Annotated in this window: 105 protein-coding genes (2 of these 105 only partly in view); 37 read left to right on the forward strand and 68 right to left on the reverse strand. The window is 67.5% G+C overall.

Annotated features, from left to right (window positions below; translation table 11 throughout):
* Positions 1-691, reverse strand: partial view of an IclR family transcriptional regulator gene (locus ABL838_RS23590; protein WP_418125900.1) — the 5' portion only. The gene continues 62 nt to the left of window position 1, outside the view; only the first 691 of its 753 coding nucleotides appear in the window; it begins with the start codon at positions 689-691; the stop codon falls past the left edge of the window.
* Positions 692-854: 163 nt separating this feature from the next.
* Between ABL838_RS23590 and ABL838_RS23595 the strand changes: the two genes are divergently transcribed.
* Genes ABL838_RS23595 through ABL838_RS23635 form a run of 9 tightly spaced genes read left to right on the forward strand, consistent with a single transcriptional unit; the run spans position 855 to position 9,298 of the window.
* Positions 855-1,841, forward strand: a complete 987-nt coding sequence (locus ABL838_RS23595; protein WP_418122180.1) for a Bug family tripartite tricarboxylate transporter substrate binding protein — start codon at positions 855-857, stop codon at positions 1,839-1,841.
* A 55-nt stretch (positions 1,842-1,896) separates the two neighbouring features.
* The gene (locus ABL838_RS23600) at positions 1,897-2,790 is read left to right on the forward strand and encodes an amidohydrolase family protein (protein WP_418122181.1); all 894 of its coding nucleotides are present in this window, start codon (positions 1,897-1,899) and stop codon (positions 2,788-2,790) included.
* The gene (locus tag ABL838_RS23605; RefSeq protein WP_418122182.1) at positions 2,787-3,773 is read left to right on the forward strand and encodes a Bug family tripartite tricarboxylate transporter substrate binding protein; all 987 of its coding nucleotides are present in this window, start codon (positions 2,787-2,789) and stop codon (positions 3,771-3,773) included. The genes ABL838_RS23600 and ABL838_RS23605 overlap by 4 nt, the downstream gene beginning before the upstream one ends.
* Positions 3,774-3,828: 55 nt before the next feature.
* Entirely contained in the window at positions 3,829-4,518 is a 690-nt protein-coding gene (locus tag ABL838_RS23610) for an RraA family protein (protein ID WP_418122183.1), read from the forward strand.
* Entirely contained in the window at positions 4,515-5,444 is a 930-nt protein-coding gene (locus tag ABL838_RS23615; RefSeq protein WP_418122185.1) for an NAD(P)-dependent oxidoreductase, read from the forward strand. Before ABL838_RS23610 ends, ABL838_RS23615 begins: the two co-directional genes overlap by 4 nt.
* Positions 5,445-5,487: 43 nt before the next feature.
* Positions 5,488-6,474: a Bug family tripartite tricarboxylate transporter substrate binding protein gene (locus tag ABL838_RS23620; protein WP_418122186.1), complete on the forward strand. Its 987-nt coding sequence runs from the start codon at positions 5,488-5,490 to the stop codon at positions 6,472-6,474.
* 22 nt (positions 6,475-6,496) lie between these two features.
* On the forward strand, positions 6,497-7,453 hold the full coding sequence (locus tag ABL838_RS23625; RefSeq protein ID WP_418122188.1) for a Bug family tripartite tricarboxylate transporter substrate binding protein: 957 nt from the start codon (positions 6,497-6,499) through the stop codon (positions 7,451-7,453).
* 13 nt (positions 7,454-7,466) lie between these two features.
* Positions 7,467-8,354: an amidohydrolase family protein gene (locus tag ABL838_RS23630; RefSeq protein ID WP_418122189.1), complete on the forward strand. Its 888-nt coding sequence runs from the start codon at positions 7,467-7,469 to the stop codon at positions 8,352-8,354.
* Between the two features lie 23 nt (positions 8,355-8,377).
* Positions 8,378-9,298 (forward strand): SMP-30/gluconolactonase/LRE family protein, encoded by a 921-nt coding sequence (locus ABL838_RS23635; protein WP_418122190.1) that lies wholly within the window; start codon positions 8,378-8,380, stop codon positions 9,296-9,298.
* Between the two features lie 87 nt (positions 9,299-9,385).
* Here ABL838_RS23635 and ABL838_RS23640 read toward each other — a convergent pair whose 3' ends face one another.
* The 3 genes from ABL838_RS23640 to ABL838_RS23650 all read right to left on the reverse strand — a co-directional run bounded on the left by ABL838_RS23640 (position 9,386) and on the right by ABL838_RS23650 (position 14,525).
* Positions 9,386-12,466, reverse strand: a complete 3,081-nt coding sequence (locus tag ABL838_RS23640; protein WP_418125901.1) for an FAD-binding and (Fe-S)-binding domain-containing protein — start codon at positions 12,464-12,466, stop codon at positions 9,386-9,388.
* 172 nt (positions 12,467-12,638) lie between these two features.
* Complete coding sequence (locus tag ABL838_RS23645) at positions 12,639-13,628, reverse strand: Bug family tripartite tricarboxylate transporter substrate binding protein (protein ID WP_418122192.1); 990 nt, start codon at positions 13,626-13,628, stop codon at positions 12,639-12,641.
* Positions 13,629-13,649: 21 nt separating this feature from the next.
* A complete protein-coding gene (locus ABL838_RS23650) occupies positions 13,650-14,525 on the reverse strand; it encodes an amidohydrolase family protein (RefSeq protein WP_418122194.1) in 876 nt (291 codons plus the stop codon).
* A gap of 85 nt (positions 14,526-14,610) precedes the next feature.
* Between ABL838_RS23650 and ABL838_RS23655 the strand changes: the two genes are divergently transcribed.
* Positions 14,611-15,576 (forward strand): LysR family transcriptional regulator, encoded by a 966-nt coding sequence (locus ABL838_RS23655; RefSeq protein WP_369661112.1) that lies wholly within the window; start codon positions 14,611-14,613, stop codon positions 15,574-15,576.
* A gap of 65 nt (positions 15,577-15,641) precedes the next feature.
* Here ABL838_RS23655 and ABL838_RS23660 read toward each other — a convergent pair whose 3' ends face one another.
* Together ABL838_RS23660 and ABL838_RS23665 are read right to left on the reverse strand one after the other, a co-directional pair.
* Entirely contained in the window at positions 15,642-16,721 is a 1,080-nt protein-coding gene (locus ABL838_RS23660; RefSeq protein ID WP_418122195.1) for an L-idonate 5-dehydrogenase, read from the reverse strand.
* Between the two features lie 30 nt (positions 16,722-16,751).
* Positions 16,752-17,705, reverse strand: coding sequence for a 2-hydroxyacid dehydrogenase (locus ABL838_RS23665; protein WP_418122196.1), 954 nt, complete (start codon positions 17,703-17,705; stop codon positions 16,752-16,754).
* Between the two features lie 140 nt (positions 17,706-17,845).
* Between ABL838_RS23665 and ABL838_RS23670 the strand changes: the two genes are divergently transcribed.
* Genes ABL838_RS23670 through ABL838_RS23680 form a run of 3 tightly spaced genes read left to right on the forward strand, consistent with a single transcriptional unit; the run spans position 17,846 to position 19,950 of the window.
* A complete protein-coding gene (locus ABL838_RS23670; RefSeq protein WP_126023337.1) occupies positions 17,846-18,607 on the forward strand; it encodes an SDR family oxidoreductase in 762 nt (253 codons plus the stop codon).
* A gap of 45 nt (positions 18,608-18,652) precedes the next feature.
* Positions 18,653-19,558 carry an NAD(P)-dependent oxidoreductase gene (locus ABL838_RS23675; protein WP_418122197.1) on the forward strand — a complete coding sequence of 302 codons (906 nt, stop codon included), beginning with the start codon at positions 18,653-18,655 and terminating at the stop codon, positions 19,556-19,558.
* Positions 19,559-19,608: 50 nt separating this feature from the next.
* Positions 19,609-19,950 carry a hypothetical protein gene (locus ABL838_RS23680; RefSeq protein ID WP_126023335.1) on the forward strand — a complete coding sequence of 114 codons (342 nt, stop codon included), beginning with the start codon at positions 19,609-19,611 and terminating at the stop codon, positions 19,948-19,950.
* Here the strand turns inward: ABL838_RS23680 and ABL838_RS23685 are convergent.
* The 25 genes from ABL838_RS23685 to fliE form a co-directional block, all read right to left on the reverse strand.
* Positions 19,913-21,856 carry a glycoside hydrolase family 15 protein gene (locus ABL838_RS23685; RefSeq protein WP_418122199.1) on the reverse strand — a complete coding sequence of 648 codons (1,944 nt, stop codon included), beginning with the start codon at positions 21,854-21,856 and terminating at the stop codon, positions 19,913-19,915. The genes ABL838_RS23680 and ABL838_RS23685 overlap by 38 nt on opposite strands.
* Positions 21,857-22,210: 354 nt before the next feature.
* Positions 22,211-22,945: an RNA polymerase sigma factor FliA gene (locus ABL838_RS23690; RefSeq protein ID WP_126023334.1), complete on the reverse strand. Its 735-nt coding sequence runs from the start codon at positions 22,943-22,945 to the stop codon at positions 22,211-22,213.
* Between the two features lie 42 nt (positions 22,946-22,987).
* Positions 22,988-23,797, reverse strand: coding sequence for a MinD/ParA family ATP-binding protein (locus ABL838_RS23695; protein WP_418117567.1), 810 nt, complete (start codon positions 23,795-23,797; stop codon positions 22,988-22,990).
* A gap of 10 nt (positions 23,798-23,807) precedes the next feature.
* Positions 23,808-26,324, reverse strand: a complete 2,517-nt coding sequence (gene flhF, locus ABL838_RS23700; protein WP_418122201.1) for a flagellar biosynthesis protein FlhF — start codon at positions 26,322-26,324, stop codon at positions 23,808-23,810.
* Complete coding sequence (gene flhA / locus ABL838_RS23705) at positions 26,321-28,423, reverse strand: flagellar biosynthesis protein FlhA (protein WP_184641085.1); 2,103 nt, start codon at positions 28,421-28,423, stop codon at positions 26,321-26,323. Before flhA ends, flhF begins: the two co-directional genes overlap by 4 nt.
* Entirely contained in the window at positions 28,420-29,577 is a 1,158-nt protein-coding gene (flhB, locus tag ABL838_RS23710; RefSeq protein WP_184641084.1) for a flagellar biosynthesis protein FlhB, read from the reverse strand. The genes flhA and flhB overlap by 4 nt, the downstream gene beginning before the upstream one ends.
* Positions 29,578-29,719: 142 nt before the next feature.
* On the reverse strand, positions 29,720-30,367 hold the full coding sequence (cheZ, locus tag ABL838_RS23715; RefSeq protein WP_369661104.1) for a protein phosphatase CheZ: 648 nt from the start codon (positions 30,365-30,367) through the stop codon (positions 29,720-29,722).
* A 1-nt stretch (position 30,368) separates the two neighbouring features.
* The gene (gene cheY, locus ABL838_RS23720; protein ID WP_126023328.1) at positions 30,369-30,767 is read right to left on the reverse strand and encodes a chemotaxis response regulator CheY; all 399 of its coding nucleotides are present in this window, start codon (positions 30,765-30,767) and stop codon (positions 30,369-30,371) included.
* Between the two features lie 34 nt (positions 30,768-30,801).
* Complete coding sequence (locus tag ABL838_RS23725; protein WP_418122202.1) at positions 30,802-31,881, reverse strand: protein-glutamate methylesterase/protein-glutamine glutaminase; 1,080 nt, start codon at positions 31,879-31,881, stop codon at positions 30,802-30,804.
* 2 nt (positions 31,882-31,883) lie between these two features.
* Positions 31,884-32,528 carry a chemoreceptor glutamine deamidase CheD gene (cheD, locus tag ABL838_RS23730; protein WP_184641082.1) on the reverse strand — a complete coding sequence of 215 codons (645 nt, stop codon included), beginning with the start codon at positions 32,526-32,528 and terminating at the stop codon, positions 31,884-31,886.
* Positions 32,525-33,361: a CheR family methyltransferase gene (locus tag ABL838_RS23735; RefSeq protein WP_126023325.1), complete on the reverse strand. Its 837-nt coding sequence runs from the start codon at positions 33,359-33,361 to the stop codon at positions 32,525-32,527. The genes cheD and ABL838_RS23735 overlap by 4 nt, the downstream gene beginning before the upstream one ends.
* 108 nt (positions 33,362-33,469) lie before the next feature.
* On the reverse strand, positions 33,470-34,768 hold the full coding sequence (locus tag ABL838_RS23740; protein WP_418122204.1) for an EAL and HDOD domain-containing protein: 1,299 nt from the start codon (positions 34,766-34,768) through the stop codon (positions 33,470-33,472).
* A 20-nt stretch (positions 34,769-34,788) separates the two neighbouring features.
* Positions 34,789-36,900, reverse strand: a complete 2,112-nt coding sequence (gene cheA / locus ABL838_RS23745) for a chemotaxis protein CheA (protein ID WP_418122205.1) — start codon at positions 36,898-36,900, stop codon at positions 34,789-34,791.
* A 53-nt stretch (positions 36,901-36,953) separates the two neighbouring features.
* Positions 36,954-37,832, reverse strand: coding sequence for a flagellar motor protein MotB (gene motB, locus ABL838_RS23750; protein ID WP_418122206.1), 879 nt, complete (start codon positions 37,830-37,832; stop codon positions 36,954-36,956).
* 40 nt (positions 37,833-37,872) lie between these two features.
* On the reverse strand, positions 37,873-38,733 hold the full coding sequence (motA, locus tag ABL838_RS23755) for a flagellar motor stator protein MotA (protein ID WP_126023321.1): 861 nt from the start codon (positions 38,731-38,733) through the stop codon (positions 37,873-37,875).
* A 75-nt stretch (positions 38,734-38,808) separates the two neighbouring features.
* A complete protein-coding gene (gene flhC, locus ABL838_RS23760; protein WP_126023320.1) occupies positions 38,809-39,396 on the reverse strand; it encodes a flagellar transcriptional regulator FlhC in 588 nt (195 codons plus the stop codon).
* Positions 39,393-39,755, reverse strand: a complete 363-nt coding sequence (gene flhD, locus ABL838_RS23765) for a flagellar transcriptional regulator FlhD (protein ID WP_184641079.1) — start codon at positions 39,753-39,755, stop codon at positions 39,393-39,395. The genes flhC and flhD overlap by 4 nt, the downstream gene beginning before the upstream one ends.
* A 337-nt stretch (positions 39,756-40,092) precedes the next feature.
* Complete coding sequence (locus ABL838_RS23770; protein WP_126023319.1) at positions 40,093-40,368, reverse strand: EscU/YscU/HrcU family type III secretion system export apparatus switch protein; 276 nt, start codon at positions 40,366-40,368, stop codon at positions 40,093-40,095.
* 61 nt (positions 40,369-40,429) lie between these two features.
* Positions 40,430-41,731, reverse strand: a complete 1,302-nt coding sequence (locus ABL838_RS23775; RefSeq protein ID WP_418122207.1) for a flagellar hook-length control protein FliK — start codon at positions 41,729-41,731, stop codon at positions 40,430-40,432.
* A gap of 34 nt (positions 41,732-41,765) precedes the next feature.
* The gene (locus tag ABL838_RS23780; RefSeq protein WP_221297679.1) at positions 41,766-42,098 is read right to left on the reverse strand and encodes a flagellar protein FliT; all 333 of its coding nucleotides are present in this window, start codon (positions 42,096-42,098) and stop codon (positions 41,766-41,768) included.
* 28 nt (positions 42,099-42,126) lie between these two features.
* Positions 42,127-42,546 carry a flagellar export chaperone FliS gene (fliS, locus tag ABL838_RS23785; RefSeq protein ID WP_184641077.1) on the reverse strand — a complete coding sequence of 140 codons (420 nt, stop codon included), beginning with the start codon at positions 42,544-42,546 and terminating at the stop codon, positions 42,127-42,129.
* A 34-nt stretch (positions 42,547-42,580) separates the two neighbouring features.
* Positions 42,581-44,023, reverse strand: a complete 1,443-nt coding sequence (fliD, locus tag ABL838_RS23790) for a flagellar filament capping protein FliD (RefSeq protein ID WP_418122208.1) — start codon at positions 44,021-44,023, stop codon at positions 42,581-42,583.
* 58 nt (positions 44,024-44,081) lie between these two features.
* On the reverse strand, positions 44,082-44,438 hold the full coding sequence (locus ABL838_RS23795; RefSeq protein ID WP_184641075.1) for a flagellar protein FlaG: 357 nt from the start codon (positions 44,436-44,438) through the stop codon (positions 44,082-44,084).
* A 166-nt stretch (positions 44,439-44,604) separates the two neighbouring features.
* On the reverse strand, positions 44,605-46,260 hold the full coding sequence (locus tag ABL838_RS23800; RefSeq protein WP_184641074.1) for a FliC/FljB family flagellin: 1,656 nt from the start codon (positions 46,258-46,260) through the stop codon (positions 44,605-44,607).
* 179 nt (positions 46,261-46,439) lie between these two features.
* Positions 46,440-46,757 carry a flagellar hook-basal body complex protein FliE gene (gene fliE, locus ABL838_RS23805; RefSeq protein ID WP_126023313.1) on the reverse strand — a complete coding sequence of 106 codons (318 nt, stop codon included), beginning with the start codon at positions 46,755-46,757 and terminating at the stop codon, positions 46,440-46,442.
* A 282-nt stretch (positions 46,758-47,039) separates the two neighbouring features.
* On the opposite strand from fliE, the gene fliF reads away from it, so the two are divergent.
* From fliF to fliR, 13 genes are all read left to right on the forward strand, one after another.
* A complete protein-coding gene (fliF, locus tag ABL838_RS23810; protein ID WP_418122209.1) occupies positions 47,040-48,779 on the forward strand; it encodes a flagellar basal-body MS-ring/collar protein FliF in 1,740 nt (579 codons plus the stop codon).
* Entirely contained in the window at positions 48,772-49,770 is a 999-nt protein-coding gene (fliG, locus tag ABL838_RS23815; RefSeq protein WP_126023311.1) for a flagellar motor switch protein FliG, read from the forward strand. Before fliF ends, fliG begins: the two co-directional genes overlap by 8 nt.
* Positions 49,757-50,587, forward strand: coding sequence for a flagellar assembly protein FliH (gene fliH, locus ABL838_RS23820; RefSeq protein WP_418122210.1), 831 nt, complete (start codon positions 49,757-49,759; stop codon positions 50,585-50,587). Before fliG ends, fliH begins: the two co-directional genes overlap by 14 nt.
* An 8-nt stretch (positions 50,588-50,595) precedes the next feature.
* Positions 50,596-52,053 carry a flagellar protein export ATPase FliI gene (gene fliI, locus ABL838_RS23825; RefSeq protein WP_184641071.1) on the forward strand — a complete coding sequence of 486 codons (1,458 nt, stop codon included), beginning with the start codon at positions 50,596-50,598 and terminating at the stop codon, positions 52,051-52,053.
* Positions 52,050-52,505, forward strand: coding sequence for a flagellar export protein FliJ (gene fliJ / locus ABL838_RS23830; RefSeq protein ID WP_126023309.1), 456 nt, complete (start codon positions 52,050-52,052; stop codon positions 52,503-52,505). The genes fliI and fliJ overlap by 4 nt, the downstream gene beginning before the upstream one ends.
* 31 nt (positions 52,506-52,536) lie before the next feature.
* A complete protein-coding gene (locus ABL838_RS23835) occupies positions 52,537-53,973 on the forward strand; it encodes a flagellar hook-length control protein FliK (RefSeq protein ID WP_418122211.1) in 1,437 nt (478 codons plus the stop codon).
* A 166-nt stretch (positions 53,974-54,139) separates the two neighbouring features.
* A complete protein-coding gene (gene fliL, locus ABL838_RS23840; protein ID WP_126023308.1) occupies positions 54,140-54,652 on the forward strand; it encodes a flagellar basal body-associated protein FliL in 513 nt (170 codons plus the stop codon).
* A 36-nt stretch (positions 54,653-54,688) separates the two neighbouring features.
* Positions 54,689-55,687, forward strand: coding sequence for a flagellar motor switch protein FliM (gene fliM, locus ABL838_RS23845; protein ID WP_126023307.1), 999 nt, complete (start codon positions 54,689-54,691; stop codon positions 55,685-55,687).
* Positions 55,680-56,135, forward strand: coding sequence for a flagellar motor switch protein FliN (fliN, locus tag ABL838_RS23850; RefSeq protein ID WP_126023306.1), 456 nt, complete (start codon positions 55,680-55,682; stop codon positions 56,133-56,135). Before fliM ends, fliN begins: the two co-directional genes overlap by 8 nt.
* Entirely contained in the window at positions 56,132-56,581 is a 450-nt protein-coding gene (gene fliO, locus ABL838_RS23855) for a flagellar biosynthetic protein FliO (RefSeq protein WP_418122212.1), read from the forward strand. The genes fliN and fliO overlap by 4 nt, the downstream gene beginning before the upstream one ends.
* On the forward strand, positions 56,578-57,339 hold the full coding sequence (gene fliP / locus ABL838_RS23860) for a flagellar type III secretion system pore protein FliP (RefSeq protein WP_418122213.1): 762 nt from the start codon (positions 56,578-56,580) through the stop codon (positions 57,337-57,339). The genes fliO and fliP overlap by 4 nt, the downstream gene beginning before the upstream one ends.
* A 13-nt stretch (positions 57,340-57,352) precedes the next feature.
* Positions 57,353-57,622, forward strand: a complete 270-nt coding sequence (fliQ, locus tag ABL838_RS23865) for a flagellar biosynthesis protein FliQ (protein ID WP_126023304.1) — start codon at positions 57,353-57,355, stop codon at positions 57,620-57,622.
* Between the two features lie 27 nt (positions 57,623-57,649).
* Positions 57,650-58,435, forward strand: a complete 786-nt coding sequence (gene fliR / locus ABL838_RS23870) for a flagellar biosynthetic protein FliR (protein ID WP_165909663.1) — start codon at positions 57,650-57,652, stop codon at positions 58,433-58,435.
* Between the two features lie 37 nt (positions 58,436-58,472).
* On the opposite strand, the gene ABL838_RS23875 is transcribed toward fliR, so the two are convergent.
* Complete coding sequence (locus ABL838_RS23875; protein ID WP_418122215.1) at positions 58,473-59,552, reverse strand: hypothetical protein; 1,080 nt, start codon at positions 59,550-59,552, stop codon at positions 58,473-58,475.
* Between the two features lie 188 nt (positions 59,553-59,740).
* On the opposite strand from ABL838_RS23875, the gene ABL838_RS23880 reads away from it, so the two are divergent.
* Positions 59,741-60,067, forward strand: a complete 327-nt coding sequence (locus ABL838_RS23880) for a hypothetical protein (RefSeq protein ID WP_418122216.1) — start codon at positions 59,741-59,743, stop codon at positions 60,065-60,067.
* Between the two features lie 11 nt (positions 60,068-60,078).
* Here ABL838_RS23880 and ABL838_RS23885 read toward each other — a convergent pair whose 3' ends face one another.
* The 25 genes from ABL838_RS23885 to flgB form a co-directional block, all read right to left on the reverse strand.
* On the reverse strand, positions 60,079-61,113 hold the full coding sequence (locus ABL838_RS23885) for a GGDEF domain-containing protein (protein WP_418122218.1): 1,035 nt from the start codon (positions 61,111-61,113) through the stop codon (positions 60,079-60,081).
* A gap of 78 nt (positions 61,114-61,191) precedes the next feature.
* Complete coding sequence (locus ABL838_RS23890) at positions 61,192-63,189, reverse strand: EAL domain-containing protein (protein ID WP_418122219.1); 1,998 nt, start codon at positions 63,187-63,189, stop codon at positions 61,192-61,194.
* A gap of 207 nt (positions 63,190-63,396) precedes the next feature.
* The gene (gene flgL / locus ABL838_RS23895; protein WP_418122220.1) at positions 63,397-64,608 is read right to left on the reverse strand and encodes a flagellar hook-associated protein FlgL; all 1,212 of its coding nucleotides are present in this window, start codon (positions 64,606-64,608) and stop codon (positions 63,397-63,399) included.
* A 63-nt stretch (positions 64,609-64,671) separates the two neighbouring features.
* Positions 64,672-66,636 (reverse strand): flagellar hook-associated protein FlgK, encoded by a 1,965-nt coding sequence (gene flgK / locus ABL838_RS23900; RefSeq protein ID WP_418122221.1) that lies wholly within the window; start codon positions 66,634-66,636, stop codon positions 64,672-64,674.
* Positions 66,637-66,744: 108 nt separating this feature from the next.
* Positions 66,745-68,460 (reverse strand): methyl-accepting chemotaxis protein, encoded by a 1,716-nt coding sequence (locus ABL838_RS23905; protein WP_418122222.1) that lies wholly within the window; start codon positions 68,458-68,460, stop codon positions 66,745-66,747.
* A 20-nt stretch (positions 68,461-68,480) separates the two neighbouring features.
* On the reverse strand, positions 68,481-70,199 hold the full coding sequence (locus ABL838_RS23910) for a methyl-accepting chemotaxis protein (protein WP_418125902.1): 1,719 nt from the start codon (positions 70,197-70,199) through the stop codon (positions 68,481-68,483).
* Between the two features lie 68 nt (positions 70,200-70,267).
* Positions 70,268-71,965 (reverse strand): methyl-accepting chemotaxis protein, encoded by a 1,698-nt coding sequence (locus tag ABL838_RS23915; RefSeq protein ID WP_418125903.1) that lies wholly within the window; start codon positions 71,963-71,965, stop codon positions 70,268-70,270.
* A gap of 26 nt (positions 71,966-71,991) precedes the next feature.
* Positions 71,992-73,593 carry a methyl-accepting chemotaxis protein gene (locus ABL838_RS23920; protein WP_418122223.1) on the reverse strand — a complete coding sequence of 534 codons (1,602 nt, stop codon included), beginning with the start codon at positions 73,591-73,593 and terminating at the stop codon, positions 71,992-71,994.
* Positions 73,594-73,663: 70 nt separating this feature from the next.
* Positions 73,664-74,158: a chemotaxis protein CheW gene (locus tag ABL838_RS23925; RefSeq protein ID WP_126023294.1), complete on the reverse strand. Its 495-nt coding sequence runs from the start codon at positions 74,156-74,158 to the stop codon at positions 73,664-73,666.
* A gap of 62 nt (positions 74,159-74,220) precedes the next feature.
* Entirely contained in the window at positions 74,221-75,837 is a 1,617-nt protein-coding gene (locus ABL838_RS23930) for a methyl-accepting chemotaxis protein (protein ID WP_418122224.1), read from the reverse strand.
* Positions 75,838-75,855: 18 nt separating this feature from the next.
* Positions 75,856-76,008 (reverse strand): hypothetical protein, encoded by a 153-nt coding sequence (locus ABL838_RS23935; protein ID WP_418122226.1) that lies wholly within the window; start codon positions 76,006-76,008, stop codon positions 75,856-75,858.
* Positions 76,009-76,115: 107 nt separating this feature from the next.
* Positions 76,116-77,831, reverse strand: coding sequence for a methyl-accepting chemotaxis protein (locus tag ABL838_RS23940; RefSeq protein ID WP_418125904.1), 1,716 nt, complete (start codon positions 77,829-77,831; stop codon positions 76,116-76,118).
* 104 nt (positions 77,832-77,935) lie between these two features.
* Positions 77,936-79,654, reverse strand: coding sequence for a methyl-accepting chemotaxis protein (locus ABL838_RS23945; RefSeq protein ID WP_369661081.1), 1,719 nt, complete (start codon positions 79,652-79,654; stop codon positions 77,936-77,938).
* Positions 79,651-79,950 (reverse strand): hypothetical protein, encoded by a 300-nt coding sequence (locus tag ABL838_RS23950; protein ID WP_126023291.1) that lies wholly within the window; start codon positions 79,948-79,950, stop codon positions 79,651-79,653. The genes ABL838_RS23945 and ABL838_RS23950 overlap by 4 nt, the downstream gene beginning before the upstream one ends.
* 6 nt (positions 79,951-79,956) lie before the next feature.
* Positions 79,957-81,522 (reverse strand): methyl-accepting chemotaxis protein, encoded by a 1,566-nt coding sequence (locus ABL838_RS23955; RefSeq protein WP_418117590.1) that lies wholly within the window; start codon positions 81,520-81,522, stop codon positions 79,957-79,959.
* A gap of 63 nt (positions 81,523-81,585) precedes the next feature.
* Positions 81,586-82,104, reverse strand: coding sequence for a chemotaxis protein CheW (locus ABL838_RS23960; protein WP_126023289.1), 519 nt, complete (start codon positions 82,102-82,104; stop codon positions 81,586-81,588).
* Between the two features lie 34 nt (positions 82,105-82,138).
* Positions 82,139-83,119 carry a flagellar assembly peptidoglycan hydrolase FlgJ gene (flgJ, locus tag ABL838_RS23965; protein ID WP_184641058.1) on the reverse strand — a complete coding sequence of 327 codons (981 nt, stop codon included), beginning with the start codon at positions 83,117-83,119 and terminating at the stop codon, positions 82,139-82,141.
* Between the two features lie 13 nt (positions 83,120-83,132).
* Positions 83,133-84,203: a flagellar basal body P-ring protein FlgI gene (locus ABL838_RS23970; RefSeq protein ID WP_418122227.1), complete on the reverse strand. Its 1,071-nt coding sequence runs from the start codon at positions 84,201-84,203 to the stop codon at positions 83,133-83,135.
* Positions 84,204-84,343: 140 nt separating this feature from the next.
* On the reverse strand, positions 84,344-85,063 hold the full coding sequence (locus ABL838_RS23975) for a flagellar basal body L-ring protein FlgH (protein WP_126023519.1): 720 nt from the start codon (positions 85,061-85,063) through the stop codon (positions 84,344-84,346).
* A 17-nt stretch (positions 85,064-85,080) separates the two neighbouring features.
* Entirely contained in the window at positions 85,081-85,863 is a 783-nt protein-coding gene (flgG, locus tag ABL838_RS23980; protein WP_093197930.1) for a flagellar basal-body rod protein FlgG, read from the reverse strand.
* A 46-nt stretch (positions 85,864-85,909) separates the two neighbouring features.
* The gene (gene flgF / locus ABL838_RS23985; RefSeq protein ID WP_418122229.1) at positions 85,910-86,656 is read right to left on the reverse strand and encodes a flagellar basal-body rod protein FlgF; all 747 of its coding nucleotides are present in this window, start codon (positions 86,654-86,656) and stop codon (positions 85,910-85,912) included.
* A 37-nt stretch (positions 86,657-86,693) separates the two neighbouring features.
* A complete protein-coding gene (flgE, locus tag ABL838_RS23990) occupies positions 86,694-87,914 on the reverse strand; it encodes a flagellar hook protein FlgE (protein ID WP_126023285.1) in 1,221 nt (406 codons plus the stop codon).
* 70 nt (positions 87,915-87,984) lie between these two features.
* A complete protein-coding gene (locus ABL838_RS23995; protein ID WP_126023284.1) occupies positions 87,985-88,671 on the reverse strand; it encodes a flagellar hook assembly protein FlgD in 687 nt (228 codons plus the stop codon).
* A gap of 49 nt (positions 88,672-88,720) precedes the next feature.
* Positions 88,721-89,143, reverse strand: coding sequence for a flagellar basal body rod protein FlgC (gene flgC / locus ABL838_RS24000; RefSeq protein ID WP_369661077.1), 423 nt, complete (start codon positions 89,141-89,143; stop codon positions 88,721-88,723).
* A gap of 18 nt (positions 89,144-89,161) precedes the next feature.
* The gene (flgB, locus tag ABL838_RS24005) at positions 89,162-89,569 is read right to left on the reverse strand and encodes a flagellar basal body rod protein FlgB (RefSeq protein WP_126023282.1); all 408 of its coding nucleotides are present in this window, start codon (positions 89,567-89,569) and stop codon (positions 89,162-89,164) included.
* Between the two features lie 220 nt (positions 89,570-89,789).
* On the opposite strand from flgB, the gene flgA reads away from it, so the two are divergent.
* The 8 genes from flgA to ABL838_RS24045 all read left to right on the forward strand — a co-directional run bounded on the left by flgA (position 89,790) and on the right by ABL838_RS24045 (position 98,359).
* Positions 89,790-90,518, forward strand: coding sequence for a flagellar basal body P-ring formation chaperone FlgA (gene flgA / locus ABL838_RS24010; protein ID WP_418122230.1), 729 nt, complete (start codon positions 89,790-89,792; stop codon positions 90,516-90,518).
* Positions 90,519-90,604: 86 nt separating this feature from the next.
* Positions 90,605-90,967, forward strand: a complete 363-nt coding sequence (flgM, locus tag ABL838_RS24015; RefSeq protein WP_418122231.1) for a flagellar biosynthesis anti-sigma factor FlgM — start codon at positions 90,605-90,607, stop codon at positions 90,965-90,967.
* On the forward strand, positions 90,964-91,431 hold the full coding sequence (locus ABL838_RS24020; RefSeq protein ID WP_184641051.1) for a flagella synthesis protein FlgN: 468 nt from the start codon (positions 90,964-90,966) through the stop codon (positions 91,429-91,431). The genes flgM and ABL838_RS24020 overlap by 4 nt, the downstream gene beginning before the upstream one ends.
* Positions 91,432-91,435: 4 nt before the next feature.
* Entirely contained in the window at positions 91,436-91,858 is a 423-nt protein-coding gene (locus ABL838_RS24025; protein WP_418122232.1) for a YadA-like family protein, read from the forward strand.
* Between the two features lie 54 nt (positions 91,859-91,912).
* Positions 91,913-92,740, forward strand: a complete 828-nt coding sequence (locus ABL838_RS24030; RefSeq protein ID WP_126023277.1) for a winged helix-turn-helix transcriptional regulator — start codon at positions 91,913-91,915, stop codon at positions 92,738-92,740.
* A gap of 186 nt (positions 92,741-92,926) precedes the next feature.
* Positions 92,927-93,721 (forward strand): 4'-phosphopantetheinyl transferase family protein, encoded by a 795-nt coding sequence (locus tag ABL838_RS24035; RefSeq protein WP_126023276.1) that lies wholly within the window; start codon positions 92,927-92,929, stop codon positions 93,719-93,721.
* A 369-nt stretch (positions 93,722-94,090) separates the two neighbouring features.
* Positions 94,091-97,411, forward strand: coding sequence for an EAL domain-containing protein (locus ABL838_RS24040; protein WP_418122233.1), 3,321 nt, complete (start codon positions 94,091-94,093; stop codon positions 97,409-97,411).
* Between the two features lie 72 nt (positions 97,412-97,483).
* A complete protein-coding gene (locus tag ABL838_RS24045) occupies positions 97,484-98,359 on the forward strand; it encodes a hypothetical protein (RefSeq protein ID WP_418122234.1) in 876 nt (291 codons plus the stop codon).
* A gap of 17 nt (positions 98,360-98,376) precedes the next feature.
* Here the strand turns inward: ABL838_RS24045 and ABL838_RS24050 are convergent, their stop codons facing one another.
* Positions 98,377-98,691, reverse strand: a complete 315-nt coding sequence (locus ABL838_RS24050) for an I78 family peptidase inhibitor (protein ID WP_418122235.1) — start codon at positions 98,689-98,691, stop codon at positions 98,377-98,379.
* A 505-nt stretch (positions 98,692-99,196) separates the two neighbouring features.
* Here ABL838_RS24050 and ABL838_RS24055 point away from each other — a divergent pair.
* Positions 99,197-100,264 carry a class I SAM-dependent methyltransferase gene (locus tag ABL838_RS24055; RefSeq protein ID WP_418122236.1) on the forward strand — a complete coding sequence of 356 codons (1,068 nt, stop codon included), beginning with the start codon at positions 99,197-99,199 and terminating at the stop codon, positions 100,262-100,264.
* Here the strand turns inward: ABL838_RS24055 and ABL838_RS24060 are convergent.
* The 7 genes from ABL838_RS24060 to ABL838_RS24090 all read right to left on the reverse strand — a co-directional run bounded on the left by ABL838_RS24060 (position 100,261) and on the right by ABL838_RS24090 (position 108,220).
* Positions 100,261-100,677, reverse strand: coding sequence for a 3TM-type holin (locus tag ABL838_RS24060; RefSeq protein ID WP_418122238.1), 417 nt, complete (start codon positions 100,675-100,677; stop codon positions 100,261-100,263). The two genes, ABL838_RS24055 and ABL838_RS24060, sit on opposite strands and share 4 nt — an antisense overlap.
* A gap of 2 nt (positions 100,678-100,679) precedes the next feature.
* Positions 100,680-101,162 carry a glycoside hydrolase family 108 protein gene (locus tag ABL838_RS24065; RefSeq protein WP_418122240.1) on the reverse strand — a complete coding sequence of 161 codons (483 nt, stop codon included), beginning with the start codon at positions 101,160-101,162 and terminating at the stop codon, positions 100,680-100,682.
* Positions 101,159-101,440: a hypothetical protein gene (locus tag ABL838_RS24070; protein WP_418122241.1), complete on the reverse strand. Its 282-nt coding sequence runs from the start codon at positions 101,438-101,440 to the stop codon at positions 101,159-101,161. Before ABL838_RS24070 ends, ABL838_RS24065 begins: the two co-directional genes overlap by 4 nt.
* Before the next feature lie 61 nt (positions 101,441-101,501).
* Positions 101,502-103,712: a glycosyl hydrolase family 28-related protein gene (locus ABL838_RS24075; protein ID WP_418122242.1), complete on the reverse strand. Its 2,211-nt coding sequence runs from the start codon at positions 103,710-103,712 to the stop codon at positions 101,502-101,504.
* Positions 103,709-105,331, reverse strand: a complete 1,623-nt coding sequence (gene terL, locus ABL838_RS24080; protein WP_418122243.1) for a phage terminase large subunit — start codon at positions 105,329-105,331, stop codon at positions 103,709-103,711. The genes ABL838_RS24075 and terL overlap by 4 nt, the downstream gene beginning before the upstream one ends.
* Entirely contained in the window at positions 105,318-105,707 is a 390-nt protein-coding gene (locus ABL838_RS24085) for a hypothetical protein (protein ID WP_418122244.1), read from the reverse strand. Before ABL838_RS24085 ends, terL begins: the two co-directional genes overlap by 14 nt.
* On the reverse strand, positions 105,704-108,220 hold the full coding sequence (locus tag ABL838_RS24090; protein ID WP_418122245.1) for a hypothetical protein: 2,517 nt from the start codon (positions 108,218-108,220) through the stop codon (positions 105,704-105,706). Before ABL838_RS24090 ends, ABL838_RS24085 begins: the two co-directional genes overlap by 4 nt.
* Before the next feature lie 102 nt (positions 108,221-108,322).
* Here ABL838_RS24090 and ABL838_RS24095 point away from each other — a divergent pair, with 102 nt between their 5' ends.
* Positions 108,323-108,553, forward strand: a complete 231-nt coding sequence (locus ABL838_RS24095; RefSeq protein WP_418122246.1) for a hypothetical protein — start codon at positions 108,323-108,325, stop codon at positions 108,551-108,553.
* On the opposite strand, the gene ABL838_RS24100 is transcribed toward ABL838_RS24095, so the two are convergent.
* The 3 genes in view from ABL838_RS24100 to ABL838_RS24110 are tightly spaced (at most 2 nt apart) and all read right to left on the reverse strand, a layout consistent with a single transcriptional unit that may run on beyond the window.
* Complete coding sequence (locus ABL838_RS24100) at positions 108,539-110,770, reverse strand: transglycosylase SLT domain-containing protein (RefSeq protein WP_418122247.1); 2,232 nt, start codon at positions 110,768-110,770, stop codon at positions 108,539-108,541. The genes ABL838_RS24095 and ABL838_RS24100 overlap by 15 nt on opposite strands.
* Positions 110,767-112,785, reverse strand: a complete 2,019-nt coding sequence (locus tag ABL838_RS24105; RefSeq protein ID WP_418122248.1) for a hypothetical protein — start codon at positions 112,783-112,785, stop codon at positions 110,767-110,769. The genes ABL838_RS24100 and ABL838_RS24105 overlap by 4 nt, the downstream gene beginning before the upstream one ends.
* A gap of 2 nt (positions 112,786-112,787) precedes the next feature.
* Positions 112,788-113,126 carry the 3' portion of a hypothetical protein gene (locus ABL838_RS24110; protein ID WP_418122249.1) on the reverse strand. Its footprint extends 150 nt past the window's final position, so the window shows 339 of its 489 coding nt (coding positions 151-489); its start codon lies beyond the right edge, outside the window — the gene reads right to left on this strand; the stop codon is at positions 112,788-112,790.

The following is a 113,126-nucleotide window of genomic DNA, read 5'->3' on the forward strand; positions in this document are numbered from 1 at the left end:
AGGAGAGCTCGTTCGCGGCTTTCATGATCGTCTTCGCGAGCCCGATCAGCTTGGCCTTGGGCAGCCGGTCCGCAGGGCCCGAGATGCACACCGAGCCCAGCAGCGCCCAGCGCAGCCCGAAGACCGGCGCCGACACCGTCGCCACGTTCTTCTCGCGCTCGCCGATGGAGTAGTGGTAGCCCTTCTTGCGGATGTCCTCGTAGAGCTTTCCGGGCTCGCCCGAGAACGCGAGGATCACGCGGCCCGGTGAGCCCAGGTCCAGGGGCAGCATCGCGCCCATGCGTGCGTGGTGCCGGATGGGCTGCGGTCCTTCCACGCGGGCCAGGCAGGTTCTGGAGTTTCCTTCGCGAACGTAGAACGCGGCGCTCTCGCCCGTTGCCTGCGACAGTGCGAGCAGCATCGGCTCGACCACGCCGTTGGCATCGAAGCTGGCCTGGTAGCGCGCGCCGAGCCAGCCGGCCGCGGGGCCCAGCCGCCAGCCGCCGTCCTCGCGCTGCACAACGTAGCCGGCGAGCGCCAGCGTGCGCAGCAGGCGCAGAGCGGTCGTCTTGTGCATCTGGCTGCGGCGCGTGAGCTCCGCGAGCGAGAGATGCTCGTCCTGCATGCCGAAGGTGTCGAGCAGCTGCAGCGCGCGGGTGACGGCGGTGACACCGCCCGAGGCCTCGGCGTCGGCCTCGCGGGGCGTCTCGATCACTTCCTTGAGCGCGGATCCGGTCTTCGAATTTCGTTTCACACAGTGGTCCAAGGTCCGTTCAGTGGACCACCATTGTATGGAATGGAACGCAAACCTAAAGTCGCTTCACGCCTCGCAGCACAGCCTGCGGGTGGGCAACGAAAGATAAGGAGACAGATCCATGCGTACCTCGAGCCTCGGCTCCATTCCTCGCCGCGCGGCCCTCGGCCTCGCCCTTCTTCTCGCCTCGGGCATTGCGGCGGCGCAGGCCTATCCGGCGCGCCCGATCAAGCTCATCGTGCCGTTTCCGCCGGGTGGCGGCACGGACATCATCGCCCGCGAAGTGGCGAACAAGGTCGCGACCTCCGAAGGCTGGACCATCGTCATCGACAACAAGCCAGGCTCGGGCGGCAACATCGGCGTCGACGCGGCGGCCAAGGCCAGCCCCGACGGCTACACGCTGGTGCTGGGACAGACCAGCAACCTCGCGATCAATCCGTCGCTCTACACCAAGCTGCCCTATGACCCGGTGAAGGATCTCGCGGCAGTGGGCCTGGTCGCTTCGGCGCCGCTGGTGGTGGTCGTGTCTTCCGCATCGCCCTACAAGAAGCTCGCCGACGTGGTCGCCGCCGCGAAGGCCAAGCCCACCGCGCTCAACTACGCGAGCTCGGGCAACGGCACCGTGGCGCACCTCGCGACCGAGCAGTTCCAGAAGGTCGCCGGCATCCAGCTCACGCATGTGCCCTACAAGGGCGCATCGCAGGGCATGACGGACCTGGTCGGCGGGCAGATCCAGCTCTACGTGTCGTCGGTGCCGACGCTCATCGCGCAGATCAAGAGCGGACAGCTGCGCGCGCTGGCCGTGACCTCGCTGCAGCGCAACCGTGACCTCCCCGACGTGCCCACGATGGTCGAGGCCGGCTACAAGGACTTCGAGGCCGTCACCTGGTTCGGCGTGGCGGGCCCCGCGGCCATGCCGAAGGACGCGATCGCAAAGCTCAACGCAGCTTTCAACAAAGCCCTCGCGACGCCCGACGTGCAGAAGAAGCTCGCGGCGCAGGGCGCGGAAGTGCTGTCCGGCCCGCCGGAGAAGTTCGCCTCGCTGATCCGCACCGACGGCGTGCGCTGGGGTGCGATCGTGAAGGCCTCGGGCGTCCGGCTCGACTGATCCTCGGCTGATCGCCATGTCCGGCTCCGTCGCCGCAGGCACAGGTTCAAGCGCTATGCCCACCGCCCCCTTCTCTGCCGGACAAGGACGCGCGCCGGTCGAGGTTCCGTCCGGGGCCTGCGACTGCCACGTGCACCTGTACGACTCGCGCTATCCGCCGGCACCCGGCGCGAAGCTGACGCCGCCGGACGCCACCGCGCACGACTACCGCCAACTGCAGCAGCGCACCGGCACCGAGCGCGTGGTGTTCGTGACGCCCTCCACCTACGGCACCGACAACCGCCCGCTGCGCGATGCGCTCGCCGCCTTCGGCGCACGGGCGCGCGGCGTGGCGGTCATCGACGAGAACGTCGGCGACGACGAACTGCGCTCGCTGCACGACTGCGGCGTGCGCGGCATCCGGCTCAACCTCTCGCTCGGCGTCGCTAACATTGCCGCGCAGATCGCACCGCTGGCAAGGCGCATCGCGCCGTTGGGCTGGCATCTGCAGCTGCTCGCGCCGGCGCATCTGCTGATGCAGCTCGCCGATGTGCTGGAAGACCTGCCCGTGCCCATCGTGTTCGACCACTTCGCAAGGCTCGCACCGTCGATGGCCGGCAGGCACGCGGCGCATGCGCTGGTGCTGCGCCTGCTCGCATCGGGCCGTGCGTGGGTCAAGCTCTCTGGCAGCTACATCGTGAGCGAGGAAGGCCCGCCGCATTTCGCGGACGTGGCACCGCTGGCAGAGAGCTTCCTGCAGGCCGCGCCGCAGCGCGTGCTGTGGGGCAGCGACTGGCCGCACGCCAGCGCCAGTGCCGGCCACCAGGCCATGCCCGACGACGCGCAGCAGATGGCATTGCTCGCCGGCTGGACCGGGACGTCGGACGCCTTGCGCCGCGTGCTGGTCGACAACCCGGCCGCGCTCTACGGCTTCGACAGACAGAACAACGCTTCCACGGAGACAACATGACCCGCATGCACAGGCGCCGCTTCGGCGCATTGGGCCTGGCCGCGCTCGCCGCGGCGTCGATGCCCGCACTCGCTCAGGGCCAGTGGCCCACCGGCAGGCCCATCACCTGGGTCGTGCCCTACCCGCCGGGCGGCACCACCGACATCCTCGGCCGCGCCATCGCGCAGCGGCTGGGCGCATCGCTGGGCACGACGGTGATCGTCGACAACAAGGCCGGCGCCACCGGCACCATCGGCTCGGGGTTCGTCGCGCGGTCGGCGCCCGACGGCTACACGTTGCTGGGCACCTCGATCGGCCCGCAGGCCATCGTGCCGAACCTGCTGCAGAAGATGGCTTACGACCCGGTCGGCGCCTTCGCGCCGGTGACCTTGATCGGAACCATCCCGCACGTGCTGGTCGTCGGTGCCGCGCAGCCGATGCGCACCGTGGCAGACCTCGTCGCGCAGGCGAAGGCGCGGCCCGAGGAGCTGTCGTTCGCGTCCGGCGGCAGCGGCACCATCCTTCAGATGCAGGGCGAGCTGCTGCGCCTGCAGACGGGCACGCGCATGACGCACGTCCCCTACAAGGGCGACACGCCGGCCATCCAGGACGTGCTGGCCGGCCACACCAGCTTCATGTTCGCGCCGGCGGCCGCGGCGCTGCCGCACATCCAGGGCGGCCAGCTGAGGGCGCTGGCCGTCACCTCGGCCGCGCGGCTGAAGGCGCTGCCCGACGTGCCCACCATGGGCCAGGCCGGCTTCAAGGATTTCGTGGTCGAGCAGTGGCAGGCGCTCTACGCGCCGGCGGGCACGCCCGCCGCCGTGGTCCAGAAGCTCAACGCCGAGGTGGTGCGCCAGCTGAAGGACCCCGAGATCGCCGCCATGGCCGACAAGCTCGGCGTCACCCTCGTGGGCAGCACGCCGCAGCAGCTCGCCGACACCCAGAAAGCGGACCTGGCCAAGTGGGCCAAGGTTGTCAAGGACGCGGGCATCAGGCCCGAGTGAGCCTGGCCCTCTTCATTTCCTGCCATCCATCACCATCACTCCAAGAGGTTTCCCCATGTCATCTCCCCTCCCCGACGTCATCCGCGACTTCGAACGCGTGCCCGCGCACATCGTGGCGCAGGCGGCCGAGTTCCAGCCGGCCATTCTGGCCGACGTGGCCGGCCGTCGCGGCGCACTGGACGGTCGCATCAAGGCACTGCGGCCCCGCATGAAGCTGGCGGGCACCGCGATCACCGTGGAAGTGCGCCCCGGCGATAACCTGATGATCCACGCCGCCATCGCCATGGCGAAGCCCGGCGACGTGCTCGTCATCGACGGCAAGGGCGACCTCAGCTCCGCGCTCATGGGCACGATCATGATGACCGCCTGCCGGCAGATCGGCATCGCCGGCGTGGTGATGGACGGCGCCTGCCGCGACAGCCTGGAGATCGACGAGATGGACTTTCCGGTCTTCTGCGTGGGCACCAATCCGAACGGGCCGACCAAGAACATCGGCGGGCGCATCGGCCATCCGGTGTCGATCGGCGGCGTGACCGTGCATGCGGGCGACTTCATCGTGGGCGACGCCGACGGCGTGGTCGTGGTGGAGCGCGACAAGATCGAGTCGCTGCTGCCCCACGCGGCGAAGAAGGTGAAGGACGAGGCCGCGCGCATCGCCGCCATCAAGGAAGGCAACACCGCCGCCAAGTGGCTCGACTCCGCACTGCGCGCAGCGGGCGTGCTGAAGGAAGGCGAGACGCTGTGACAGCCATTCTGGTGACGGGCGCCGACCTGGCGCCGCAGGCGGTGAAGCTGCTCGAAGGCCACGAGATCGTCTATGCGGGCAAGACGCCGACCGAAGACGACCTCGTCGCGCTGTGCCGCGCGCACGACCCTGTGGCCATCATCGTGCGCTACGGCAAGGTGGGTGCGGCCGTCATGGACGCCGCGCCGTCGCTGAAGGTGATCTCCAAGCACGGCAGCGGCACCGACACCATCGACAAGGTGGCGGCGCAGGCGCGCGGCATCGAGGTGGTCGCGGCCGTGGGCGCGAACGCGGCGGCGGTGGCCGAGCAGGCGCTCGCGCTGCTGCTGGCCTGCGCGAAGTCGGTGGTGGCGCTGGATGCACGCATGCACGCCGGCCACTGGGACAAGGCGACGCACAAGAGCCTCGAACTCGGCGGCCGCACCATCGGCCTCGTCGGGCTCGGCGCCATCGGGCTGCGCTTCGCGCGCATGGCCGATGCGCTGGGCATGCGCGTGCTCGGCTTCGACCCTTACGCGAAGAACCTGCCGGCCCATGTGCAGGCCGCCGACCTCGCGACCCTCTGGGCCGAGTCCGACGTCATCTCGCTGCACTGCCCGTTGACCGACGAGAACCGGGGCCTGCTTGATGCGGACACGCTGGCGCGCTGCAAGCGCGGCGTGATCGTCGTCAACACAGCGCGCGGCGGCCTGATCGACGAAGAGGCGCTGCTGGCAGCCTTGCGCTCGGGCCAGGTTTCCATGGCCGGGCTGGACAGCTTCGCCATCGAGCCGATGACCGCCGGCCATCCATTCCAGGGCGAGAAGAACATCGTGCTGAGCCCGCACATCGGCGGCGTGACCAGCGATGCCTACGTGAACATGGGCGTCGGCGCCGTAAAGAACCTGCTGCAGGTGCTCGCGCGCCAAACCGCGGCGAGCTGCTGAGGCAGCATCGTCGCCATTCCGTCGGAACCAAGGAGACAGAAAAATGAAGAGCGGCAAGAAGGCCCGCTGGGCCGCGCTCGCGCTCGGCCTGCCGGTCGCCCTGGCAGTCCACATGCAGGCGCAGGCACAGGCCTGGCCTGCCAAGCCCGTGCGCGTGCTCGTCGGCTTCTCGGCGGGCGGCCCCACCGACGTGGTGGCGCGCGCCTTCGCCGACTACGCATCGCGCGCGCTGGGCCAGCCATTCGTCGTGGACAACAAACCCGGCGCCAACACCATCCTCGCGGCCGAGGCGGTCGCCGCCGCGCCGGCGGACGGCTACACCCTGCTGCTGGGCGCGACGAACCACACGATGATCCCGGCGCTCTACAGCCAGCGCGTCAAGTTCGACGCCGTGCGCTCCTTCGCGCCGGTGTGTTCGCTGGCCGTGAGCCCCACGGTGCTGGTGGTGGGGCCGTCGATGCCGGTGAAGTCGCTCGGCGCCTTCCTGCAGGCCGTGAAGGCCGAGCCGGGCAAGCGCACATACGCCACGCCGGGCTCGGGCAGCTCGGGCCACTTCGCGAGCGCGCAGTTCACGCAGCTGACGGGCACGTCGATGAACCACATCCCGTACAAGGGCGCGGCGCAGGCGGTCACCGATCTCATCGGCGGACAGGTCGACAGCTCATTCGCCACGCTGGGCTCGGTGCTCGCGCAGGTGCAAAGCGGCAAGCTGACGGCGCTCGCGGTGGCCGCGCCGAAGCGCTCGGCGCTGCTGCCCGGCGTGCCGACCTTCGAGGAGGCTGGCGTCAAGGGCTACACGGCCGACGCCTGGTACGGCCTGCTGGCGCCGGCGAAGACGCCGCCCGAGGTGCTGGCCACGCTGCGCCGCGTGGCGACCGAATTCGCGCAGGCGCCGGCCACGCAGGAAAAGTTGCGCTCGCTGGGCATGGAGGCCCGCAACACCTGCGCCGATGCATTCGGCGCGCAGCTGGCGGGCGAGGTCAGGCTCTATGGCGATCTGGCCCGATCGCTCGACCTCAAGACCGAATGACCGCATACCCGAGGAACACAGAATGAAAACCATCCGACGCGTGCTCGCCGCGTGCCTTCTTGTCGCTGGAGCCTCCGCGCAGGCGGCCTTTCCGGAGCGCCCGATCACGCTCGTCGTGCCCTATGCGCCCGGCGGCTCGGCCGACGCGCTCGCGCGCGTGCTGGCCGTGCGCGTGGGCATGAAGCTGGGCACCACCGTGATCGTCGACAACCGGCCCGGCGCCAGCGGCACCATCGGCGCGGGCTTCGCCGCCAAGGCCGCGCCCGACGGCTACACCGTGCTCTACGACGCCACGCCCTACTCGATCAATCCGCATCTCTTCGCGCGCATGCCCTATGCCGCCAACGCGCTGCAGCCGCTCGCGCTCGTGGCGCTGGCGCCCAACATCGTGATCGTGCGCGCCGATTCACCCTTGAAGAGCATCAAGGACCTCGCGGACAAGGCCAAGGCCGAGCCAGGCAAGATCAACTTCGCGTCGGGCGGCAGCGGCACCGTGCAGCGGCTCGCGGCGGAGCTGCTGCGCCAGCGGCTCGGGCTGGACATGGTGCACGTGGGCTACAAGAGCGGCGGCCCCGCCATCACCGACGTGATGGGCGGGCAGGTCGACTTCATGTTCAGCACCATCGCCGCGTCGTATCCGCTGGTGTCCTCCGGCAAGCTGCGTGCGCTGGCGGTGTCTTCGCCGCAGCGTTCGCCGCGCCTGCCCGAGGTGCCGACCATCGCCGAGACCGTGGCGCCAGGCTACGAGGCCTACGAATGGAACGGCGTCTTCCTGCCCACCGGCACGCCGGCACCCATTGCCGAGAAGCTGCACAAGGCAGTGGTCGAGGCGCTGAAGGAAGAGGAAGTGAAGAAGCGCTTCGTCGACGTCGGCGTGCAGCCGGTCGGTTCCACCCCTGCGGAGTTCGCCGACTTCCTGAAGAAGGAAGACGCGAAGTGGGCGGAAGTGATCCGCAAGGGCAACATCAAGCTCGATTGACCACAGCGCACGAATGAACGCCACCTCCATCGCGCAGCCGGTTCCCCACTCGGTGGGCCTGGATCGCCCCGCGCCCGCGCTGCCCGCGGGCGCCTGCGACAGCCACATGCACATCTTCGATGCGCGCTTCGCCGCGTCGCCGCACTGGAAGCGCCAGCCGCCTCGCGCCGAGGTGGCGGCCTACCGCCTGCTGCAGCAGCGGCTGGGCACCTCGCGCACCGTGGTCGTCAACCCGTCGACCTACGGCACCGACAACGCCTGCACCCTCGATGCGCTCGCGCAGCTGGGCGAACAGGCGCGCGGCGTCGCGGTCGTCGCCGAGGACGTGGCCGGCGATGAACTCGACCGCCTCGCGGCCCACCGCGTCTGCGGCCTGCGCGTGAACTTCGTGACGCCGCAGTCCTGGGGCGTGACCACGCCGCGGATGCTGACGACGCTTGCGCGCAAGGTGGCGCGGCTGGGCTGGCACATCCAGGTCTTCGTGCATCCGGAACAGCTGGTGGAGCTCGAGACGGTGCTGGCAACCTTGCCGGTGCCGCTGGTCATCGACCACATGGCGCGCATCGACCCGGCCGAAGGTGCCAATGCGGCGGCGTTCACCGTGGCGCGGCGACTGCTCGACGGCGGCAACACATGGATGAAGCTCTCGGGCGTCTACATGCGATCGCGCGACGGAGCACCCGCCTACCGCGATGCCTTCGCGCTGGGCCGCGCGCTGGTCGAGGCCGCGCCCGAGCGGCTGGTGTGGGGCAGCGACTGGCCGCACACGACCGAGACGCCGGGAACGGTGGACGACGCGGCCCTAGCGAACGTGCTCGCCTCATGGTGCGGCGACGAAGCCGTGCGCACGCGCATCCTCGTCGACAACCCGGCGAAGCTCTATGGATTCGCGGCAGCCTGATCCGCGCCGCAAAGGAGACCGACTTGTACTTCCTGCAAGCGCCCCAGGTGCTGGAGCTCCAGACCTTCACCAGCATGCCCGGGCATTTCCGGCGCCGCGAGCCGAGCATCTGGGCCGACGCCAACCGCGGCGGCCAGCCGACCGACTCCTTCCTCGAAGGCCCGGTGTTCGACGACGCCGGCAACCTCTACGTCTCGGACATTCCCTTCGGCCGCATCTTCCGCATCGACGCCTCGGGCGAGTGGGCGCTGGTCGCCGAGTACGACGGCGAACCGAACGGCATGAAGTTCATCGACGCGAACACGCTGCTCGTCACCGACTACAAGAACGGCCTGATGCGCATGGACGTGCACACCGGCAGCGTCACGCCGCACCTGCAGCGGCGCAACACCGAGAGCTTCAAGGGCATGAACGACCTGGTGCTGGACGCGCGGGGCAACGTCTACTTCACCGACCAGGGCCAGAGCGGTCTGCACGACCCGTCGGGGCGCCTGTATCGCCTGCGGCCCGACGGTCAGCTCGACCTGCTGCTGTCGAACGTGCCCAGCCCCAACGGCGTGGCGCTCTCGCCCGACGGCAAGGTGCTCTATCTCGCCGTGACGCGCGGCAACTGCATCTGGCGCGTACCGCTGCTCGCGGACGGCAGCGTCGCCAAGGTGGGGCAGTTCTTCGCGTCCCATGGTCCGAGCGGCCCCGACGGGCTCGCCGTCGACGCGCAGGGGCGGCTGCTGGTCGCGAACCCGGGCCTGGGCATCGTGTGGGTGCTCGATGCGCGTGCCGAGCCGGTCATGGTGCTGCGCGGCCCCGTCGGCGCGTCCACCACGAACATCGCCTTCGGCGGGCCGGACAGGTGCACGCTGTTCGTCACCGATTCGACGCACGGCAATGTGTTGAAGGCAGAGCTCGACGCGCCGGGCGTGGAGCTGCATCGATTGGACGACTGAGGCGCTGAGCTTCGCTGGGGGCTCGTGCGTGGCGCGAGCACTCGCGAAGGCAGTTGCCGAGTCAGTTTTTCGTCGCGCACCCGCAGGTCATTGCCGTCGGCTCGTCGCGGGTGACGCGGTCCGGGCATGGAACTGGAGCAATACCTCCACGGGATGCCGGAGATGCCGGCCCTCCATTCGCTTGGCCTGGCTGCGACAGGAGTAGCCCGTCGCCAGGAACTCCGTCTTCTGCATCTCCCCATCCTTCAGTATCGGCTCCCAGGACAGGGAGTAGATCTGGCGGGACGTCGCGACGTTCACGCTCTCATGGCCATAGGTCCCCGACATGCCGCAGCAGCCGCTGGCTTGCTGCTGGAGCTTCAAACCGGCGCGGGCGAACACATCGGGCCACAAGGCCGCTGCCGCAGGCGCGTTCGTCCTTTCGGTGCAATGGCCCAGAAGCCGGAAGTCTCCCGCTGCGGGTTGCGGATTCATCCGGGGCAGAACATCGAGCAGCCACTCCTGCGGAAGCTGCACGGCGGGAGGCTTTTCCAGGGCTGGGAGCTTCGCGTATTCCTGTCGATACACGAGCGTCATCGCAGGGTCGAGGCCGACGAGCGGCACGCCGTACGAAGCCAGTTCGTCGAGCATCGCCGCGTTCCTGCGCGCTGCACGGCCGAACCCCTTCAAAAAGCCAAGGACGTGAAGCGGCTTGCCGTTCGGCATGAAAGGCGCCAGCCACACCGTGTACCCGAGCCGTGAAGCGAGTTCGATGAATGCCGAGAAAACGTGCGTATCGAAATAGCGCGTAAAGGCATCCTGAACGAGGACGACGGACCGGGCCCGCTGCGCATCCGTCAGAGCCATCAGCGACCGCTCGGTGGCAGTGCGTACGCCCCAGCGACGCAGCGTGGCACGGAAGTCGAAACGGCTCAGCAGCGGACTGTCGACCATGCCCGCATGGCGTTCGAGCATGCGACGCAGCAGGCTGGAGGACATCGCCGCGTTGTAGAGCCACGGAACCCGCGCGAAGAACGGCACGCTGAATTCGAGCGAACCGATCAGGTAGTCCTTCATCGGCCGCGAGTAACGGGAGTGATAGAGCTCCAGGAAGCGCGAGCGGAAATCCGGGACGTTGACCTTGACAGGGCACTGCCCCGCGCACGACTTGCAGGCCAGGCAACCGCTCATCGCTTCGTAGACCTCGTGGGAGAAGTCATCGGAAGCACCGTTGCCGGCCACCGCGCGCCCACGGCCGCTCTTCCAGCGCCTGACGAATCCGGCGACGAACGAAGGCTGCTGCGCAGCCACCCCGAGTACATCGACCCCCGCATTGCCCTGCAAACGCAGCCACTCCCGCATCAGGGCCGCACGGCCCTTGGGCGAATGCCTGCGTTCACGCGTGGCCTTCCATGAGGGGCACATCGCATCGTCAGGGTCGAAGTTGTAGCAGGCGCCGTTGCCGTTGCAGCGAAGCGCACTTGCGTGGCTTTGCCAGACGCGTTCGTCGATCTGGCGATCGGCGTCGGCGCGCAAAGGGACCTCGTCGATACGCAGCAACTCTGCAAGCTGGCCCGCGGGAGTGGCGATCTTTCCCGGGTTCAGCTGGTTGTATGGGTCGAACGCAGCCTTAAGTTGCTGCAGTGCCGGATACAACGGACCGAAGAACTTCGGCGCGTACTCGGAACGAACGCCCTTCCCGTGCTCGCCCCACAACACGCCGCCGTATTTCAGCGTCAACTCCGCGACCTCATCGGAGATCGTGCGGATCAACGCCGCGTGGGCCGGGTTTCTCAGATCCAGCGCCGGCCGGACATGAAGCACGCCCGCGTCCACATGGCCGAACATGCCATAGCTCAGCCCGTGGCCGTCGAGCAGCGCCCTGAACTCTTCGATGTAGTCGGCAAGCTTCTCCGGCGGCACCGCAGTGTCTTCGACGAAAGGCTGAGGCCGGGCCTCGCCCGGCACGTTGCCCAGCAATCCGACGGCGCGCTTGCGCATGGCGTAGACCTTCTCCACGCAAGCCTTCCCCCAAGCGACCGTGTGGCCGATGCGCGCCGCAGTGGCATCGTCCGCAAGATGGCCGACGAAGGCCGCCACGCGCTCGCGCAGTTCCTCCTGCGAGTCTGCGCAGAATTCGACCAGGTTGATGCCACGGGTCGGCAGCCTGTCGCCGTCGACAGGGAAGTACTCCGCCACGTCCTGCCAGACGATGTCGCCCATCGCCAGGCTCAACACCTGTGAATCGACCGTCTCGATCGACAGCGGGCGATGCTGCATCAGGAATCTTGCGTCCCGCAGAGCATCCATGAAGCTGGCGTACCGCACATTGACCAGCACCGAATACCGGGGAATGGGGAGCAGCCCGATCTCGGCCTCGACCACGAATCCCAGCGAACCTTCTGCGCCGCACAGGACGCTGTTGAGGTTGAAGCGATCGCCGGGTTCCCCGAGGTGTGCCAGGTCATAGCCGGTGAGGCAGCGATTCAGCGGAGGAAAGCGCGCGGCGATCAGGTCGGCATGCCGGGTGGCGATCTGGTGTGCGCAGCGCCACACGGCGCCCACTGGCCCGTCTTTCTGCAACTGCACCTCCAGTTCGCCGGCATCGACGGATCTGCTCGAAAAGCGAATGCCGCCCAGCATGACCATGTCGAGTTCCAGTACATGGTCGCGAGTCTTGCCGTAGGTGCAGCTTCCCTGGCCGCTCGCGTCCGTGTTGATCATCCCGCCTATCGTGGCGCGGTTGGAGGTCGACAGCTCCGGTGCGAAGAAGAGTCCATGTTCCTGCAGCGCCGCGTTGAGCTGGTCCTTGACCACGCCCGCCTGCACCCTTGCCACTCGCCGGACGGGATCGATCCAGAGAATCCGGTTGAGATGCCGGGAGAGGTCGACCACGATGCCGTCCGTCAGCGACTGCCCGTTGGTGCCCGTCCCACCGCCACGCGCGGAAACGACCACCTGCCGATGCTCCGGCGCGGCGAGCAGCTTCGCGAGCGTTTCGACGTCCGCCCCGTCCAGTGGGAAGACCACGGCCTGGGGCAGGCGCTGGTAGATCGAGTTGTCCGTGGCGAGGACGGTGCGGTCGGCGTATCGCGGCGAGATCTCGCCACGGAAGCCTGCCGCGCCCAATGCATGGAGAAAGCGCTGGTAGCCGCTTTGCAGTGCGACGGGGGCTGGAATGATCTCGATCAATTTCGGGGTTCCACGGTTGCGAGGGGCAGTCGGCCGGCCTGCCTGCGCTTGCAAGGCCGCGGCCGGCAAAGCCGCAAGAGCCTGCGCGCACCTGCAGCGCCCGCACGGCCGCTTTCCTTCCAGTAAGTCATGCGCCTTGCGATCCTCGCGCCAGGCGATCCGGTGCCGATCAGTCGGACTTCAGGCGTCCCTGCTTGACCATCTGCGCAGCCAGGGCCGACTCGGCGCTGACCAGCTTCTGGAGCGCAGCGCTTGTGCCTCCGACGGGCTCGCTGCCCAGGTCCTTGATCACGTTGGAAAACTCCGGCTGGGCCACGGCCTTGGTCGCCCAGTCCTGCAGGCTGGCGACGCTGGCGGCAGGCGTGCCCCGGGGCGCGAACAATCCGACGAAGGTGGTTGCGTCGAACGAAGGCAAGCCCAGTTGCGCAAGTGTCGGGACGTTCGCGAGAAGCCCGCCGCCCTGCGGGCCCAGCACGATGAGGGCACGCAGCGCGCCGCTCTTGATGTGCGGGGTGGAACTCGTGATCTGGTCGACCACGGCGTCGATCTGGCCGCCCATCAGATCGACCAGGGCCGGACCCGAACCCTTGTAGGGCACGGCATTGACCTGCGCCTTGGCGGAGTCCTCGAACTGGAGCAGCGCCAGGTGGTTGGGAGAGCCGGGGCCTGCGTGGCCGACCGTCACGCTCTGGCTGGCAGCCTTGGCGACCTTGAGGAAGTCCGCAGCGGTCTTGAACCGCGGGTCGTTGGCGCGCACGACCACGACAACGGGCGTACGGCTGAGCAGAGCGACCGGCGTCAGGCTGTCGGCCTTGTAGGGCACCTTGATGATCTCCGGAAGGGTTCCCAGCTGACCGGGTGTCGCCACCAGCAGCGTGTGCCCGTCGGGCTCGGCTCTCGCAACTGCGCCCGTTCCCACGGCGCCGCCGCCGCCGGCACGGTTGTCGATGATCACGGACTGGCCGACCAGCCTGGTCAGCGGCACGCTCAGCGAGCGCGCGACGATGTCCACGTTCCCTCCCGGTGCGAAGGGAACCACCAGGGTGATCGGCTTCGAAGGAAAGCGATTCTGCGCAATGGCGGGGTGGAGTGCGGCGCAGGCAGCGAGCGATGCGGCACCTTGCAGGAAAGCTCTGCGGCTGCTTTTTTGATTGAACATGAATGTCTCCTTCTTGAAAAATCAGTCGTTCCAATAAAGCCGGGTCGGGTTCTCGACCAGGGCCTTGCGCCTGATTTCCTCGGGAAACCAGTGGGTGATCATGTTTGCCAGCTCGATGCTGGCGATCGACTTCGCGTCGACGCCGGGATGGGGCCAGTCAGAGCCCCAGACGATGCGATCGGGATTCGCGTGCGCCAGGCTGTGCGCCAGCGGCAGCACGGCGGGGTCGACGCCTGAGCCTGTCGCGGATATCCGGTATGCGCCCGAGAACTTGACCCAGGCGCATCCCTGTCGAAGCAGGCTTCGAAGGCCGCTGACGCCCCTGCTGTCGATGTCACCGCAGTTCGACGGATGGCCGAAGTGGTCCACCACGACGCTCATGCCCTTTTCGGCCAGGCGCTGGACGAGGCTGAAATCCGCATCGATGTTCACGAGCAGCTGGATGTGCCACCCAAGCCCCTTCACCCGATCCGCAATGGATTGCAGGCCGGCGGCGGAAACGCCTCCGCTGAACAGCGCATTGCATCTGGCGCCCCTCACTCCGAGTCGATGCAGTTCCTCGATCTCGGCATCCGGCGTGTCTTCGAAGATGACGGCCACGCCGCGCATGCTGCCGGGATCTGCGTCGCCGAGTGTCCGCTTCAGGAGCGAGTGATCGCGGCCGTACACGCTCGGCTGGACAAGAACGCAGCGATCCATGCCCAAGGGCCTATAGGCAGACCAGTACTGTTCGATCGTGGCCGGCGGCGGGGTGTACGAGCGCTCGGCGATGAACGGGAATGCCTCCGGAGATCCGAAAACATGCAAATGCGTGTCGCATGCCCCCTCAGGAAAGATTCTTTGTTTTTCACCAGGAAGCGCCTGGTGGGCTGCGTCGTGGCGGCCTGTGATTGCCATGGATTCCGAACTGTCTGGTTAAGTGCAGGCCAGATTGTTTTGGCTCGGCCCACAGTCAGTCAAATTCATTACCATCATCATTCAAATGAATGAAATTCAGCTTTCCCCGGACCAGGATCGCGCAGCGATCAACCTTCGCAGGATCGACCTCAACCTCCTGGTGATGTTCGAAGCGCTCGTCGAAGAGCGAAGCGTGAGCAAGGCGGCGGCCAGGCTCAACCTGACCTCTTCTGCCGTGAGCCACGCGTTGCGCCGTCTCAGGGAGCAGTTCAAGGACCCCCTGATGCTGCGAACCGCGCAAGGCATGGTTCCGACCCCCGAGGCCGTTCGCCTCGCGAAGAGTTTCAGAAAGGCCTTCAGCGAAATCGAGAACGCCATCGGGGTTGCCGGGGAGTTCGACCCCGCCACCGCGAGAAGGACTTTTCTTCTGCGCGTGTCCGACTATGTCGGCATCCTCCTGCTGCCGCGCCTGTGCGTCGAACTGCGCACCGTGGCGCCGGGTGTCAGCCTCTCGGTGCAGTCTTTCGAGATGCGCCAGCCGTCGGACCGCGTCGAATACGAAGGCGTGGAGATCAGGCTCTCCGTTTCCCGGGGGCACTCCGTTCTTTCCGCCTCCCGACGAATACTGGACGACCGATGGATGGTGTTGATGAGGAAAGGCCACCCCGCCGCATCCGCACCGCTGACCCTGGACAAATACCTCGAACTCGGGCACCTGAAGGTCTCGGGGGTCGGCAGCAGCATCCTCGACGAACTGCTCGCCGAGCGCGGGCTGGCACGCCGGGTCATGATCCAGGTGCCCACATGGCAAGGCATGGTGCCGGTGATCGAATCCACCGACCTGATTGCCGCCATGCCGGCTCACTGGATGGGCAGCGTGCTCTCAGGCTCGAACTGCGTCGCCTTTCCGTTCCCGCTGCCGGAGCTGGCGCTTTCCATCGATGCCGTCTGGCATCCCCGCAACGATCACGATCCCGGCCACAAATGGTTCAGGGAGCTGATCCACCAGATCTTTCAGGACGCGCACAAGAAATCGCACGTGCAAGACTGACGGCGATTCGATGAGCCGGGCGACGCCGCTTCAACCGGCGTGATCGAGGCCTTTCCCTCGATGAATCAGGCGGCGACGGCCTCCGCCTGCGCTGCATCCCCCGCGAAGTCGATCAGCACCTTCATCGCCTTGCGCCTGTCGCTCGCCAGCTCGAAGGCCTGGCGCGCCTGCAGCATCGGGAAGGTGTGCGACACCACCGGGGAAAGATCGACGCGCCCTTCGTTGATGAGCTTCACCGCCAGCGCGAACTCGGCATGGAAGCGGAACGAGCCGCAGATGCTGAGCTCCTTCGACACCACCATGTTCTGCGGAATGCTCACGTCGCCGCCCAGGCCGAGCTGCACGACCACGCCGCGCGGGCGCATCACCTCCAGGCCGTCGCGCAGCGCGCGCTCGTTGCCGGAGCATTCGAGCATCACGTCGAAGGTGCCCTTGTCGGCGGAGTAGCGCGAGACCCAGGCCTTGTCCTGCGCGACGTTGATGGCGTTGTCGGCCCCCATGGCGCGCGCGATGGCCAGCGGCTCGTCGACCACGTCGGTGGCGGTGATCTCGGCCGCGCCGTGCGCGCGCGCCGCCGCGATGGCGAGCACGCCGATGGGCCCGCAGCCGGACACCAGCACGCGCTTGCCCAACAAGGGGCCGGCGCGCGACACGCCGTGCAGCCCTACCGAGAACGGCTCGGCCAGCGCCGCCAGCCGCAGCGGCACGTGGTCGGCCACCTTCACGCATTGCGTGGCCTCGCACAGCAGCATGTTGCGGAACGCGCCCTGCACGTGCGGCGTGCGCATCGCGCTGCCGTAGAAGCGCATGTCCAGGCACTGGTTGGGCAGGCCTTCGAGGCAGAACTTGCAGGCGCCGCAGGGGCGGCTCGGGTTGACGGCGACCTTGTCGCCGATGCGCACGCTCTCGACGCCGGGCGCCACCGCCACCACGGTGCCGGCAACTTCGTGGCCCAGCACCATTGGCTCCTTGATGCGCACGGTGCCGAAGCCGCCGTTGTGGAAGTAGTGCAGGTCGGAGCCGCAGATGCCGCCCATTCCGACCTTCACCAGCACCTGGCCGGGGCCGATCTCGCCGGCGTCCTGCTCGTCCAGGCGCAGGTCGTCGGGGGCGTGGATCACGAGGCACATGCAACGCAGGCGCATGATTCTTCTTCCTTCTGTCTTTGTCAGGTGTCAGGCAACGGGGGTGATCAGGGGTCGGCCCGCGAAGTGGGCCTCGAGGTTGCGGCGCACCAGCTCGCCCATGGCTCGGCGCGTCGCTTCGGTGCCGCTGCCATGGTGCGGGGTGAGCACCACGTTGTCGAGCGCGGCGAAGCGCGGGTCGATGCGCGGTTCGTTGAGGAACACGTCGAGCGCCGCGCCGGCGATGGCGCGCGTCTCCAGCGCCTGCAGCAGCGCGGCTTCGTCGACGGTGGTGCCGCGCGACACGTTCACCAGCCAGCCCCTGGGGCCCAGCGCCTGCAGCACTTCGCCGTTGACGATGCCGCGCGTGGCCTCGCCGCCGGGGAGGATGACGATGAGCACGTCGCACCACTCGGCCATCGCGCTCAGGCTGGCGAAGTGGCGGTGCGGGCTCTCCGCCTTCGGCGCGCGGCTGAAGTAACCCACCTCCACGTCGAAGCCCGAGAGCCGCCGCGCGATGGTGCTGCCGATGCGGCCGAAGCCCGCGATGCCGATGCGCTGGCCGAAGACGCGCGTGGCCAGCGGCATGCCGCCGTGGGCCCAGGCGCCGCTGCGCACGAACTGGTCGCCCGCCGGAATGCGCCGCTGCACAGCCAGCAGGAGGCCCACGGCAAGATCGGCCACGTCGCCGTTGAGCACGTCTGGCGTGTTGGTCACGCGGATGCCGCGCGCGCGGCAGGCGGCGAGGTCGATGCCGTCGGTGCCCACGCCGTAGCAGGCGACCAGCTCCAGCTTCGGCAACGCCGCGATGAGTTCGGTGCTCGCGCCGAGTTCGCCGCGCGTGGCGATCGCGCGGATCTGCGGTGCGTGCTCGGCGATGAAGGCCTGCCGGTCAGGCGCCTCCCAAAGGCGGTGCAGCGTGTAGGCCTCCCGCATCGGCGCCATGTCCCATTCGGGGTAGGTGCCAGGCATCAGCACATGCGGAAGAGCGGCGGTGGTGGTCAAGCTGGTGTCCTTTTGGCTGGCGCACAATGATACCGGTAACTTTAATAGTTTCAGCGGACTGCGCGAACTCAGGGTTTACCCATTGACTGGATCAAAAGATACCGGTAACTTATTTGCCTGTCACGCACCAGGAAACTCCCTTGAAACTGTTCGACCTCTCCGGGCGCACTGCCCTCGTCACCGGCTCCAGCAAGGGCATCGGCTTCGCGCTGGCCGGCGCGCTCGGCAATGCGGGCGCCCGCGTCGTGCTCAATGCGCGCGACCCCGCCCTGCTCGCCGCCGCCCGCGACGCCCTGCGCGCCAGGGGCATCGCGGCCGAAGCAAAGGCCTTCGACGTGACCGACGCCGATGCCGTGGAAGCCGGCGTGGCCGCCATCGAGGCCGAGGTCGGGCCCATCGACATCCTCGTCAACAACGCCGGCATGCAGCATCGCGGGGCCTTCGCCGAGTTCCCGGTGGATGCGTGGCACAAGATCACCACTACCAACATCGACAGCGTGTTCCTGGTGGGCCGCTCGGTCGCGCAGCGCATGATCGAGCGCAAGCGCGGCAAGATCATCAACGTGTGCTCGGTGCAGAGCGAGCTGGGCCGCCCGGGCATCGCGCCCTACGCCGCCACCAAGGGCGCGGTGAAGATGCTCACCAAGGGCATGGCGATCGACCTCGGCAAGCACGGCATCCAGGTCAACGGCCTCGGGCCGGGCTACTTCAAGACCGAGCTCACGCAGGCGCTGGTGGCCGACGAGGCCTTCACCGCGTGGCTCTCGGGCCGCACGCCCGCGGGCCGCTGGGGCGACGTGGAAGAACTCGGCGGCGCGGCCATCTTCCTGGCCTCGGACGCATCGAGCTTCGTCAACGGCCACATCCTGTATGTGGACGGCGGCATCACCGCGAGCCTGTAGCACCGTGCCGCGGCCCCACATCGGACATCCCATGGTGGCCCTCGCATGACGAAGACGACCGCCCCGGCGACGCGCGTGGCCGTGATCGGCGTCGGCATCATGGGCTCGGCCATCGCGCGCCGTCTGCTCGGCTGCGGCCACCGGGTGAGCGTGTTCGACCTCGATGCCGCCAAGGTCGCGGCGCTGGCAGAACACGGCGCGATCGCTGCCGCCACGGCGCGCGAGGCAGCCGGTGCCAGCGATTTCGTCATCACCAGCCTCAACTCGGCCGCGGTGGTGGAGCGCGCCATCTTCGGCGAGCACGGCATCGCGGCCGCCGTGCCGGCGGATGCGCAGCGGCTGCTGATCGACATGTCGTCCATCGACCCTCCTTCCACGCGCCGGCTCGCGCAGTCGCTGCGCGAGCGCACGGGCATGGGCTTCGTCGATGCGCCGCTCTCGGGCGGCGCGCCCAAGGCGCTGCTCGGCCAGCTCACGGTGATGGCCGGCGGCAGCGCAGAAGACGTGCAGCGCGCACGCGCCGTGATGGACAGCCTGTGCGCCAACTACACCCACATGGGCGAAAGCGGCGCGGGCCAGACCACGAAGCTGGTCAACCAGCTGCTCTGCGCCATCGGCTTCCAGGCTGTTGCCGAAGCGGTGCGGCTGGCCGAGGCCGGCGGCGTCGATGCCTCGAAGCTGCCCGCGGCGCTCTCCGGCGGACGTGCCGACAGCCAGATCCTGCGCGAGTTCGGCCCCAAGATGGCCGCGCGCGACTACTCGCCCACCGGCCGCATCGACAACATGCTCAAGGACCTCGAGGCGGTGCAGGCCTTCTCGCAGGGCCAGCGGCTTCCGCTACCACTGGCGGGCGCCGTCTCGGAGCTGCATCGCGCCTTCGTCGCGGCCGGGCTGGGCGCGCACGACACGGCCGAGATGATGCGGCAGTTCAGCGGCTACGAACGCGGCTGAACGGTCCGCTGCCGTCATCGCACAGATTCGACACAGGAAAGAGAGAAGCCATGTTCATCCGCTGCGCGTTCTTCAGGGGCCGGGTCAAGCCCGGCATGGAAGAAGCCTTCGACCGCCACGTGCACGAGAAGCTCGTGCCGCTGTGGACCCGCTTTCCCGGCGCACTCGAGGTGCGCGTGCTGCGCCAGCTGGAAAGCGACGTGAGCGACCCCGAACTGGCGATGGTGCTGTCGATCCGCTACGCGAGCCGCGAGGACATCGCCCGCGCGCTCGAATCGCCCGTGCGCTACGAAAGCCGCGAAGTGTCGAAGAAGCTGTTCGAGATGTTCGACGGCACGGTCTTCCACACCGTGTTCAGCGCCGAGGAGTTCGCGCTCGCGAACGCTTCCTGACGGGCGGCTTCTTCGCTTCCTTCTTCGCTTCCTTGCCCTCTTCCTTTTTCTTCTGCGGCGCCTTGCCATCGAGGTCCGCCAGTTCCCACACGCCACCGGCCGCCGACACCAGCGCGTGCGCGCTGTTGATCAGCCCGATGTGCGAGAAGGCCTGCGGAAAATTGCCCAGCTGCCGCTGAGCCACCGGGTCGTATTCCTCGGCGAAGAGGCCCAGGTCGTTGCCCAGCGCCAGCAGCCGCCTGAAGAGAACGCGCGCCTTGCGCACCTTGCCCATGGCCACGTACACGTTCGCCAGCCAGAAGCTGCACGCCATGAACGCGCCCTCGCCGCCGCCGAGCCCGTCCACGCCTTTCTCGGTGCGGTAGCGGTACACCAGCCCGTTGAAGACCAGCTCCTTCTCGATGCGCGCGACCGTGCCCTGAACGCGCTCGTCATGGATCGGCAGGAAGCCGATCAGCGGCATCCACAGCAGCGCCGCGTCCACCGTATCGGCGCCGTAGTACTGCACGAACGAGTTGCTCGACGCGTCGTAGCCACGCGCGCAGACCTCGGCGTGGATCTGGTCGCGCGCCTCGCGCCAGCGTTCGATGGGGCCTTCGAGCCCGTATTCCGTGGCGCTCGCGATCACGCGGTCGAAGGCCAGCCAGCACATGATCTTGGAATGCACGAAGTGGCGGGGCTCGCCGCGCACCTCCCACAGGCTGCAGTCGGGCTCCCGCCAGAGTTCCATCAGCTGCTTCGCGATGGCGCGCTCCAGCGGCCACAGCTTGTCCATGTCCGACAGGCCGGCCTTGCGCGCCGCATGGAAGGCCGCGATGACCGAGCCGTACACGTCGAGCTGGCGCTGCCCGTGCGCGCCGTTGCCGATGCGCACCGGGCGGCTGTCCTCGTAGCCGCGCAGCCAGCCCAGCTCGAGTTCGGTGAGCGAGCGTTCGCCGTGCAGGCCGTACATCACCTGCAGTTCCTCGGGCGACCCGCCGACCGCACGCATCAGCCACCAGCGCCATGCGCTGGCCTCCTCGACGTAGCCCGAGCCGATCAACGCGTAGAGCGTGAGCGCTGCATCGCGCAGCCAGCAGAAGCGGTAGTCCCAGTTGCGCTCGCCGCCGGGCAGCTCGGGCAGCGAGGTGCTCGGCGCGGCGACGATGCCGCCGGTCGGCTCGTAGGTCAGCGCCTTGAGCGTGAGCAGCGAGCGCATCACCGGCTCGCGGAATTCGCCGTGGTAGCCGCAGCGATCGGTCCACGCACTCCATTCGGCGACTGTGCGCGCCAGCAGCGCGTTGGCATCGCGCGTCACCGGCGGCTTCAGGTGCGAGGGAAACCAGTCGAGGCTGAACGCGATGGACTGCCCCGCCGACACGGTGAAGTCGGCGAAGCTCGCGAAGTTCTCGTTGACCAGCGGCACGCCGGAGCTGATGCGCACCGCATCCGGCCCGGCCGTGGCGAACACCGCGCCATCGCGCCGCTCCATCCACGGGCACCACTCGCCGTAGTTGAAGCGGATGCGGAACTCGGTGTGCATGCTCACCGTGCCCCGTACGCCCCGCACGATGCGCACCACCTCGTGTGTGCCGTCGAGCGCGGGGCGAGGCATGAAGTCGGTGACGACGGCCACGCCCGTGCCTGTACGAATCGTGGTCTCCAGCACAACGGTGCCGGGAAGGTAGCGCCGCGAGACGCGCGCCTTGCGGTCGCGCGCGCACATGGTCCAGTGGCCGTTGCGCTCGTCGCCCAGCAGGCTGGCGAACATCGCGGCCGAGTCGAAGCGCGGCAGGCACAGCCACTCGATGTCGCCGCCCAGATGCACCAGCGCCGCGCTGTGGGTCGAGCCGATGAGCGCGTATTCGCCGATGGGGCGGCTGGCCTGCAGCCTTGAAGAGAGTTGCTTGTTGCGGGTCTTTGGCAAGACTCCGAGTTTTCGTGCCCTCGCAGGCGCCCTGCGCCGGAGGCGAGCGCGCCTGGCTGACGGACAACGCCTATTCAGCGCATCCTTCAAGGGTCTGTTCACACTATTTCCGGGGTCGCGAAGGGCAGCCAGGGCGGGCCAATCAAGGCGCGTGACGACGCGTGTGCATGCGCACACGCTAGGAGCGCAACGCCGAGTGGCCCGCCCTGGCTGCCCTTCCCGCAGGGTTGGTGCTCCAAGGGGCCGTCTGCGGCGTTGCCCGCGCTTGCAGGGCGCCAGCCTTACTGCGCACGCGCGCCTTGCAGCCAGCCCCTTGGAGCACCAACGCGACCCGGGAAATAGTGTGAACAGACCCTAGAGCACATCCTTCAGCTTCGCCCGCAGCCTGCTGATCGCCTGGCTGTGCAGCTGGCACACCCGCGACTGGCTCACTTCGAGGATGGCGCCGATCTCGCGCAGGTTCAGCTCCTCCTCGTAATAGAGGTTCAGCAGCAGCTGGTCGCGCTCGGGCAGCGCCGAGATGGCGTCCACCAGCTGGTGGCGGAAGCCGCTTTCCAGCAGCTGCTCCAGCGGATCGTCGCTGCTGCGCCGGTCCTTGCGGGCGTCCTGCGAGTGACTGTCGAGAAAACCGTTGTCGGCGTCGTCCTTGGAGAAGTCTTCCACATACAGCAGCTGGCAGCCCTGGATCTCCTGCAGCAGCGACTGGTAGGCCTCGATGTCCATCTTCAGTTCCCGGGCGATCTCCCCTTCGGTGGGAGCGCGCCCGAGCCTGTGGCCCAGCGCCTGCATCGCCTTCTCGATGCCGCGCGCCGACTGGCGCAGGCCGCGCGAGCCCCAGTCGGCGGCACGCAACTCGTCGAGCATGGCGCCGCGGATGCGCTGGCTCACGAAAGTCTCGAACTGCGCGCCGCGGTTGTCCTGGTAGCGCGCGGATGCGTCAAGCAGGCCGAGCATGCCGGCCTGGATCAGGTCGTCCAGCTCCACGCTGGCCGGCAGCTTCGCCATCATCTGCAGCGCGATGCGGCGCACCAGCGGCTGGTGCTGCGCGAGCAGGTGCGATTTCTCGATGGTTCCTTGTGCGGTGTACATGGCCGTCGTGCTTCCTTCCTTCCTCGGTGCGGAGCCGGCGGCTCAGGCCACGGCCTGCAGCGGGGCTGCCTCGGGCCATGGCCACTGGTCCATCTCGCCCGCGGCGCGGCGGAAGTCGACCGCCGCATGGCTCGCGGGAAAGGCCTCGGCGATGGTCTTCTTCAGCCGCCATGCGTCGGAGACGAGCGGATCGAAGCGCACCCATCCCGCCGCCCGCAGCGACAGCGCGAGGTAGCGGCTGCCGGCATGGGCGAGGTTGTTCATGATCTGGCGCGCGGCCTGCACGTCGACCACGCCGTTGAGCAGGAAGCGCATCTGCTTCAGGCCGTGGGCGTGGTGCAGGCGCTTGATGCCCGCGTAGGCCGAGGTGACCGAGGCCGGATGCGGCTGCAGCACCAGCAGCAGGTCGTCCGCGCACTGCGCGAGCGGCGACAGCCGGCCCTCGCCGTCGAAGGCCGCGTCGATGACGACCACGCCGTCGTGCCAGAACCTGCGCGGGTCGGCCGCGCCTTGCGATGTTCCTCTTGCAGCCGCGGGCGGCGCCGGCAGCACATGCACCCCGCAGGCCATGCGCACCTCGGCGCCGTCCAGCGTGAGGCGCCCGGCCGCGACGTCGACAAGGCCGCCCAGCGGGTCGATGTCCCAGACCTCGCAGGCCGAGCCCTCGGCGCGGCAATGCTCGTCCAGCAGCAGCACGTTGCGGCCCTGCCCCACCAGCGCCACGGCGAAGTTCATCGCGGCGGTGGTGCCGCCCGCGCCGCGCCCCATGCCGGCCACCGCGAGCACGCGCGCCTGCGTCGGCGCGAGCAGGCGCCGGAGGCCGTCCGCCTGATCCGCAACCAGCTTGTTCATCGCAGCGCCCTCAATCCTGCCGCTCCAGCTTCTGCGGCTTCTCCAGCGCACGGGGCGACTGCACCGGCGCGGTCGATTCGGTGCCGAGCGCGTCCAGCAGCAGGAAGAGCTTGCCAAAGCCCGCGTACAGCGCGCTGCCGCTCATGGCGCGGCCGTTGCGTGCGGGGCGGCCGGTGAGCTGGCCCATCAGCGCGCGGGCACGGTCGGCCCATTCGCCTTCGGCCTGCAGCAGGCGCCACACGGTGGTGGTCATCTGCCCGGCGATCAGCAGCCGCTTCATGATGTCCGGGTCGCCCAATTCGCCGATGCCGCCCACCAGCTGCACGCCGTCGCGCAGCAGGCGGAAGCAGGGTTCGGCATCCACGGCCCAGCCCAGCCACTGCGCGAGCTGGCGCGCCGAAACCTCTGTACCGACGTTCGACAGCGCATGGCTCAGCGCAAGTACGTTGCCGCTGCGCGCATCGACCACGCGCGTGGCGATGCAGCGCAGCGCCGGCATCTCGTCGCGTGCGATGCCCGCCGCCATCGCGGCGGCATTGAAGCGCAGCACCACGTCGGCATGCGCCACGGCGAGCAGCGCCGCCTTGCCGCGGAAGCGCACGGGGCGCTCCTCGGCGAACTCGAAATCCATGCGCGCGAGCGTGTCGGGAGAGCCGGTGCGCGAATCGATCACGGCCGTGGAACCCGGCGCGCGCGCCAGCCAGCGCTGGCCGGCGGCCTGCCACTGCACCATGGCCTCGATGCCGGGCAGCCGCGTCAGCAGATGGACCATCGGGCGATGGCCGAAATCCTGCTGGCGCAGCCATGGCACCTGGCGTGCACCGGGCTTGCGCGCGGCGTCCTTGGTGCCGCGCGTGGCCGCCGTCGAAAGCCACTGGTTGGGCGCCGCCATCGGCAGGCCCGTGCGGTCCGACAGCAGCAGGCTGCCATGGCATTCGTAGGCATCGCCGCCTTCGTTCGAGCGCAGGCCGACCTGGCCGCACAGCGCGAGCACGTAGCTCGCGCAGCCTGTGGCCACTTCGCTGCGCGCATGCACCAGCAAGTCCTGCAGCACGGCCTTCTGGCCCGCCTCCTCGTCCGTGGCCTGGCGCCACAGCGTACGTGCGCGCTCGAAGCCGATCTGCGAGCCGGCCAGCGCGCTCGCCGTGGTGGCAAGTTCCTGCGCATCGTGCGCCATCGCGCGGATCAGGTTCTGGTACTTCAGGCGCAGCAGGTCGGTCTCGCCCTGCGCCTTCTGCACCGCCTGCTGCGAGGCGGCGCCCGAAGCGGCGTCTTCCTGCAGGTCGCTCTCGGCAGGAACGAACAGCGGGCTGTGCTGGCGCGGCTGGAACACGCTGTCCACCAGCTGCGCGCGGTCGGCCTGCATCAGGTTCTCGGGCACCTTCTGGCCGCTGGAGATGTAGTGCACCGGCAGGCGGTGGCGGATCACGGTGTCGATCAGCGCGCCCGGATGCGTGGCCTCGTCCACCTTGGTGAAGATGCAGCCGGCAAGCTCGTTGCCGTGGCGGTAGGCGTGCACCACCTCGTTGAGCGTGTCGCCGTGGCTGGTGGCGTTGAGCAGCAGCAGCTTCTTCACCGGCCTCGGGCTCTGGCCCAGCATGGCGATCTGCTCGGGCACGGCGCGATCGCGCTGGCTCATGCCGACGGTGTCGATCAGCACCATGTGCTTCTCGCGCAGGTCGCGCAGCACGAGGTGCAGGTCGGCGGCGTCCTTCACCGCGTACACCGGCACGTTGAGGATCTGGCCGTAGATGCGCAGCTGCTCGTAGGCGCCGATGCGGTAGCTGTCGGTGGTCACCAGCGCGAGCTTGTCGGCGCCGAAGCGCATCACGCAGCGCGCGGCCAGCTTGGCGGTGGTGGTGGTCTTGCCCACGCCGGTCGGGCCCATCAGCGCATAGACGCCGCCCTGGGCGAACAGGGCGTCCTCATCTTCGTGCACGGGCACGGCGCGGATGAGCTCCGAACGCACGTAGGCCATGCCTTCTGCGTAAGTGCGCCCGGTGGGCAGCTTCTCGAGCATGGCCTTGGAAAGCCGCGCGCTGAAGCCCGCGCCCAGCAGCGTGCGCAGCAGGCGGCCGCGCACGGGGTCGCGGCGCTGCCTGTCGTTCCATACCACGCTGGCGAGCTGTTCCTCGATCATGCCGCGCATGGAATGCAGCTCTTCGAGCACCGTGTCGGCGGGGGCCGGGACGGGTGTTGCAATCGGTGCAGCGGCTGCGACGGGCGCAACGGGAGCAGGCACCGGCGGCATCGGCATCGCATGCGCGACCGGCGCCGGCGCAGCAACCGGTGCCGCCACGATCGGTGCAGCCACGGGCTTCGCAGGCGCACTGCCCTGCTGCACCACGCCCTGCACTTCGCCCTCGACCATGGCGACGATCTCCACGCCTTCGGCGGTGACGCGATGCGAGAGCACGATGGCGTCGGCGCCCAGCGCCTCCCTGACCAGTCGCAGGGCTTCGCGGCTGGTGGCCGCGACGAATTTGCGCGCAGTGGCGCGCACGTCTGTCTGTTGGGGGGAATTCAACCTCGTCCTCCGATGGCGGTGGTGACCTTGATGGTTCGGGAATCAGGAATCTCTGCGTGCGACAGCACCTTGAGCTGCGGCAGGCTGCGCCGCAGGAAGCGCGACAGCAGCACGCGCAGCGCGTGCTGCACCACCAGCACGGGCGCGAGGCCCATCTGCTCCTGGCGGGTGATGGCGGCCTGCGCCTGCCGCAGCAGGTTGTCGGCGATGCCGGGTTCGATGCCGCTGCTGTTGGTGAGGGCCTGCTGCAGCACGCCGTCGAGCGAGCCGTCCAGGCCGATGACCTGCATCTCGCTGTCGCCCGGGAACAGCTGCTGCGTGATCGCGCGGCCCAGCGCCAGGCGCGTGAGCGTGGTGAGCTCGGTCGGGTCCTTCACGGTCGGCGCGTGCTCGGCCATCACGTCGAGGATGGTGCGCATGTCCCGGATCGGCACTTCCTCGTCGAGCAGGTTCTGCAGCACCTTGTGCAGCGTGCTGAGCGACAGCACCTTGGGCACCAGGTCTTCCGTGAGCTTGGGCGCGGTCTTGGCGATCTGGTCGAGCAGTTGCTGCACTTCCTGGCGGCCCAGCAGCTCGGCGGCATGCGTCTGTATGAGGTGGTTCAGGTGCGTGGCCATCACCGTGCAGGCGTCGACCACCGTGTAGCCGTACACCTGCGCCTGCTGGCGCAGGCTCGCGTCGATCCATGTCGCGGCGAGGCCGAAGGCCGGGTCGCGCGTGGGCGTGCCGGGCAGCGTGCCGCTGACCTGCCCCGGGTTGATGGCCATCCACTGGTTGGGGAAGGCTTCGCCGCGGCCGATCTCCACGTCCTTCAGCGTGATGACGTAGGTGTTGGGCTTGATCTCCAGGTTGTCGCGGATGTGCACCACCGGCACCAGGAAGCCGACTTCCTGCGCGATCTTCTTGCGGATGCTCTTGATGCGGCCCAGCAGCTCGCCCTGCTGCGACTGGTCCACCAGCGGAATGAGCCGGTAGCCAACCTGCATGCCCAGCGGGTCGACCATGGCCACGTCGTCCCAGGTGGCCTCCGCCGTCTCTGCGGAAGACGCGGCGAGGTTCGCGGCCTGCGCGGCGGCCGCCTCCTGCGCGGCCTGCTGCTTCGGCTTGCGCTGCAGCAGCCCGCGGCCCAGCCACACCAGGCCGCCCGCGATCAGCAGGAACGCCAGGTTCGGCATGCCCGGGATCATGCCCAGCAGCCCGACGATGCCGGCCGTGAGAAACAGCACCTGCGGGTTGGAGAAGAGCTGGCCCGTGAGCTGGCTGCCCACGTCCTCGTCGGTGGTCACGCGCGAGACGATCACGCCCGCGGCGGTGGAGATCACCAGCGCCGGGATCTGCGCCACCAGGCCGTCGCCGATGGCCAGCAGCGTGTAGGTCTTGCCTGCGGTGGAGAAGTCCAGCCCGTGCTGCACCATGCCCACCACCAGGCCGCCGATGATGTTGATGACCATGATGAGCAGGCCCGCGATCGCGTCGCCGCGCACGAACTTGCTGGCACCGTCCATCGAGCCGTAGAAGTCGGCTTCCTGCGCCACCTCGGTACGGCGCTTGCGGGCCACGTCCTCGCCGATCAGGCCGGCGTTGAGGTCGGCGTCGATGGCCATCTGCTTGCCGGGCATCGCGTCGAGCATGAAGCGCGCGCCCACCTCGGCGATGCGGCCCGCGCCCTTGGTGATCACCATGAAGTTGATGAGCACGAGGATGATGAAGACCATCACGCCCACGGCGAAGTTGCCGCCCACGAGGAAGTGCCCGAAGGCCTCGATCACCTTGCCCGCCGCGTCGGCGCCGGTGTGGCCGTTCATCAGCACCACGCGCGTGGAGGCCACGTTCAGCGACAGGCGCAGCAGCGTGGAGAACAGCAGCACCGCCGGGAAGGCCGCGAAGTCCAGCGCCTTCATCGTGTACATGCTCACCAGCAGCACCATCACCGACATGGCGATGTTGAAGGTGAACAGAAGATCGAGCAGGAATGGCGGCAGCGGCAGCACCATCATGCTCAGGATCATGATGATGAGGATCGGCCCGGCCAGCCCCTTGAGCTGCGAGCCCGGGAAGAAGCGCGCGGGCAAGCGCATCAGGTTTGTCATCGCGTTCATGCGGCAAGCTCAGCCGCATCGGCGGCGGTGTATTGAAGATCTGCGGGAACCGGCAGGTCGGTGGGCGTGCGCGGCGCTTCGCCGCCTTCGGCCCTCCAGCGCCGAAGCTGGTAGACCCAGGCGAGCACCTCGGCCACGGCGGTGTAGAGGCCTGCGGGAATCTCGTCGCCCAGCTTCGTGTGCCTGTAGAGGGAGCGCGCGAGCGGCGGCGCTTCGAGGATCGCCACCTTGTGCTCCTTCGCCAGTTCGCGGATGCGCGCGGCCACGAGCTCGGTGCCCTTGGCCACCACGCGGGGGGCCCGCATGCCGCCCTCCTGGTACTTGAGCGCCACGGCGAAGTGCGTGGGGTTGGTCAGCACGATGTCTGCCTTGGGCACCTCGGACATCATCCGGCGGCGCGCCATCTGCTGCTGCTGGCGGCGGATCGCGGCCTTGATGTGCGGATCGCCTTCGCTTTCCTTGTGCTCCTGGCGCACGTCCTCGCGCGACATGCGCAGCTTGCGGTAGTAGCTCCAGAGCTGGAAGGGCACGTCGATCAGCGCCACCAGGAACAGCGTCGCGGCGATCAGCACGCAGTGCCTGGCCACCAGCACGACCGCATGCGGCAGCGCGTACTGCGCGGGCTGTGCCATCAGGGCCATCAGGGTGCCGATGTCCCTCGACACCACCCACCAGGCCACGCCGCCGATGAGCGCCGACTTGGCCAGCGCCTTGAGCAGCTCGGCGAGCGACTGCGAGGAGAACATGCGGCCGATGCCGGCCAACGGGTTGAGCTTGCCGAAGTTCGGCGCCACCGACTTGGTGGAGAAGAGCCAGCCGCCGAGCATCATCGGCGCGACCACGGCTGCGACGATCATCATCGCGAACATCGGGCCGATGGCGCCCAGCGCCTGCATCGACATCAGCCCGGTGCGGGCCAGCATGTAGGAAGGGTCGAAGGCTGCCGCGCGGTCGAACTGCAGTCCCATGCGCAGCGCGCCGTTCATGCTCGTGCCGAGCGACTCCGACGCGAGCCACAGGCCGGCACAGGCCGTGCCCAGCATGACGAAGGTGGTGAGCTCGCGGGAACGGGCTACGTTGCCTTCCTCGCGGGCCTTTTCAAGGCGCCGCTCGGAGGCGGGTTCCGTTTTCTCGAGATCGCTTTCCTCAGCCATTCATGCTCCGAACCAGCAGTGGCGAAGTACGCCTTGCTCATGGCCAAATTATTGAATTCGACCCTCCGGAACAATCTGTCGATCAGGGCCCAGATAGCCCTGCAATTCGGACAATAGAAAGGGGCCGGCAGGCCCCTTGAGATCAGAAGCCGAGGCTCTCCAGCAGGTCGTCGACCTGCGCCTGGTCGGTGACTGCATCGGGGTTGCCGGGCTTGACCTGCGGGCCGTTCTGCAGGCTCTGCACGGCCTCGTGGCGCTTCTCGGGCGCGGAGTTGTCGATCAGCACCTGCAGCAGCTGCGTTTCGACGTCGTTGACCACTTCCATCATCTTCTTGATGACCTGGCCCGTGAGGTCCTGGAAATCCTGCGCCATGAGGATCTCCATGAGCTGCGAGTTGATCGCGCTCGCTCGCTCGGGCACGCCGTCGAGGTAGCCGCGCGTGTCCAGCACGAGTTCGCGCGCGTGGTCGAGCTCGATGGGGTTCTTGAACCACTCGTCCCAGCGCTTGCTCAGGCCCTTGGCATCGGTGGACAGCGCTTCCTGCAGCGGCTGGGCCACGTCGATGGCGTTGAGCGCGCGGTGCGCCGCGCGCTCGGTGGTGGCGGCCACGTAGCTCAGGCGGTCGCGCGCATCCGGAATGGCCTGCGCGGCCCTGGCCACCTGCTTGTCGAGGCCCAGCTCGCGCAGGCCTTCGCGCAGCTGGCGCGTGAGCTGGCCGATGCGGCCCAGCAGTTCTTCGGTGGTGTTCGCGGGTTCCGCGACGGCGGCGGCGGCGGTGTTCTGGCTCATGTCAGGCCGCTTCCTTCGCGAGTTTCTCGAAGATCTTGGTGAGCTTTTCTTCGAGCGTTGCGGCGGTGAAGGGCTTCACCACGTAGCCGTTGGCGCCGGCCTGGGCCGCCGCCACGATGTTCTCCTTCTTCGCCTCGGCCGTGACCATCAGCACCGGCAGCTTCTTGAGCTCGGGGTCGGCGCGGATGGTCTGCAGCATGGTCAGGCCGTCCATGTTGGGCATGTTCCAGTCCGACACCACGAAGCCGAAGTTGCCGCCGCGCAGCTTCTCGATGCCGGCGGCGCCGTCCTCGGCTTCGTCCACGTTGTGGAACTCCAGCTCCTTCAGCAGGTTGCGCACGATGCGGCGCATGGTCGGGAAGTCGTCCACAACCAGGATTTTGATGCTCTTGTCGATCACGATATTTCCAACTCCAAGGTCGTTTTCTTTTCTCTCAAACTCGGTTCGTACGTTCACCGAACGTGCGAAGGTGCGCCAGCACGCGGCGGCTGACTTCGGCCAGGGGCGACACGTCGTCCACCGCGCCCAGCGCGATGGCCTCGCGCGGCATGCCGAAGACCACGCAGCTGGCCTCGTCCTGCGCCAGCGTGTGGGCGCCGGCGCGCCGCATGCGCAGCAGGCCCTCGGCACCATCCTTGCCCATGCCGGTCAGGATGATTCCGATGGCGTTCTTGCCGGCATGCTTGGCGGCCGAATCGAACAGCACGTCGATGGACGGCCGGTGGCGGTTCACCGGCGGCTCCTGGTCGAGGTGCGCCACGTAGTTGGCGCCGCTGCGCGCGAGCGACAGGTGGTAGCCGCCGGGCGCGATGTAGGCATAGCCCGGCAACACGCGCTCGCCGTGCTCGGCTTCCTTCACGTTGATGCGGCACAGGCCGTCCAGGCGCTGCGCGAACGAGCGCGTGAAGCCCGCGGGCATGTGCTGCGCGATCATCACGGCCGGCGAGTCGGGCGGCAGCGGCTGCAGCACTTCGCGGATGGCCTCGGTGCCGCCGGTGGAGGCGCCGATGATGATGAGCTTCTCGGTACTCAGCAGCGGGCTGCGCAGCAGCGATTCCTGCAGCGCCTCGCCGCCGGGGCGCGCCGCGGCGGCGTGTCGGGCGGGCAGCAGGCGTGCGCTTGCCGCGGTGCGGATCTTGCCGGCGATCAGTTCGGTGTAGTTGAGCAGGCCGTCGCGCACACCGAGGCGCGGCTTGGTCACGAAGTCGATGGCGCCCAGCTCGAGCGCGCGCAGCGCGATCTCCGAGCCGCGCTCGGTGAGCGAGGAAACCATGACCACCGGCATGGGCCGAAGCCGCATGAGCTTCTCGAGGAATTCGAGCCCGTCCATGCGCGGCATTTCCACATCGAGCGTGAGCACGTCGGGGTTGGTGACCTTGATGAGGTCGCGCGCCACCAGCGGGTCGGCCGCCGTGCCCACCACCGTCATGTCGGGCTGGCTGTTGATGATCTCCGTCATCACGCTGCGGATGAGCGCCGAGTCGTCGACGCACAGCACCTTGATCTTCTTCACGCTCACAGGTTTCCTTTGTTATCGGCAGCCGATGCAGCGCGCGGGCCGGAGAGCCTGCGCAGCAGCTCGCCCTCCTCGTGCTGCACCTGGCGCACTTCTGTCTGCGCGCGCAGCTTGCGCACAATGGCCTTTCCCGTCGCCGGCACGAAGCACACGCGGCGCGCATGCGGTCCGCGCAGGTCCTGCGCGGCGACCTCGATGCGCTCGTTGCCCAGGTAGCGCAGCACGAAGTCGGCGTTGCGGTCGCCGATGTTGAGCGTGGTCATGTTCGCCAGCACCGCGCCGCCGCCGAACACCTTGGCCTTGAGCCGGTCGCGGCGCGCGCCCGCGCGCACCAGCTCGCGGATCAGCACGTCCATGGCGTAGGTGCCGTAGCGCATCGATTCGGTGGCGTCGCGCGTGCCGGCCGAGGCGCCGGCTTCGCCGTCGTCGGGCAGCATGAAATGGTTCATGCCGGCCACGCCCGCCTCGCGGTCGTGCAGGCAGGCGGCCACGCAGGAGCCCAGCACCGTGCTGAGCGCGGTGTTGCTCGATGTCACGTAGTACTCGGAGGGCAGCAGCTTCACGGCCATCATCCCGACGTCGCGGTCGAAATAATGATGGCTCGCCACCGAGCCCGGGGCGGCCGCATTCGAGGCCGCGCTCATGAGGAAGCACCCGCGGCACGCGAGCGCGCCAGCTCATACACGGTCTGGCCCAGCGGGCGGAAGGCCTGGTTGACCAGCGAGGCGTTCTCCGAATGCCCGGCGAACAGCAGGCCGTCGGCCTTGAGCAGCGGCGCGAAGCGGTCGAGCACCTTCTTCTGCGTCGGCTTGTCGAAATAGATCATCACGTTGCGGCAGAAGATCGCGTCCACCGGCTCCTTCACCGCCCAGGCGCTGTCGAGCAGGTTGAGCCGCGAGAACTTCACCATCGCCGCGACCTCGGGCCGCACGCGCACCTTGCCCGCGTTGGAGCCGGTGCCCTTGTTGAAGAAGCGCCGCAGCCGCTCGGGCGCGAGCCTGCGCACCTGCTCCGCGGTGAAGACGCCGGCGGAGGCCTTGGCCAGCACCGCCGTGTCGATGTCGGTGGCGATCACGCGCGAGGCCGCGGCCTTGTCGCCCAGCGCCTCCATCAGCGTGATGGCGATGGAATAGGGTTCCTCGCCCGTCGATGCCGCCGCGCACCACACGGTGACGGGCTGCTTCGCCTTGCGCACGTGCTCGGCCAGCGTCGGGAAGTGATGCGCCTCGCGGAAGAACGAGGTGAGGTTGGTGGTCAGCGAGTTGATGAAGAGCTGCCACTCCTCGCCGTCCTGGCGCTGTTCTAGCCAGTCGAGGTACGAGGCGAAGTCGGGCAGCTGCAGCTCCCTCAGCCGGCGCGAGAGGCGGCTGTAGACCATCTGCCGCTTCTGCTCGCCCAGGGCGATGCCGGCGCGGCGATGGATGAGGGTGCGCACGCGCGAGAAGTCGCTGTCGGTGAAAAGGAACTCGGTGGTCACGGCCAGCCTGGAAGGTTGGCTTTCAATGTACATAGCGGCCACCGTTTCCAATGGACCGATCAGACGCGCAAATGCCCCGCACTTTCGGCACTCCGGCCGCGCTTTGCTTCATTGCTCGCTCGCGGCGGGGCTGGCGCCCTGCGCCCACACCAGCGCGGAGAGCTGGGCGGCATTGACCTGCGCCGGGCTCAGGAACAGCGCCTCCGACAGGCGCGCCGCCTGCCCGTCGTCGAGCTCGCAGCTCTCGGCCAGCGCCACGAAGGGGCCGTAGAGGCCGCCGCGCGAAAGAATGGCCTGCTGCACCGCCTCGGTGAGCTGCACCTTGCGCAGCACGCCTTCCATCGAGACGCCCAGCAGCTGGTCGAGCAGCGAGAACATGCCGGCCACGAACAGGTTGTCGGCTTCGCTGGCAGGCAGCATGCCCTGCCCCACCAGTTCGACGAAGCGCCCGCGCAGGATGGCCTTCTTCATCATGTAGGGCGAGCCCGCCTTGTTGCTGGTGGCCAGCAGCAGCGAGAGCCAGCGGTAAAGCGGCGAGTAGCCGAGCATGGCGACCGCATGGCGCAGCGAATGGATCTCCACCGCCATGCCCACCGCGGGCGAGTTGATGTAGCGCAGCAGGCGGTAGGTGAGCGCGGCATCGTGCTTGAGCGCGGCCTCGATCACGCGCAGGTCTTCGTTGCGCTGGAGCATCTGCATCAACTGCACGATCAGCAGCGACTCGGGCTGCAGCGCGTCTTCGGTCTCGAGCACCGGCGGGTTGCGGAAGGAGCCGTCGATGAACACGTTCACGCGCCGCGACGCACAGGCATCGAACTCGGTCCAGTCTTCCACGCGCGAGGCCACCGGCTCCACCGGCGGGTGACCCAGCTGGGCGTCCTGGCGCAGGCGCGCGACGGTGTCCGCGTCGTTCGCGCCGACTTCGAGGTGGGTGACGATGGAGCGCAGCTCCGGGTCTTCAGGCAGTACGGCGCCTGCGCACTGCATGAAGCCGAAGCCCTGCTCGCGCAGGAACAGCAGGATGGAGCGCAGGTCGGCGTCCATCAGTTCGTCCGCGCGCATGCACAGCACCACCTGCTGCGGCGGCAGCGACTGGAGCTCGCTCTGGAAGAGCGCGTCGACCGTCACGTCGACGAACAGCAGCTGCGATCCCAGCAGCCAGCCTTCGTCGCCAGGGTTGAGGTGCATGGCGAGCGTGTCCATGAGCGCCTTGACGCCCGCTGCGCCGGACGCATCGGAAGCCGCGCCGGCGGCGCGCCAGGCCATGCGATAGCCGATCACGCGCCTCTGCGCGTCGAGCAGCATCGCGTAGGCCAGGTGGCCTTCGCAGCCGGCCTCGGGCTGGGTGGAGGCGCCGGTTTCGGCGCCGGCGCCTTCGGAAGCGCGACGGAAGAAATCAAACCGCATTCAGCTGTCTCCGTCGGATGTCAGAGTGCAATGGCGTCGGTCCTCCGGGCCGCGCCCGCGAGCGCGGCCGCACTCGCGGCCTGCGCGCGCTGGATGCGCGGCATGGCGCCCACGTCGATGATGAAGGCCACGCTGCCGTCGCCGAGGATGGTCGCGGCGGAGATGCCGGGCACCTTGCGGTAGTTGGTCTCGAGGTTCTTCACCACCACCTGGTGCTGTCCGAGCAGCTCGTCCACCAGCAGCGCGAAGCGGCTGTCGTCGGCCTGCACGATCACCAGGATGCCCTGCGTGGGGTGCGTCTGCGCGCCGGCCACGTCGAACACGCGGTGCAGCTCGATGAGCGGCAGGTACTCGCCGCGCACGCGGATCACGTGGCCGTCGGCGGTGATGGAATGCAGGTGCTCCGGCAGCGGCTGCAGGGACTCGATGACGTAGCTCAGCGGCAGGATGTAGGCCTCGCTGCCCACCTTCACCGACATGCCGTTCAGGATGGCCAGCGTCAGCGGCAGCACGATGCGCGTGGTGGTGCCCTGCCCGCCGCGCGAGTGGATCTCGACGTGGCCGCCCATTTCCTGGATGTTGCGCTTGACCACGTCCATGCCCACGCCGCGGCCCGAGATGTCGGTGACCTGCTCGGCGGTGGAGAAGCCGGGCGCGAAGATGAGCTGCCACACCTCGTCGTCGGGCATGGTTTCGCTCACCGGCAGGCCCTGCTGCATGGCCTTGGCAAGGATGCGCTCGCGGTTGAGGCCCGCGCCGTCGTCGCTCACCTCGATCACGATGTTGCCGCCGTGATGCTGCGCCGACAGCAGCAGCTGGCCGGTGGCGTCCTTGCCCTTGGCCAGGCGCACCTCGGGCGTCTCGATGCCGTGGTCGAGGCTGTTGCGCACCAGGTGCGTGAGCGGGTCGACGATGCGCTCGATCAGGCCCTTGTCGAGCTCGGTTTCCTTGCCGTAGGTGTCCAGGCGGACCTGCTTGCCCAGCTTGGCGCTCACGTCGCGGATGACGCGCGGGAAGCGGCTGAACACGTAGTCCATCGGCATCATGCGGATGGACATGACCGATTCCTGCAGGTCGCGTGCGTTGCGCTCCAGGTGGCCCAGGCCGCTGAGGAAGCGCTCGTAGGCCACCGGATCGAGCATGGTCGCGGCCTGCGTGAGCATCGACTGGGTGATGACGAGCTCGCCCACGAGGTTGATGAGCTGGTCGACCTTCTCGACGTCGACGCGGATGGAGCTGGATTCCTTGGCGGCGGCGGACGAAGCGGCTGCCGTGGTGGGCGCCGAGGGTGCGGGAGAAGGCGCGGGTTGCGGCTTCGCGGCTTCCACGATCGCGGCGGGCTCGGGCTCGGGCTCGGGCGCGGGTGCGGCCACCGCTGCCGGAGCTTCGGCAACCGCTTCGTGCGTGATGTCGATCTGCGATTCGTCGATGACGAAGCAGCAGACGGCGACGATGTCGTCTGGCGAGCAGGTGGTTTCGAGCAGCACTGTGAGCTGGTCGTTGCTGCGCGTGCTCGAGAGCACCTTGCCGAGATTGGCCAGCTCGCCGGTCAGCAGCTCGCATTCGCTTTCCGACAGGCGGGCGAAGCGGACGCGCAGTGCGCCGCCGCCGCCCTTGCCGGCGGCGGCATCGGCCGGCGCAGCCACGGGCTCGGAGGCTGCCACAGGCGCGGGAGCCGGCGCAGGAGCCGGCGCAGGAGCCGGCGCAGGGGCCGGAGCGGGCGCGGGTGCCGCCGCACTTGCGTCACCGCTTTCGAGCGCGAGTTGCTGAAGCACGCCACAGATGTGCGCGACCATGTCCGGGTCCGGCTCGTTGCCTGCCTGGTAGGCGGTGAGTTGTTCTTGCAAGGCGTCCTTCGTTTCCAGGAATGCATCGATCATCCGGCCGGTCAGACGCAGCTGCCCATGGCGGGCGCGGTCCAAAAGCGACTCGAGAACGTGCGTGGTGTTGGTAAGGGCAGTGAAACCGAAAGTCGCTGCGCCGCCCTTGATGGAGTGCGCCGCGCGGAATATGGCGTTGAGCTGTTCGCTGTCGGGGGCGTCGACATCGAGTTCCAGCAGGAGTTGCTCCATCTCGGCGAGCAGTTCGATGGCTTCGACGAAGAAGGCTTGGGTGAATTGACTGAGGTCCATCTCGTGTCTTTGTGTGTTTCTTGTTGTTGTGCCGTCTGCTGCCGTGCGTCCGTTCAGTCCGCCTTCGCGGCCGCCTTGCCGATGCGCAGCCCGCCGACGGGCTCCGCGCTGTTCTCGCGCTCGATGCGCTCCTGGGTCCGGTGGTTGAGCAGGATGATGCTGATGCGCCGGTTGATCGGGTTGCGCGGATCGGCCTTGTCCAGGTGCATGCTGTCGGCCAGGCCGATCACGCGCAGCACCTTGCCCTCGGTCATGCCGCCGGCCACGAGTTCGCGCCTCGAGGCATTGGCGCGGTCTGACGACAACTCCCAGTTGCCGTAGGACCGGTCGTTGGTGTAGACGATGGCGTCGGTGTGGCCCGACAGGGTGATCTTGTTGGGCAGGCCGTTGAGCGCCGGCGCAAGCTCGCGCAGGATGGCGCGCATGTGCGGCACCACGCGCGCGCTGGCCAGCTCGAACATCGGGCGGTTCTCGGTGTCGACGATCTGCAGGCGCAGGCCCTCGGTGGTGATGTCGATGAGGATCTGGGAGCGGAACTGCTGGAACACAGGGCTCTTCTCGATCAGCGCGTCGAGATTTCTCTTCATCTCGGCGAGGCGGCTGGCGTCGGCCTCGTCCTCGCTCGCGGTCTCGGTGAGCTTGACCTCGCCCTCCACGTGCACCGGGTCGGCGCCTCCGCCGGGGATCATGCTGGTGCTGAGGCTGGACTTGTCGCCGCCAGTGAGCGCCACGCGCAACGGCATGCGGAAGTGCTCCGCGATGCCTTCGCGCTGCTTGGTGCTGGAGATGGAGAGCAGCCACATCACGAGGAAGAAGGCCATCATGGCCGTCATGAAGTCGGCATAGGCGATCTTCCAGCCGCCGCCGTGCGCGCCGCCGTGCTTGCCCTTGTGGACGTGCTTGAAGATGACTCTTGGCTTGTCGTCGCTCATGATCGCTGGCTGCTCTGTGCTGGCTCGTGCGATGGGCGCGTCAGCGCGCCTTGACTTCGCGGACGTGGTCGTCCAGCTCGGTGAACGAGGGGCGCTCGGTCGAGAACAGCACCTTGCGGCCGAACTCCACCGCGAGCTGAGGCGCGTAGCCGTTGAGGTTGGCCAGCAGCGTGACCTTGGCGCACTGGTAGATCTTCATGCCCTCTTCCACCTTCTGCTCGATCAGCGAGGCCAGCGGCGAGACGAAGCCGTAGGCCAGCAGCACGCCGAGGAAGGTGCCCACCATCGCGTGCGCGATCAGCGCGCCCATTTCGGAGGGCGGCAGGTTGGCGGAGCCGAGTGCGTGCACCACGCCCATCACGGCCGCGACGATGCCCAGCGCGGGCAGCGCATCGCCCACGCGCGAGAGGCTGTGGCCGGGCACCGCGGCCTCGTGGCGGATGGTCTCGATCTCGTGGTCCATCAGCGCCTCGATCTCGTGCGCGTCGGTGTTGCCGCTGATGACCAGGCGCAGGTAGTCGCACAGGAAGACGGTGATGCCCTCGTGCGCCATGATGTTCGGATAGCGCGTGAAGATCTCGCTCTGGGACGGGTCTTCCACGTCGGTCTCCAGCTTCATCATCCCTTCCTTGCGGGCCTTGGCGAGCAGCTCGTACAGCAGCGCGAGCAGGTCCATGTAGAGCTGGCGGTTGTGCTTGGAGGTGCGCAGCAGCAGGGGCAGCTCCTTGATGGTGGCCCTGATGGTCTTGCCGTTGTTGCCGGCGATGAAGGCGCCCAGCGCCGAGCCGCCGATCATGAGCAGTTCGACCGGCTGGAACAGGACGCCGAAGTGCCCGCCCATGAGGCCGTAGCCACCGAAGACGGCACCGATCACCACGATGTATCCAACCAGAACCAGCACGCGCTTCCCCTATCGCCCAGCGGGCGTCGAATCAACAAACCCCTGGCGGCCATGGCCGCCGGCGGGGCACTTTTCCTAGACGGCGCCGCCGATGTCCATCACCGGCGCCACCGCGACGAGCCCGCCGCGGCGGCGCTCTGTCGCCTTGGGCTTGCGTGCCTTGCCCGCGCGCGAAGGCGGACGGCACAGCACGCACACGTATCCGTTCTTGTTGTCGTGCGCATGCGCCACGAAATGGCCGCCGCAGCGACAGCAGGTGCTCAGCTGCAGCATGTCGCTGTCGAAGAAGCGGACCATGGTCTCGGCGCGGGTGAAGTCGAGCACCACCTCGCCACCGTTGGCCTCGACCTGCTGCGTGTAGAGCCGGTAGGCCTTGATGAGCGCGGGCAGCTCGTTCTCGTCCGCCTCGTCGAGCATGAACCGGTAGATGTTGTAGAACATCGACGAGTGGATGTTGGCCAGCCACGTCATGTACCAATCGGTGGAGAACGGCAGCAGGCCCTTGGGCGGAGAGACGCCCTTGAGTTCCTTGTAGAGGCGGATCAGGCGCTCGCGGCTCAGCGTGACCGCGGCTTCCAGGAACTGCAGGCGCGCGCCGAGGCCGATCAGCTCGATCGCGAGCTGGACCTGCCGCACCTCGCCCAGGACGCTCTTGCTGGTCACGCCGCGCTCGCTCCGCGCATCTGCGCCTGCGACTGTGCCTGCGCCTGGCGCGCGGCCATCAGGATCGACATATGCGCCTGCTGCAGCGCAGGCTCCTTGCCCTCGCCGACCACCGCGAACATGGGGCGGTCGTCCAGCCGGAAGCTGCACAGCAGGAAGTTGGACGCGGCCAGCTTCACGATCTGGCTGAGCGACATGTTCGCCAGCAGATCGGCCAGCTCACGGCCCACGCCGAGGCGGAACATGGCCTCGGCCCTGTCCTGCTTCACCAGCTTCTGCGCCAGCAGCATATAGGCCAGATTTATCTCGCCGATTTCCCTCGAAATCACGCCGTTGGCGGTGATGTTGACGTTTTCCATGTCTGATCCCATTTCCGATTCAAAGCTCACTTCGTGCTCCTAACAATCGTGTATACATTATATACACAAAGTTTTACATGTTGAAGTGTTTTGTATGACATGAGGGTAAAAAAGGTAGGAGGCATCTGACAAGGCACTCCTCATCTCCCAATGGAGGCCCCGCGTTTACAGGTGTCAGCCGTTTGGGTAACAAATGTTTCAGACGCCACCAAAAAAAGCGCGAATTTATTCGTCAGCAACATCGAATTGATAAACGCTATGGGTTTATTTAGTCCCGATGAAAGACCATTTGAACGAATTTCTCGATTCATGATTTCACATTGGTCCATCTGGTCAATTAGTCGCCTGCGCGACCCTCGAGGCGGTAGATCCACGCCATCACCTCCGCCACGGCGAGGTACAGCTGCGGCGGGACCTGCCTGTCCAGGTCGACCTGCATCAGGAGCTTCACGAGGTCGGCCGACGAGTGCACGTAAAGCCCGTGCTCGCGCGCCTCGCGCATGATCGATTCGGCGACCACGCCATAACCCTTGGCCACGACGACGGGCGCCCGCGTCTTGTCCGCATAGGACAGCGCGACGGCGCTGTTGCGGTTGTCGAGCACCTCGTTCATTGGAATACCTTCGTGCTTCGCACTGCGGTGCGAGCTTGCCTGGGGCGGCCCGGCGCGGCGCTCATAGGGCAACCTCCTTTGCGGCGACCAGCACCTGCTGCAGCTGCAGGCCCGCGGCGTCGAAACGCTTCGCGAGCCGGCCGGTGTCGCCGCGCAGGCGCGCCATGGTCGAAGCCTCGCGCGCGAACAGATGCGCCTGCACGGCCTGGCCGTCGAGGCTCAGCCGCAAGTCGACCTCGCCAAGCTTCGGCAGCTCCAGCGAGACCGTGGTCGACCAGCGGCGCGCACCCTCTTCTTCGGCCACCGCGCCCTCGCGCGCCTCGGACCGGGCCTGTTGTTCTTCCTCCACAGTCCAGCTCATCGGCACGTCGGGCCAGGCATGGCCGTTCCAGCGGAAGACCGAGCTGGCCAGCAGATCGAGCTGCTGGTGCACCAGCGTGACGGCCTGGGGGTGGATCACTTCGCCGCCGCGCGATGCCGGCAGGGCCGTGGCGCTGTCGGCCTGGCGCGCGGATTCGCTGGCGCGGTGCGCGGGCATCGAATCGAAGCCGCCGCCGGGCGATGCACTCCCGGGTTGCCGATAGGCGGCCTGCACCCGCGCCGCGTCGTTCGCCGCGGCTTGCTGTTCCAGAGTCTGCGGTTTGCCTTGCGAGGAGGAGACACCGGCGTCCTGCGGCTGCCCTGCTGTGGCCGGCGCCTGTGGCGCGGCAACGCCCACCGCGCGGGCGCCGTCGCCCTGCACCGCGGGCACCTGAGCTTGCGCCACGAGCGAAGGCAGCGCATCCGGCGAATCGACGATCACCGCCGTCGATGCGGCAGCCACCACCTGCGACGCGACCGATGCACCCGCCTGCGTCTTCGCGATCACCGGCACGGCCCACTGCGCCTGGGGCTCCTGCTTCATCTGCGCGAGCGTGCGGCCGCCGGCCGTGAACGACGCCAGGTGCGATTCATAGAAGAGCCCGCTGTCCGACACAGCCTGCGCCAGCGTGCCCGCCAGCGCCGCGGCGTTCACCGGCTGCGCGCGCGAAGGCATCAGGGGCACGGCGCCACGCACCGGCCCCGGTTGCGCCTGCAGGTCGGCCAGCACCGCGCCGATGACGCGCGCCGCCACCGACAGCCGCGTCTCCATCGAAGGCTGGGCGCCGGAGCCGGCATGGGGAGTACCGCCGGCAGCGGCACCCGGGATCTGCCTGTCGAGCGCCGCATTGGAAGGCAGCCTGACATCGTTCTCGACCTTGCCGATCGCCACCGCCGGCCCGGGCGCGCCGATGGTGGTCTCGGGCTTGATGCCGAGCACGTCCAGCCGCGGCGCGAGCCTTGCGGCCAGCAGCGCGTCGAGCAGTCCGGCGAGTCCAGTCATGGTGCGGTTTCTTCAGGTCGTCCGGCAGCCGCGCTCAGTGCGGCGGCCCGTAGGCCCTGCCGAGGTTCTTCTGCTGCGTGAGATATCCCATGCGGCTGATCAGGCTCTCGAGCTGCGGCTTGATGAGCCCCGACACCTCGGCCTGGTCGGAACGTATGCGCTCCAGCAGATCGAGCACATGCTCGACCTGCGTCGCGTCCAGCAGCTCGTGGGGCTCGATGGCCTTCAGGCGCTCCACCATCGCCGAGCAGCGGGCTTCGAGCGCGGGGAGCTGGCCCCACTCCTTGGCGCGCGCCAGCACCAGCATCGATGCGATGCCGGTGGCCAGCTCTTCGTAGCAATGAACGACCTCACTCCGGAATGCCATGTTTTTCTGTTTCTCTTGCGGTTGCATTTCAGCCACGGGCCCGGTCGTCGATCTCCCGCCAGGCGGAAGCGATGTTCTCGAGCAGCCGGTCGGCCTCGTCCAGGGCCAGCACGTCGTTGTGCAGGTTGGCGCGGAACAGCCGCTGCACGATGTAGTCGTACAGCGCCGACAGGTTGGCCACCAGCTCGGCGCCGGCCTCGCCGGCCGCCTGGGCGTCGAGCCCGGCCTTCAGGCCGTTGTCGACGATGCCGATGGCCTTGGAGATCGCGTTGCCCTTGGCTTCGGTGTCGCCGGCGGCCATGTGGTGGCGCGCCATGCCGATGGCGGTCTTGGCGCCATCGAACAGCATCGTGATGAGCTGGTGCGGCGACGCGCTCATCACGCTGGTCTCGACACCGAGGCGCGCGTAGGCACCGGCACCTGTGCGCATGTTGTGGGGGGTGTACATCGGCTGGTGCTCCAGGTTCCGCGTGCCTTGCGTCCTACTTGGACTGCTTCGACATCGCGTCGAACTGCTGCGTGAGGTAGTTCTTGGTGTTGTTCAGGTTGTTGATCAGCACGTCGAGCTGGTTGAACTGCTTGCGATAGCGGTCGACCGTGGCGTCCACGCGCAGCTGCATCGCGTCGTACTGGGTGTCGAGTTCCTTGATGGTCGCCGTCACGCCGTCGCTGGCCACCTTCAGCGCGCCCTTGGTCACGTCGTCCACCAGCGCGTCGATCTGCTTGCCGTAGCCGGCCGTGCTGCCGGTGGCGCTGGAGAACAGGTTCGCCACGCCCTTGAGGTTGTTGGCCAGCGCCTTGTCCAGCTTGTCGGAGTCGACCGCCAGGGTGCCGTCCTTCTGGAAGGACACGCCGATCTCGGTCAGCACCTTCATGTCGTTCGTGCCGCCGGGTTGCGGCGCCACGAGCGCCTGGCGGATGCGCGTCTGCAGGTTGCGCAGCGTGCTGTCGCCCACCAGCGCCGCAGCGGTCTTGGTATCGGCGTCGTACGCGGTCAGCGTCTTGGCCGTGCTCTGCAGGCTGTTGTAGGCCTTCACGAAGTCGTTGATGGCCGTCTTCACGCCGGCCGTGTTCTCCTTCATGGACAGGCCGGTCTTGCCGGTGCCCACCAGCGTCAGCGTGGCGCCCTGGATGGCTTCCTTCACCGTGTTGGTCGGGCTGGTGACATCGATGCCGTTGACGTTGAGCTTCGCGTTCTGCGCCGCCGAGGTCTGCTTCAGGCTCTGCGCGCCGGCGGGGTCGTTGTTCAGCAGGCCCTGCAGCGCCGCGTCGCCGTCGACCGCGATGCGCATGCTCGACTTCTCGCCGGTCTGCGTCGAGGTCAGCACCAGGCGGTTGGGCGTGCCGCTGCCGTCGTTCACGATGCTGGCCGTGACGCCCGCGTTCGCGCCGTTGATGGCGTTGCGGATGCCTTCCAGCGTATTGTTGGTCGAGTCGATGGTGATCGACTTGGCGGGCCGGCTCGCGTCGGCGGTGAAGGTGGCGCCGCTGTACTGGCCGGTCGCCGGGTCGAGCGTGCCGCCGGTGATGGCGCCGAAGTCGATGGTGATCTTGCCGGTGCCGATGGCGGCCTTGGCGTCGGCCTGGCCCGCGCTCACCAGCGTCTGCGACTGCGCGATCTGCGACACGTCGATGGTGTAGTTGCCCGCCGCGCTCGTGTCGGTGGCAGTTGCCGACAGGATGCCGCTGACGGTGGGTGTGCCCGTCACGCTCTGGAAGAACGTCGGGTCGCCGAGCTTCTTGGCCGCCGCCTGCAGCGTGGAGAGAGCGCTCTGGATCGTGCCGTAGGCCGACAGCTTGCTCGTGTAGCTCTTGGCCTTGGCCTGCAGCGCCACCATGGGCTGCTTCTCGGCGGTCTCGAGCTGCGTGAGCAGGTCCGCGAGATTCAGGTTGGAGCCCACGCCCAGGCTGCTGATCGTTGCCATGTATTTGTCCTCTTGAATTCGAATGGGTGTCGCTGCGTCTGCGCCGCCGGTGCGGGCCTCAGGCCGCGTGGTCCACCAGCAGTCCGTTGCCGTCGTTCATCAGCTTCGCGATGCGCACGACTTCCTCGTTGGGAATCTGGCGGATGACCTCGCCGCTGGCGCGGTCCACCACCTTGACGATGACCATGTCGGTCTCCTTGTCGACCTCGAACTGCAGGCCGACCTCGCGCAGCGCGAGCGACTCGTTCACCTGGCGCACCGCCTGCTCCACCTGGACCGGCGTCGCACCCTCCTTCGCGTCGTCCTTCTCGGCCGTGGCGGCGGCGGCAGAGGCCGCGCCCGCGGCGCCGCCGACGAGCAGCTGCGTCCACTGGTTGTCCTTCACGGAGTTCGCCGACACGGGGTTCAACATCATTTCCACCTTGCTGTGCTGGGTTCGCTGTTCTCTGCGGCCTCGCCTGGACCGGCATGGCCGCAGGGAACAGCGCAGGCACTCCCGGATTGCGCCAGGGGCCTGCGTCGGCCGGGTCCCAACCCAGGGGAGGGACCCGGCTTTCCTCTGACTTCTCAGTACCTTTCGATCAACGCAGGAGCGACAGCACGCCTTGCGTGGTCTGGTTGGCCTGCGACAGCACCGAGGTACCGGCTTGCTGCAGGATCTGGGCGCGCGTCATGTTCGACACTTCGACCGCGTAGTCGGCGTCCTGGATGCGCGAGCGCGACGAGGACAGGTTGACGACCGTGGTGCCGAGGTTGGCGATCACCGAGTCGAAACGGTTCTGCACAGCACCCAGGCTGCCGCGCAGCGTGTCGACCTTGGCCAGGGCTGCGTCGAGCGCGGCCAGCGGGTTGCTCGTCTTGGTGCCCTTGCTGGTCGTGTCCGTGGTCAGCTTGCCGGCGGAGTTGACGTAGGCCACTGCGCCCACGTCGGCTGCGTACTTGCCCGTGCCGGTCGTCGAGGCAACCGTCACTTCGCCGTTGACTGCGTTGACGTTGTAGCTCGTGGTGTACGACGCGGTCTTGGTCATCTCCTTGTCGTTGTCCATGTACGTGTCGCTGGACTGGCCACCGGCAGCGGCGAAGGTCACGGTCGAGGCGAAGATGCCCGAGCCCAGGTTCACCGTCGAGGCGGCGCCGGCGACGGCGGTCTTCACGTCGTCCTTCGAAACGGTCTTCGTGTAGGTGAAGCCCGAGTTCGCGGCAGCGCCGAAGTTGTAGGTCGTGCCGTTGAGCTGGACGCTGGATGCGCTGGCGGTGGTGTCGCCGCTGGCGAACAGGCCCGACAGCGTGGCGGCCGGAGGAGCGCCGACGTTGTTGGTCGTCAGGTTGCCGCCCGAGAGGTAGGCTGCCTGGCCGCCGATGGTGATCGCGCCGGCGCTGTCGACTTCGAAGTTGGTGGTGCCGCTGACGCCCGTGAAGGTGCCCGAGAACTTGTTGCCCGCGGTCGGCAGCAGCGTGCCGGCGAAAGCCGTGGTGGGAGCACCGGTGGCGACGGCGACGGTGGTCGTGAAGTTGCCGGCGGCGGCGTCGTACTTGTAGGTGGTCGCGCCCACGACAGCCGTGTTGCCGTCCTGCATCGCGTCGACGGCCTGCTCGGCGGTCACCTTGGCGAAGCTGGTGGTCACAACGTAGGGGCCCGTGCCGGTGGCGCCGGCCTTGGTCAGGTCGTTGACGTTGGCCTTGGCGTTGGCCGACACGCCCTTGCCGTTGACGTTGAAGCCGTCCAGGCCCAGGGTCTTGGCGCTGATTTCCTGCAGGTCGATGTCGATGGTTTCACCGTCGTTCGCGCCGACTTGCACGGTCAGCTTGCCGGCGTCTGCCGACAGGACCTTCACGCCGTTGAACTGGGTCTGCTGCGAAACGCGGTTGATTTCGTCCATGCGCTGGCCGATTTCAGCCTGGATGGAGTCCAGGTCGCTGGCCGAGTTCGTGCCCGTGCCGGCCTGCACAGCCAGTTCGCGGATGCGCTGCAGGTTGTTGTTGACTTCGGTCAGGGCGCCTTCCGTCGTCTGGGCGATCGAGATGCCGTCGTTCGCGTTGCGGGTGGCTTGCGTCAGGCCCTTGATGTTGGCCGTGAAGCGGTTGGCGATGGCCTGGCCGGCGGCATCGTCCTTGGCGCTGTTGATGCGCATGCCCGAAGACAGGCGCTCGATGGCGCTGTTGAGCGCCGACTGCGACTTGTTCAGGTTGTTCTGCGTGAGCAGGGAGAGGCTGTTCGTGTTGATGACTTGCGCCATGTTCGACTCCTGATTGATGAAAAAAGGTTGTGGACTCCGGCTTTTGGCCGTAACGCTGGACCCGCTTCCACTTAGAGACTCAAGCCATCGTTGACTTGGTTATCGGCGGGGCCCTGCGAACCTTTAGGGGGCATGCACGAAAAAGTTGCGCGCCCCTCTCCACATCACCCGTTCACCCTTCAGGCCTGCAGGTTCATCACTTCCTGGTAGGCGGTCACGAGCCGGTTGCGAACCTGCAGCCCGGTCTGGAACGCGACGTTCGCCTTCTGCATGTCGACCATCACGTCGTTGAGCGCGACGCCGGGCTTGCCCAGCTCGAAGGACTCGGCCTGCGCATAGGCCTGCTGCTGGGCGCCGCTGATGTTGGCGAGCGAGCGCTTGAGTTCGGCGGCGAAGCCGCCGGCTTCGGCCGGGGCTGCCGTCTGCGGCGCGATGCCCGTCTGGACCGCGGTGGCCCGCATCTGCTGCAGGACCGATTCGATGGCGCTGATGGACATGGTGATCCTCTTCCTCTTGTTTGTCTGAACACTTCTGCGTGACTTGACACGGAGGGACCAGGGCCCTCCGGCTGGCTTGCAGCGTATCAAGGGAAGACCCCGATTCAAGCGCGCAACTGAGGGCGAAAACCCCGGCTGTTCGGCCATTCGAATTCCGGGTGACTGCTGACAATCGTCCGCGAAACGAACAGGCCGCGGACGACATCACCGGCCATCCGGAATGAAATCTCTAAACCGAAATTCCTCTCCCACCATGGCCATGGCCGCGACGAGGGCGCACCCATGAGCACGGCTGCGCCCGCGGACGCGCTGCCCCAGTCCGGCGACGGCCAGCCGGCCCTGCTCGACCGCCTCCGCGCGCAGCCGAGGCTGCCGCTGATCATCGGCGGCGCGGCCCTGGTGGCCGCCGCGGCGGCATTCATGCTGTGGAGCCGCGGCCCCGAATACAAGGTGCTCTACACCAATGTGTCGGACCGCGACGGCGGCGCGATCATCGCGTCGCTGCAGCAGATGAACGTGCCCTACAAGTTCGCCGACGGCGGCGGCGCGATCCTGATCGCGGGCGACAAGGTGGCCGAGACCCGCCTCAAGCTCGCGGCGCAGGGCCTGCCCAAGGCCGGCGGGGTGGGCTTCGAACTGATGGACAACCAGAAGTTCGGCACCAGCCAGTTCGCCGAGCAGGTCAACTACCAGCGCGGGCTCGAAGGCGAGCTCGCGCGCTCCATCGAATCCATCGGCGCCATCGAGTCGGCCCGGGTGCACCTGGCGCTGCCCAAGCCCTCGCTCTTCGTGCGCGAGCAGAAGAAGCCCTCGGCCTCGGTGGTGCTCGCGCTGGCACGCGGTCGCAGCATCGATGAAGGCCAGGTCAGCGCCATCGTGCACATGGTGTCCAGCAGCGTGCCCGACCTCGACGCCAAGAGCGTGACCGTGGTCGACCAGCGCGGCAACCTGCTTTCTTCCGCGCGCGGCGCCGACCGCGGGCTGGACGTGAGCCAGCTGAAGTACGCGCAGGAGATCGAGCAGGGCTACATCCGCCGCATCGAGGCGATCCTGCAGCCCATCGTGGGCGCGAACAACGTGCGCGCGCAGGTGGCGGCGGACATCGACTTCTCGGTGGTCGAGCACACCGACGAGAAATACAAGCCCAACCAGGACCCTTCCCAGGCCGCCGTGCGCAGCCAGCAGAGCAGCGAATCGGCGCAGCACGGCGGCGGACAGCCCGGCGGCGTGCCGGGCGCGCTGTCGAACCAGCCGCCGGTGAACCCCGTTGCGCCGATCACCGGCCCGAGGGCGCCGAACGCACCCGGAACCCCGCCCGCCCCGGGAACGCCCGGCGCACCGGGAGCCCCCGGCACGGCCACCGCATCGACGGCCAGCACCGCGCCCACCGGCCCGAGCAGCTCGCGCAAGGACACCACCACCAACTACGAGCTCGACCGCACCATCCGCCACGTGCAGCAGGCCGCCGGCGGCGTGAAGCGCCTGTCGGTCGCCGTCGTCGTGAACAACCGCGACGCGGTGGATGCCGCGGGCAAGACCGCCAGCCGCGCGCTGACGCCGGCCGAGCTGGAGCAGATCCGCAACCTTGCGAAGGAAGCCATGGGCTTCAGCCAGGAACGAGGCGACTCGCTCAACGTGGTGAACAGCGCCTTCGCCCGTGACGCCGACAACGCTCCCGCGCCCGAGGTGCCGTTCTGGCGCGACCGCGAGAACCTCGACCTCGCCAGGATCGCCGGCCAGTACCTGCTGTACGCGCTGCTCGCGCTCTTCGCCTGGTTCGCGGTGCTGCGCCCGCTGATGCGCAAGCACCTGGCGCCCCCGCCCGCGCCGGCCGCTGCGGAAGCCCCGGCCGTGGTGGCCGCCGCCGCACCGGATGAGAACACGCCCTCCGCCGAGGAGAGCCTGCGCGAACGCGAGGCCAACCGCCGCAAGGCCGACATGGAATACGCCCACCAGACCGCCGACAAAGACCCGAAGGTGGTGGCGGCGCTGATCCAGCACTGGATGAACAACGATGAGTAGCGAACAGGGAACCCGCAAGAGCGCCATCCTGCTGATGGCACTGGGCGAAGACCGCGCGGCGGCCGCGCTGCACCAGCTGCCCACCTCCGAGGTGCAGGCGCTGGGGCTCGCGATGTCGAAGCTCACCTCAGTCTCGAAGGAAGAGCTGGCAGAGGTGCTGGCCGAATTCCGCAACGAGACCGAGCAGCTCTCGGCCCTGCACCTGGGCTCGACCAGCTACATCCGCGCCGTGCTGCGCAAGGCGCTGGGCGAGGACCGCGCCAGCAACCTGCTGGAAGACATCCTGCAGCCCGACGAGCCGCACGGCGGCATCGAGCGGCTCAACGAGCTCGAGGCCGGCGAAGTGGCCGAGCTCATCCGCGACGAGCACCCGCAGATCCTCGCGACGCTGCTCGTGCACCTGGACCGCATGAAGGCCTCCGAGGTGCTCGAGAAGCTGCCCGCGCGCCTGCGCCACGACGTGATCATGCGCGTGGCCACCTTCGGCGGCGTGCAGCCTTCGGCCCTGAACGAACTGACCGACGTGCTCACCGAGATGCTCGCGGGCCAGGGCCTGCGCCGCAGCCGCCTGGGCGGCGTGCGCACCGCGGCCGAGATCGTCAACCTCATGAGCACCAGCGTGGAGGAAGAAGCCATCGCCCACGTGCGCGAGCAGGACGAGGCTCTGGCGCAGCGCATCGTCGACGAGATGTTCGTGTTCGAGAACCTGCTGGGCCTGGAAGACCGCAGCATCCAGCGCCTGCTCAAGGACATCGAGAGCGACTCGCTCATCATCGCCCTCAAGGGCGCGCCGATGGAGCTGCGCGACAAGTTCCTCAACAACATGTCGCAGCGCGCCGCCGAGACGCTGCGCGAGGACATGGAGCTGCGCGGACCTGTGCGCGTGTCGCAGGTCGAAACCGAGCAGAAGGCCATCCTGCAGGTCGCCCGCCGCCTGGCGGAGGCCGGCGAAATCGTGATCGCGACGCCTGGCACCGATGAGTTCGTCTGATTCCAACGGCAACTTCGGCGGCTTCGGCGAATCGCGCGAGCGGCTCGCAGCCATCCACGCCGCCGCACGCCACGCGGCAGGCGGGCCAAGAACCGAGCGCCCCATCGTTCCCGCGCCCGCGCTGTCCGCATGGGAACGCTGGGAGATGGGCACCATCGACGGCAGTCCTCGCACGCCCGCGGCCCGCAAGACGACGGGCGAGCGCAGGAACACCGCGCCGCCAGCGCCGCCGCCTCCTTCCGCACCCAAGATCGACCTCGCCGATCTCGCGCGCATCCGCAAGGAAGCCCGCACCGACGGCGAAGCCGAGGGCCGCGCCGCCGGCCTTGCCGAAGGCCGCAAGGTGGGCCACACCGAGGGCCTGGCCACCGGCCTCGCGGCCGCCAGCGCACACGCCGAACGCCTGCGCGCGCTGGCCCGGTCGCTGCCCGATGCATTGCGCCGCGCCGAGGAAGAGCTATCGCAGGCCGTGCTCGCGCTCGCGCTCGACGTGGCCCGCCAGGTGGTGCACCGCACGCTGAAGGCCGAGCCCGAATGGGTGCTGCCCGTGGTGCGCGACCTGCTCAACACCGAACCAGCCTTGCGCGGTGAGCCGCGCCTGCTGCTGCACCCCGACGACGTGGCGCTGGTGCGAAGCAGCCTTGGCGAAGAGATCGAAGCCGCAGGCTGGCAGATGCGCGCCGACGACACCATCACCCGAGGCGGTTGCCGCGTGCAATCAGCCACCGGCGAACTCGACGGCACGCTGGAAACGCGCTGGAAGCGCGTGACGGGCGCCCTCAACGGCGACGCCGACGGCAGGCCCGAAGCCCGGTGACAACCGCCATGCAGGCCACCGCCCCCAACCCCCATCTGCAGTCGGTGCTCGCCGCGCTCGAAAAAGCGCGCGCCAATGTGGCGGGCTGCGAAACCACCATCGCCTCGGGCCGGCTCACGCGCGCCGTGGGACTGGTTCTCGAAGCCGTGGGCCTGCAGCTGCCCGTGGGCAGCGACTGCCTGATCGAGCTGCCGCCGGGCCATGCGCAACGGCACGCCGAAGCCGAAGTGGTCGGCTTCGCGGGCGACCGGCTCTTCCTGATGTCGCAGACCGAAGTGGCGGGCCTGCTGCCCGGCGCGCGCGTGTATGCGCGGCCCGGCGCGCCCGAGCCCGATGCGGCGGGAACCATCGGCGGCGGCAATGCGCACACCAAGCGGTTGCCTGTCGGCGAAGGCATGCTCGGCCGCGTGGTCGATGCGGCCGGCCGTCCGCTCGACGGGCTGGGCCCGCTCGACATGGCCCGCAAGGTGCCGCTGAGCTCGCCGCCCATGAACCCGCTGACGCGCGCGCCGATCGATTCGGTGCTCGACGTGGGCGTGCGCGCCATCAACGGCATGCTCACCGTGGGCCGCGGCCAGCGCATGGGCCTGTTCGCCGGTTCCGGCGTGGGCAAGAGCGTGCTGCTGGGCATGATGGCGCGCTACACCAGCGCGGAAGTCATCGTGGTCGGCCTCATCGGCGAGCGCGGCCGCGAGGTGAAGGACTTCATCGAGAACACGCTGGGCGAAGAGGGCCTGGCACGCGCGGTGGTGGTGGCGGCGCCGGCCGACAACTCGCCGCTGCTGCGCCTGCAGGGCGCGGCCTACGCGACCTGCCTGGCCGAGTACTTCCGCGACCGCGGCAAGGACGTGCTGCTCATCATGGATTCGCTCACCCGCTACGCGATGGCGCAGCGCGAGATCGCGCTGGCCGTGGGCGAGCCGCCGGCCACCAAGGGCTATCCGCCCTCGGTGTTCGCCAAGCTGCCGGCGCTGGTGGAGCGCGCCGGCAACGGCGAGCGCGACGCCAACGGGCGCGGCGGCTCCATCACGGCCTTCTACACGGTGCTTTCGGAGGGCGACGACCAGCAGGACCCCATCGCCGACTCGGCGCGCGCGATTCTCGACGGCCACGTGGTGCTCTCGCGCACGCTGGCCGAGGCCGGGCACTACCCGGCGATCGACATCGAGGCCTCCATCAGCCGCGCCATGACCGCGCTGATCCCGTCCTCGCAGTTCGACACCGTGCGCCGCTTCAAGCAGATGCTCTCGCGCTACCAGCGCAACCGCGACCTGATCAGCGTGGGCGCCTACGCGCCCGGCCACGACCTGCAGCTGGACCAGGCGATCGCGATGTACCCGCGCATCGAGGGCTTCCTGCAGCAGTCGATGGACGAGCGCACGGACTATGCCGAATCCATCGCCCGCCTGGAAAACCTGTTCGAAGGCGAGCCGCGCACACCCACTCCGCAAAGAAGCAAAAGATGACACGCAAGCTCCCTCTCGGCATGCTGATCGACCTGGCGCACACGCAGACCGACGACGCCGCGCGGCGCCTGGGCGCGCTGCAGAACGCGCACCTGGACGCCAGCCAGAAGCTCGACCTGCTGCTGCAGTACCGGCAGGACTACCACGAGCAGCTCGACGCCCTGATGCGCGACGGCCTGCCCTCCTCGCAGTGGCGCAACTACCGCAACTTCCTCGGCACGCTGGACAACGCCATCGAGCAGCAGCGCGCTATTGCCGCGCAGACCGGCACCCGGCTGGACCACGGCCGCGACGACTGGCAGCAGCAGCGCCGACGCCTGAGCTCCTTCGACACGCTGGCCGAGCGCGTGCGCATGCAGGAACTGATGGCCGAGGCCAAGCGCGAGCAGCGCGACAGCGACGAGCGCGCGGCGCGCAAGTTCTTCGACCGCGCCTCGCATCCGACCCTTTGAGAAACAGAAACATCCGCACGCAGGACCCGACATGCCTTCCATGATCATGCCCCCCGTCACGACGAATGCCGCAGCACAGCCCGCGGCCGCGCAGGCCGCCTCGCGCGGGCGCGGCGCGGACGAGGCGCAGGGCCCAAGCTTCGGCGCGGCGCTGGAGCGCTCGCGCGCCAACGGCGGCGGCCAGGCCGGTACGGCGGAGAAGGACGGCAGCACGTCGGACGTGGCCGCCATCGACCGCAAGGCCGCGCGCAAGCCCGGCGCGGATGAGGACACGAAGAAGGAAGACGCTCCGCTCGCCGACCCGAACCTCGCATTCCTCGCGCAGGCGAACTCGCCGCTGCACGCGCTGACGCTCGCGGGCCGGTCGGCGGCGCAGGCGGCGGGCGAAGGCACTGCCGACGGGCTTGCGAAGACGACGCCGGCAGACGCCACCACCGACGTGGCTCTCGATCCGGCCCTGCAGGCGCTTTCGGCGAAGACAGCCGCCGGCACGGCCGCTGTCGCCGCCGATGCAGCGGACACGGCCGAGGCCGCGGCCAAGGCCGCGAAGGAGGCCGTCGCGCAGAAGCCCGCCGCAGCCGCCGCGCAAGCCGCGCCCCTGCAAGCGGATGCCGCGCCCGCCGGCTCGCTGCACGATGCGGCCCGCGCCGCCATCGCGGCGCAGACCATGGCCGTGGGCTTCGCCAAGCCGGTGTCCGCCCCCGCGAGCCCATCCGTGGGCACCGCAGCGACCGGCCGCGGCCCCGCATCGCGCGCGCCCATCGGCACCACCACCGCCGAGCAGCTCGCGAGCGCGGCGCAACCGGCGGCAACAAACGATGCGCAGGCCGCCAAGGCCGCCGTGGCTGCAAGCCCTGTCGCCGCCACGACCGATGGCGCGGACAGCCAGCCCGCCATCGACCCCGTCGCGCTCCAGCAGCCAGCCGCGGTGACGGCGTCGTCCCCGGAGCGCGCGGGCGACGCCGCGGCCGCCGCGCGCACTCCGGCCCACACCATCGCGCCCGAAGTCGGCAGCGACAAATGGGCGCCGGCCCTGGGCCAGCAACTGCTGCGCATGAGCGCCAGCGGGCACCACACGGCCGAGCTCAACCTGAACCCGGCCGGCCTCGGCCCGCTGAAGGTCACGCTGTCGATGGGCGACAACCAGGCGCAGGCGATGTTCGTCTCGGCGCACGAGAGCGTGCGCAAGGCCGTCGAGGCCGCGCTGCCGCAGTTGCGCAACTCGCTGTCGGAACAAGGCATCACGCTGGGCCAGACTTCGGTCGGCGCGGAAACGCGCCAGCCCAACGGCAACGACGCCGCCTTCGCGCAGCAACAACAGGGCCAGCAGCAGGGCGCGGCGCGGCAGCAGGCCACGGCCTCCTACCCCGGCGCCGGACGCACGGCGGCCGGTGCACCGGCGGCCGCCGTCGCAGCCACGCGCCCCGCCGCCGCCAACTCGCGCTCCGGCATCGACACCTTCGCCTGAGGCAGCGAGGCACGCAGCAACCCATCTTCACCCCCCGCCCCGCGACGGCGCCCCATGGAAGGCGCCGCGCAATGAACGGATATGAAACGCCTTTGTGCGCTTGTTCGGCCGTTCGTCCGCGAGGGACTTCGAAAAGAATAGACCGGACAAGAAAAACCGCTTCAACATGGCTCCCCCAACATCTGTCGCAAACGCCGCACCGGCCTCCGCCTCGCTGCCCGCCCCGCGCCGCTCATCGAAGCTGCTGATCGGGGTCGTGCTGGCCGTCGGCCTTCTCGCAGCGGCCGGCGCCGCCGCGTACGTCTTCCTGCCGCGCTTCACGGGCGCCGCCTCCACGGAAGCGGCCAAGCCGCCGGTTCCCGAAAAGCCCATCTTCGTGATGCTCGACCCGCTGACGGTGAACCTGCAGGCGGAGGGCCGCAGCCGCTTCCTGCAGATCGGCATGGCGCTGCGCGTGCGCGACGAGCATGCCAAGGCGCAGATCGTCGAGTTCATGCCCGAGCTGCGCAGCCGGCTGCTGGTGCAGCTGTCGAACCGCGCGCCCGAGTCGCTGGTCACGCCGGAGGACAAGGCCAGGCTGGCCGAGGAAATCCGCACCGCGCTGAACGCACCGCTGACGCCGCAGACGCCCGAGCTGGGCATCTCCAGCGTCTCGTTCAACATCTTCGTCGTGCAGTGAGCACCACGTCACCATCCTCCGGACGACAAGCGATCCATGGCGTATGAACAGGTGCTCTCGCAGGACGAGGTCGATGCGCTGCTGCAAGGCGTCACCGGCGACGTCGACCAGGCGCCCCCTCCACCACCGCCGAAAGACGGGCTGCCCGCCTACGACCTCGGCGCGCCCGACCGCGTGGTGCGCAACCGCATGCACACGCTGGAGGTCATCAACGACCGATTCGCGCGCGGCCTGCGCAGCGCGCTGCTGAACTTCATGCGGCGCAGCCCCGACATCTCGGTGGGGCCGGTGCAGATCCAGCAATTCGGCGAGTTCGTGCGGCACCTGCCGGTGCCCGCGAACATCAACATGATCCACATGAAGCCGCTGCGCGGCACCGCCCTCTTCGTGTTCGATCCGAAGCTGGTGTTCCTCGTGGTGGACAACCTCTTCGGCAGCGACGGGCGCTACCACGTGCGCGTGGAAGGCCGCGACTTCACCCGCACCGAGCAGCGCATCATCAAGCGCCTGCTCGACCTGTCGCTGCAGTGCTACGGCGAGGCGTGGCAGCCGGTGTTCCCGCTGGACTTCGACTACGTGCGCGCAGAGATGCACGGCAAGCTCGCCAACATCGTCGCGCCCAACGAAGTGGTGATCAACACCACGCTGCAGATCGAGTTCGGCCCCATCGGCGGCTTCCTGCACGTGTGCCTGCCCTACTCGATGATCGAGCCGATCCGCGACCTGCTGTCCAACCCGATCCAGGACGAGGTCGAGGTCGACAAGCGCTGGGTCACGCAGATGTCGCGCCAGATGCAGTCCGCCGACGTGGAGCTGGTGGCCGACTTCGTGACCATGCCCTCGACCATCGGCGAAGTGATGAAGCTGCGCGCCGGCGACGTGATTCCCATCGAGCTGCCGGAAACGGTCGTCGCCAAGGTGGGCGGCGTGCCGGTGATGGAGTGCGGCTACGGCATCTCCAACGAACGCTATGCACTGCGCGTGCAGAACATGATCACCCATCAAGACAGCGACCTGAAGAACGAACATGACTGACAACACATCCTCCGCCGGCAGCGAAGCGGACGACTGGGCCAGCGCGCTGGCCGAGCAGACGGCCGCCACCTCGGCGGCAGCCGCGCCGGCTCCCGCCGTGGCGCCCGCCACCGCGCAGGTCTTCCAGCAGATCCAGGACGCGCCTGCCGCGTCGCCCCTGCCGGCCGGCAGCAACGCCACGGCGGTGGACATCGCGCGCGTTCTCGACGTGCCGGTGCAGCTCACCGCCGAGATCGGCCGCACGCGCATCACCATCAAGAACCTGCTGCAGCTGTCGCAGGGTTCGGTGGTGGAACTCGACGGACTGGCCGGCCAGCCGCTGGACGTGCTGATCAACGGCTACCTGATCGCGCAGGGTGAGGTGGTGGTGGTGAACGAGAAGTACGGCATCCGCCTGACCGACATCGTCACCCCCTCCGAGCGCATGCAGAAGCTCGCGCGGGCATGAGCCTCCCCACCGTGCCCACGCCCGTCCACGAAGTGGCGCCGGCCGCCGTCGGAGCCTCGGGCCTGCTGCAGGCGGGCTTCGGCATGGCGATGGTGGTGGGCCTGATCTTCCTTTGCGCCTGGCTCGCGCGCCGCTTCGGCCTGCAGCGGCTGGGCGGCGGCCACCTGGTGAAGGTGGTTTCGAGCGCCGCAGTCGGTCAGCGCGAGCGCGTGGTGGTGGTCGAAGTGGCCGACACCTGGCTGGTGCTGGGGGTCACGCCCAGCCAGGTCAATACGCTGCACACGCTGCCGGCGCAGGCCCAGGCCCAGGCGCAGACCCAGCAGGCCAGCGCGGCATCGGCATCGGCATCTACGCCCGCGACTCCCGTCGAACTCTTCGCCCGCAAGCTGCGCGAATCGCTCACCGGCAAGATGCAGCAGCCGCGGCAACACCACCCCGCCCCATGACCCGCCCCGCATTGCGCCGCGGCCTGCGCGCCGTGCTGCTGCTGCTCGCCGCCGCCTTGGTCCCCGCAGCCGCATGGACCCAGGGCCTGCCCGGCATCACCAGCACGCCCGGCCCCGGCGGCAGCCAGACCTGGTCGCTGAGCGTGCAGACCATGGTGCTGCTGACTTCGCTCACCTTCCTGCCCGCGCTGCTGCTGTCGATGACCAGCTTCACGCGCATCCTCATCGTGCTGGGCCTGCTGCGCACCGCCATCGGCACGCAGACCTCGCCGCCCAACCAGATCCTGGTGGGGCTGTCGCTGTTCCTCACCTTCTTCGTGATGGCGCCGGTACTCGACAAGGCCTACGACGAGGCCTACAAGCCCTTCTCCGAGAACAGGATCAGCGCCGAGAAGGCGATGGAGCGCGGCATCGCGCCCTTCAAGACCTTCATGCTCAAGCAGACCCGCGAGAGCGACCTCGCTCTCTTCGCACGGCTGGCCAAGGTGCCCGAGATGCAAGGCCCCGAAGACGTGCCGCTGCGCATCCTGCTGCCTTCCTTCGTCATCAGCGAGCTGAAGACGGCCTTCCAGATCGGCTTCACCATCTTCATCCCCTTCCTCATCATCGACCTCGTGGTGGCGAGCGTGCTGATGTCCATGGGCATGATGATGGTGCCGCCGGCTTCCATCGCGCTGCCCTTCAAGCTGATGCTCTTCGTGCTGGCCGACGGCTGGCAGCTGCTCATCGGCGCGCTGGCGCAGAGCTTCTACCTCTAGGGCACGACCGGAGATGACACCCGAATCCGTCATGACCATGGGCCACCGGGCCATGGAGATCTCGCTGCTGATCGGCGCGCCGCTGCTGCTGGTGGCGCTGGTCATCGGCCTGGTGGTGAGCATCTTCCAGGCCGCCACGCAGATCAACGAGGCCACGCTCTCCTTCATCCCGAAGCTGCTCGCGGTGTTCGCGACGCTGGTGGTCGCGGGCCCGTGGATGCTCGACCGCATGCTGGACTACATGCGCGCGCTGTTCTCGGGCATACCGCAGCTGCTGGCCTGACGGCCCGCCTTCGACGTGACGCCGTCGATCGTCTCCGTCACCTCGGCCCAGCTCGAGGGCTGGATCGTCGCTTTCCTCTGGCCCTTCGTGCGCATGCTTGCGCTCGTGAGCACCGCGCCCGTCTTCGGCGAGCCTTGGGTGCCGCGCCAGGTAAAGGTGGCCATGGCCGCCATGCTGGCCTTCGTGGTCTCGCCCACCATCGGACCGATGCCCGCCGTGCCGGTGGTGTCGGCGGGAGGCATCTGGATCATCCTGCAGCAGGTGCTGATCGGCGCGGCCATGGGCTTCAGCATGCGGCTGGTGTTCGCGGCAGTGCTGGCGGCGGGCGAATACATCGGCCTGCAGATGGGCCTGTCCTTCGCGTCCTTCTTCGATCCGATGAGCCATGGCAGCACCATGGTGGTGGCACGGCTGCTGAACATGCTCGCGATGCTGATCTTCCTGGCGCTCGACGGGCACCTGCTGATGCTCAACGCCCTCGCCGAGAGCTTCCACACCCTGCCCGTGGCCGATGCGCCGCTGGCTTCCGGTGGCTGGATGTTCCTGGTGCTGGGCGGGGGCGAGATCTTTTCCAGCGGGCTGATGCTGTCGCTGCCGCTCATCACCGCGCTGCTCACGCTGAACCTGGCCATGGGCATCCTGAACCGCGCCTCGCCGCAGTTCAGCATCTTCGCGGTGGGCTTTCCGCTGACGCTGCTGGCGGGCATCTTCATGCTGCAGTTGCTGATGCCGAACCTGGGCGCCTTCCTGGAGCCGCGCTTCGCGCAGGGCATCGCGGGCATGCTGCGGTTCACGCAGGGGCTGCGGCCCTGATCCAAGGCTTCCGCGAATCCCCGGCTTGCAGCGTCGCCTAGGCTTCGTCCGGTCTGTCGACCATGGAACGGATCTCGCGCCTGCGCCACTGCTCAAGGCGCTGGGTATAGCGCGGCGCAATCCGGTCGAAGTTCTCCCAGCCGTCCTGCGTCATCGCTTCGCCCGGCTTGCGCCAGCTGTTGCTGTCGCCGAACACTTCCTCCGTGTCGAACAGCGCCGACGCCTTCTCGGGCTCCATCAGGCGGTTCATGTAGGCGTGGCAGAAGGCCTCATGCTCGGGGCGCACGTCGTTTCGCCACAGCAATCCGCCCAGGCTGGAAGACAGGAAGGCCAGCGGAGACAGCTCCCGCTGGCGCAGCGCATCGAGCTGGCCGGCGGCCAGCCGGTCTTCCCGCAGGATGCCGTTGAGCGCGCACCAGCTCGCGAAAAAGCCTTCTTCCACGGAATGCTCCGGCTTGCTGCCGGGATAGATGGTGGCGTAGGTCTCCTCCTCGTCCACGCCCAGCAGCATGTGCTTGGGCAAGCCATCGGAGTTCATGGAGACCTTCGCCCGCAGGCCCTCCCCGGGAGCCGGCAGCGTGAAGCGCACTTCCTCCACCGCGCCTTCGACCCGCCGCCTGAAGCGCTCGCCCAGCGCCGCGTCGTCCATCTTCCAGTCGAAGCCCGCGGGCAGCGAACCGCGGTAATTCGGATAGATGAAGGCGGCCGACACCCAGGTGACCCACTTGCGGCCGTCCTTGCGCGGCGGGAAATGCGAGCGCGTGGCCAGGTTCATCTCTGCGATGACTTCGATGCCGAGCCTGCGATTGCCGATGTCGCAGCGGTTGCCCGGCGTCGCGTTCTTGAAGGGCTTCTTGCCGAGGGCTTCCGCAAGCCGGATGGCGGCGGGGTCGTCGATGCGTTTGCCGAGGGCGTCGAGGAGCAGAGGGGTCAGGTCTTCGGTGTTCATCAGGTCCTGTGGTTTCGATGTTGGGGCCTCGCGCGGCAGATTTCGCCATTCGCGCGGACCGGGGGATTGTTCCAGCGTCGTGGATAGCTGCGTAGATATACTGGCCGCTGTCACGTCAAAAACAGGCGTGATCGGGATTGGCGTCCCGCTGAAATCACTGCGACGCAAGCCGCAGTCACCCCGCAGGGTCTGCGGCTTCGTCGTTCGTGCCTCCAGTTTTGGCGGCTCGACGGGCGGGCGCGAGCCCGGCCGGTTTCACGCAAGTGGTTTCCCGGTACGCCAACTCGTCGAGCCGCCGCCCTCAATTGGCGTTGAGTGCGGCTGTTTCAGCAAACCGAAACCCTTGGAGGCCTTTCATGGCTGCATCTGCTCGCGCATCTGCCCGCGCATCCGCGCGCGCCTCTTCCTCTCCCGAATCATCCGAAACCGCCATCGTCGAATCGCTTGCGCTGCAGGCAAGCGATGACATCGACAGCCTCCACGAGCTGCAGCATGCATATGCGGGCCTGGAAAAGCTCATCGTTTCGCAGACCGTGAACGACACGGAAGAGATCCATCCGACCCGTACCGAACTCGGAGCGCTGGTGCGGGTGGTGAATGAGGAGTTGAAACGAAGGATCGAAACGGCCGACTCCGCGCTTCAGTCGTTGCGCATTGCCTTGGATGCGGGCGGTCCGCGGTGAATGCAGCGGGCTCAACCCGCGCCGTGCAAGGCGAACCTGTCCTTGCCCATTCGCTTCGCCTCGTACAGCGCCACATCGGCCTCCCGCATCAGCTCCGAAGGAATGCGATGGCCGGCCACGCCGGAGATGCCCACGCTCACAGTGACGAGACGGCCTTCGATGCGGATGCCGCGCACCTGCTCGATGATGCGCGCGGCCATCGCCTGCGCATGCGCCGTGCCGCCGCCCGTCAGCACGACGCCGAACTCCTCGCCGCCGAGCCTGCCCAAGGCATGGCCGAGCGCGGCCTCCTTGAGCACGGCCGCGACGCGCTGCAGCGCCAGGTCGCCGGCCGCATGGCCGAAGTCGTCGTTGATTTTCTTGAAGTCGTCCACGTCGATCATCAGGAAGCACCCGTCGCCGAGCCGCCCCTGCTCGTGAAGATGCTGGACGTCGGCCAGGAGCTTGCGGCGGTTGGGAATGCCCGTGAGCACGTCCTTGTAGGCGAGCGCTTCGAGCTCCTGGCGCAGCCGCAGGCTCTCGCGGTGCAGCGTCGTGAAGATGACGTTCAGCAGCAGCCCCATCATGATGGTTCCGCAAGGCATCAGCAGGGTCCAGCCGGAATCCAGGCCATGGGGAGTGCCCACCCAGTCGCCGCGCCCCATGATCAGCCATGCCCCTGCGCTCGCCAGCGCCGACAGGCTCAGCCGGGAGAAAAGCGGCGCGCCCACCACCGAGACGATCACGCTCATGGAGATCGCCCACACCTCTCGATCGGGGCTTTCCGACATGAGCATGGAAAAGCCCAGGCAGAGCAGCCAGACGGAGATGATCGAGAAGAACGAAAGGAATCGGGTCGCGCAGCTTGCGGCGATCGACACGACCACGCAGCATGCGAGCAGCGCCAGCTGCCAGGTCGCGTAGTGGTAGCTCGGATCCGCAAGCCACCATGCGGCCGCCCAGAACACGAGCCCCATCAGCTGCGTGCCCAGTGAGATCGGCTTGATGAGCCGGAGATAGTCTTCCAGCCGGGCCCGCTCGTCGATGGATGAATGGCGAAGGATCATGATCGGAGACCTGCAACCTGGTGGTTCACGCCGCTCGCGCGGTCGGATGGACACTGGGAGGACAGCAGCTCTTCGCTCTCAGACCCGTATCGGCCTCGGGCTCCTGAGCGTTCCGTCCGCGCAGAACGCGCCCTTGCGGCGGGCCATCTGGATCAGTTCGTCCATCGGAACCGCCCTGGAGAAAAGGTACCCTTGACCGAAGAGCACGCCCATCTCCAGCAGTAGCGCGGACTGGGCCTCGGTCTCCACGCCCTCCGCGACGAGCGCCGCGTTGTAGCGGGTCGCGCTCTCCAGCGCGAGCGCGACGGCCTCGCGCATGCGCGGCTGGTCAATGCGCGCGATCATGCTGTGGTCGATCTTCACTTCGGTGAACGGAATGGTCGCCAGTGTGGTCAGCGCGGAATAGCCGGTGCCGAAGTCGTCGAGCGACAGGCCCACGCCCGCGCGCTGCAGCACGACGATGTTGGCGCGTACCGTTTCCACGTCGGGCACGTGGCCGCTTTCGGTGATCTCGATGAAGAGAAGCTGCGGCGGAACGCTCAGCAGGTCGAGAAAAGCCAACACGCGATCGCCGAAGCGCGGAAGCGTCAGCGTAGTCGCGGAGATGTTGACGGCCAGCGGTATCGGGTAGCCTGCCGCGAGGCAGCGCTTGATGTCGCGCGCGACCACCTCCAGGGTGCACCACTCGAATTGCGACAGCAGCTGGTGGCGGGTCGCGATCTCGATCACGTAGGGCGGCGAAAGTGGCTGCTGCTTCACCGACTGCGCCCGCAGCAGGGCTTCTGCCCCGCACACGTGGCGCGTCATCAGGTGGAACTTGGGCTGGTACTGCATTGGCGGGTTCGCCGTGTGGATCCATTCGATCAGCTGGCGGCGCACGTCTTCGTCCTTATCGGACTGCTCCGCGAAGGACGAATGGAAGTAGCGGACCATCTGTTCGTTGCTCTGCAGGGCGAGGCTCAGGTCGCGCAGTATCGAGGCGACGTTGACCTGCGGCCCCATCCGCGCGTTCGAGACACCGATGCGCAGCTGCAGCTGCATGTAGGCGACATGGGTGTTGCGCAGCGCCGCCATCGCTTCCGCCTGCACCCTCAGCGCCATCTGCTCCTGCTCCATCCACTCCAGCGACACGCCCTGCAGCACGACGATCAGCGAAAGATCACTGAACTGATAGATCCGGGGCTTGAAGGCTTCCAGCGTCCGGCCGGCCTGCCCTTGGGTCAGACTCGAGGAAAGCTCGCCCCAGAAGTGGTCCGTCCAGTCGTGGCCGAGGGCGCGCACCATTTCCTTGAGATTCGCGACCTGGAAGGTCATCAGCACATGCTGCCTGTCGCCGGCCGCCAGCAACTCTTCGAGGAATTCCCCGAGCGCAAGCCGGTTCGGAAGCCCGGTCAGCAGGTTGGTGTGCGACATGGAGAGCGCACGGGCATGAGACTCGCGTTCCCTCGCTTCCCTGCGAAGCAGGGCGAGCATGCAGCCGATGATCAGCAGCGACAGCGCGCAGCCGAGGATGCGAAGCGCGAAAACGCGCGCGTTGATGTGCGAAGGAACCAGCGCGAGCACCTGGATCAGCCCGGTGGCGAGCATGGAGAACGCCACCCGCACCAGCCATGCGTTGCGCACGTCGCGCCAGCCGAAGGAGGTGATCGGCTTGTAGCCGATGCGGTAGTGCATGACGATGCCGCCGAGGACCAGCATGGACATGTCGAGCACGAAGGCAGGCGCCTGGTGCGCTCCTCCGAAGAGAAACCGGCCGCCCACGAGCAGCGCCCAGCAGATGCCCCCGCCGCGCCAGCCGCCCAGCATGCCCGCCATGAAGAGCAGGTCGGAGCCGATGTACGGCTTGGACGGCAGGTTCATCAGCTGGAACGCCATCGCGAGCAGCACGAAGCCGGTGAGGCCCAGCGTCCAGCCATAGAAGCTGGCGCGCGCGTTCAGCACCGCCTCGCCCCCCTTCGACACGTTCGACAGCATCAGCACCAAGCTGAAGACGCCCAGCATCGCCGCCGACTGCATCAGCAGAATGGGATAGTTGGCCAGTTCGGCCTTCCACGCGGAAAGAACGAATTCCCACATGCCCGTGCTCCCTGGTTTTCTTGCCACGCTGCCCGCGCCTTCGCGGACACCTCACCTGCTCGTCGTGCCTGCGCTTGCAGCCCTGCGACGCGGCACCCGTCTTACGCCTTCGGACCCGGCGCTCAAGGACTTTTTTTGTTCTCTTTTTACTTGTTTGTTGTTTCTTCAAAAGCCGTCGGCCGGATCCCGCGGCGCCCTTTTTCCACGCTACAGGTAATTGAACAACGAGATGCTGTTCAGCCTGGCGAAGGTCATCTGTGTCGCCTGCAGCGAGGACTGGCGCTGATAGAACTCCGCGATCGCGCTGTACGGGTCGAGGTCCTCGATGGAGGACAGGTACGCCTCCTCCTGCAGCTTGCGCGCCGCGCCGCCGGAATCCAGCGCGTCGATCTCGCTCCGGCGCGAACCCACCGACGACAGCACCGTGAGCACGTTGTCGTGCGCGTTCGTCACCTTCACGTTGGCAGTGGCAAGCGCGTTCTGCAGTTTGGCCTGCGCTGCCGCGCCGCCGCCGGCCAGCGGGGTGCGCAGCGCGGTCACCAGTTCGCCGATGGCGGCGAACACGTCGGTGCCGGCGTTCTGCGCGGTGGATACGTCGAAGCTGTCGCCCGCCGCCGGCGTGCCGGTGAACTTGATCTGCACGCCGCCGAAGGAGATGGGCGTGTCCGGCGTGATCGGGCCGGTGGCCGCGACCACGGGCGGCGTGTCCTTGGTCGTCACCGTGTAGTCGGTGGCGCTGAAGGTGATGGTGAAGTCCTTGCCGTAGTTGGGCGCGGTGGCGTTGGTCACGCTCACCGGCCCGAACACGCCGGTGCCGGTGTTGCTCGCGGCGGCCGAGGCCACGTAGCCCGCGCTGCCCTGCACCGACTGGAAGATGGTGCGGCCGTCGTCCGAGGTCGGCATCTGGCGCGCCACGTCGACCTGCATCAGCCGCTGGCCCTGGTCGCCCACGTATTGCACGCCGCCGCCGGCCGTGGCCACGAAGGGCGGCGAGCCGCTCTTGAAGCCCGCGAACAGGTACTGGCCGTTGCCGTCGTCGGTGTTGGCCACGCCCACGAGCTGGTCGTAGGCGCTCTGGATGGCGGTGGCGAGCGATGCGCGGTCGGCATCCGAGATCGTGCCGTTGCCGGCCGCCACGGTGAGCGTCTTGATGTTCTGCAGGATCGAGGTGACCGAGTCGAGCGCGTTCTCCTCGGTCGACAGCGCCAGCGACGCACGCTGGCGGCTGGTGGCGTACTGCGAGATCTCCGACAGCGACTGGCTGGTGCCCAGCGCGCGCGCCGCGCCCACCGGGTCGTCGCCGGCCGAGAGAAACCTGGAGTTGGTCGCCAGCTGCTGCTGGACCCTGAACAGCTTCTGCTGCTGCTGGCCCATGGCCAGGACGTTCTGCTCGTAGAAGGATTGGGTGCTGATGCGCATCGCTTTGCCTGCCTTGCCTTGAATCTTTGCCTTTGGGGAAGCCGGGAGAATCCGCTATCGGGCTCAGCCCCGGATGCCGAGGATGGCGTCGAAGATGGTCGACGCGGTCTGGATCACCTTCGCGTTGGCCTGGTACATCTGCTGGAACATCAGCAGGTTGGCGGTTTCCTCGTCCTGGTTCACGCCAGAGATCGCCTGCTGGCTGGCCTTGATCTGGCTCGTGACGCTGTCCTGCGTGGTGGCCGCCACCTTGATGGCCATCGCGCGGTTGCCCACCTCGCTCACGATCTGCGAGTACGCGCCGTTGAAGGTCGCGGTGCCGTTGGCCATGGTGGTCTTGCGCTGCAGCGCGCCCAGCAGCAGCGCGTTGCTGCCGTCGGACACGCCGCCCGTGTTCTTGCCGATGGTGAAGGTGTCGCCCTGCGAGGGCGCGCCGGTCATGCTGACGGTGACGCCGTCGAAGCTCATCTTCGCGCCGGCGGTGTAGGGCACGGGCGCGCCGGCCGCATAGGTGGTGGTGGAGCCGTTGGCCAGCGTGACCGTCACGGCGGAGGTCGCGGGAAAGCCGGTGAGGTTGCCGGTGGTGGCGTCGAAGCTCAGCGTGACCGTGCCGGCCAGCGGCGTGGCGGGATAGCTCGCGTTCACCGTGGCCGCGCCGAGTGCGCCGCTGCCTTTGTTGCCGGCGGTGTTGCCGGTGACGATGGGCGAGGCGGCGGCCACCTTGGCGGGGTCGCGCGTCAGCACGTCGAGATCGCGCGCGCCGGCGCGCGTGGGCTGGATCAGGAAGGAGTCGCCCGCCTGCGCCGTACCGGTGCCGGCCGAGACGCTCACGCCGTCGAAGCTGATGGGGAAGGTGGTGAAGCTGCCCATCGAGGTCTTGTCCGAAAGCCGGGTGACCGTGTAGGTGAGCGTGCCCGCCACGTCGGTGACGCTCACGCTGTAGTCGCTGGCCGTGAGCTGCGAGGCATTCGTCAGCGTGGCGTCGAGTTCGAGATTGCCCGCGTTGTTCGCGTTGGAGATCGCGCCCGGCACGGACTGCGTGAAGAAGTCCTTGCCCAGCGCGCCGTTGAGGTCCACGCCCAGCTTGTGCTGCGCGTTCACCGCGTCGGACACCGACATGGCCAGCCGGCCGATCGCGTTCTGCGTGGGAATGAGGGTATCGCTGCGGAAGGACAGCAGGCCGCCGAGCGAACCGCCGGTGATGGCGCCGTCGGGCAGCTCGGCGGTGTTGCCGGCGAAGCCCTGCAGGGCGATGGCCTTGCGCGTCGGGTCGGCGGCGGAGTTCACCGCCGCCATGCTGGCGGCATAGTCGCCGACCACCAGCGACTGGCCGGTGGCGATGAACACGTTGTACTTGCCGTTGTCCTGCTGCAGCACCTTCACGTCCACGATCTGGCTCAGCTGGCTCACCAGCTGGTCGCGCTGGTCGAGCAGGTCGTTGGGCGGCTGGCCGCCGGCCATTGCGCTGATCTGGCTGATCTGCTGGTTGAGGCCGGCGATCTTGCTGGCGTAGGTGTTGATCTGGTCTACGCTGCCCACGATCTGGTCGTTGACCGAGGAGTTCAGGTCCGACAGGTACTGGTCGGTCGCGCGAAACTTGCTGGCCAGCGCCTGCGCCGAGCTGATCATCTGCTGGCGCGCGGCCGGGTCGGCCGGCGTGTTGGCCACGCCCTGGACGCTGGTGAAGAAGCTCTGCATCAGCGGTGCGATGCCCGAGGTCTTGTCGGCCAGCAACGTGTCGATGCGGTTGATCTGCGTGCTGTTGGCCGCGAGCGCGGCCGAGGCCGACTGCGCCGAGGAGAGCTGCGCCGTGAGGTAGCGGTCGTAGCTGCGCGAGATGGTCGAGACGTTGGCGCCCGAGCCGATGAAGCCAGAGCCGCTGGAGATGGCGCTGCCGGTGGCGATCTCCGCCACCTGGCGGCTGTAGCCCGCGGTGTACACGTTGGCTGTGTTGTGGGCCGTGGTCATCAGCGCGGTACGGGCGACGCCCAGACCGCTCAGACCCGTGTAGAACAAACTTCCGGACATATGGCTTTACCTGTCGATGAGGTGTGTGTGAGTTGGATTGGCACCGATCGCGTCGGTGCCTCAGCGTCTATATCGGCAACGGCCGCCGAAAGTTGAGGGCCCTGCCGCTCAGAACTCGGTCCAGTCGCCCTTGCCGTCGCCAGCCATGGCCAGCTGCGGTGCACCCGCGGGCTCCTTGCGCGTCGGCAGGGCCTTGGCGGGACGCTTCGGTGCCGGCCTGGCCGGCTTGGGAATCGGCGTGATGCGCGTGAACCCGGGACGCACGGTGGCCACGGCGTTGGCGTCGAGCTTGAAGATGCTGACGGCTTGCACGAGGCTGCTGGCCTGCTCCTGCAGCGATTGAGCCGCTGCGGAGGCTTCTTCCACCAGTGCGGCATTCTGCTGAGTGACCTGGTCCATCTGCGTGATGGCTTGATTGATCTGCTCGATGCCCGACGTCTGCTCCTGGCTCGCTGCGGTGATCTCTCCCATGATGTCGGTCACGCGCTTCACGCTGCCCACGATCTCTTCCATCGTGCGGCCTGCTTCTTCCACCTGCTTGCTACCTTCCTCGACCTTCTCCACGGAATCGCCGATGAGAGTCTTGATTTCCTTGGCTGCCGCGGCAGAACGTTGTGCAAGGCTGCGAACCTCGGAAGCGACGACGGCGAAGCCCCGCCCCTGCTCCCCGGCACGAGCAGCCTCGACAGCGGCATTCAGCGCGAGGATGTTGGTCTGGAAGGCGATGCCGTCGATCACGCCGATGATGTCGACGATCTTCTTGGACGAGGCATTGATCGAGCCCATGGTGTCGACGACCTGGGAGACCACACTGCCGCCCTTGACCGCGACTTCGGAGGCCGACACAGCCAGCTGATTCGCCTGTCGCGCGTTGTCCGCGTTCTGCTTGACCGTCGAGGTCAGTTCTTCCATCGACGCCGCCGTCTGTTCCAGCGAACTCGCCTGCTCTTCCGTGCGCGAAGACAGGTCCTGGTTGCCCGAAGCGATCTCGCTCGAAGCCGTCGCGATGGTCTCGGTGCCTGTGCGCACCTCGCCCACCACCTTCGCAAGGCTCGCATTCATCTCGCGCAGCGCATGCATCAGCTTGCCCGTCTCATCGCGGCTTTCCACCGTGATGTTCGAGCTCAGGTCGCCCGCGGCGACCGTCTGCGCGACCTCCACGGCGTGTCCCAGCGGGCGCACGATGCCCACCGTCAGGCGCCATGCGAACAGCGCGCCCAGAGCCAGCGCGATCACCGACAGCACCAGCAGCGTCTGCTCGCCGGTCGTGTGATCGGCTTCGATGCCCTTTGCCAACTCGTCGATGCGATCGCGCTGGTACGCGGCGAGCTTGCCCACGGCCTCCTCGTAGACGGCGAGCGCGGACGCGAACTGCGTGTCGGCCATCACCATGGCCTCCTCGTCCTTGCCTTCGGCCTTGAGCTTGTTGATGTTCCCGATCACCGTCAGCACCACGCTGCGCGGATCGGCGATGGCGGAGTACAGCTTCTTCTCCTCGGGCGAGGTCAGCAGCTCCTCGAGCTTCTTCTGCACCGGGTTGATCTGCGCCGACTTGTCGGCCCGCGCCTTCTCGAAATAGGCGATCGACTTGGGGTCGGTCGCCTTGACCATCGCGAAGGAGTTCGCGACCGCGGGCCCGAGCAGCACGGCCCACTGGTTGGCCAGCCGCTCCTTGACCAGCGCGCGCTGCATCATGTCTTCCGTGGCCTTGCCCACGCTCGCCAGCCGCAGCATGCCAGTGGCCGCGATGACCGCCATCAGGAGCAGAACGGCTGCAAAGCCGAGGCCCAGGCGGGTTCCGATTCTCAGATCCTTCAGGTTCATTTGACTTCCTCTTGCTCTATTCAGAATTCGGTCCAGTCGCCCTTGGCATCGCCGGCCATGGCGAGCTGCGGGGCTGCTGCGGGTTGTTGACGGGTGGGCAGGCCCTTGGCGGGGGGCTTCGATGCAGGCTTGGCGGGTTTGGGGATCGGTGTGATGCGCGTGAAGCCGGGGCGCGCGGTGGCCACCGCGTTGGCGTCGAGCTTGAAGATGCTCACGGACTGGACGAGGTTGCCGGCCTGCTCCTGCAGCGATTGAGCCGCCGCGGAGGCCTCTTCCACCAGTGCCGCGTTCTGCTGCGTGACCTGGTCCATCTGCGTGATCGCCTGGTTGACCTGCTCGATGCCCGAGGTCTGCTCCTGGCTCGCTGCGGTGATCTCGCCCATGATGTCGGTCACGCGCTTGACGCTGCCCACGATCTCTTCCATCGTGCGGCCGGCTTCTTCCACCTGCCTGCTGCCCTCTTCGACTTTCTCCACCGAGTCGCCGATGAGGGTCTTGATCTCCTTGGCTGCTGCTGCAGAGCGTTGAGCCAGGCTGCGAACCTCCGACGCCACGACGGCGAAGCCCCGGCCCTGCTCACCTGCCCGGGCTGCCTCGACGGCCGCATTGAGCGCCAGGATGTTCGTCTGGAATGCGATGCCGTCGATCACGCCGATGATGTCGACAATCTTCCTGGACGAGGCATTGATCGAGCCCATGGTGTCGACCACCTGGGACACGACACTGCCGCCCTTCACTGCCACTTCCGAGGCCGACACAGCGAGCTGGTTCGCCTGACGGGCGTTGTCGGCGTTCTGCTTGACCGTCGAGGTCAGCTCTTCCATCGAGGCTGCCGTCTGCTCCAGCGAACTCGCCTGCTCTTCCGTACGCGACGAAAGATCCTGGTTACCCGAGGCGATCTGGCTGGATGCCGTCGCGATCGTGTCGGTGCCTGTGCGCACCTCGCTCACGATCTTCACCAGGCTGTCGTTCATGCCCTTCAGCGCTTCGAGCAGTTGCCCGGTCTCGTCGGTCGTCCGCGCCTCGATGCGGCTGGTGAGGTCCCCGCCGGCCACCGACTGCGCGACCTTCACCGCCTCCTCCAGCGGACGGGCGACGATGCGCGCGATCCACAGCGCCAGCCCGAGGCCCAGAACCACGGCGCCCAGCAGCAGGCCCAGCACCCAAAGCCTGGCCTGCTGGTGCACGGCGTTGGCGGTCTCGCCGGCGCGGACCGCGCCCGCGAGATTCACCTGCGTCAGCCTGTCGAGCGCGGCATTCATCTCGCGGCTGAGTTGCTGCGACTTGCCGCGGATCATCGCGCTGGCCTGGTCGGTGTCCTGCGTGTGCGAGATGGCGACGATCTTCCGATGCTCCAGCTCGTATTGTGCAAGAAGCTTCTCGAATGCCGGGAAGATCTCGCGCTCCTCGGGTTCCGATATGAAGCCCGCGTACTCGGCACGCATCTTCTGCAGCGCGGCCCACGATTCGTCCATCGCCTTCTCGTACGCGGCCATCTCGTTGAACGAACCCGACAGGGCATGCGCCATTTCCTGCGAACGGTAGTTCGCCACCATGCCCTTGAGCTCGAGCAGGGCGCGCGTGGCGGGCAGCCACTTGGTCGAGAGCTCCGTGGAGGTCTCGTGCACCTTGGAAAGCTGCAGCATCGAGATCACGCCCAGGCAGGCCGTGAGCACGAGGACCGCGACGAACGACACGAGCAGCTTGGTCGCGATCTTGAGGTTGTAGAAAGCTTTGATGATCTTTTCCTTGGAGGCCTGAAGGGCCGATTCGGTGTTCCGGTTTTCTTTGCGGTCCAGGCCCGCGTTCAGAACTCTCGCCAGTCGCCGTCGCCAGCCACGGCCAGCTGCTGCGGGGTCGGCAGCGACGGTTCGACATGGGCCAAGGGTGGCGTTCCGGCTTGCGCCCGGGGCGCGGCATGGCTGCCGCTTGCGTCGAGCTTGAAGATGCTTACCGAGCGCACGAGGTTTCCGGCCTGCTCCTGCAGCGACTGCGCGGCGGCGGAGGCTTCCTCGACCAGTGCGGCGTTCTGCTGAGTGACTTGGTCCATCTGCGTGATGGCCTGGTTGATCTGCTCGATGCCCGAGGTCTGTTCCTGGCTCGCCGCGGTGATCTCGCCCATGATGTCGGTCACGCGCTTGACGCTGCCCACGATCTCGTCCATCGTGCGGCCTGCTTCTTCCACCTGCTTGCTGCCCTCCTCGACCTTCTCCACGGAGTCGCCGATGAGGGTCTTGATTTCCTTGGCTGCCGCGGCCGAGCGCTGAGCCAAACTCCGGACTTCCGAAGCCACGACAGCGAAACCCCGGCCTTGCTCACCTGCACGTGCGGCTTCAACAGCAGCGTTCAGCGCGAGGATGTTGGTCTGGAAGGCGATGCCGTCGATCACGCCGATGATGTCGACGATCTTCCTGGACGACGCATTGATCGAGCTCATGGTGTCGACGACTTGGGAGACCACGCTGCCGCCCTTCACCGCCACTTCCGAGGCCGACACAGCGAGCTGGTTCGCCTGCCGCGCGTTGTCCGCGTTCTGCTTGACCGTCGAGGTCAGTTCTTCCATCGACGCCGCCGTCTGCTCCAGCGAACTCGCCTGCTGCTCCGTGCGGGAAGACAGGTCCTGGTTTCCTGCCGCAATCTGCTCCGAAGCCCTGGCGATGGTGTCGCTCGAATCCTTGATCTCCACGACGATCGACGTCAGCTGCGACTGCATCTTGCGGATGGAGTGCAGCAGGCTGCCGTCGTGCGCGGCGTCGGCGCTGACAGCCAGCGACAGGTCGCCGTCGGCGATGCGGCCGACCACGTCGGCGGCGTATTGCGGCTCGCCACCGAGCTGCCGCCCCATCAGGCGCGCCACCAGCACACCCAGCCCGACGCTGGCCACGATGCCGGCCAGCGCCAGACCCAGCATCGTCAGCCTGGAGGCCTTGTAGGTTCCGTCGGCCTGCTCGGCGCGCTCGCGTGCATGGTCCTTGCTGTAGGCGACCATGCGCTGGAGCACCTCTTCCAGGCCGCGCGATTCCTTCAGCAGGCGCGTGCTGTCCTCGCTCACCTGGCTGTCGAACTGGGTGCTGTCCAGCGGCTGCTTCTTCAGCAGCGTCACGAAGTCATTCATGCGCGTCGTCAGCGGCCCGATCAGTCCTTCGAACTGGCCGAACAGCTTCGCGCCTTCTTCGGTCTCGCTGAAGAAGGATTTCACCTCGGCCGCGCGCGCCGTGAGATTCTCGATGGACGCCTTGATCTCGTTCGCGCCCGCATTGCGCTCGCCGAGCGTGCCGGCCGACAGCAGCGTCATCTGCGCGCGGCTGGCATACAGCAGGCGGATGTTGGCTTCCTGTACGCCCTGCAGGGCGCGAAGCTCGTTGGCGTAGAGCGCTTCGGTCGATGCGCTGATGCGCCCCATGTGGAAGATGCCGAGCGCACTCACGGCGGCACCGATTGCCGCGACCACGAGGAAGCTCAGGATCAGCCGGACCGTGACGCGAAGGTTCTGGAACCACTGCATTGTCTTGTTTGCCATCTTCTTCTGCCTCATGCCGCCGGTGCCGAGAACGCCAGCCGATGGGCCGGACCGGCAGCGTTGCTGCCACCGAGGCGGAACACGCCCACCACCTGCGACAGGCTGCCGGCCTGCTCACGCAGCGACTGGGCCGCCGCCGAAGCCTCCTCGACCAGTGCGGCGTTCTGCTGCGTGACCTGGTCCATCTGCGTGATGGCCTGGTTGATCTGCTCGATGCCGGAAGTCTGCTCCTGGCTCGCCGCGGTGATCTCGCCCATGATGTCGGTCACGCGCTTGACGCTGCTCACGATCTCTTCCATCGTGCGGCCGGCCTCTTCCACCTGCTTGCTGCCCTCCTCGACCTTCTCGACCGAGTCGCCGATCAGGGTCTTGATCTCCTTGGCTGCAGCGGCGGAGCGCTGGGCCAGGCTGCGCACTTCCGAGGCCACGACAGCGAAGCCTCGGCCTTGCTCCCCGGCACGAGCAGCCTCGACAGCGGCATTCAGCGCCAGGATGTTGGTCTGGAAGGCGATGCCGTCGATCACACCGATGATGTCCACGATCTTCTTGGACGATGCATTGATCGACCCCATCGTGTAGACCACCTGCGAGACGACGCCTCCACCCTTGACCGCGACTTCGGAGGCCGACACAGCCAGCTGATTCGCCTGTCGCGCGTTGTCCGCGTTCTGCTTGACCGTCGAGGTCAGCTCTTCCATCGACGCCGCCGTCTGCTCCAGCGAACTGGCCTGCTGCTCGGTGCGCGAAGACAGGTCCTGGTTGCCCGAAGCGATCTGGCCCGAAGCCGTCGCGATGGTTTCAGTGCCCGAGCGCACCTCGCCCACCACCTTCGCCAGGTTCGTGTTCATCTTCCGAAGCGCTTCCATCAGCTGCCCCGCCTCGTCACGGCTTCGCACTTCGATGTTCGCGCTCAGGTCGCCCGCGGCCACCGTCTCGGCCACCTGCACGGCCTGCGCCAGCGGGCGCACGATGCTGCGCGAGATGAAGAACGCGAAGACGCCGCCGCTGATCACGACCAGCACGGTCAGCAGCAGCTGCAGGTTGAAGCTGCGGGTGTTGGCCGCGTCGATGGCCTCGCTCATGTCGTCGATGGCCTTGCGCTCCAGCGACAGCAGGTCCAGCACGCGGGTCTCATAGGCCTTGGCGGCCGGCTGGAAGATTTCCTTGAAGACGCGCGCTGTCGCCACCGTGTCGCCGCCGGCCTTGGCCTTGCCCACGTCGTCCTTCGCCGTCTGGTACTTCGCCCGCAGTTCGAGGATGGACTTGAGGATCGCTTTTTCCTCCTCCGTCACCAGCAGCTTCTCGACCTTGGCGATGGTCTCGCTGCCCTTCTTCACGCTGTCGGAGATGACGTCGGCGAAGACCACCGGCAGGCTCTCGTCGGTGGTGCGGGCGATCATCGAGGTGCGCGCGATGGCCGAGTAGGTCAGTACGTACCAGTCGGAGATGAGCCGCTCCTTCGCGAGCGGACTGCGCATCATGATCCGCGTGGCTTCCGCGTTGTTGCGCGACGAGACCAGCGCGATGGCGGTCGAGACCACGGTCAGGCCCAGGACGATGGCGAAAGCCAGCGCCAGCCGGTTGCCGATGCGAAGGTTGGAGAGGAAATTCATGATGCGGACATTCAAGAGTGGAAGGTTGGAAACCGGGCCGACCCTGCAGTGCTCCGGCCGTGGTCCTGGCTCAGGCGGTGGCGGCTGCTTCGACCAGGCCCATCTCCTCGCTGGACATGAGCCGGTCGATGTCCACCAGGATCAGCATCCGCTCCTCCAGCGTGCCCAGCCCGATCAGGTAGTCCGCATCCAGCACCGATCCCATCTCCGGCGCCGGCTTGATCTGCTCTCCCGTCAGCGTGATCACGTCCGACACGCTGTCCACCACCATCCCCACCACACGACCTCCGATGTTCAGCACGATCACCACCGTGAACTGGTCGTACGTCGGCTCGCCCAGCTTGAACTTGATGCGCATGTCGATGATCGGAACGATGATCCCGCGCAGGTTCACCACCCCCTTGATGTACTCCGGCGCGTTCGCGATCCGCGTCACCGCGTCGTACCCGCGCAGCTCCTGCACCTTCTGGATGTCTATGCCGTATTCCTCTTCGCCAAGCTTGAAGGTCACCACCTCCAGGCGGCTCACGCCGGTGGCGGAAGAGCCCGAGGCGGCTTGTTGCATGGGATCTCTTGCCTTGTTCAGCATCTTTTCTTCTCCGGTTTTGATTGGGGTTGCGTGGTTCTTCAGGCGGGTTCCGCGACGGCCTCTGCGGCCTCGGCCCTGAAGACGCGCACGGCTTTCACGAGGCCATCGGCCTGTTCCTGCAATGACTGGGCTGCGGCCGAGGCCTCCTCGACCAGCGCGGCGTTCTGCTGCGTCACCTGGTCCATCTGCGTGATCGCCTGGTTGATCTGCTCGATGCCCGAGGTCTGTTCCTGGCTCGCTGCAGTGATCTCGCCCATGATGTCGGTCACGCGCTTGACGCTGCCCACGATCTCTTCCATCGTGCGGCCGGCCTCTTCGACCTGCTTGCTGCCCTCCTCGACCTTCTCGACCGAGTCGCCGATCAGGGTCTTGATCTCCTTGGCTGCTGTTGCGGATCTTTGGGCCAGGCTGCGGACTTCCGAAGCGACGACGGCAAAGCCGCGGCCCTGCTCACCGGCTCGGGCAGCCTCGACTGCCGCATTCAGCGCCAGGATGTTGGTCTGGAAGGCGATGCCGTCGATCACACCGATGATGTCCACGATCTTCCTGGACGACGCATTGATCGAACCCATGGTGTCGACGACTTGGGAGACCACACTGCCGCCCTTCACTGCCACTTCAGAGGCCGACACAGCTAGCTGATTGGCCTGCCGCGCGTTGTCCGCGTTCTGCTTGACCGTCGAGGTCAGCTCTTCCATCGAAGCCGCCGTCTGCTCCAGCGAGCTCGCCTGCTGCTCCGTGCGCGAAGACAGGTCCTGGTTGCCCGAAGCGATCTGGCTCGAAGCCGACATCACGCCCGTCACGTTGGCGCCCACGTCCGCGACGATGGCGAACAGGTTCGCGCTCATCTGGTTGAGCGCGCGCAGCAGGCCGGTGATTTCGTCTCCGCGCCGCACGTCGAAGCGCACGAGATCGCCGCCCGCGATGGCACGTGCCACGTGCACCGCCTCGTCGAGCGGCCGGAACACGGTGCGCACCAGGAACTGGCCCAGGCCCAGCCAGGACAGCGCGAAACCCGCGCCTGCGGCGGCCATGGCGCCCGGCAGCCAGCTCTGCGCACCGGCGGAGGCAACCAGCCGCGACGCTTCCATCCAGCCGAAGACGCCCAGCCCCAGCGACAGCAGCGCCCCCATGCCGGTCGCGCCGAAGACGCGCTGGCGCACGGGAATGCGGCGCAGCCGGGCCAGCGGGTCCTTCCAGCCGCGCGAGACCACTTCGCCCTGCAGCAGTTCGATGTCCTTCGCCCGGCCTTCGCGGATGCGCGCATACAGCGCTTCGGCCTCGGCCACCTCGGCACGACCCGGCTTGCTGCGCACGGACATGTAGCCCTGCGTGCGGCCGTCGCGGCGGATGGGCGTGACATTGGCGAGCACCCAGTAGAAGTCGCCGTTCTTGCGGCGGTTCTTGATGAGGCCGGTCCAGGGAAGTCCCTGCGCCAGCGTCTGCCACAGGTCGGCAAATGCTTCGGGCGGCACGTCGGGGTGGCGCACGATGTTGTGCGCCTTGCCCATGAGCTCGGCCGCGGTGAAGCCGCTGGCCTCGACGAAAGCGGGGTTGACGTAGGTGATGCGACCCTTCATGTCGGTGCGGGACACCAGGGCGGCGTCCGGCGACAGTTCGTACTCGATGCCGGTGACGGGAAGATTGACGCGCATGGTCCGTTCGTCCTCCCCTCAGGCCGGGATCAGGCGCAGCCGCGCGACCAGGCTCATCCGCACGATCGCCTGATTGATCCACCCGGAGTCCATGGTCAGGGCGATCGGCGTCGGTGCCGCCGCGAAACCCGGGCCGGGCCGAGTGCCGTTTGTCAGATCCTTCAAGCTCATACCTCTTTCTTCCTTCTAGCGTGAGACCGGGCCGCCGCATTCGATGGATGCACCAGCACCGTCGTCCTGTTATCGGCACATGCGCGCCAGAGTTGAGCCCTTTGTTATCAGAAAGTGGTCCATTCGTTAGCGTCGGCGCCGGCCATGGCCGGCTGGCGCACGGGCTCGCCGCCTTTCTCGCTGCCTTCCGGTCCGCGCGCGTAAAGAGCATTCACCGGCTTCGCTACAGGGGTGATGCGGCTGGGACCCGGACGCTGCGCGGCACTGATGCCCGCGCCCTGATCCAGCTTGAAGATGCCCACGGTCTGCACGAGGCTTCCGGCCTGCTCCTGCAGCGACTGCGCGGCGGCGGAGGCTTCCTCGACCAGCGCGGCGTTCTGCTGCGTCACCTGGTCCATCTGCGTGATCGCCTGGTTGATCTGCTCGATGCCCGAGGTCTGCTCCTGGCTCGCCGCCGTGATCTCGCCCATGATGTCCGTCACACGCTTCACGCTGCCGACGATCTCGTCCATCGTGCGGCCGGCTTCTTCCACCTGCCTGCTGCCCTCTTCGACTTTCTCCACCGAGTCGCCGATCAGGGTCTTGATCTCCTTGGCTGCTGCTGCAGAGCGTTGAGCCAGGCTGCGAACCTCCGACGCCACGACGGCGAAGCCCCGGCCCTGCTCACCTGCCCGGGCTGCCTCGACGGCCGCATTGAGCGCCAGGATGTTCGTCTGGAACGCGATGCCGTCGATCACGCCGATGATGTCGACCACCTTCCGGGACGACGCATTGATGGACTCCATGGTGTCCACCACCTGCGACACCACCATGCCGCCCCTGGTCGCGACTTCGGACGCCGAGACCGCCAGCTGGTTTGCCTGCCGCGCGTTGTCCGCGTTCTGCTTGACGGTGGAGGTCAACTGTTCCATCGACGCCGCCGTCTGCTCCAGCGAACTCGCCTGCTCTTCGGTGCGGGAAGAAAGATCCTGGTTGCCGGATGCGATCTGGCTCGATGCCGTGGCGATCGTGTCCGTGCCGAGGCGGACTTCGCCGACCACCTTGGCAAGGCTCATGTTCATGTGCTTCAGCGCCTGCATCAGCTGGCCGGCCTCGTCGCGGCTTTCAACGCGGATGTCCACGCGCAGGTCGCCGGCAGCCACGGTCTCTGCCACTTCGACTGCATGGCCCAGCGGCCGCACGATGCCCGAGCTCAGGCGCCACGCGAACAGCGCACCCAGCACGACGGCAACGGCAGCCAGCGACAGCAGCATGATCCGGCCTTCGACATAGTCTTCTGCGATGTCGCGGGCGGCAGCGTCGATCTCGTCGTGCTGGTGCTGGTCAAGCCTGTCGACTGCGATGCCATAAGCTGCCAGCGCCTCGGAGAAGGTGGTGTCGACCATCTTCTGCGCTTCTTCGATCCGCCCCCGGTCCTTAAGCGTTGTCAGGTTCGTCACAATCTCGCGCACCCTGGTTCGCGCGACCATGATCTTTTCGTAGAGCTCTTTCTCCTCCGGCGTGCTCAGCCTCGACTGGAACTCTTTCTGGACCGAGGAGATACGCTCCATGCCGGTCGACTGGAGCTTGGCGAAATAGGCTTCGAGCGTGGCATCCGGCGCCTTGATCATGGCAATGGTGGCGACCGAGGTCGACCTGAGATTGCTCTGCCATTCGCCGGCCAGGCGTTCCTTTGCCAGCGCCTGGGTCATCATCCTCTCCGTGGCCTGGCTCACGTTGGCCAGCCTCCATAGCCCGATGCCGGCCATGCAGGCCACAAGCAACAGCATCACCGCAAAGCCCAGCCCCAGGCGTGTGCTGATTCTCAGGTCCTTGAATCTCATACTTCCTCCTCCGATGACAGGGGACGGCACCCATGCTTGCGCGACATGCGCAACACCGTCACCCCGCTATCGGCATCGGAATCTCGGACCTTCAATTTGTTAACTCAGAACTCGGTCCAGTCACCCTTGGCGTCGCCGGTCATGGCGAGTTGCGGGGCGGCCGAGGGCTCCTTGCGCGAGGGCAAGGCCTTGGCGAGACGCTTCGGCGCCGGCCTGGCGGGCTTGGGGATCGGGACGATGTGCGTGAACCCGGGACGCACGGTGGCCACCGCGTTCGCGTCGAGCTTGAAGATGCTCACGGACTTGACGAGGTTGCCCGCCTGCTCCTGCAGCGATTGAGCCGCTGCGGAGGCTTCTTCCACCAGTGCCGCGTTCTGCTGCGTCACTTGGTCCATCTGCGTGATGGCTTGATTGATCTGCTCGATGCCCGAGGTCTGTTCCTGGCTCGCCGCGGTGATCTCGCCCATGATGTCGGTCACACGCTTGACGCTGCCCACGATCTCTTCCATGGTGCGGCCGGCCTCTTCCACCTGCTTGCTGCCCTCCTCGACCTTCTCGACGGAATCGCCGATCAGGGTCTTGATTTCCTTGGCTGCAGCGGCAGAACGTTGTGCAAGGCTGCGAACCTCGGAAGCGACGACAGCGAAGCCACGGCCTTGCTCGCCCGCACGTGCGGCTTCAACGGCAGCATTCAGCGCGAGGATGTTGGTCTGGAACGCGATGCCGTCGATCACGCCGATGATGTCCACGATCTTCTTGGACGATGCATTGATCGAACCCATGGTGTCGACAACCTGTGAAACGACACTGCCGCCCTTGACCGCGACTTCGGAGGCCGACACAGCGAGCTGGTTCGCCTGCCGTGCGTTGTCCGCGTTCTGCTTGACCGTCGAGGTCAGCTCTTCCATCGAAGCTGCCGTCTGCTCCAGGGAGCTCGCCTGCTCTTCCGTACGAGACGAAAGATCCTGGTTGCCCGAAGCGATCTGCGCCGAAGCCGTCGCGATCGTGTCGGTGCCCGTGCGGACCTCGCTGACGATCCTGGCGAGGCTTTCGTTCATTTCCCTGAGGGCATGCATCAGCCGGCCGGTTTCGTCCTTCGACGCCACCTCGATGCGCGAGCTGATGTCGCCCGCGGCGACCTTCTCGGCCACCTGCACGGCCTGGCCGATGGGCCGGGTGATGGAGCGCGTGATGAGCCATGCGATGCCTGCGCCGATGAGCACGGCGAAGCTGGCCAGCGCCAGCATCAGGTTGCGCGACCACGCATAGCCTTCGCCTGCCTCCTGGTTGGCCTCCATGGAGCGCCGCTCCTGGTGCTCGGCCATCGCCTCGAGTTCCGCGAGCGCGGCCCTCACGGCGGGCTGGAACCTGGAGATGAAGAGCGCTGTCGCCTCTTCGTTCCTGTTCTGCAGCGCCGCCTCGCTGATCTGCGCATTCAGGGGCACGAGCACCGCCACCTTCTCGTCGATGCGCGCGAGCAGCGCCTTGCCCTCCGGCGTGGCGAGCAGCTTGGCCAGCGCGCCCCGGCTTTCGGTGAAGCGCTCGCGCGCAGCGGCGACCTTCTTCGACTCCGCCCGCATGGCCGCGTCGTCGGTCAGGAGAATCATGTTGCCGTCGAGGATCGCAATGTCGCGGATCGCGTCCAGCATCCTGTTCACCAGGACCACCTTGACGTTGTTGCCGGTGACGATGCCGTTGAGCCGCGCCTGGATGTCGGTCATCGCGCTGAGGCCGAGGCCGGCAATGCCTGCCAGCAGCAGAAGGACGGCGGCAAAGCCCGCGCCGAGGCGGGTGCCGATCTTGAGATTGAGAAGCGAATTCATGGGGAAAGGTTTTTTTCGGAAATCTTCGTGTTGACGTGCTCGAGCAGCCGATCCAGCCGGTCGGACACCTTGGCTGCGTCGTGGGTGGAACGCGTGACCGATCGCATGACGAGCCAGACGACGGCGACGGCGGTCAACAAGGCCGCCACGCCGAGCACGAACACTGTCTGCTGCGCCCACTCGTAGCCCGCGCCGGCCTGGAAGCCGAGACTCAGGGCGATCGCGAGCAGGAGCAGCAGGATGGCGAAGCGCGCGCCGATGCGCAGGGCTCGCCTGGGACTGATACGCGTGCGCATGGGTCTTCAGGCCGGCAGGGCTTCCTCTTGCGCGTCGAGCTTGAAAGTGCTGACCGCGCGCACGAGGCTGTCGGCCTGCTCCTGCAGCGACTGCGCGGCGGCGGAGGCTTCCTCGACCAGCGCGGCGTTCTGCTGCGTCACCTGGTCCATCTGCGTGATGGCCTGGTTGATCTGCTCGATACCCGAGGTCTGTTCCTGGCTCGCTGCGGTGATCTCGCCCATGATGTCGGTCACGCGCTTGACGCTGCCCACGATCTCTTCCATCGTGCGGCCGGCCTCTTCCACTTGCTTGCTGCCCTCCTCGACCTTCTCGACGGAATCGCCGATGAGGGTCTTGATTTCCTTGGCCGCAGCGGCAGAACGTTGTGCAAGGCTGCGAACCTCGGAAGCGACGACGGCGAAGCCACGGCCTTGCTCGCCCGCACGTGCGGCTTCAACGGCAGCATTCAGCGCCAGGATGTTGGTCTGGAACGCGATGCCGTCGATCACGCCGATGATGTCGACGATCTTCCTGGACGAGGCATTGATCGAGCCCATGGTGTCGACAACCTGCGAGACGACACTGCCGCCCTTCACCGCCACTTCCGAGGCCGACACAGCCAGCTGATTGGCCTGCCGCGCGTTGTCGGCGTTCTGCTTGACCGTCGAGGTCAGTTCTTCCATCGAGGCCGCCGTCTGTTCGAGCGAGCTCGCCTGCTCTTCCGTACGCGACGAAAGATCCTGATTCCCCGCCGCGATCTGCCGCGAAGCGACCGCGATAGAGTCCGTGGATGCCTTGATGCGCGTCACCAGGTCGGTCAGCGTGTCTTCCATCTCGCCCATGCCGCGCAGCAGCCGGCCGAAGTCGCCGCCACGCTCGGTTTCGAATTCCTGGCTCAGGTCGCCCGAAGCCACGGTCTCGGCGATCAGCAGCGCTTCGCCGATGGGTTGCACGATGCTTCGCGTCAGCAGCCATGCGGTCGCCGTGCCGGCAACCAGTGCCAGACAGGCGAGCACCACGATCCAGCTGCGGCCCGAACGGTACTTCGCGTCGATGGCGGCGGCGGTCCTGTCGATCTCCTGCTGCTGGAGACTCACCATGGCCCGGATGCTCGCGTCGTAGGCGTCCAGCGCGGGCATGAGCTGCGCGTCGGTCAGCCTGGCCGCGTCTTCCTTGCGGCCGTCGGCCTTGAGCTTGAGGATCTGGTTGCGCAGTTCCACGTATTCGCCGCGCTTCTTCTTGATGTCGGCGCTCAGCGCCAGTTCTTCGGGCGAGGCCAGCACGGCTTCGAGCTTCTTCTGCGTCTCGGTGATGACGGCGCTGGTGGCCGAGATGTTCTTCTGCAGATAGGCCTGCACGGCCGGGTCTTCGCTCTTGAGCAGCGAGAAGGTGCGCACGCTGTTGGTGTTGGTGGCCAGCTGCCATGCGGCCGCAAGCCGCTCCTTGGCCAGCGAGGCGCCGGCCATCGCCTGGGTCGCATCACCCACGGCCTGCAGCCGGAGCACGCCGATGCCCGCGATGAGCACCACCAGCGCCAGCACGCATGCGAAGACGACGCCCATGCGCCGTCCGACCGTCCAGTTCTTCATCATGTCCGTGTCTCCTGTCGGAACCTCTGTCTCGTGGTTGTGTGGGTTCGGGCCCGGATCGGACGCTCAGGCGGCCATCTTCTCGACCAAGCCCATCTCCTCGCTGGACATGAGCCGGTCGATGTCCACCAGGATCAGCATCCGCTCCTCCAGCGTGCCCAGCCCGATCAGGTAGTCCGCGTCCAGCACCGATCCCATCTCCGGCGCCGGCTTGATCTGCTCTCCCGTCAGCGTGATCACGTCCGACACGCTGTCCACCACCATCCCCACCACACGACCTCCGATGTTCAGCACGATCACCACCGTGAACTGGTCGTACGTCGGCTCGCCCAGCTTGAACTTGATGCGCATGTCGATGATCGGAACGATGATCCCGCGCAGGTTCACCACCCCCTTGATGTACTCCGGCGCGTTCGCGATCCGCGTCACCGCGTCGTACCCGCGCAGCTCCTGCACCTTCTGGATGTCTATGCCGTATTCCTCTTCGCCAAGCTTGAAGGTCACCACCTCCAGGCGCGTGCCCGCGCCCTGAGGTTGCGGCGCCTGTGCGTGCCGGATTGCGGTTGCTGCTGCGGTCTCTGCCATGGCTTTTCCTTGGTGCGGCGAGCGCTGTGGCGGCTCAGCCGAATTTCTGCATGATGCGAACCAGCTTCTCGCCGTAGCGCGGGTCGGTCGCGTAGCCCGCGCGCTGCAGGCCGTGGGCCGCCTCGTTCGGGTCGTCGGTCGCCAGCACGTTCGCGTAGCGCGGGTTGCGGGTGATGAAGCGTGCGTAGTCGGTGAAGGCTTCCTCGTACGAGGCGTAGGCGCGGAACTTCGCGCGCACCTTCTGCGGCTCGCCGTCGACATACTCGGTGGTCGTGGTCTCGACCGTCGCGCCTTTCCAGCCGCGGTCTGCCTTGATGCCGAACAGGTTGAAGCTCTGCGTGCCGTCGTCGGCGCGGATCTCGCGCTTGCCCCAGCCCGACTCGAGCGCGGCCTGCGCGAGGATCAGCGGCGCGGGCACGCCGCTGGCCGTGCTCGCGGCCTGCGCCGATGCGCCCATGCGGCCCACGAACTCGTCGACCTGCCCCTGCAGCGAACCGGCGCTCGTGCCCTGCGCGCGCCGGTCGCTGTTGAACTGGTAGATGCCGAGGTCCGCGGTGCGCGCGGTCGAGGCGACGGGCGCCGAACCGATCGGAATGCCCGCGCGCGCACCCAGGGGAAAACCTGGCGCGAGCGGCTCCAGCTGCATCGGCCTCACGCCGATCTCCGCATCGGCCTGCGCGTCGGGCGGGCCCGACGGCATGCTGCGGCGCAGCTGCGCAAGCATCGCCTCGGCCAGCCCCACGCCGCGCCCCGAGAGGTTCTGCGTGAGCTGCTGGTCGAACATCGACAGGTACACCTTCTGGTCCTGGCTGTCGAAGAGGCCGCTCGACGGCGTCGCCTCGCGCATGCTCTTGAGCACCATGTTCATGAACAGCGCCTCGAACTGCCGCGAGACCTGCTGCAGCCCTTCTTCAGGCGAGCTGCGCACCGTGCGCCGCAAGGCATCGACGCCCTGCACGTCGAGCGCGAAACGCTGGTCGAGCGCGCCACTGCGATCGGAAGCAGATACCGTCATCGCCGCTGCCCCGTCAGATGATTTCGAGCTCGGCGCTCAGGGCGCCGGCCGTCTTCATGGCCTGGAGAATGGACACCAGGTCCTGCGGATTCGCGCCCAGGCTGTTGAGCCCCTTGACCACGTCCGACAGCGAGGCGCCGCCGCGCACCATCTGGATCGCGCCGCCGCCCTGGTTGACCGAGATCTGCGAGGTCTGGGCCGCCACGGTGCTGCCGCCGGAGAACGCGCCCGGCTGGCTGATGACAGGCTCGGTGTTGATGACCACCGACAGGTTGCCGTGCGCGATGGCGCAGTCCTTCACGCGGACGGCCTGGTTCATCACCACGGAGCCCGTGCGGGCGTTCACCACCACGCGGGCACCGGCCTGCGTCGGCGTCACCTCGAGATCTTCGAGCCGCGCGAGGAAACCCACACGCTGCTGCGGCGCCGGCGCGCGCACGCGGATGGAGCGCGCATCGATGGCCTCGGCCGTGCCCGAGCCGAACTGCCGGTTGATCGCATCCACCGCGCGCTGCGTGGTGCCGAAGTCGGAGCGGTTCAGCTCGATCGAGAACGTGCCCTCCGCGCCCACGGGCGACTCCACCGTGCGCTCCACCAGCGCTCCGCCGGGAATGCGCCCCGAGCTGAGCTGGTTGACCTGCACCTTGCTTCCGTTGGCCGACGCACCCGCGCCGCCCACCACCATGTTCCCCTGCGCCACGGCATACGTCATGCCGTCCACGCCCTTCAGCGGCGTCATCAGCAGCGTGCCCCCGCGCAGGCTCTTCGCATTGCCCATGGAAGACACCGTCACGTCGATGTTCTGCCCCGGCCGCGCGAACGAAGGCAGCGTGGCCGTGACCATCACCGCCGCCACGTTCTTCAGCTGCATGTTCACGCCCTGCGGAATCGTGATGCCCAGCTGCTGCAGCATGTTGTTCAGGCTCTGCGTGGTGAACGGCGTCTGCATCGTCTGGTCGCCCGTGCCGTCGAGACCCACCATCAGCCCGTAGCCGATCAGCGGGTTGTCGCGCACGCCCTGGATGCTGGCCAGCTCCTTGAGCCGCTCCGCATGCACAGGAGCAAGGAACAAGGACGCGACCATTGCAACCGCCGCGACGCGCAAGCGAGCCCGAAAATTCGCGGGATGCCGCGGAACCGGCTTTGCCGGGCCGCAGGCATCGCCCCCTGCAAGGGGGTTGGAGAAGCGACACGAAGTGCGCGAAGCCTGGGGGTTTTCCATGTTCAGAACGGCATGACGTTGAGGAAGAAGCGCTGCATCCAGCCCATGTGCTGCGCCTCGTCGATATAGCCCTTGGCCGAGTACTCGATGCGTGCATCGGCCACCAATGTGGAGGGCACGGTGTTGTTGCCCGAGACGGTGCGCGGGTTCACCACGCCCGAGAAGCGGATGAACTCCGTGCCCTGGTTGATGCCCATCTGCTTCTCGCCGCTGACCAGCAGGTTGCCGTTGCTCATCACGTCCGTCACCGTGACCGTGATCACGCCGTTGAAGGTGTTGTTGGCGTTGGCGCCGCCCTTGGCGTTGAGCGAGTTGGTGCCCGAGAGCTTGGCGTCCTGCCCGTCGAGCAGGCCGCCGATGAGCTTGGGAATGACTGCGAACACGCTGGCGGTGCTGCCGGTGCGGCTCGCGTTGGCGCCCGAGTTCTTGGTGGCGTTGACCTTCTCGCTGATGACGATGGTGAGGATGTCGCCGACGTTGCGCGGGCGGCGGTCTTCGAAGAGCGCATTCGCGCCGGGGCCGTCCTGGAAGATCGCCCCGGGCGATCGCCGCGTCTGCACCGCCGCGTAGTTGTCGGAGCGCGCCGTCATCGGCTGGTGCACCAGCGGCTCGCGCGGAACCTGCGCGCAGCCGGTGGCCAGCACGGCGGCGGCGAGCAGCGGCAGCAGCCGCGTCCTCGCGTCGGCCGCACTGCGGCAAAGAAGACGCAACGCCTGCAACATCGTCACCACCATCACGCTCACAGCTGGGCCAGGCGCTGCAGCATCTGGTCCGAGGTCTGGACCGCCTTGCTGTTGATCTCGTACGAGCGCTGGGTGGCGATCATGTTGACCAGCTCTTCCACCACGTTCACGTTGGAGGCCTCGACATAGCCCTGGCTCAGCGTGCCGGCGCCGTCGACGCCGGGGTTCACCTGGTTGGGAGCGCCCGATGCGTCGGTCTCGGCATACAGGTTCTCGCCCAGGCTCTGCAGGCCGGTGGGGTTGACGAAGGTGGCGAGCTGCAGCTGGCCGATCTGGACAGTGTTGGTGCTGCCCGCCTGCACCACCGAGACGATGCCATCACGGCCCACGGTGATGCTGGTGGCATTGGCCGGCACGGTGATGGCCGGCTGCACGGGAAAGCCGCTGGCGGTGACCAGCTGGCCGTCGCGGTCGGTCTGGAACGAACCGTCGCGGGTGTACGAGGTGGTGCCGTCGGGCATCAGCACCTGGAAGAAGCCGCCGCCGCTGATGGCCACGTCGGTGGGCTTGTCGGTCTTGGTGAGGTTGCCCTGCGAGTGGATGCGCTCGGTGGCGACCACGTGCACGCCGGTGCCGACCTGCAGGCCCGAGGGCAGGCGCGTCTGGTCCGACGACTGGCCCCCGACCTGGCGCAGGTTCTGGTAGACGAGGTCCTCGAACACGGCGCGGCTGCGCTTGAAGCCGGTGGTGCCGACGTTGGCGAGGTTGTTGGAAACCACGTCGAGCTGCGTCTGCTGCGCGTCGAGGCCGGTCTTGGCGATGTAGAGGGAGCGGATCATTTTTCTGGAAGTCCTGCGGAAGAGCTTGCGAGAAGGAGAGCGCGCGTCAGCCGTAGGCCAGCAGCTTGTTGGCGGACTGCGCGTTGGTGTCGGCCGTCTGCAGCGACTTCATCTGCATCTCGAAGCTGCGTGCGTTGGCGATCATGGCCACCATGGTCTCGACCGGGTTGACGTTGCTGCCTTCCACCACGCCGCTGACCAGCGTGACGGCCTCGTCGGCCTCGGCCGGCGGCTGGCCGGCGCGCATGCGGAACAGGCCGTCCTCGCCGCGCTCCAGTTCGGCGACCGGCGGATTGACCAGCTTCAGGCGGCCGACTTCGGCAATGCCCGTGAGCGTGGTGGAGGCCGCGTCGCGCGCGCCCACCAGGCCGTTGGCGGCGATGCTCACCGTGGAGCCCGGCGGCACGGTCAGCGCGCCGTTGTCGCCCATCACCGGGCGCCCGCCCATGGTGGTGAGCTGGCCGTCGGCGCCGATCTGCAGGTTGCCCACGCGGGTGTAGGCCTCGCCGCCGTCGGGCGTCTGCACCACCAGCCAGCCCTGGCCGCTCACGGCCACGTCGAGCGCGCGGCCGGTCTCGGTGAGCGGGCCGTGGGTGAAGTCGGCGCCGGGCGTGGTGGCCGCCACGAAGGCGCGCGTGGGCGCCTCATCGCCGACCACGGGCACCGCGCGGAAGTTGGCGATCTGCGCGCGGAAGCCCGGCGTCGAGACGTTCGCCATGTTGTTGGCGACGGCGGCCTGCTGTTCCATGACCTGCTTGGCGCCGCTCATGGCGACGTACAACATGCGATCCACTGGGTGCTCCTGATGTCGGTCTTGCTGAAGCGCCGCCTCAGCGGATGTTCATGAGCGTCTGCATGACCTGGTCCTGCGTCTTCACGGTCTGCGCGTTGGCCTGGTAGTTGCGCTGCGCGACGATGAGGTTGACCAGCTCGGAGGTGAGGTCGACGTTGGATGCCTCCAGCGCGCCCGACTGCAGCGAGCCGAGCTTGGTGCCCTCGCCCGGCGTGCCGGTCAGCGGGTTGCCCGAGGCCTGCGTCTCGGCCCACACGTTGTTGCCCTTGGGCTCCAGGCCGTTCGGGTTGGCGAAGGAGGACAGCACGACCTGGCCCAGCAGCTTGGTCTGCTCGTTGGAGAACTTGCCGGTGATGGTGCCGTCGGCGTTGATCGAGAAAGAGGTGAGCTCGCCCGAGCGGTAGCCGTCCTGCGCGAGCTTGCTCATGGCGTTGGCGGCGCCGAACTGCGTGGTGCCCGAGATGTCGAGCGTGGGCGTCAGTGCCGCGGCGCCGTTGGTGAGGTTGAGCGTGCCCAGGCTCAGCTGGCCGCTGGCCGGCGCGGTCATCTTGCCGGCGGAGTCGAAGGTCAGGGTGCCGAGCGCGGCGCCGGCGTTCAGCGCTGCACCGTCGGCCGTGCCGTACACGCTCCAGGTGTTGGCAGGCGTCGCGTTCTTCACGAAGTAGACGGACACGTCATGCGGGTTGCCCAGCGAGTCGTAGATGGGGCCGACGGCGTTCGAGTAGTTGAAGGTGTCGGAATCGGCCGCGTTGAAGGGCGTCTTGGTGGGCGCGGTCTTGCGCGCGTCGAGGTTGAACTCGGCGTCGATCCCGGTCGTGGCCTTGGGCGTCATGGGCGTGGTCGGAATCTGGATGGCCGCCGGCGTGCCGCCGCTGATGCCGCCGTTGGCGTTCGCGCCGAAGCCGGTGAGGCGCAGGCCCGAGGCGTTGACGATGTAGCCGTCCTTGTCGCGCGTGAACTGGCCGTTGCGCGAGTACATGACTTCGCCGGTGGCGCTGGTCAGGCGGAAGAAGCCGTCGCCGTTGAGGATGGCCACGTCCAGCGGGCGGCTGCTCGACTGGGTCACGCCCTGCGAGAAGTTCTGCGTCACGCCGGAGACCGAAGCGCCCAGGCCGACGCGCGAGCCGGCGTACACGTCCTGGAAGGTTGCGGCGGCCGACTTGAAGCCGACGGTGCCCGAGTTGGCGATGTTGTTGCCGATGACGTCGAGGTTGGCCGCGGCCACGCCGAGTCCGCTGATGCCCTGGGAAAAAGCCATGATGGTTCCTTGTCTGCCGTTGGATGCGGCGCGTTTGCGTTGGATGCGAAGAGGAAGGGAAAGAAGACGCTCAGAGGAACAGGCGCACGTCGGACAGGCTGATGTTGCTGCCCGTCATCAGTTCGAGCGTGACGCCGGCAGCGCCCTGCTTGACCGCCGCCACCTGCGAGAAAGTGAGCGCCGTGGCCTTCACGGTGGTTCCGCTGTTGCTTGCGTCTACGGTGAAGCGGTAGGCGCCCGCGGGCACCACGGCGCCCGTGTCGTCCTTGCCATCCCAGGTGACGGCGTTGACGCCTTCGGTCATGGAGCCGGCGTTGATGGTGCGCACGACCTTGCCGGTGGAATCGACGATCTTGATGTCGACGTCGGAGGCCGTGCCCGGCAGTTCGACGGCGAAGGCCTGCGACGCGGGCTCCTTGCCTGCCTCGGGCTCCTTGGTGGTGAGCGAATCGCCCGGCGACAGCACGTTGTAGCCGATCAGCGAAGTGGCCTGCAGCAGCTGGTTGGAGCTGGTCTGGTTCACCAGGCCCGAGAGCGTGCTGTTGAGCTTCTCGATGCCGCTGACGGTACTCATCTGCGCCAGCTGCGAGGTGAGCTCGGCGTTCTGCATCGGGTTGAGCGGGTCCTGGTTGTTCAGCTGCGTGACCAGCAGCTTCAGGAAGCGCTGCTCGCTGTCGACGTTGGAGGTGCTGCTGTTGCCGCCAACCGCGGAGGCGGCGTTCTGTCCGGTGATGGACGAGGTATCGGAAATGGCCATGGCGCGTTCGTGCCTGTTCTTTCTTGTGCGTCTTGCGGGACTTGGGGAGTTACTGGCCGAGGGTCAGCGTCTTGACCATCAGCGTCTTGGCGGTGTTGAGCACTTCGACGTTGGCCTGGTAGCTGCGCGAGGCGGAGATCATGTTGGTCATCTCCTCGACCACGTTGACGTTGGGCATCGCCACGTAGCCTTCGGCGTTGGCGTGCGGGCTCTTCGGGTCGAACACGAGCTTCGGCGGGGACGGGTCTTCCACCACGCCGGCCACCTTGACGCCGCCGATGTCCCCGGCGCCGTGCGACGAGGGAGCGACCTGGAACACGACCTGCTTCGCGCGGTAGGGCATGCCGTCGGGGCCGGCCACGCTCTCGGCGTTGGCCATGTTGCTCGCGGTCACGTTCATGCGCTGCGACTGCGCGGTCAGGGCCGAGCCGGCCACGTTGAAGATGTTCATGGAGGTGCTGTTGAAGGGCATGGAACGGGCTCTGGCTGCTTACTGCTGCACCGCAGAGAGCAGCGACTTGATCTTCGCGTTGATGACGGTGAGGTTCGATTCGTAGCGCAGCGCGTTGTCGGCGAAGGCGATGCGCTCGACGTCCATCTCGACGGTGTTGCCGTCGAGGCTGGACTGGTTGGGCACGCGGTAGAGCAGGTCCTTGTCGGGCATGGCCTGCGCCTGTCCCGCGAGATGGCGCGACGAGGTGGTGGCCAGCGACATCGACTGCGACGCGCGGCCGCGCTCCACGGCGTCGCTCAGGCGTGCGCTGAAGTCGAAGTCGCGCGCCTTGTAGTTGGGCGTGTCCGCATGGGCGATGTTGGCCGCGAGAACCTCCTGGCGTTCCGCGCGGAGGTTGAGGGCTTCGCGGTTGAAGCGAAGCGCCGCATCCAGCTTGTCGAGCATGTTTGTTCCATCCGTTGAGGCGTCGCCAGTGCGCGGGGCGCAGCGACAGATGGAAAGCGAGTCTATGCACGAGCCGCTTTTGCAATCGCCCGAACAAAGGGGGTTTTCGCCTGCTGCTCGCAACTTCGATAGCCGCGCGGATTTCTAGAATTTCCGTGCGGCGGCATGCGTTGCTCCTGTGTGACGCACCGCCGCCGAAGCCACCACCCACACATATCCGATGACCCTTCCAACGCTTGCCGAGCTTCGCGACCACGCACTGCGCACCGTGCTGCCCGCAGCGGCATTGGCGCTGTCGTGCTGCTGCGCGGCCAGCGCAGCAGGCGCAGCCGAAGGCGCTGCTTCCGCCGACACGGTCATCGAGAAATACCTGCAGGCGCAATCGGCCGGGCTGCCTGGCAAGGTGACGATCAGCCTGGAAGGCCGCGGCACCTCGGCCCTGCCCGCATGCGACGCGCCCGAGGCCTTCCTGCCGCCGGGCGCGAAGCCATGGGGCCGCGTCTCGGTGGGCGTTCGCTGCCAGGCGCAGCGGCCCTGGACGCGCTTCGTGCAGGCGCACGTGTCGGTGGAAGGCAGCTATTTCGTGGCCGCGCGCGCGATCGACGCGGGCCGGCCGCTGGGCGCGGGCGACGTCGCGGAGCGCACCGGCGACCTCACGCGACTGCCGCGCTCCATCGTCACCAGCGCGGCCGAGCTCGCCGGCGTGGTCACGGCCAACCGCGTGGCGCCCGGCGCGCCGCTGCGCAAGGAGCTGCTGCGCGGCGTCACCGTCATCCAGCAGGGGCAGGCGGTGAAGGTGGTGGCGCAGGGCCAGGGCTTCGTCATCAGCACCGAGGCCAAGGCCATGACCGGAGCGGCTGCAGGCGCCGTGGTACAGGCCAGGACGCTGGACGGCCGGCTGGTCAGCGGCGTGGCGGACGAAGAGGGGCAGATCCGGCTGGCGCAATGACGCGCCGCACAAAAACCGCCATGCACGCTATTCCTAAAGTTCTTGCGCGGGCTGCCGATATACGGGTCAGCCCCTGAGGAATCACCTTGAAAATCGATCAACCCGCCCCCTCGGCCACGCCCCTTCACCGAACGACGCCAGCCACCGCCGGTACGGCAGGCACGACCGCTTCGGCCGGCGCCGACGCCGCCCAGCGCACCGCGAAGGCGGCGGCACCGGCCTCGTCGGCGCACGTCCACTCGCTGCCCAGCGCCGCGGGCGCCGCCAGCGATTTCGACGCGGCCCGCGTGGCGGCGATCCGCGAGGACATCCGCGCGGGGCGCTACCAGATCCGCCCCGAACGCATCGCCGACGGCCTGCTGGCCAGCGTGCGCGACCTGCTCACGCCCGGCGCGCCCGATGCGCCCGCGGGCAACGGCCAGGACGTGAAGAAGGGCGAAGGCGAATGAGAAAGCAGCAGTCCGACCTGCTGGCCCACCTGCGCACCGAGGCCGCCTGCATCGAGGAATTCGTATCGGTGCTCGACCGCGAGGCCGAGGCCATGTCGGGCGGCAGCTTCACCGACCTGGCGGCCATCGCCGCGGAAAAGACCGTGCTGCTGGACCGCATGGCCGAACTCGACGCGCAGCGCGAGGCGCTGCAGGCGGCACTGGGCTTCGGGCCCGGCCGCGAGGGCGCCGATGCGGCCGCCGCCGCTGCCGGCCCGCAGGCGCGGCAGGCCTGGGAGGAACTGCTGGAGCTGGCCGGGCAGGCGCGCGGCCACAACCTGCGCAACGGCTCGATGGTCTACGCGCATCTCGATTTCACCCAACAGGCACTGCACTTCCTGCAGGCCAGTGCGCAGCTGTTCTACGGACCGGACGGCGTGCGCAAGACGCAGGCGGGCTCGGGCAACCGCCTCGCGGCGGGCTGAGCGCGTGCGGGCGGCGCTGCTGGTCGCGCTGTGGCTGTGCGCCGCCGCCGGGCACGGCACGGCGGGCGCTGCCGGGGGCGCGGCGATCTCCAACCTGGCGCCGGGCGTGCAGCCGGCAGACGCGGTCAACGTCGGCCAGCTGAGCCAGACGGGCGCGGTGCTGCGCGACGTTGAGCGCGTCGCTTATTCGGGCACCGCCATGGCCGTGGCGATGACGGCCGCCTACGTGCCCGCCCTCCAGCCTGGCGAGAAGACCGTGGGCCTCGCCTTCGGCAGCTACAGGGGCTACACGGCGGTGAGCCTGGGCTTCAGGACTCTTTCGGATGACGGGCGGACTGCCTGGGGCATGACCCTCGCCAGCGCGGGGCGGGACTGGGGATTCAACGCCGGCATCGGCTGGAAGCTGCCACGCGCCGGCGAGCGCTGAACGCGGGCAACCCTCATCACCCACCGCCGCCACCAACACATGGAAGCTTTCGACATGAACAACGATGCTCGCGGCGACGCGCGGCAGGTGGCCATGGTGGGTTGCGACGAAGCCCAGACGCGCGCGTGGGGCCAGAAGCTGCGCCTGATGGGCTGCACGCCGGTTTCATTCGACAACAGCGCCGACTTCCTGCATGCGGCGACGCACGGCACCAACCACTTCGACCTGTTGCTGGTGGTGCTGAAGGACGAAGGCGCGTGGCCGGTGCTGACCTCGATGTGCCAGGCGCTGCGGGTGCCGATCTTCCTGGTCGCCAATGCGCTGCAGCGCGAGCTGCTGGCCGAGGTGCTGTCGGCCGCCGAGCCCGAGTCGAAGGGCCCGGGCATCGATTTCGCGGTGCTGCCGGTCGACGATTTCGAGGTGGAACTGCGCGTTCGCGAGGCGCTGCGGCGCAACGACACGCTGCTGCATCCGCAGGCGACGAGCGCGCTGTTCGGCGACTACCGCTTCATCGGCAACCGCAAGGTGGTGGTGCGCAAGGGCGAGGAAATCCGCCTGAAGCCGCGCGAGTTCGAACTGGCGCTGCTGCTGTTCCGCAACGCCGGACAGCTGCTGGAGCGCGATTGGCTGCTGGGTTCGCTGTGGCCGGATTCGCGCGTCGAGCGCAAGAGCCGGGTGCTCGACTGCTGCGTGGCGAACATCCGCCGCAAGCTCTCGCTGCACAAGGCGAACGAGTTCGTGCTGCACTCGGTGTACGGCCGGGGCTACGAGCTGCGGCACGCGGCCGTGCAGCCGATGGCTGGCACCGGGACCGTGGACGACTCGGGCTTTCCGGATACGTCCAACGAGCCGAACTGGCTGGGGGAAGCCGCCCGCGCTTAGCGCAGGCGGCAAGGAAGACGTGACGATCGCCGGCCTCGAGGAACCGCCCGCATCAAGCGGCGCGGGTGCCAGTGGCAACCTCTACCAACGCCAGCGGACCGTCGACTCCAGTATGGAACTGCAAACTTAAGCCGGGCTGAATCGGGCGCGGGCCGGACGCCGCCGGGGCAGGCCAGAATCCTGCGCATGCAATTGCAGATCGATGCGCACCAGGTCCACCTCTGGCACCTGTACGTGCCTGAACAGGACGACCCCGCCGGCGACGCGGCCATCATGGCCCTCCTGACGACCGAGGAGCGGGAGAAGCACGGGCGTTTTCATTTCGCCCGGGACAGGCGCCGCCATCTGATGACACGAGGGCTGATCCGCTCTCTGCTCTCGCGCTACGTTCCCCAGGTCGCTCCAGCGGACTGGCGCTTCGAGAACAACGAATACGGTCGCCCGCGGATCGCCAATGCGCTGCCGCAGGCGCAGCGCATCCGCTTCAACATTTCGCACAGCGCGTCGCTCGTGGTGGCAGCGCTGGCGGTGGAGCGCGAAGTGGGCGTGGACGTCGAGCACACGGCAAGGAACGCGCCGCTGGAGGTCGCCGGGCATTTCTTCTCGGCGAAGGAGGCGCAGGCGCTGCAGCAGCTTCCGGCCGCCCAGCAGCCGTCGCGCTTCTGGGATCTGTGGACGCTCAAGGAAAGCTACATCAAGGCGCGCGGCATGGGCCTTTCGATTCCGCTGGACCGCTTTTCCTTCGACCTGGACGGAAGCGGCAGCCAGGCCATCGGATTCGGGCACGCCCTGGAGGACGACGACGCCACCGGCTGGCAGTTCTGGCGGCTGCAGCCCGACGACGCCCATGCTGTCGCGCTCTGCCTCGAGCGGGCACGCGATGGCCGCGAGGCGCGGATCCTGTGCCTGAAGGCGACGCCGCTGCTCGCGTCGGTGGAGGAATTCCCGGGCACGGTGACGCGCCGATCCGCGGCCGCCTGAAGCCTGCCCGCCGGCTGCTACTGCCGATCCTTTGTTCGCCTCGAATTCGGCACGGTTCCACAGACCGAAATACAGCACCTCCGACCATTGAAGGCCGGGCGGGTGCTTCGTCGCGCCGTTGCGGTGCCGTCGCAGGCATTCCAGGCAGGAGGCCGCTTTCCGAGGTACCCAGGAGCGGTCTTTTGACCCGGGTCAAAAGCTTTGGCGCCAGAAAAATTTAATTCTTAAGAATTAACAATTAAGAACTCCTTACCCAACATTACAGAATTACGAGTGAATTGTTCCCAATTGAAACCGTTGCGTCCGCTCCCGTGCCACACTGTGGGGCACTCGGAGCCATCCGGCTTGCACTAGCGACAGGATCGAACCATGTCTTTGTCCATCTGGGCCAGGATTCGCCTGCCGGTTGTGATCTTCATACTCGGCACGGCGCTGTCGATCGCCCTCGGAATTTATGCCCATCAGGAAATCGGGCGCAGCGCGCGGACGCGCTTCGACGCTACCGCCCTCGATCTGGCGCGGAAGGTCGAAAGCCGGTTCGACGACTACATCGCCGTCCTGATCGGCCTGCGCGCGCGCTTCAATACCTCGGAGGGAGTGACCCGCAGCGACTTCCGGGACTACGTCTCGGGCCTGAACCTGCCGAGCGCCTACCCCGGCTTCCAGGCAGTCAACTACGCGCCTCGCGTCATGCCGGAGGACAAGCAGCTCTTCGAGGAGCAGGTTCGCGGCGACGACAGCCTCGACGCGGCCGTCAGCTCCGGCTTCGCCATCAAGCCGGGCGGCACGCGGGATATCTATTACCCGCTGGCCTTCATCGAGCCTCTGGCGGGCAACGAGAAACTGCTGGGCAATGACCTGGGCGCCATGCCCGACCGCGGCGACGCACTCGAACAGGGGCGTGACACCGGCGGGCTCGTCACCTCCGGCCGCAAGATCCGCATCGCGGGCCGCGGCTCGGACGTCGGGCTGGCGATGCGGCTGCCGGTGTACCGCCCGAAGATGCCGGTCGATACGCTGGAGCAGCGGCGCCAGGCCTACATGGGCTCGGTGGGCGCGGGCTTCAGCATCACGGGCATGCTGCGCGACGTGATCAGCATCGAGGCCGCGAAGACGCTGCGCCTGCGTCTGGCCGACGCCGGTCCGGGCCGGGGACCGATCGGAACGCGCATCGAAACCAGGTTCGTGACGCCGATCGCGTTCAGCGACCGGCAGTTGCTGTTCGACAGCGCCGCCCTCGCCAAGCCCGTTGCCGAACCCGCGAACAGCCTGGAGCGCACGCTCGGCTTCGAGCTGGGCGGCCGCTCCTGGGTGGTCGAGGTGAAGCAGGACGAGAGCCAGATCCTCGGCCCGCTGGACAAGACCATACCGTGGCTCGTGTTCGTTGGCGGCCTCGCCACCAGCACGCTGCTGGCCGGCATCATGCTGTCGCTGGCCACCACGGGCAGCCGGGCCCAGGTCCTGGCGGACGAGATGACCAGCCACCTGCGCGCGAGCGAGCGGCAGCTCGAGGACGCGCAGCACCTGGCCAGCCTGGGCAGCTGGACGCTCGACCCCGAAACCGGCGCGCTGCAATGCTCCGAGGAGGCGCGGCGCATCCTGGGCTTTGCCGACGACCCCTTGCCGCTGGACCTGCACGCCCTGCTCTCGCGCGTGCCGAACATGGAGCGCGGCACGGTCGAGCGGCAGATCGCGCTGGCGTCCCAGTCCACCGAGCGCAGCGAGTTCGAGCACAGGCTCTGCCTGCCCGACGGCACCGAACGCTGGCTGCATGTCATCGCGCAGTCGGGCGAAGACGCGGGCAGGAGGCTGGTGCGCGGCACGGTGCGCGACGCCACGCGGCCGCGCAAGGATGCACTGCGCCAGAAGCTCGAATACAAGATCGCGCGCCTGCTGGCCGGTGACGGCAGGACCGAGACGGTGATCGCGCTGGCCCTTGAAGCGATATGCACCGACCTGCGCTGGGACTGCGGCGCGCTGTGGAGCGTCGGCGAGGACGGCCTGGCACATTGCGCCGTGGCCTGGCATGTGGACAACGACCCGGCGGTGCGGGGCTTCGTCGAGGCCAGCCGCCTGCTCACCTACCGCTCCGGCGAAGGCTCGCTGGGCCGCGCGTGGGGAATCGGCAGCGTCGTGCGCACCGACACGCAGGCATCGCCGAGCCACTTCACCCGCGACGCGATGGCGCGCGAGGCGGGGCTGACCACCGGCCTGGTGGTACCCATGGTCGCGCCCGAGGCGACCACGGCGCTGGAACTCTTCGGCGCCAGTCCGTACGTCGCGGACGCCGAGACGCTGGAGTCGCTGCGCGTCATCGCACTGCAGATCGTCCAGTACCGGCAGCGCAAGCAGGCCGAGAAGACCCTGCGCTTCATGGCCAGCCACGACGAGCTGACGGGGCTGCTCAACCGCTCGGCGCTGCAGCACGAGCTGGCCCGGGCCATCAGGCGCAGCAACCGCCAGCAGAAGCAGTTCGCCGTGATGTTCGTCGACCTGGACCGCTTCAAGCACATCAACGACACGCTCGGCCACGGCGTGGGCGACGAGATGATCAAGACCTGCGGCAAGCGCCTGAGGAAGCTGCTGCACGACAGCGACGTGGTGGCGCGCTTCGGCGGCGACGAATTCGTGCTGCTGATGGAAAACCTCGACAGCGCGAACGACGCCGCGGTGCTGGCCGAGAAGGTGCTGGACCGCTGCGCCGAGCCCTTCATCATCGAGGGCCGCGAGCTGCATGTGAGCGCCAGCGTGGGCGTGAGCATCTACCCGGAGAACGGCGGCGATGCCGAGACGCTGCTGAAGAACGCCGACACCGCCATGTACCGCGCCAAGGAAAAGGGCCGCAACACCTACCGCTTCTACGCGGCGAAGATGAACGCACAGAGCACCGAGCAGCTCATGCTGGAAAGCGCCCTGCGCCACGCCCTGGAGCGCGGCGAACTGGAAATGCACTACCAGCCGAAGATGAACCTGCAGACGCAGCGCATCGTCGGCGTGGAGGCGCTGATGCGCTGGCGCCATCCGGTGCTGGGCATGATCCCGCCGGTGCAGTTCATTCCGATCGCCGAGGAGCTCGGCCTGATCGTGTCGATGGGCAAGTGGGCGCTGGAAAGAGCCTGTGCCGACGCGCTCGCATGGCAGAAGCACGGCCTGCCGGAGGTGCTAACCAGCGTCAACCTGTCGCCGCGCCAGTTCGAGAGCCGCACGCTGGTGGCCGACGTCAAGGCCATCCTGGAGTCGTCGGGCCTCGATCCTTCGCTGCTCGAGCTGGAGATCACCGAGAGCGCGATGATGGCGAACCCCGAGCACGCGGCAAAACTGCTGCGGACCATCCGCGACATGGGCGTAGGCCTGGCCATCGACGACTTCGGCACGGGGTACTCGTCGCTGTCGTACCTGAAGCACTTTCCGCTCTCCACGGTCAAGATCGACCGCTCCTTCATCAACGACCTTTCGCAGGACGCGGACGCGCGCGCTCTCATCGACGGAATCATCACGCTGGCCCACGGGCTGCGGATGAAGGTGGTGGCCGAAGGGGTGGAGACGCCCGTCCAGTTCAACTACCTGCACAGCCACGGATGCGACGAAGCCCAGGGCTACTGGCTGTGCAAGCCTGTGCCGGCCGACGAGGCACGCGATTTCATGGCGCGTCACCTGCGCACCCAATTTGCCCCGTCGGCGCTGGCCTGAAGGCCGCGCCTTCGCGGCAATCGTTACCGGGCACGTTCGCTCGGGCTTCCCCGAAACTTCACAGGAGCATTCATGACCGATTCAACCCAGAACAAGCCGCTGGAACAGACGATCGCGGCGATCCACGCGCTCGACCTGACGCCGATCAAGTTCAAAGCCACCCGCGAGGAGGACGGCTACGGCTGGTCGGCAAGCTACGCGGACCAGATGGAAGTGGCATACAAGCGCTACCTGATCCTGCACGCGAAGCACCCCGAGCTGACCCTCGCGCCCGAACAGGACGTCGACCGCTTCTGGCACATGCACATCCTCGACACGAGGAAATACGCCGCCGATTGCGAAGCCACCTTCGGATATTTCCTGCATCACTTCCCATACCTCGGCCTGCGCGGCGAGGACGACGCGAAGGCGCTGGAGGCGGCCTTCCAGCAGATGCAGCGACTGCTTGCCGAGGAGTTCGGCGAGCCGACGCCGGCGGCTGCGAAGGATTCGGCTGCATGGTGTTCGGCGGAGGCCACCAAGACCTCGGCTGCATGGTGCTCGGCGGAGGCCACCAAGGCCTCGGCCGCATGGTGCTCGGCGGAGGCCACCAGGACCTCGGCCGCATGGTGCTCGGCGGAGGCCACCAGGACCTCGGCCGCATGGTGCTCGGCGGAGGCCGCCAAGACCTCGGCCGCATGGTGTTCGGCGGAGGCCGCCAAGACCTCGGCCGCATGGTGTTCGGCGGAGGCCACCAGGACCTCGGCCGCATGGTGCTCGGCGGAGGCCACCAGGACCTCGGCCGCATGGTGCTCGGCGGAGGCCACCAGGACCTCGGCCGCATGGTGCTCGCTCGAAGCGGGCAAGGCTCAGCCTCAGGCCGCGTGGTGCTCGCTCGACAAGGAAGGCACGGTCGCCACCGCCCGCCCTTCGGCGCAGGCCGGCACGGGCGCTGCGGCGAACGGCTGAGACCGGCAGGAGCCGGACTATCCGCAGTAGGCGCGGACGATCTTGCCGCTGGCCGCGTCCGTCTCGATGGTCACGCGCTCGCGGCGATAGTCCATCGTCACGGGCTGTCCCGGCTGGATCTGGCGCACGATGGACGCGCCTGTCGCCTGCCGGGCATCGGCGTCGCTGATGCGGCTCTTGCCCGTCAGGGCGGCTGCGGCGTCCTGGCGACACGCTGCGGGCGCTGTGGGTGCCGCGGCGGCATCCTTCGCCTGCGGCACCGAGCAGGCGGCGATCGACAAGATCGCCAACGCCGCAGCGGCGCTGGAAATCAACCTGCGATGGCGCTTCATGGCGGATCCTTTCCTGGGAGTACGCAGAGTCTTGCAGGCAGACCGTCGATCCAAAAGAAAACGGCCTGATCCACGTTCTACATAGATCAGGCCGTCATTTTTGGAGGGAGGGAGGGATTCGAACCCTCGGTACTATCGCTAGTACGCCTGATTTCGAGTCCGACATGCGGATGGCGCACACCCCGGGAACCCGCATGGATGCTGGAGGACTGGACATGCGCACAGTGCGTCGAGCGCACGATTTGCGCCCAGTTGGACAATTTTCCCCCCACCGAAGGAATGCTTGTTTTGCCGCATTGCGACAGGCCCGCGTGCCTCTGGCCCGGCGCGCGGGCGAGGCGACTGCCGCCGGCGCTGGCCGGCAGGAGCCGGCGGGAGCCGGCCGGAATAATTTCTGGAATATTTTGCGGTCGGTTTTGTAGTGCCGGGGGCCTGCGGCGAGCCATGTACCATCCACCAAAATTTCGGAGGCGATCAGATGCGGGGTCCAGAAACTTTTGTTTCCATGAGCGGTAATGCTGCAGAGCAGGAGCAGGCCAACCCCGGCGCGCCACTACAGCGCGAGCAGCTCATCAGCAGCTACATCGAGCTGCTCAGGCGCCCGCCCGAGAGCGAGGAAGCGATTGCCCTGCACCTGTCCGCTGGGCACACTCTCGCCTCCTTCCGTGAGAGCCTGACCCAGAGCGAGGAGTTCAAGCGACTGCAGACCTTCAGGACCACTCGCCGGATCCAACCGTCCGAGATCGAGACCGAAGTTGCAAAGCTGGAACGACTCGCCAACGAAGACCCCGCGGCGTACACCGCCCTCCTCGACGATTTCTGGGTAGACCTGAAGCCGATCAGCGCCGCCCCGCGCTCGAGCGAATACGCTGCCTGGGTCATGTCCACCTATTCGGAGATCGCGAATCGGGCCTACGGCACCTCCAACGAGGTGACCGCGTACGACGCCGACCTGTACGCAAGGCGCCCGGTGCCCTACATCTCGGGGGATGCCAAGACCATCGGCGCGCAGCTGATGGCAATTGGGCATGTCATCCAGGCCATGAACCTGCCGCCGGCGTCGAGCGTCCTGGAGATGGGGTTCGGCTGGGGCAACACCACAGTGCAGCTCGGCCTGTCCGGCTACAAGGTGAAGGGGATCGACATCTCCCCGCACTTCGTGGAGATCGCGAGCCGGCGCGCTCGGGCGCTTGATCTCGATGTCGACCTGAGCGTGGGTAACTTCTTCGACGCGGAAACCATCCAGGAAAAGTTCGACGCGGTGCTCTTCTTCGAGTGCTTCCACCACTGCGCGGATCATGTCCGGCTGCTGAAGGCCATCCCGCGGGTGCTCAAGCCTGGCGGCCGGCTGGTCCTGGCCGGCGAGACGATCAACAACGCACTGCCCTATCCTTGGGGCATCAACCCTTCAGGCCAAGCCATTTACTGCATCAGGCATCACGGCTGGCTGGAGCTTTCCTTCCGCGAGGACTACATCCTCGGTTTGCTGGATGAGCTGGGCTGGAATGTGGTGAAGCACGACTTCATCAATGCGATCGGCATCACCTACGTGGCGACCAGGAAGGGCGATTAGGCCGCGCCCTTCACCTTCTCCACGGTACGCAGGCCGCCGAGGCCCAGCATGCCTAGCAGCAACGGCCAAAGTTCCTCGGTTTCGATGGATGGCAGCGTCACAGGATGGCCCAGCGCCTGGGCCACCATGAACAGGATCGGGCCGCCGATGAACTTGAAGCCGACGGCGAAGCCGCAGATCCAGCCCACGAACGGCCGCCAGCCCGCCACGAACAAGCGCGTGCTGGCCGCCTCTACTGAGTTCGTCGCGCTCTGCGCGGCCGCGATGTCCGACATTGCCTTCAGCTCGGCCAGCTGCTGAGCCTGAGCGGCCTTGAACACCTCCAGTTTGGCCGCCTCCGCCTGCGTCTTGTCAGGCAGGAACTTGTCGAGGATGTCGCTGATGACGGGAGCGAGCCCGATGAGTGCAGCCATGGTCAGCCCTTCAGATTCTGCAAGTTGGAGGCCACGCGCCGAGTCCAGCCCTTGCCGAAGGTCGGCCACGTGCTCAGGTCGGTGTAGAACTGCAGCCGATAGCCGTTGAAGGCTGCGGCGATAAGTGGGCCAGCCGAGCGGACCGCTGCCACGGTCTGCGCGCCGATGACACCATCGGGGTTCGCGCCGGCCGCGCGCTGCAGCCATTTCGAAGACTGGCTCACCCCGTGATTTACTGCTGCGTCGAAGACGTCGAAGCGCACGCTGTCGGGCAGTTCGTCAGCGCGCACCGGCGCCCAGTACTTCGCCTTGTAGATCGCCTTCGCGGTATCCCGCGGCAGGTCGCGCATCGGGCCGCTGTAGCCCTCGGCGCGTGCAACGGAAACGGTGATACCCCAGTTAGTCTCGCCGCCCGGGTCACGCGGGTCGTTGACGTAGCCGCCCTCATGCCCGAGCAGGCGGTCGAATGCTTGATCGAAGTTCATCGCTTCACCCCCGTGTCTGCCGCGCGGCCGCGCAAGATCGCAATCCCTTCCTTTAGGTCGCCAAGCGTCTTGCCCTGCTCCTTCATCTCGGCTTTGATCTCGGCAAGAGCTTGCGTCGTCTGCGCTCGCTCAACCGCAGCAACAGCCTTGACCTGCTCGAGCTCTGCCTTGTTTTGGGCGCTCTCTGCCTTGAGCCCGAAGAAGAGCGCGACCGCCGAAAGAGCAACCACAACGGTTTGCAGGATGGTGCCGGTGTTGATCGTCGGATCGAATTTCATGAGTCGCTTTCCTTCGATCTCTTCTTCCAGTGGAGCAGGCCTTGTCCGCGTCATTCGCACCTCACTCAAAGTCCCACGTCGCCGAAGGCGCGACGGTGTAGTTCACGGTGAACGTGTCGCCCGGGCGAAGCCGGATGTTCACGTTCGCGTTGCCGCCCCCCACGATGTCGCAGATGAAGTTGCCGTTTTTCTGCACGGATGTCGCAGTCCCGCCGCGAAGGTAGAGCGTCGCGGCCACACCGGTGTCGTTGGTGGCTGCTACGCCTGACGCAGGGAAGGTAGGCGGCGTCACCAGCGCGATGCCCTGGAAGCCGATGTTGTTGCTGATACGCAGGCGAGAGCGCCCCGTGAGGTCCCGCTGCACCGCGGACGCACCGCTCGCCGCCGCGTTGAGGTAGTTGTTGCGGAAGACCTTGTTGCCGGTGAGATAGACCTGGTAGTCGCCGTTGGCGCCGTTGTCCCGGAACTGGCAGTTCTCGATGACACCGTAGACGGACGGCAGATCGTTCTCGCAGTAGATCGCGCGTCCCAGGTTGTTGCGGAACACCACGCCGTTGCAGAAGAGCGCGCCCCGGCCGTTGTAGCGCAGGCCGATGCTGGCCCCGCCGCCTACAGCCCCACCGCCGGAGTTGAAGACCGTGCCGCCGCTGATGGTCATGATCGCCGCATCCGACTCCCCAGCGAACTGGATGCCGTAGTCCTTCGCGCTGGCAGCCCAGCAGCCCAGGATCGACACGTAGCTCTGGTCCTCCTGGGAGAAGTTGATCCGGCACGAGTCGAACGCAGCATGCACCGCGAAGATCTCGCGGTTCGAAGTGGCTGTCAGGCGCTGCACACGAACGCCGTACTCCAGCTGGATGGTGTCGGTGGCCCACATCCAGCAGCCGCCATTGCCACCGGTGAAGAGGATGCCGGTGCCGTTGACCGTTGGCCACTGGCCGATGCACCGGCCGCCATGCCAGAAGATCGAGCTGCCTGCGCCGATCTGGTAGCAGCAGGTGCGGCAGATCGCGATGCAGTTCACAAAGCTCACCGTGTCATTCGTCTTGTCCTGCTCGCAGTAGTAGAACGACGCGCCCATCGTGGCGTTGCTGTCGCTGTCATAGGTGACGTTCACGAAATCGCTGTGCGTGTTGCCATCCGGGAAATAGAAGGCTGCATGCAACTTGTTGGACTTCGCCGTGGACGACAGGATGCGCAGATCGGAAACGGTCAGATAGTCCATGGTCCCAGAAAACTGGAACAGCGGACCTACGACAGCATGCACGATGGTGGTAGCACGGCCGGCCCCCTTGAACGACAGGAAGCCAGGGAATGTTGGCGTCACGGTGATGGTCGACGAGACGTTGTATCGACCAGCGGGAAAGTGAATTTCACGGTTCGCCGCCGACTGCGCCCAGTTCACAGCAGATTGAATCGCTGCGGTATCGTCGGCAACACCATCCCCTAGAGCGCCGAAGTCCTTCACGCTCACGCGCTCGAGCAGCTTGGCTGTCAGCGCGCGGCCGACAGTGCCGGTGGCGTTGAGCTTGTATCCCATCAGCGCCGCGCCCTTGGCGGCATCAGCGACGCTGGCGACATCGGCCTTGTAGTTGTTCGTGTTGGTGTTCGCGGCGGCGGCAGCGGCGGCGGCTGTTGCGGCATCGGCGATCCCTTGGGCGCCGACGGCTGCGGCATCCTTGATGCCCTTGCCGATGGTGCCCGCGGCATAGTTCTTGGTGCCGTCGTAGCCCACCAGGCCACCACCCAGCGCGGCGGTGGCGTTCGACCCCAGCGCGGCTGCCAGCACATCGGCGTTGCCCGATGCGGCCGTCAGGAAGATGTCGCCCTCGGCATCGAATGCCAGGCCTTTGAGCGCGCGCCCAGCAGCATCGGGGAGCACGCCGCTGGCGGCATCGCCTGGAGGAAGCCGGATCGTGTTCGCCAGGGCGAGGCCGCTGTCCTGCAGCATCATCACGATGCGGTCGAAATCGTTGTTCACGGTGGGCGACTGGAAGTCGCCCGAGTACTGGTAGTCGGTCAGGCGGTTGATGGGAACCTGGCGGATCAACGCGATGGCCGAAAGGGAGGCTGGAGCAACCGCGAACACGACAGCGCCGCCCGACTCGACGCCAACCCCTGTCACCGTGTAATCGATGTTCAGCGTCTTCGCTACCCCATCGACTGTCACCGTGATGTCGACAGCGTCGAGCAGGCGGAAGGCGTAGGGGAAGGAAGTAGTGATCCCGTTCCCGACGTGGTTCGAAACAGGGGTTTGGACGGGGACGGTCATTCGGAGGCCTCCAGCGTGACTTCATGGACGCCAGAATCTGGCCGCCAGATTGCACGCTCGACCGCTGCCGGAATCCCGGCGCTGTGCCCGTTGCCGATCCGCACGGGATTGGCCCGAATCGCCCTCGCGCCCGAGTCCAGGTAGTCGTCCGGCTGGGTAGTGACGGCAGGGTTCCAGTCCTTCATCTGGTCCCACATCGGGCCGTCGAGGACGTCGACATGCGCCCAGAGTGCGCCGATGGACATGGGCGCTTCGAAGGCGTCGAGGATGTCCTTGTTCTTGTTCGTGCCCACGTGGTCTTCCACCACGCCGCACGCCACGGCCGGCAGCGGCTTCTTCCCCCCCTGGCCGCGCAGGTGCTTGCGCAGGATCGGCGGCACGAAGCCTCCCGGGCCGTTCGTCTCAACCGTCACGCTCGGGATGTGGTACTCGATGACCAGCTTGCGGATGCTCTCGCACTGCTCGTCGATGTCGCCAGTGAGGCCGATCGCGAACTGCCAGTACAGCCGTCCGGCCGCATCGCTGTAGACCAGCGAGATTGCCGAGGCGTCCGTGTCGATCTTGCCCATGGCGCAGTCCCAGCGGCACGCGGCGCTCACGATGCGCACATTGCCCAGCATCAGCATGGACTCGCGGTTCGCGCGCTTCAGAACCGGCTTCATCTCGTAGGGGATGATCTTTTCGGGGTCCAGGCGAATCTCGCCGATGGGCTTGCTGTGCAGCTGGTACTGGCTATCCCACTCGTTCAGGGTTCTCGTCTTGCGCCGGCGCTGCTCCATCTCGGCGCGGTCAAATCGTTCCGGCCAAGCGCTGCCGGCGTAGCAGTCGACAACCCCTTCCGGCATCCCGGCGAAGTGCACCTGGGTGCCGATCAGCTGGTAGTCGATGCCAGCGACGAGGCACCGCGCGCCACGGCCGATCCCCACGAAGATGAACTCGGGCGCGAAGCCCGGGTCGATCACCATCGCAGGCTTCTCGGTGCGGTGCTCGCGTTCGAACATGCGGATCGTCAGGCAGTCGGCCCCAAGCTTCTCCTGTTCGTCGTAGAGGCTGTCGTGCGTGTGCGGCGTGCCGATGTAGAGTTGCCGCCCGCCCGGGACGAGGATGTGCGTCTGCTCACCGAGGCGATACCGCAGCTTCTCGCGCGCTTCGGGCGTGCCGATGTTGCGCGGCACTTCCACGTCATCGTTTTGGCACTCGTCGGCGCGCGCGCTGGTGACGTTCGACAGGATGCCCTTGGCGTACATCGAAGCATTCCGCGGGTCCGACGAGCCGGTGAGCCACCATGCCTCTACGGAGAGTTGCCCCGGCGGCAGCATGCCGCGCGTCAGCGGATGGTTGCGCAGAACATACTGGGTGTCGCGGCTCGTCTTGTAGGCGGTCTTGTCCGCTTCAGACTGATGGAGGATGCGGTAGGTCTGGTCGCAGTAGTAGCGCCAGGCGTTGTACACAGCGAGGATGGTGGACTTGCCGAAGCCGCGGAAGCACCGCAGCACCGCCAGCGAACCGCGGTGCTCGAGCCAGTGACACGCACGGACATGCACGTCCGGCACCACCCAGTTGCGGGCTTTGGCCCAGATCAGGAAGAAGGCGAGAAAACTGATCTCACGCTTTTCCATGCACCTTCCTGTCGAAGTCCGCCTTCGCCTTCGGGTTCTGCAGGTTGGCCAGCAACTTCGAAGCCTCCTTCTCTGCCTCTGCCACCTGTTTGTCCAGGTCGTCCTGCGGGTCGGTCACGGCCTCGGGCGTCTCTTCGCCGCCGCCGGCCGCGGTGGCATGGCGCACCACAGTGACCAGCGACTGGATGCGTTGCGTCAGCGCGATAGTCGCGACCGCGTTCTTCTTGACCCAGTAGCGATCCCCGCGCGTCTGCTGATCCCAGCTCGCGACCGCCACACCATTCCCGGGCCACTTGTCGGGATCGGCTTCGTCGAGGAAGACGTCGACCAGTTTCTCGTGCAGCGCCTGAAGGCGCTCGAATTGCTCTTGCTTCATTGACCAACCGCCTTTCCGAAATCGGGCGCGCGGTCCGGCATGCCGGTGCCCGGGTTCCACCAGTAGGATTGCCCGAAGTCCTTGGCCGACCGCGCCTTCATCTTCCCCAGGTAGCCGGGGCTCAGGTTCTCCTGCAGGGCGTGCAGGCCGGCGTGGTCGAGCGCGGCGCGCGCGTACCAGATGCCGGTGTATGGCGTGTTCGCGCGCGCCCACTTGAGTGTTTCCGCTCCCATGTGAGTCGGCTTCCCCTTCGCTGTTTTGTGGGCGTTCTCAACGGCGATAGCCGCAAGCCCGATGGTCGACCCCGCAGTTGGGCCTAGCAAAGTGCCGCCAGCTGCACCAACGAATCCGCCGGGTTGGTCGGTGGGGTCGTTCAACAGGAAGTCCCCAAAAATCGAAAGCCCGCCGCCCTGAGCAACGGACTTCGCCCAGAACTTCGCGGCATGCGGGCCATGCATGTCGATGGGGTCCTTGCCGGCAACGAGTTGCTTTGCCTGCAGTGCAATGGCGCCGAGGGCCGTGGTGGTCACCATGAGCGCGCCCGCGTACATCACCCGGTTGGCCAGTACCGGCGCGCTGCCGTCCGTGACCTGCGGCGCCTCCAGCATGCGACGCCAGTGGCGCGACACCATGGCAAACGGGAAGCTCTTGAACTGCATCACGCTGCGCCAGAACTCGCCGCGCATCGTGCCGCGCTGGCTACCGCCGCCACTGGCCAGGGTCTTCGTCGCGAGGTCGGGGTTGAGCACGGCGAACTCGCTCTCGTTCTGGATCAGGCCGAGCACCTTGGCCACCACCTCGCTCGCGCGGTCATCGTTCGTAGCTCGGATCGCCTCGGGCGTGAGGTGCTGCTTACCGCTGAACTCGGTGAGGTCGGCTTTCGTGATGACCTGCCAGTCGGCCTCGGTGATGCCGCGGCGCTCCATCAGGGTGCGGTCCCACTCGGTCAACTTGCCCCATTCCGTCTTCGACATGCGGGCGAGTCCCTGCATCATCGTGAGCGAGAAAGCGCGGCGCAGCGTGTCGGTCCAGGCGTTCATCAGGGACAGCTTCATCGTGCTGTTCGCGAGCCGCCCGCTCCAGGTCTGGCGGATGTTGTCGCCGGTCCAGCGGTTCATGTCGCCGATCATCGACTCCGCGATGATGCCGTGCGTGGTCATGAAGTCGCGCGCGTCCTTGCTGGCGGCCGTCTTGCCGATATTGGCGATGGCGTCCCAGTACCCGAGCTTGTTGTAGCCGGTCGTCGTCATGAAGGTGCCCAGGTCGGTGATGCTGGAGATCACCGCGCTGCCCAGCTTGCCGAACGTCTGGATGTTGCGCGCGTCGGTTCCGAGCTGGGCGAGCTTCGCGCTCTGCGGCGTGCCGGCCGTTCCGTTGAGCTGATCCCAGTAGCTCTGAGGGCGCAGGCCGAAGTCGCGCTTGATGGTTCCGTCTGCGCGTTCAGCCAAGTCGAACTGCAGGCGCATCTGCGAGTTCGGGTTCGGCCCGTACCGCTCGATCAGCCCGATGTCACGCGCCATGCGGCCCACGTGCCCGATCACCGCGTCGTACATGCTGCCGGTGCCGAAGTCCTTCATGTAGGCCATGTAGCTGTCGGCGTCCTTGAAGTGGATCTGCCGCGATTCGCTGCCGGCGTTGGCCTTGGCGCCGTTTCCGCCGAAGGCGCCGGGCTCGCGCTTGTTCGCGCCGTCGCTGCTGATCGTCTCCCACGCCCGGCCGAGCAGCGTTCGAAACTCGGCATCCCCCATGCGGGAACCATCCTCCAGCACGTAGCGCGAGCGGTCCAGCAGCGGAGCAATGCGATCCACCCATGCCTCGCGCGCCGCAGCGTCGCCGACACCGCGCACCTTGGCCGCGTCGTGCGGCTGCGGGATGTAGCCGTACTCCAGCCGCCCGACGTCGCCACCAGCGCTGTTGAAGCGCTGGCGCAGGCCCTCGATCACCTTCAGGTACGCCTTCGCGCCCTCGGCCGCGATCTTGTTGCCGGTGCTGCCGTCACCGTTGCGGTAGATCTCGGTGGCCAGGTCGCGCGTCATTCGCGGGTTGTCGGCGTCAAACAGGAACATCATGACGCGGCGGCCGAAGCCGGCGCCCTCGCCCGTCTTGGCTGCCTCCATCAGGTCGACCATGTTGCCCACGGCCTCCTGCTTGATCCCGTTGATGTAGTGGCCGGTATTGTCGATGTCGTTCACGAGGGCGCGGCTGCGGCCTTCCTTGAACTGCGCCATGCCCTCGGTGATGCGGATGTCGGTGGCCGCGGTCTTCAGGATCTGGCGCTGGGCGTTCGCCACCTTGCGCGCGGCCTCGGCCTGGATGTCGGCCATGGCAGCCTGCGCAGCCTCGATGACGCGCTGGTCGGTGCTCTTGGCCTGCCAGTCGGGATCGGTGCGCGCGAGGCGGCGCATCGTGGCGGCGATCCGGTCGTCGATGGCCTGCAGTTGAGCGGCCGTCAGGGCGTTGCGCCCCAGCTTTTTTGCCGCCTCTTGTACGGCTTGGATGCAAGTTGGCTTCATGGTATGTTTCGCTCGTTGGTGAATGCGCAGGCTGAGGCGTGGATACCTAACAGCGGGCTATGCGACGCTGCTTGCGGGCGGCCGACACATGGGAATGCCCTCATGCCGGAGATCAGCACCGGCCACCAACCTCCCCTTATGAAATCCTTCTGGCTGTTCCTCGCGGGCATCGCGGTGCTGTTCGCCCCTATCCCGCTGTCCGCCTGGGCGGCGCGCGGGCGCTGGCAGGACGCATGGGAAGCCACAAAGGCGTACTGGAAGGTTCTCGCCCTGATGGTCGGCACGGCGGCCGTGTTGTCGCTGGTCATGCTCGTCGCCTCAGCTACTGCGTAGGAAGCAGTTCGCCGCCACGTCGATCAACGACGCATCGCGGGTTTCGTCGGCCGCCTCCTTCTTCACCTGCTCGAGCAAGTCCGCCGCGCGCACCGGCTTGTCCATGCCTTCGAGCTGCACCATGAGGTCGGGCTGCAGGTCCGCAACCTCGGTGGCCTGGCGGTCGAGGGCGGCGGTGTCCGTGGTGGCCGAATCAGTCCTTTTTCCTGAATTGATAGCAGGCTCGCCAGCAACGGCAGCGCGGGCCGCAGGAGGAGGCGTGGTGGCCGACTCTCCCGCTGCCTCCAGCATCTGCCGCCCGGTGGCGCGCGGCTGCGCTTCCACTACGGTGCGCACGCGCGGCGCCGGCGGCGGCCGGAAAGCCTCGTTCAGGGCCAGCGCCAGCGAGCGCGGCGACGTGGCCGGCACATCCAGTTCCGCGCGCTGCTCCCGCAGGCTGGCCAGTTCTGCATCCACCCGGCCGACATCCTCGGCGGCGCGCTGCGCCCGCGTGTTCTGGTCGAGCAAGCCATTCAGCCGCTGGATCTGCGCGTCGTGCGTCTCCAGCGCCGAGGCGATCTCCTTGCGGGCCGCGGCCTGGGCCTGCTTGTAGCTCAGCTGATCGGTGTCCTGCAGTTCCTTCGCCCGCGCCTTGATGGCCGCCGCGCTGTCGTCCGGGCGTTGCGCCTTCACCTGATCGAGTTCGGCGCGGATCTGGCGTACCTGTCCGGCGTCCGCAATGTTTCCAGCCTCGCCGAGCAGGGAGGCGCGCTGGGCTTCGCCTGCGGCAATCTGGTCGTCCAGCAGGCGGCCGGCGCGCACGGAATCCAGCGCCAGCAGGTCGGACACGCTCACGGGCTCGCCGCGGGCAAGCTGGTCGTGCGCGGCCTCCATGGCGTCCTGGTGCCGCGACATGCCGGCGATGTCGCCGTCGCCGCTCAGGCGGTAGCTGTCGATCGCGTTCAGCGTCTGGCGCACGCGGGCCGCGGCTACGAGATCTGGATCGCGGGCGATGGCCTCGCGCGCACCGGCGTTCGTGCGCTCCTCGCCGAGCCGCTTCATGCCCTTGGTGACGTAGGCCTGCGTCTCCTCGGGCAAGAACCGGAGGTAGTCGCCGCCCTCCTTCGCCGCGCGCGCGAGCGCCTTGTCGAGTGCCCCCGGGCCGGCGTTGTAGGCGGCCATGGCCTTGTCCTCGCTGCCGTAGCGCTTGAGCATGGCGTCGAGGTAGTCGCTGCCCACGCGGGCCCGCTCGGCAAGGCTGTTGTCAGCCGCCGGCCGAACGCCGAATCCCGGGTCCAGGTTGGTGCCGTCCATGACCTGCATCTCGCCCTTGGCGCCCTTGGGCGACGTCAGCACGTTGCCCTTCGCGTCATAGCGCTGCCCGTTGCTCTCGATGCCGAGCACCACCTCCTTCAGCGTCGGCGCCGTCTTCGTGCGCGCGCCGCGCACCGCCACCGCGCCGAAGCCGGCCGGCACCAGAGTCGACAGCGCCAGGCCCACCGGGTCGAGCGGGTCGTAGGTGCTGGCGATGTCCTTGTAGCCTGCATTGTTCAGGATGGCGCGCTCAGCGGCGTTCTGAGCCACGAACCCGCCCGGGCCGCCGACGGCGACCAGCGCGGCAGTCTTCGCCACCGAGCCGGGCACCGCCACGGGCAGCGCGATAGAAACACCGGCCACAGCGCCGGACACGAGGCCGGCCTTCGTCCGGGTTTCCAGGTCGACGCCCTGCTGCTTGAGCTTGTCGGCCTCGGCCATGCCCACGTCGGCGCCCAGCAGGAACGGCGCGGCCGGGCCGGTCGTGGCCGCGTAGCCGATGGCCTGGGTCGCGAACTGGGAAACGCCGGCCACGACCTGCTCGCTGGCATGCGTGGTCGCCGGGTCCGGCATGATCTCCTTGGCGCGCTGCCGGAACATGTCGCCCGCCTCGTTGCTGAAGTTCGGGCCCTGCTCGCGCAGGCGCTTGGCCGCCTCGTCCTGCTGGCGCTTCTCCTCTGCCGTCGGCGTGCTGAACATGCCGCCCTGGTTGAATCCGCCGGCGCCCGCCACGTCGCCGAACGCGCCCAACAGCTCGGACCCAAAGGCCAGCGTGTTCGCTGCGCCGCCACCAACGCCCAGCACCGCGCCGCGGCCGAGCCCGGAAGTACTGAAGCCTGGGCCCTCTTTCTTGAAGGGCGCAGGCCGCTGGATCTGGTCGTCGAGGGCCTGGTCGGTGCCCTGCTGGAACATCGCGTCGATCATGGGCTGACTTTCAGGGTGATGCGCTGTCCACGCTCGTTCGTGACCAGGGTGTTGCCGGCGCGCACGTTGTAGAGGCCCTGGCCGGCGTGCACGAGTCGCGCGTCGGGGAGCGTCTTCACGAAGTCGGCGAGCGGCATGCGCGCGGGGCCCGCCTGCACGAAGCCGTCGGGGGCCTGGCCCGCCAGGTCGGCCGCGGTGAACGCCTTGATGCGCTTGTCGAACTCGGGCTCCTTCATCCCGTAGGGCAGCGGGATCTTGCCGCCGTTGCGCTCGATGATTCCGCCAGCGGCGAGGTTGATCGCGTTGTCGACGTCGCCGCCCTTCGCCGCGGCAATCTTGAACGCTGCATCGACGATGTTGTTCTCGACCTCCTGGTTGGAGTAGGCGCCGCGCACCTTCTTGGCGATGTCGGCCCGCCAGCCGGACTCCACAGCGCCGTCGACGCGCACCGTCTTGTCGCGAATGGCCTGCTCGCCCTGGAGCACCAGTTCGGCGGTATAGCGGCCCTGCGTCGTCTTCGAGTTGGCGTAGAGCATCGCCATGCCCATCGTGTTGTCCTTGTCGCCGATCTGCTTGGCAATCGCAGCGATGCGGTCGGCGTCGCCAACCACCCCGCCGATCTGGCCGAGCAGCGAGGCGGCCTGGTCGGGCTTCAGCGCGCGCACGATCTTCTGGAACTGTTCGGCTTCCTGGGGCTGCAGCGGGGACACCTTGCGGCCGGCCCAGGCCTCCACCGCGGTGATGTCCTGCGTGCGCTGCTGGAAGACCTGCAGGGCCTGCTGGGGGTTGGTGATCTGCATGAGCGGCGCGGCGCCGATGACGCCCACGCTCTGGGCCGCCGCCCACGCCTCGCCGTTGTTGACCTTCTGGCGCAGGCGGTCGTCGATCTGCTCGGCAGCCTTCAGGCGGCGCTCGCCGGCGGGGTCCGTGCCGCGTGCAGGGTTCGAGCGCTCTGCGCGCGCGTCTTCGAGGATGGCCGCACGCTGGGCCGCGGACTGGTTGGCGAAACCGGACACCGCCTTCTGCGTCTCCAGCAGGTCACGCAGGCGCGGCTGCAGTTCGGGAATGCCTTCAACCTGCTGCACCGCGGTGGCGATGAACTCCGGGGATGCCGTGGCGCCGTTGAGCGCCATGTCGCCCCACTGGTTCAGCGTGTCGGTCGCCGTGTTGAAGCGCTTCGTCGCGTCCCGCTCGGCCTTGTCCGCGGCGCGCGCCTGCTTCGCCTCGATGCTCGTGCGCCAGCCGAAGAGGGTCTGGTCGAGCGTGTTGCGCTTGGCGGGGTCGAGCGGATCTCCCTCGGGCCCGGCGAGTCGCTTCTGCACCTCTTCGATAGCCGCCACGCTGCCCGACTGCATAGCCTGCTGGCCCGCGCGCCGGAACTGGTTGAAGGTCACGCCCTCGATGAAGGTCTGCTTTTCCTTGGCGATGCGCTCCGCAGGCCAGCCGGCGCCGGGTCCCATCTGGTCCACGAACGTGCCCCACTGCTGGATTGCGGCCTTCGGGTCCGTTGCGGCGAAGCGCTGCATCTGCTCGTTGTAGGTGAGCAGGCCGGCGGCCACATCCTGCTGGTCGCGCTTGCGGAAGGTGTCGAACAGCCGGTTCTGGAGTTGCCCTTCCAGTCCCTTGACCTGGGCGGCCACCAGCGGCGCGCGGTCGGCGGGCACACCCTTTAGGTTGTCGGCGATGATCTTCTGCGAGGTGTCGCGCCATGCGGCCGTCGCAGCAATCTTGTCCGTCTTGCCGTCCAGCACGTCGGCATTCACCGCGTCGAAGGCATCGGCCAGCCCGTTCTGGATGTTCGCGTGCGCGGTCATCACCTGCACCTGCGTGGCGCGGTCGGCCGCGATCTTGGCCTCGTGCTTCTGCTGCTCGAGCAATGAGCCGGCCGCGCTCACCGCAGTGGCGCCGAGGCGCTGGGTTGCATCGCCCACCTGGTTGTCGACCTGGGGCATCGGCGTGGTATCGCCGCCCTGGGGCACCCGAAAGCCGAAGTTGCCGGTTGGAATCTTCGCCATGCTCAGGCCCTCGGTGCGTTGGCGCCGCTGGTGTTCCAGCCGCGCGCGATGGTGGCGCCACCCTGAAGCGCGGAAGTCCAAGAGCCGATCCGGGCTGCATCCGCGGCGTTGCGGCTGCGCTGCGCCGCGAGGTTGCCGCTCTGGGTGATGCTGCGCGCGCGGTTCTTGCCGTCGTAGATCGCCATCAGTGCGTCCTCCTCGCTTTGCTGCTGGATCTCGGTGTCGATCTGCTCGGCAGTGCCTGCGCCGACCACCACACCAGCGCCGGAGAGCGCGGCGCGCGCCTCGGCACGCTGCTTGTCAGCTGCCTTGCGGATGGCCCGGGCCTGCAGCTGCGCCTC

Origin of the sequence: Variovorax sp. 160MFSha2.1 (assembly GCF_048305075.1) — a bacterium.
Lineage (GTDB): Bacteria > Pseudomonadota > Gammaproteobacteria > Burkholderiales > Burkholderiaceae_C > Variovorax > Variovorax guangxiensis.

Excerpts from the sequence above, each read along its gene's own strand:
- fliI (WP_184641071.1), top strand. The coding sequence starts at position 50,596 with ATGCAGGCCACCGCCCCCAACCCCCATCTGCAGTCGGTGCTCGCCGCG.
- fliS (WP_184641077.1), bottom strand. The coding sequence starts at position 42,546 with ATGTACACCCCCCACAACATGCGCACAGGTGCCGGTGCCTACGCGCGC.
- ABL838_RS23960 (WP_126023289.1), bottom strand. The coding sequence starts at position 82,104 with ATGGCAGAGACCGCAGCAGCAACCGCAATCCGGCACGCACAGGCGCCG.
- ABL838_RS23690 (WP_126023334.1), bottom strand. The coding sequence starts at position 22,945 with ATGTACACCGCACAAGGAACCATCGAGAAATCGCACCTGCTCGCGCAG.
- fliN (WP_126023306.1), top strand. The coding sequence starts at position 55,680 with ATGACTGACAACACATCCTCCGCCGGCAGCGAAGCGGACGACTGGGCC.
- ABL838_RS23890 (WP_418122219.1), bottom strand. The coding sequence starts at position 63,189 with ATGTGGGAATTCGTTCTTTCCGCGTGGAAGGCCGAACTGGCCAACTAT.
- ABL838_RS24030 (WP_126023277.1), top strand. The coding sequence starts at position 91,913 with ATGAACAACGATGCTCGCGGCGACGCGCGGCAGGTGGCCATGGTGGGT.
- flhD (WP_184641079.1), bottom strand. The coding sequence starts at position 39,755 with ATGGAAAACGTCAACATCACCGCCAACGGCGTGATTTCGAGGGAAATC.
- ABL838_RS23935 (WP_418122226.1), bottom strand. The coding sequence starts at position 76,008 with ATGAGCTTGAAGGATCTGACAAACGGCACTCGGCCCGGCCCGGGTTTC.
- ABL838_RS23770 (WP_126023319.1), bottom strand. The coding sequence starts at position 40,368 with ATGAACGAGGTGCTCGACAACCGCAACAGCGCCGTCGCGCTGTCCTAT.
- ABL838_RS23620 (WP_418122186.1), top strand. The coding sequence starts at position 5,488 with ATGAAGAGCGGCAAGAAGGCCCGCTGGGCCGCGCTCGCGCTCGGCCTG.
- ABL838_RS23795 (WP_184641075.1), bottom strand. The coding sequence starts at position 44,438 with ATGATGTTGAACCCCGTGTCGGCGAACTCCGTGAAGGACAACCAGTGG.
- flgG (WP_093197930.1), bottom strand. The coding sequence starts at position 85,863 with ATGATCCGCTCCCTCTACATCGCCAAGACCGGCCTCGACGCGCAGCAG.
- ABL838_RS24095 (WP_418122246.1), top strand. The coding sequence starts at position 108,323 with ATGCCGGAGATCAGCACCGGCCACCAACCTCCCCTTATGAAATCCTTC.
- ABL838_RS24070 (WP_418122241.1), bottom strand. The coding sequence starts at position 101,440 with ATGAAATTCGATCCGACGATCAACACCGGCACCATCCTGCAAACCGTT.
- fliL (WP_126023308.1), top strand. The coding sequence starts at position 54,140 with ATGGCTCCCCCAACATCTGTCGCAAACGCCGCACCGGCCTCCGCCTCG.
- fliD (WP_418122208.1), bottom strand. The coding sequence starts at position 44,023 with ATGGCAACGATCAGCAGCCTGGGCGTGGGCTCCAACCTGAATCTCGCG.
- ABL838_RS24040 (WP_418122233.1), top strand. The coding sequence starts at position 94,091 with ATGTCTTTGTCCATCTGGGCCAGGATTCGCCTGCCGGTTGTGATCTTC.
- ABL838_RS23835 (WP_418122211.1), top strand. The coding sequence starts at position 52,537 with ATGCCTTCCATGATCATGCCCCCCGTCACGACGAATGCCGCAGCACAG.
- ABL838_RS24100 (WP_418122247.1), bottom strand. The coding sequence starts at position 110,770 with ATGATCGACGCGATGTTCCAGCAGGGCACCGACCAGGCCCTCGACGAC.
- ABL838_RS23780 (WP_221297679.1), bottom strand. The coding sequence starts at position 42,098 with ATGGCATTCCGGAGTGAGGTCGTTCATTGCTACGAAGAGCTGGCCACC.
- fliM (WP_126023307.1), top strand. The coding sequence starts at position 54,689 with ATGGCGTATGAACAGGTGCTCTCGCAGGACGAGGTCGATGCGCTGCTG.
- fliO (WP_418122212.1), top strand. The coding sequence starts at position 56,132 with ATGAGCCTCCCCACCGTGCCCACGCCCGTCCACGAAGTGGCGCCGGCC.
- ABL838_RS23925 (WP_126023294.1), bottom strand. The coding sequence starts at position 74,158 with ATGCAACAAGCCGCCTCGGGCTCTTCCGCCACCGGCGTGAGCCGCCTG.
- fliG (WP_126023311.1), top strand. The coding sequence starts at position 48,772 with ATGAGTAGCGAACAGGGAACCCGCAAGAGCGCCATCCTGCTGATGGCA.
- flgL (WP_418122220.1), bottom strand. The coding sequence starts at position 64,608 with ATGCGCATCAGCACCCAATCCTTCTACGAGCAGAACGTCCTGGCCATG.
- ABL838_RS24045 (WP_418122234.1), top strand. The coding sequence starts at position 97,484 with ATGACCGATTCAACCCAGAACAAGCCGCTGGAACAGACGATCGCGGCG.
- ABL838_RS23610 (WP_418122183.1), top strand. The coding sequence starts at position 3,829 with ATGTCATCTCCCCTCCCCGACGTCATCCGCGACTTCGAACGCGTGCCC.
- ABL838_RS23680 (WP_126023335.1), top strand. The coding sequence starts at position 19,609 with ATGTTCATCCGCTGCGCGTTCTTCAGGGGCCGGGTCAAGCCCGGCATG.
- ABL838_RS24060 (WP_418122238.1), bottom strand. The coding sequence starts at position 100,677 with ATGGCTGCACTCATCGGGCTCGCTCCCGTCATCAGCGACATCCTCGAC.
- ABL838_RS23905 (WP_418122222.1), bottom strand. The coding sequence starts at position 68,460 with ATGAACCTGAAGGATCTGAGAATCGGAACCCGCCTGGGCCTCGGCTTT.
- ABL838_RS23740 (WP_418122204.1), bottom strand. The coding sequence starts at position 34,768 with ATGCGGTTTGATTTCTTCCGTCGCGCTTCCGAAGGCGCCGGCGCCGAA.
- ABL838_RS23955 (WP_418117590.1), bottom strand. The coding sequence starts at position 81,522 with ATGATGAAGAACTGGACGGTCGGACGGCGCATGGGCGTCGTCTTCGCA.
- flgE (WP_126023285.1), bottom strand. The coding sequence starts at position 87,914 with ATGGCTTTTTCCCAGGGCATCAGCGGACTCGGCGTGGCCGCGGCCAAC.
- ABL838_RS23645 (WP_418122192.1), bottom strand. The coding sequence starts at position 13,628 with ATGTTCAATCAAAAAAGCAGCCGCAGAGCTTTCCTGCAAGGTGCCGCA.
- ABL838_RS24075 (WP_418122242.1), bottom strand. The coding sequence starts at position 103,712 with ATGACCGTCCCCGTCCAAACCCCTGTTTCGAACCACGTCGGGAACGGG.
- flgC (WP_369661077.1), bottom strand. The coding sequence starts at position 89,143 with ATGCCCTTCAACAGCACCTCCATGAACATCTTCAACGTGGCCGGCTCG.
- ABL838_RS23995 (WP_126023284.1), bottom strand. The coding sequence starts at position 88,671 with ATGGCCATTTCCGATACCTCGTCCATCACCGGACAGAACGCCGCCTCC.
- fliQ (WP_126023304.1), top strand. The coding sequence starts at position 57,353 with ATGACACCCGAATCCGTCATGACCATGGGCCACCGGGCCATGGAGATC.
- flhA (WP_184641085.1), bottom strand. The coding sequence starts at position 28,423 with ATGAACGCGATGACAAACCTGATGCGCTTGCCCGCGCGCTTCTTCCCG.
- ABL838_RS23630 (WP_418122189.1), top strand. The coding sequence starts at position 7,467 with ATGAACGCCACCTCCATCGCGCAGCCGGTTCCCCACTCGGTGGGCCTG.
- ABL838_RS23885 (WP_418122218.1), bottom strand. The coding sequence starts at position 61,113 with ATGATCCTTCGCCATTCATCCATCGACGAGCGGGCCCGGCTGGAAGAC.
- ABL838_RS23650 (WP_418122194.1), bottom strand. The coding sequence starts at position 14,525 with ATGGCAATCACAGGCCGCCACGACGCAGCCCACCAGGCGCTTCCTGGT.
- ABL838_RS24035 (WP_126023276.1), top strand. The coding sequence starts at position 92,927 with ATGCAATTGCAGATCGATGCGCACCAGGTCCACCTCTGGCACCTGTAC.
- ABL838_RS23605 (WP_418122182.1), top strand. The coding sequence starts at position 2,787 with ATGACCCGCATGCACAGGCGCCGCTTCGGCGCATTGGGCCTGGCCGCG.
- ABL838_RS23655 (WP_369661112.1), top strand. The coding sequence starts at position 14,611 with ATGAATGAAATTCAGCTTTCCCCGGACCAGGATCGCGCAGCGATCAAC.
- ABL838_RS23625 (WP_418122188.1), top strand. The coding sequence starts at position 6,497 with ATGAAAACCATCCGACGCGTGCTCGCCGCGTGCCTTCTTGTCGCTGGA.
- ABL838_RS23775 (WP_418122207.1), bottom strand. The coding sequence starts at position 41,731 with ATGACTGGACTCGCCGGACTGCTCGACGCGCTGCTGGCCGCAAGGCTC.
- ABL838_RS24020 (WP_184641051.1), top strand. The coding sequence starts at position 90,964 with ATGAGAAAGCAGCAGTCCGACCTGCTGGCCCACCTGCGCACCGAGGCC.
- ABL838_RS23695 (WP_418117567.1), bottom strand. The coding sequence starts at position 23,797 with ATGAACAAGCTGGTTGCGGATCAGGCGGACGGCCTCCGGCGCCTGCTC.
- ABL838_RS23675 (WP_418122197.1), top strand. The coding sequence starts at position 18,653 with ATGACGAAGACGACCGCCCCGGCGACGCGCGTGGCCGTGATCGGCGTC.
- ABL838_RS24050 (WP_418122235.1), bottom strand. The coding sequence starts at position 98,691 with ATGAAGCGCCATCGCAGGTTGATTTCCAGCGCCGCTGCGGCGTTGGCG.
- ABL838_RS23800 (WP_184641074.1), bottom strand. The coding sequence starts at position 46,260 with ATGGCGCAAGTCATCAACACGAACAGCCTCTCCCTGCTCACGCAGAAC.
- ABL838_RS23975 (WP_126023519.1), bottom strand. The coding sequence starts at position 85,063 with ATGTTGCAGGCGTTGCGTCTTCTTTGCCGCAGTGCGGCCGACGCGAGG.
- ABL838_RS23945 (WP_369661081.1), bottom strand. The coding sequence starts at position 79,654 with ATGAATTCGCTTCTCAATCTCAAGATCGGCACCCGCCTCGGCGCGGGC.
- fliP (WP_418122213.1), top strand. The coding sequence starts at position 56,578 with ATGACCCGCCCCGCATTGCGCCGCGGCCTGCGCGCCGTGCTGCTGCTG.
- ABL838_RS23950 (WP_126023291.1), bottom strand. The coding sequence starts at position 79,950 with ATGCGCACGCGTATCAGTCCCAGGCGAGCCCTGCGCATCGGCGCGCGC.
- ABL838_RS23940 (WP_418125904.1), bottom strand. The coding sequence starts at position 77,831 with ATGAGATTCAAGGACCTGAGAATCAGCACACGCCTGGGGCTGGGCTTT.
- flgB (WP_126023282.1), bottom strand. The coding sequence starts at position 89,569 with ATGCTCGACAAGCTGGATGCGGCGCTTCGCTTCAACCGCGAAGCCCTC.
- ABL838_RS24065 (WP_418122240.1), bottom strand. The coding sequence starts at position 101,162 with ATGAACTTCGATCAAGCATTCGACCGCCTGCTCGGGCATGAGGGCGGC.
- cheZ (WP_369661104.1), bottom strand. The coding sequence starts at position 30,367 with ATGAGCCAGAACACCGCCGCCGCCGCCGTCGCGGAACCCGCGAACACC.
- ABL838_RS23600 (WP_418122181.1), top strand. The coding sequence starts at position 1,897 with ATGCCCACCGCCCCCTTCTCTGCCGGACAAGGACGCGCGCCGGTCGAG.
- flgK (WP_418122221.1), bottom strand. The coding sequence starts at position 66,636 with ATGTCCGGAAGTTTGTTCTACACGGGTCTGAGCGGTCTGGGCGTCGCC.
- ABL838_RS23930 (WP_418122224.1), bottom strand. The coding sequence starts at position 75,837 with ATGCGCGTCAATCTTCCCGTCACCGGCATCGAGTACGAACTGTCGCCG.
- ABL838_RS24055 (WP_418122236.1), top strand. The coding sequence starts at position 99,197 with ATGAGCGGTAATGCTGCAGAGCAGGAGCAGGCCAACCCCGGCGCGCCA.
- ABL838_RS24105 (WP_418122248.1), bottom strand. The coding sequence starts at position 112,785 with ATGGCGAAGATTCCAACCGGCAACTTCGGCTTTCGGGTGCCCCAGGGC.
- flgA (WP_418122230.1), top strand. The coding sequence starts at position 89,790 with ATGACCCTTCCAACGCTTGCCGAGCTTCGCGACCACGCACTGCGCACC.
- ABL838_RS24085 (WP_418122244.1), bottom strand. The coding sequence starts at position 105,707 with ATGAAGCAAGAGCAATTCGAGCGCCTTCAGGCGCTGCACGAGAAACTG.
- cheA (WP_418122205.1), bottom strand. The coding sequence starts at position 36,900 with ATGGACCTCAGTCAATTCACCCAAGCCTTCTTCGTCGAAGCCATCGAA.
- fliF (WP_418122209.1), top strand. The coding sequence starts at position 47,040 with ATGAGCACGGCTGCGCCCGCGGACGCGCTGCCCCAGTCCGGCGACGGC.
- flgJ (WP_184641058.1), bottom strand. The coding sequence starts at position 83,119 with ATGACGGTATCTGCTTCCGATCGCAGTGGCGCGCTCGACCAGCGTTTC.
- ABL838_RS24090 (WP_418122245.1), bottom strand. The coding sequence starts at position 108,220 with ATGAAGCCAACTTGCATCCAAGCCGTACAAGAGGCGGCAAAAAAGCTG.
- fliJ (WP_126023309.1), top strand. The coding sequence starts at position 52,050 with ATGACACGCAAGCTCCCTCTCGGCATGCTGATCGACCTGGCGCACACG.
- ABL838_RS23915 (WP_418125903.1), bottom strand. The coding sequence starts at position 71,965 with ATGCAGTGGTTCCAGAACCTTCGCGTCACGGTCCGGCTGATCCTGAGC.
- cheD (WP_184641082.1), bottom strand. The coding sequence starts at position 32,528 with ATGAGCGCGGCCTCGAATGCGGCCGCCCCGGGCTCGGTGGCGAGCCAT.
- ABL838_RS23970 (WP_418122227.1), bottom strand. The coding sequence starts at position 84,203 with ATGGTCGCGTCCTTGTTCCTTGCTCCTGTGCATGCGGAGCGGCTCAAG.
- ABL838_RS23920 (WP_418122223.1), bottom strand. The coding sequence starts at position 73,593 with ATGAATTTCCTCTCCAACCTTCGCATCGGCAACCGGCTGGCGCTGGCT.
- fliH (WP_418122210.1), top strand. The coding sequence starts at position 49,757 with ATGAGTTCGTCTGATTCCAACGGCAACTTCGGCGGCTTCGGCGAATCG.
- motB (WP_418122206.1), bottom strand. The coding sequence starts at position 37,832 with ATGAGCGACGACAAGCCAAGAGTCATCTTCAAGCACGTCCACAAGGGC.
- ABL838_RS23595 (WP_418122180.1), top strand. The coding sequence starts at position 855 with ATGCGTACCTCGAGCCTCGGCTCCATTCCTCGCCGCGCGGCCCTCGGC.
- flhB (WP_184641084.1), bottom strand. The coding sequence starts at position 29,577 with ATGGCTGAGGAAAGCGATCTCGAGAAAACGGAACCCGCCTCCGAGCGG.
- fliE (WP_126023313.1), bottom strand. The coding sequence starts at position 46,757 with ATGTCCATCAGCGCCATCGAATCGGTCCTGCAGCAGATGCGGGCCACC.
- ABL838_RS23880 (WP_418122216.1), top strand. The coding sequence starts at position 59,741 with ATGGCTGCATCTGCTCGCGCATCTGCCCGCGCATCCGCGCGCGCCTCT.
- ABL838_RS23660 (WP_418122195.1), bottom strand. The coding sequence starts at position 16,721 with ATGCGCCTGCGTTGCATGTGCCTCGTGATCCACGCCCCCGACGACCTG.
- terL (WP_418122243.1), bottom strand. The coding sequence starts at position 105,331 with ATGGAAAAGCGTGAGATCAGTTTTCTCGCCTTCTTCCTGATCTGGGCC.